General features: G+C 72.0%; 84 protein-coding genes and 4 pseudogenes. 41 read left to right on the top strand and 47 right to left on the bottom strand.

The features are described 5' to 3' along the window. Nucleotides 1-97: 97 nt before the first annotated feature. The 3 genes from ABT360_RS11345 to ABT360_RS11335 form a co-directional block, all read right to left on the bottom strand. Nucleotides 98-517, bottom strand: a complete 420-nt coding sequence (locus ABT360_RS11345; protein ID WP_351813823.1) for a HEAT repeat domain-containing protein — start codon at nucleotides 515-517, stop codon at nucleotides 98-100. Then, on the bottom strand, nucleotides 514-2,154 hold the full coding sequence (locus tag ABT360_RS11340) for an ABC-F family ATP-binding cassette domain-containing protein (protein ID WP_351813821.1): 1,641 nt from the start codon (nucleotides 2,152-2,154) through the stop codon (nucleotides 514-516). The genes ABT360_RS11345 and ABT360_RS11340 overlap by 4 nt, the downstream gene beginning before the upstream one ends. Before the next feature lie 137 nt (nucleotides 2,155-2,291). Beyond that, entirely contained in the window at nucleotides 2,292-3,395 is a 1,104-nt protein-coding gene (locus tag ABT360_RS11335; protein ID WP_351813819.1) for an oxidoreductase, read from the bottom strand. Between the two features lie 44 nt (nucleotides 3,396-3,439). Here ABT360_RS11335 and ABT360_RS11330 point away from each other — a divergent pair, with 44 nt between their 5' ends. Further along, nucleotides 3,440-4,378 (top strand): FAD-dependent oxidoreductase, encoded by a 939-nt coding sequence (locus tag ABT360_RS11330; protein WP_351813817.1) that lies wholly within the window; start codon nucleotides 3,440-3,442, stop codon nucleotides 4,376-4,378. Here ABT360_RS11330 and ABT360_RS11325 read toward each other — a convergent pair. The 4 genes from ABT360_RS11325 to ABT360_RS11310 form a co-directional block, all read right to left on the bottom strand. After that, nucleotides 4,359-4,892 (bottom strand): GNAT family N-acetyltransferase, encoded by a 534-nt coding sequence (locus ABT360_RS11325; protein ID WP_351813815.1) that lies wholly within the window; start codon nucleotides 4,890-4,892, stop codon nucleotides 4,359-4,361. The two genes, ABT360_RS11330 and ABT360_RS11325, sit on opposite strands and share 20 nt — an antisense overlap. 199 nt (nucleotides 4,893-5,091) lie before the next feature. Further along, on the bottom strand, nucleotides 5,092-6,822 hold the full coding sequence (locus ABT360_RS11320; protein ID WP_351813813.1) for a BCCT family transporter: 1,731 nt from the start codon (nucleotides 6,820-6,822) through the stop codon (nucleotides 5,092-5,094). Between the two features lie 109 nt (nucleotides 6,823-6,931). Continuing rightward, the gene (locus ABT360_RS11315) at nucleotides 6,932-8,227 is read right to left on the bottom strand and encodes a M14 family metallopeptidase (RefSeq protein WP_351813811.1); all 1,296 of its coding nucleotides are present in this window, start codon (nucleotides 8,225-8,227) and stop codon (nucleotides 6,932-6,934) included. Continuing rightward, nucleotides 8,224-10,209, bottom strand: a complete 1,986-nt coding sequence (locus ABT360_RS11310) for a Xaa-Pro dipeptidyl-peptidase (RefSeq protein ID WP_351813809.1) — start codon at nucleotides 10,207-10,209, stop codon at nucleotides 8,224-8,226. Before ABT360_RS11310 ends, ABT360_RS11315 begins: the two co-directional genes overlap by 4 nt. A gap of 203 nt (nucleotides 10,210-10,412) precedes the next feature. Between ABT360_RS11310 and ABT360_RS11305 the strand changes: the two genes are divergently transcribed. Further along, the gene (locus tag ABT360_RS11305) at nucleotides 10,413-11,948 is read left to right on the top strand and encodes a M1 family metallopeptidase (RefSeq protein ID WP_351813807.1); all 1,536 of its coding nucleotides are present in this window, start codon (nucleotides 10,413-10,415) and stop codon (nucleotides 11,946-11,948) included. A 148-nt stretch (nucleotides 11,949-12,096) separates the two neighbouring features. Continuing rightward, on the top strand, nucleotides 12,097-13,146 hold the full coding sequence (locus tag ABT360_RS11300; RefSeq protein ID WP_351813840.1) for a LacI family DNA-binding transcriptional regulator: 1,050 nt from the start codon (nucleotides 12,097-12,099) through the stop codon (nucleotides 13,144-13,146). Here the strand turns inward: ABT360_RS11300 and ABT360_RS11295 are convergent. Next, entirely contained in the window at nucleotides 13,143-16,007 is a 2,865-nt protein-coding gene (locus ABT360_RS11295; RefSeq protein WP_351813805.1) for a glycosyl hydrolase, read from the bottom strand. The genes ABT360_RS11300 and ABT360_RS11295 overlap by 4 nt on opposite strands. 255 nt (nucleotides 16,008-16,262) lie before the next feature. On the opposite strand from ABT360_RS11295, the gene ABT360_RS11290 reads away from it, so the two are divergent. The 4 genes from ABT360_RS11290 (at nucleotide 16,263) to ABT360_RS11275 (ending at nucleotide 20,894) form a co-directional block, all read left to right on the top strand. Further along, complete coding sequence (locus tag ABT360_RS11290) at nucleotides 16,263-17,564, top strand: ABC transporter substrate-binding protein (protein ID WP_351813803.1); 1,302 nt, start codon at nucleotides 16,263-16,265, stop codon at nucleotides 17,562-17,564. Between the two features lie 104 nt (nucleotides 17,565-17,668). Further along, entirely contained in the window at nucleotides 17,669-18,637 is a 969-nt protein-coding gene (locus tag ABT360_RS11285; protein WP_351813838.1) for a carbohydrate ABC transporter permease, read from the top strand. Beyond that, nucleotides 18,634-19,473, top strand: coding sequence for a carbohydrate ABC transporter permease (locus ABT360_RS11280; RefSeq protein WP_351813801.1), 840 nt, complete (start codon nucleotides 18,634-18,636; stop codon nucleotides 19,471-19,473). Before ABT360_RS11285 ends, ABT360_RS11280 begins: the two co-directional genes overlap by 4 nt. 41 nt (nucleotides 19,474-19,514) lie before the next feature. After that, a complete protein-coding gene (locus ABT360_RS11275) occupies nucleotides 19,515-20,894 on the top strand; it encodes a GH1 family beta-glucosidase (RefSeq protein ID WP_351813799.1) in 1,380 nt (459 codons plus the stop codon). Here the strand turns inward: ABT360_RS11275 and ABT360_RS11270 are convergent. Continuing rightward, entirely contained in the window at nucleotides 20,857-21,756 is a 900-nt protein-coding gene (locus ABT360_RS11270; RefSeq protein WP_351813797.1) for an oxygenase MpaB family protein, read from the bottom strand. The genes ABT360_RS11275 and ABT360_RS11270 overlap by 38 nt on opposite strands. A 110-nt stretch (nucleotides 21,757-21,866) precedes the next feature. Here ABT360_RS11270 and sph point away from each other — a divergent pair, with 110 nt between their 5' ends. Together sph and ABT360_RS11260 are read left to right on the top strand one after the other, a co-directional pair. Continuing rightward, nucleotides 21,867-22,892, top strand: coding sequence for a sphingomyelin phosphodiesterase (sph, locus tag ABT360_RS11265; RefSeq protein ID WP_351813795.1), 1,026 nt, complete (start codon nucleotides 21,867-21,869; stop codon nucleotides 22,890-22,892). Between the two features lie 78 nt (nucleotides 22,893-22,970). Next, the gene (locus tag ABT360_RS11260) at nucleotides 22,971-23,954 is read left to right on the top strand and encodes a cation diffusion facilitator family transporter (protein WP_351813793.1); all 984 of its coding nucleotides are present in this window, start codon (nucleotides 22,971-22,973) and stop codon (nucleotides 23,952-23,954) included. Here ABT360_RS11260 and ABT360_RS11255 read toward each other — a convergent pair. After that, a pseudogene (locus ABT360_RS11255) lies at nucleotides 23,942-24,307 on the bottom strand (GNAT family N-acetyltransferase); the annotation flags it as partial. The gene ABT360_RS11260 and the pseudogene ABT360_RS11255 sit on opposite strands and share 13 nt — an antisense overlap. Before the next feature lie 134 nt (nucleotides 24,308-24,441). On the opposite strand from ABT360_RS11255, the gene ABT360_RS11250 reads away from it, so the two are divergent. Both ABT360_RS11250 and ABT360_RS11245 read left to right on the top strand, forming a co-directional pair. Beyond that, nucleotides 24,442-25,185, top strand: a complete 744-nt coding sequence (locus ABT360_RS11250) for a MerR family transcriptional regulator (RefSeq protein WP_351813836.1) — start codon at nucleotides 24,442-24,444, stop codon at nucleotides 25,183-25,185. A 50-nt stretch (nucleotides 25,186-25,235) separates the two neighbouring features. Then, nucleotides 25,236-25,868 carry a gamma carbonic anhydrase family protein gene (locus tag ABT360_RS11245; RefSeq protein WP_351813791.1) on the top strand — a complete coding sequence of 211 codons (633 nt, stop codon included), beginning with the start codon at nucleotides 25,236-25,238 and terminating at the stop codon, nucleotides 25,866-25,868. Nucleotides 25,869-25,875: 7 nt separating this feature from the next. Here ABT360_RS11245 and ABT360_RS11240 read toward each other — a convergent pair whose 3' ends face one another. Genes ABT360_RS11240 through ABT360_RS11225 form a run of 4 tightly spaced genes read right to left on the bottom strand, consistent with a single transcriptional unit; the run spans nucleotide 25,876 to nucleotide 31,669 of the window. Continuing rightward, a complete protein-coding gene (locus ABT360_RS11240; protein ID WP_351813789.1) occupies nucleotides 25,876-28,047 on the bottom strand; it encodes a 3-hydroxyacyl-CoA dehydrogenase NAD-binding domain-containing protein in 2,172 nt (723 codons plus the stop codon). A 42-nt stretch (nucleotides 28,048-28,089) separates the two neighbouring features. Then, nucleotides 28,090-29,304 (bottom strand): acetyl-CoA C-acetyltransferase, encoded by a 1,215-nt coding sequence (locus tag ABT360_RS11235; protein WP_351813786.1) that lies wholly within the window; start codon nucleotides 29,302-29,304, stop codon nucleotides 28,090-28,092. 23 nt (nucleotides 29,305-29,327) lie between these two features. Further along, nucleotides 29,328-30,470: an acyl-CoA dehydrogenase family protein gene (locus tag ABT360_RS11230; protein WP_351813784.1), complete on the bottom strand. Its 1,143-nt coding sequence runs from the start codon at nucleotides 30,468-30,470 to the stop codon at nucleotides 29,328-29,330. Further along, the gene (locus tag ABT360_RS11225) at nucleotides 30,467-31,669 is read right to left on the bottom strand and encodes a CaiB/BaiF CoA transferase family protein (protein ID WP_351813782.1); all 1,203 of its coding nucleotides are present in this window, start codon (nucleotides 31,667-31,669) and stop codon (nucleotides 30,467-30,469) included. The genes ABT360_RS11230 and ABT360_RS11225 overlap by 4 nt, the downstream gene beginning before the upstream one ends. A gap of 170 nt (nucleotides 31,670-31,839) precedes the next feature. On the opposite strand from ABT360_RS11225, the gene ABT360_RS11220 reads away from it, so the two are divergent. Further along, nucleotides 31,840-33,030: a saccharopine dehydrogenase family protein gene (locus ABT360_RS11220; RefSeq protein WP_351813780.1), complete on the top strand. Its 1,191-nt coding sequence runs from the start codon at nucleotides 31,840-31,842 to the stop codon at nucleotides 33,028-33,030. Between the two features lie 10 nt (nucleotides 33,031-33,040). Here ABT360_RS11220 and ABT360_RS11215 read toward each other — a convergent pair whose 3' ends face one another. Both ABT360_RS11215 and ABT360_RS11210 read right to left on the bottom strand, forming a co-directional pair. Further along, nucleotides 33,041-33,418, bottom strand: coding sequence for a VOC family protein (locus tag ABT360_RS11215; RefSeq protein ID WP_351813778.1), 378 nt, complete (start codon nucleotides 33,416-33,418; stop codon nucleotides 33,041-33,043). Further along, nucleotides 33,415-34,104, bottom strand: a complete 690-nt coding sequence (locus tag ABT360_RS11210; RefSeq protein WP_351813776.1) for an endonuclease V — start codon at nucleotides 34,102-34,104, stop codon at nucleotides 33,415-33,417. Before ABT360_RS11210 ends, ABT360_RS11215 begins: the two co-directional genes overlap by 4 nt. Before the next feature lie 102 nt (nucleotides 34,105-34,206). Between ABT360_RS11210 and ABT360_RS11205 the strand changes: the two are divergent. Next, a pseudogene (locus ABT360_RS11205) lies at nucleotides 34,207-34,511 on the top strand (YciI family protein). A gap of 80 nt (nucleotides 34,512-34,591) precedes the next feature. Here ABT360_RS11205 and ABT360_RS11200 read toward each other — a convergent pair. Further along, complete coding sequence (locus tag ABT360_RS11200) at nucleotides 34,592-35,671, bottom strand: WD40/YVTN/BNR-like repeat-containing protein (RefSeq protein ID WP_351813774.1); 1,080 nt, start codon at nucleotides 35,669-35,671, stop codon at nucleotides 34,592-34,594. Between the two features lie 154 nt (nucleotides 35,672-35,825). Between ABT360_RS11200 and ABT360_RS11195 the strand changes: the two genes are divergently transcribed. From ABT360_RS11195 to ABT360_RS11170, 6 genes and pseudogenes are all read left to right on the top strand, one after another. Continuing rightward, entirely contained in the window at nucleotides 35,826-36,242 is a 417-nt protein-coding gene (locus ABT360_RS11195; protein ID WP_351813772.1) for an SsgA family sporulation/cell division regulator, read from the top strand. A 582-nt stretch (nucleotides 36,243-36,824) separates the two neighbouring features. Then, nucleotides 36,825-38,459, top strand: coding sequence for an ABC-F family ATP-binding cassette domain-containing protein (locus tag ABT360_RS11190; protein WP_351813770.1), 1,635 nt, complete (start codon nucleotides 36,825-36,827; stop codon nucleotides 38,457-38,459). 57 nt (nucleotides 38,460-38,516) lie between these two features. After that, nucleotides 38,517-40,790 (top strand): excinuclease ABC subunit UvrA, encoded by a 2,274-nt coding sequence (locus ABT360_RS11185; protein ID WP_351813768.1) that lies wholly within the window; start codon nucleotides 38,517-38,519, stop codon nucleotides 40,788-40,790. A gap of 55 nt (nucleotides 40,791-40,845) precedes the next feature. Continuing rightward, complete coding sequence (gene ddaH / locus ABT360_RS11180; protein WP_351813766.1) at nucleotides 40,846-41,622, top strand: dimethylargininase; 777 nt, start codon at nucleotides 40,846-40,848, stop codon at nucleotides 41,620-41,622. 117 nt (nucleotides 41,623-41,739) lie between these two features. Next, nucleotides 41,740-42,711, top strand: coding sequence for an acyl-ACP desaturase (locus ABT360_RS11175; RefSeq protein WP_351813764.1), 972 nt, complete (start codon nucleotides 41,740-41,742; stop codon nucleotides 42,709-42,711). Nucleotides 42,712-43,264: 553 nt separating this feature from the next. Beyond that, a pseudogene (locus ABT360_RS11170) lies at nucleotides 43,265-44,020 on the top strand (chitosanase); the annotation flags it as partial. Here the strand turns inward: ABT360_RS11170 and ABT360_RS11165 are convergent. The 3 genes from ABT360_RS11165 to ABT360_RS11155 all read right to left on the bottom strand — a co-directional run bounded on the left by ABT360_RS11165 (nucleotide 43,992) and on the right by ABT360_RS11155 (nucleotide 46,856). Beyond that, nucleotides 43,992-45,332: an SDR family oxidoreductase gene (locus tag ABT360_RS11165; protein WP_351813763.1), complete on the bottom strand. Its 1,341-nt coding sequence runs from the start codon at nucleotides 45,330-45,332 to the stop codon at nucleotides 43,992-43,994. The pseudogene ABT360_RS11170 and the gene ABT360_RS11165 sit on opposite strands and share 29 nt — an antisense overlap. Nucleotides 45,333-45,389: 57 nt before the next feature. Then, a complete protein-coding gene (locus tag ABT360_RS11160; protein ID WP_351813761.1) occupies nucleotides 45,390-45,641 on the bottom strand; it encodes a WhiB family transcriptional regulator in 252 nt (83 codons plus the stop codon). Between the two features lie 225 nt (nucleotides 45,642-45,866). Next, a complete protein-coding gene (locus ABT360_RS11155; protein ID WP_351813759.1) occupies nucleotides 45,867-46,856 on the bottom strand; it encodes a multicopper oxidase domain-containing protein in 990 nt (329 codons plus the stop codon). Nucleotides 46,857-47,052: 196 nt separating this feature from the next. On the opposite strand from ABT360_RS11155, the gene ABT360_RS11150 reads away from it, so the two are divergent. Then, nucleotides 47,053-49,545, top strand: a complete 2,493-nt coding sequence (locus ABT360_RS11150) for a ThuA domain-containing protein (protein WP_351813834.1) — start codon at nucleotides 47,053-47,055, stop codon at nucleotides 49,543-49,545. A gap of 44 nt (nucleotides 49,546-49,589) precedes the next feature. Next, nucleotides 49,590-51,752 carry an OmpL47-type beta-barrel domain-containing protein gene (locus tag ABT360_RS11145; protein WP_351813832.1) on the top strand — a complete coding sequence of 721 codons (2,163 nt, stop codon included), beginning with the start codon at nucleotides 49,590-49,592 and terminating at the stop codon, nucleotides 51,750-51,752. Between the two features lie 12 nt (nucleotides 51,753-51,764). Here ABT360_RS11145 and ligD read toward each other — a convergent pair whose 3' ends face one another. Further along, complete coding sequence (gene ligD, locus ABT360_RS11140) at nucleotides 51,765-52,775, bottom strand: non-homologous end-joining DNA ligase (RefSeq protein WP_351813757.1); 1,011 nt, start codon at nucleotides 52,773-52,775, stop codon at nucleotides 51,765-51,767. A 74-nt stretch (nucleotides 52,776-52,849) separates the two neighbouring features. On the opposite strand from ligD, the gene ABT360_RS11135 reads away from it, so the two are divergent. Next, nucleotides 52,850-53,932: an ATP-dependent DNA ligase gene (locus ABT360_RS11135; RefSeq protein WP_351813755.1), complete on the top strand. Its 1,083-nt coding sequence runs from the start codon at nucleotides 52,850-52,852 to the stop codon at nucleotides 53,930-53,932. Here the strand turns inward: ABT360_RS11135 and ABT360_RS11130 are convergent. The 16 genes from ABT360_RS11130 to ABT360_RS11055 form a co-directional block, all read right to left on the bottom strand. Continuing rightward, nucleotides 53,903-55,180 (bottom strand): lytic transglycosylase domain-containing protein, encoded by a 1,278-nt coding sequence (locus tag ABT360_RS11130; protein ID WP_444852219.1) that lies wholly within the window; start codon nucleotides 55,178-55,180, stop codon nucleotides 53,903-53,905. The two genes, ABT360_RS11135 and ABT360_RS11130, sit on opposite strands and share 30 nt — an antisense overlap. Nucleotides 55,181-55,218: 38 nt before the next feature. Further along, nucleotides 55,219-55,854, bottom strand: a complete 636-nt coding sequence (locus tag ABT360_RS11125; protein ID WP_351813751.1) for a hypothetical protein — start codon at nucleotides 55,852-55,854, stop codon at nucleotides 55,219-55,221. Between the two features lie 14 nt (nucleotides 55,855-55,868). Beyond that, entirely contained in the window at nucleotides 55,869-56,405 is a 537-nt protein-coding gene (locus ABT360_RS11120; RefSeq protein WP_444852215.1) for a hypothetical protein, read from the bottom strand. 15 nt (nucleotides 56,406-56,420) lie between these two features. After that, a complete protein-coding gene (locus ABT360_RS11115) occupies nucleotides 56,421-56,924 on the bottom strand; it encodes a hypothetical protein (RefSeq protein WP_351813747.1) in 504 nt (167 codons plus the stop codon). Next, nucleotides 56,921-57,412, bottom strand: coding sequence for a hypothetical protein (locus tag ABT360_RS11110; RefSeq protein ID WP_351813745.1), 492 nt, complete (start codon nucleotides 57,410-57,412; stop codon nucleotides 56,921-56,923). Before ABT360_RS11110 ends, ABT360_RS11115 begins: the two co-directional genes overlap by 4 nt. Then, a complete protein-coding gene (locus ABT360_RS11105; protein ID WP_351813743.1) occupies nucleotides 57,409-58,560 on the bottom strand; it encodes an MlaD family protein in 1,152 nt (383 codons plus the stop codon). Before ABT360_RS11105 ends, ABT360_RS11110 begins: the two co-directional genes overlap by 4 nt. Next, nucleotides 58,560-59,639 carry an MCE family protein gene (locus ABT360_RS11100; protein WP_444852218.1) on the bottom strand — a complete coding sequence of 360 codons (1,080 nt, stop codon included), beginning with the start codon at nucleotides 59,637-59,639 and terminating at the stop codon, nucleotides 58,560-58,562. Before ABT360_RS11100 ends, ABT360_RS11105 begins: the two co-directional genes overlap by 1 nt. Nucleotides 59,640-59,668: 29 nt before the next feature. Further along, entirely contained in the window at nucleotides 59,669-60,760 is a 1,092-nt protein-coding gene (locus tag ABT360_RS11095) for an MCE family protein (RefSeq protein ID WP_351813739.1), read from the bottom strand. Further along, on the bottom strand, nucleotides 60,757-61,911 hold the full coding sequence (locus ABT360_RS11090) for an MCE family protein (RefSeq protein ID WP_351813737.1): 1,155 nt from the start codon (nucleotides 61,909-61,911) through the stop codon (nucleotides 60,757-60,759). The genes ABT360_RS11095 and ABT360_RS11090 overlap by 4 nt, the downstream gene beginning before the upstream one ends. Then, nucleotides 61,908-62,939, bottom strand: coding sequence for an MCE family protein (locus tag ABT360_RS11085; RefSeq protein WP_351813735.1), 1,032 nt, complete (start codon nucleotides 62,937-62,939; stop codon nucleotides 61,908-61,910). Before ABT360_RS11085 ends, ABT360_RS11090 begins: the two co-directional genes overlap by 4 nt. Further along, nucleotides 62,936-64,168: an MCE family protein gene (locus ABT360_RS11080; RefSeq protein ID WP_351813733.1), complete on the bottom strand. Its 1,233-nt coding sequence runs from the start codon at nucleotides 64,166-64,168 to the stop codon at nucleotides 62,936-62,938. Before ABT360_RS11080 ends, ABT360_RS11085 begins: the two co-directional genes overlap by 4 nt. Further along, nucleotides 64,165-64,971: an MlaE family ABC transporter permease gene (locus ABT360_RS11075; protein WP_351813830.1), complete on the bottom strand. Its 807-nt coding sequence runs from the start codon at nucleotides 64,969-64,971 to the stop codon at nucleotides 64,165-64,167. The genes ABT360_RS11080 and ABT360_RS11075 overlap by 4 nt, the downstream gene beginning before the upstream one ends. A 2-nt stretch (nucleotides 64,972-64,973) precedes the next feature. After that, nucleotides 64,974-65,789, bottom strand: coding sequence for an MlaE family ABC transporter permease (locus ABT360_RS11070; RefSeq protein WP_351813731.1), 816 nt, complete (start codon nucleotides 65,787-65,789; stop codon nucleotides 64,974-64,976). Between the two features lie 197 nt (nucleotides 65,790-65,986). Then, entirely contained in the window at nucleotides 65,987-66,973 is a 987-nt protein-coding gene (locus ABT360_RS11065; protein WP_351813729.1) for an ABC transporter ATP-binding protein, read from the bottom strand. Nucleotides 66,974-67,161: 188 nt separating this feature from the next. Next, nucleotides 67,162-68,733, bottom strand: coding sequence for a DUF6801 domain-containing protein (locus tag ABT360_RS11060; RefSeq protein WP_351813727.1), 1,572 nt, complete (start codon nucleotides 68,731-68,733; stop codon nucleotides 67,162-67,164). Nucleotides 68,734-68,850: 117 nt separating this feature from the next. Then, entirely contained in the window at nucleotides 68,851-69,504 is a 654-nt protein-coding gene (locus tag ABT360_RS11055) for a hypothetical protein (RefSeq protein WP_351813725.1), read from the bottom strand. Between the two features lie 519 nt (nucleotides 69,505-70,023). Between ABT360_RS11055 and ABT360_RS11050 the strand changes: the two genes are divergently transcribed. From ABT360_RS11050 to ABT360_RS11040, 3 genes and pseudogenes are all read left to right on the top strand, one after another. Beyond that, complete coding sequence (locus ABT360_RS11050) at nucleotides 70,024-71,256, top strand: helix-turn-helix domain-containing protein (RefSeq protein ID WP_351813723.1); 1,233 nt, start codon at nucleotides 70,024-70,026, stop codon at nucleotides 71,254-71,256. A gap of 250 nt (nucleotides 71,257-71,506) precedes the next feature. Further along, a complete protein-coding gene (locus ABT360_RS11045; RefSeq protein ID WP_351813721.1) occupies nucleotides 71,507-71,767 on the top strand; it encodes a hypothetical protein in 261 nt (86 codons plus the stop codon). A 158-nt stretch (nucleotides 71,768-71,925) separates the two neighbouring features. Continuing rightward, nucleotides 71,926-72,707, top strand: a pseudogene (locus ABT360_RS11040) (MFS transporter); the annotation flags it as partial. A gap of 133 nt (nucleotides 72,708-72,840) precedes the next feature. Here ABT360_RS11040 and ABT360_RS11035 read toward each other — a convergent pair. After that, nucleotides 72,841-73,320 carry a YchJ family protein gene (locus tag ABT360_RS11035; protein ID WP_444852214.1) on the bottom strand — a complete coding sequence of 160 codons (480 nt, stop codon included), beginning with the start codon at nucleotides 73,318-73,320 and terminating at the stop codon, nucleotides 72,841-72,843. Nucleotides 73,321-73,449: 129 nt separating this feature from the next. Here ABT360_RS11035 and tgmA point away from each other — a divergent pair, with 129 nt between their 5' ends. The 5 genes from tgmA (at nucleotide 73,450) to ABT360_RS11010 (ending at nucleotide 79,814) form a co-directional block, all read left to right on the top strand. After that, on the top strand, nucleotides 73,450-73,644 hold the full coding sequence (gene tgmA / locus ABT360_RS11030) for a putative ATP-grasp-modified RiPP (protein WP_351813719.1): 195 nt from the start codon (nucleotides 73,450-73,452) through the stop codon (nucleotides 73,642-73,644). Nucleotides 73,645-73,667: 23 nt separating this feature from the next. Further along, nucleotides 73,668-74,603, top strand: a complete 936-nt coding sequence (tgmB, locus tag ABT360_RS11025) for an ATP-grasp ribosomal peptide maturase (RefSeq protein WP_351813718.1) — start codon at nucleotides 73,668-73,670, stop codon at nucleotides 74,601-74,603. Nucleotides 74,604-74,737: 134 nt separating this feature from the next. After that, complete coding sequence (locus ABT360_RS11020; protein ID WP_351813715.1) at nucleotides 74,738-76,522, top strand: hydroxysqualene dehydroxylase; 1,785 nt, start codon at nucleotides 74,738-74,740, stop codon at nucleotides 76,520-76,522. A 19-nt stretch (nucleotides 76,523-76,541) separates the two neighbouring features. After that, the gene (locus tag ABT360_RS11015; RefSeq protein ID WP_351813713.1) at nucleotides 76,542-77,864 is read left to right on the top strand and encodes a 6-phospho-beta-glucosidase; all 1,323 of its coding nucleotides are present in this window, start codon (nucleotides 76,542-76,544) and stop codon (nucleotides 77,862-77,864) included. A 57-nt stretch (nucleotides 77,865-77,921) separates the two neighbouring features. Continuing rightward, a complete protein-coding gene (locus tag ABT360_RS11010) occupies nucleotides 77,922-79,814 on the top strand; it encodes a M64 family metallopeptidase (RefSeq protein ID WP_351813711.1) in 1,893 nt (630 codons plus the stop codon). Between the two features lie 131 nt (nucleotides 79,815-79,945). On the opposite strand, the gene ABT360_RS11005 is transcribed toward ABT360_RS11010, so the two are convergent. Together ABT360_RS11005 and ABT360_RS11000 are read right to left on the bottom strand one after the other, a co-directional pair. Beyond that, nucleotides 79,946-80,191: a DUF397 domain-containing protein gene (locus ABT360_RS11005; protein WP_351813709.1), complete on the bottom strand. Its 246-nt coding sequence runs from the start codon at nucleotides 80,189-80,191 to the stop codon at nucleotides 79,946-79,948. Continuing rightward, nucleotides 80,192-81,055, bottom strand: coding sequence for a helix-turn-helix domain-containing protein (locus tag ABT360_RS11000; RefSeq protein WP_351813707.1), 864 nt, complete (start codon nucleotides 81,053-81,055; stop codon nucleotides 80,192-80,194). It abuts the gene before it with no gap. Between the two features lie 214 nt (nucleotides 81,056-81,269). On the opposite strand from ABT360_RS11000, the gene ABT360_RS10995 reads away from it, so the two are divergent. The 6 genes from ABT360_RS10995 (at nucleotide 81,270) to ABT360_RS10970 (ending at nucleotide 89,546) form a co-directional block, all read left to right on the top strand. Next, complete coding sequence (locus ABT360_RS10995) at nucleotides 81,270-81,716, top strand: ATP-binding protein (protein WP_351813705.1); 447 nt, start codon at nucleotides 81,270-81,272, stop codon at nucleotides 81,714-81,716. 5 nt (nucleotides 81,717-81,721) lie between these two features. Beyond that, the gene (locus tag ABT360_RS10990) at nucleotides 81,722-82,147 is read left to right on the top strand and encodes a hypothetical protein (RefSeq protein ID WP_444852217.1); all 426 of its coding nucleotides are present in this window, start codon (nucleotides 81,722-81,724) and stop codon (nucleotides 82,145-82,147) included. Nucleotides 82,148-83,175: 1,028 nt separating this feature from the next. Then, the gene (locus ABT360_RS10985) at nucleotides 83,176-84,987 is read left to right on the top strand and encodes a S8 family peptidase (RefSeq protein WP_351813826.1); all 1,812 of its coding nucleotides are present in this window, start codon (nucleotides 83,176-83,178) and stop codon (nucleotides 84,985-84,987) included. A gap of 324 nt (nucleotides 84,988-85,311) precedes the next feature. Continuing rightward, nucleotides 85,312-88,068 carry an AAA family ATPase gene (locus ABT360_RS10980; protein WP_444852216.1) on the top strand — a complete coding sequence of 919 codons (2,757 nt, stop codon included), beginning with the start codon at nucleotides 85,312-85,314 and terminating at the stop codon, nucleotides 88,066-88,068. Between the two features lie 82 nt (nucleotides 88,069-88,150). Further along, the gene (locus ABT360_RS10975; RefSeq protein WP_351813699.1) at nucleotides 88,151-88,849 is read left to right on the top strand and encodes an ester cyclase; all 699 of its coding nucleotides are present in this window, start codon (nucleotides 88,151-88,153) and stop codon (nucleotides 88,847-88,849) included. A gap of 121 nt (nucleotides 88,850-88,970) precedes the next feature. Continuing rightward, nucleotides 88,971-89,546: a hypothetical protein gene (locus ABT360_RS10970; RefSeq protein ID WP_351813697.1), complete on the top strand. Its 576-nt coding sequence runs from the start codon at nucleotides 88,971-88,973 to the stop codon at nucleotides 89,544-89,546. Nucleotides 89,547-89,648: 102 nt separating this feature from the next. On the opposite strand, the gene ABT360_RS10965 is transcribed toward ABT360_RS10970, so the two are convergent. From ABT360_RS10965 to ABT360_RS10950, 4 genes are all read right to left on the bottom strand, one after another. Then, nucleotides 89,649-90,713 carry a glycoside hydrolase family 43 protein gene (locus tag ABT360_RS10965; RefSeq protein ID WP_351813695.1) on the bottom strand — a complete coding sequence of 355 codons (1,065 nt, stop codon included), beginning with the start codon at nucleotides 90,711-90,713 and terminating at the stop codon, nucleotides 89,649-89,651. 515 nt (nucleotides 90,714-91,228) lie between these two features. Further along, complete coding sequence (locus ABT360_RS10960) at nucleotides 91,229-92,113, bottom strand: D-alanyl-D-alanine carboxypeptidase family protein (RefSeq protein ID WP_351813693.1); 885 nt, start codon at nucleotides 92,111-92,113, stop codon at nucleotides 91,229-91,231. A 221-nt stretch (nucleotides 92,114-92,334) separates the two neighbouring features. After that, nucleotides 92,335-92,712 (bottom strand): hypothetical protein, encoded by a 378-nt coding sequence (locus ABT360_RS10955; RefSeq protein ID WP_351813691.1) that lies wholly within the window; start codon nucleotides 92,710-92,712, stop codon nucleotides 92,335-92,337. Between the two features lie 85 nt (nucleotides 92,713-92,797). Next, on the bottom strand, nucleotides 92,798-93,049 hold the full coding sequence (locus ABT360_RS10950; RefSeq protein WP_351813689.1) for a DUF5133 domain-containing protein: 252 nt from the start codon (nucleotides 93,047-93,049) through the stop codon (nucleotides 92,798-92,800). 104 nt (nucleotides 93,050-93,153) lie between these two features. Between ABT360_RS10950 and mmuM the strand changes: the two genes are divergently transcribed. The 3 genes from mmuM to ABT360_RS10935 all read left to right on the top strand — a co-directional run bounded on the left by mmuM (nucleotide 93,154) and on the right by ABT360_RS10935 (nucleotide 97,100). Beyond that, on the top strand, nucleotides 93,154-94,080 hold the full coding sequence (mmuM, locus tag ABT360_RS10945; RefSeq protein ID WP_351813687.1) for a homocysteine S-methyltransferase: 927 nt from the start codon (nucleotides 93,154-93,156) through the stop codon (nucleotides 94,078-94,080). A 132-nt stretch (nucleotides 94,081-94,212) separates the two neighbouring features. Further along, entirely contained in the window at nucleotides 94,213-95,193 is a 981-nt protein-coding gene (locus ABT360_RS10940) for a hydroxyacid dehydrogenase (protein ID WP_351813685.1), read from the top strand. Continuing rightward, nucleotides 95,190-97,100: a DUF2264 domain-containing protein gene (locus tag ABT360_RS10935; RefSeq protein WP_351813683.1), complete on the top strand. Its 1,911-nt coding sequence runs from the start codon at nucleotides 95,190-95,192 to the stop codon at nucleotides 97,098-97,100. The genes ABT360_RS10940 and ABT360_RS10935 overlap by 4 nt, the downstream gene beginning before the upstream one ends. A gap of 32 nt (nucleotides 97,101-97,132) precedes the next feature. On the opposite strand, the gene ABT360_RS10930 is transcribed toward ABT360_RS10935, so the two are convergent. Both ABT360_RS10930 and ABT360_RS10925 read right to left on the bottom strand, forming a co-directional pair. Continuing rightward, nucleotides 97,133-97,825 (bottom strand): DUF5701 family protein, encoded by a 693-nt coding sequence (locus tag ABT360_RS10930; protein ID WP_351813681.1) that lies wholly within the window; start codon nucleotides 97,823-97,825, stop codon nucleotides 97,133-97,135. Between the two features lie 130 nt (nucleotides 97,826-97,955). Continuing rightward, nucleotides 97,956-98,906 (bottom strand): GlxA family transcriptional regulator, encoded by a 951-nt coding sequence (locus tag ABT360_RS10925; RefSeq protein ID WP_351813679.1) that lies wholly within the window; start codon nucleotides 98,904-98,906, stop codon nucleotides 97,956-97,958. 70 nt (nucleotides 98,907-98,976) lie between these two features. Between ABT360_RS10925 and ABT360_RS10920 the strand changes: the two genes are divergently transcribed. Both ABT360_RS10920 and ABT360_RS10915 read left to right on the top strand, forming a co-directional pair. Then, nucleotides 98,977-99,930 carry an NADP-dependent oxidoreductase gene (locus ABT360_RS10920; protein WP_351813677.1) on the top strand — a complete coding sequence of 318 codons (954 nt, stop codon included), beginning with the start codon at nucleotides 98,977-98,979 and terminating at the stop codon, nucleotides 99,928-99,930. Between the two features lie 79 nt (nucleotides 99,931-100,009). Continuing rightward, a complete protein-coding gene (locus ABT360_RS10915) occupies nucleotides 100,010-101,233 on the top strand; it encodes an ABC transporter substrate-binding protein (protein ID WP_351813675.1) in 1,224 nt (407 codons plus the stop codon). A gap of 183 nt (nucleotides 101,234-101,416) precedes the next feature. Here the strand turns inward: ABT360_RS10915 and ABT360_RS10910 are convergent, their stop codons facing one another. Further along, entirely contained in the window at nucleotides 101,417-102,346 is a 930-nt protein-coding gene (locus tag ABT360_RS10910; protein WP_351813825.1) for a pectate lyase family protein, read from the bottom strand. Between the last annotated feature and the right edge of the window lie 36 nt (nucleotides 102,347-102,382).

Genomic DNA, 102,382 nt, shown 5'->3' with positions numbered 1-102,382 from the left:
GGAGGAGCGAGCCACTGCGGAGCATTGGCGACCGACGACAACGCAGCAGATGCGCGTGCCAGGGCTCGCGAGCCCGGCAAGATCCGAAAGACACGCCCTAGGAGTCCGGCGCGGCGGGCAGGAAGCGCAGGGCCCATTCCGCACGGGCGGCCACGGCGGGGTCCGCGTCCTCCATGAGAGGGAGCAGCAGCGCACGGGCCTTCGGGGGATCCGTCAGCGCCGCGTCGACGATCTCCGTGGCCAGCCCGTCCTGGTCGTCCCCGAGGTCGTGGGCCGAGGCGCGCAGCAGCACGGGCAGCGCCTCGGCGCCACCGAGCCGCCCGATCACTCCGCCCAGCAGTTCGCGGGCGTAGGGGTTCCGCTCGCCGATGAAGCGGTCCAGCTCCGCCTCCAGCCGCGGCAGCGGTCCGCGGTCGCCGGAGGCGGCGATGCCGTCGGCGAGATCGATCGTCGCGTCGACGTCGGAGTCCGGATCGTCCAGCAGCTCGATCAGCCGGTCGACGGCGTGGCCGGTCACTGTTCGGTGACCTTGCCGTCGGCCACCTCGATGCGGCGGGTGGTGCGGACCGCGTCGAGCATGCGCCGGTCGTGGGTGACCAGGAGCAGGGTTCCCTGGTACGCGTCCAGGGCCGACTCCAGCTGTTCGATGGCCGGCAGGTCCAGGTGGTTGGTCGGCTCGTCCAGGACCAGCAGGTTCACCCCACGGCCCTGGAGCAGGGCGAGCGCGGCACGGGTGCGCTCCCCCGGTGAGAGGGACGTCGCCGCGCGCGTCACGTGGTGGGCCTTGAGGCCGAACTTGGCCAGCAGGGTGCGCACGTCCGCCGGCTCGGTGTCCGGTACCGCCGCACAGAACGCGTCCAGCAGGGACTCCTGCCCGTGGAACAGCTTGCGCGCCTGGTCGACCTCCCCCACGACGACGCCCGAGCCGAGGGCGGCGTGCCCCGCGTCCAGCGGGAGGCGGCCGAGGAGGGCGGCGAGCAGGGTCGACTTGCCCGCGCCGTTGGCACCGGTGATGGCGACCCGGTCGGCCCAGTCGATCTGGAGGGAGGCCGGGCCGAAGCGGAAGTCGCCGCGGACGGCCTCGGCGTCACGCAGGGTCGCCACGACCGCGCCGGAGCGCGGGGCTGCGGCGATCTCCATCCGCAGCTCCCACTCCTTGCGGGGCTCCTCCACCGCGTCGAGCCGCTCGATCATGCGCTGCGTCTGGCGGGCCTTGGCGGCCTGCTTCTCGCTCGCCTCGCTGCGGAACTTGCGGCCGATCTTGTCATTGTCGTTGCCCGCCTTGCGGCGGGCGTTCTTGACGCCTTTGTCCATCCACGAGCGCTGCATCTGGGCCCGGCCTTCGAGGGCGGCCTTCTTGTCGGCGTACTCCTCGAACTCCTCGCGGGCGTGCCGGCGGGCGGTCTCCCGCTCCTCCAGGTACGCCTCGTAGCCGCCGCCGTACAACCGGATCTCCTGCTGCGCCAGGTCGAGTTCGAGGACCTTGGTGACGGTACGCGCGAGGAACTCGCGGTCGTGGCTGATGACGACGGTTCCCGCGCGCAGCCCCTGGACGAAGCGCTCCAGCCGCTCGAGGCCGTCCAGGTCGAGGTCGTTGGTCGGCTCGTCGAGCAGGAAGACGTCGTAGCGGGAGAGGAGGAGTGAGGCGAGGCCCGCGCGGGCTGCCTGGCCGCCGGAGAGGGAGGTCATCGGCCGGTCGAGTCCGACGGTCAGGCCGAGGGAGTCGGCGACCTCCTCGGCACGCTCGTCGAGGTCGGCGCCGCCGAGGTTCAGCCAGCGTTCCAGGGCGGTGGCGTACGCGTCGTCGGCGCCGGGTGTGCCGTCGACGAGGCCCTGGGTGGCGTCGTCCATCGCGGCCTGGGCGGCGGCCACGCCGGTGCGGCGGGCGAGGAAGTCCCGTACGGTCTCCCCCTCGCGGCGCTCGGGCTCCTGCGGGAGGTGGCCGACGGTGGCGGCGGGGGGCGACAGGCGCAGCTCCCCCTGCTCGGGGCTGTCGAGCCCGGCGAGGAGCCGCAGCAGGGTCGACTTGCCGGCGCCGTTCACGCCGACGAGGCCGATCACGTCGCCGGGTGCGACGACGAGGTCGAGGCCGGAGAAGAGGGAACGTTCGCCGTGGCCGGCGGCGAGGTCCTTGGCGACGAGGGTTGCAGTCATCAGGGGGTCGATCCTATCGGGGGCCCGGCCGCCGGTCCTGCGGGTCCCGCTCCGGTCGAGGGCGTCGGGCTCCCACGGCGGGCGCCGCACGGTCAGGCGCGGTGCCGGCCGTGTCACAGTGGCCGGGTTCGTCGGCGTCATCGTGACGGCGGTTCGCGGCTCGCCGGGGCCGTCGCCGGTGCCACCAGCACGCCCCCCATGGTCCGTGCCACGAGGAAGGACTGCCCCCTGACCGCCCGCGCGTCCAGCGCAATCCGGTGGGTGCCCGGTTCCAGCAAGCCGTCGAACAGCTCCTGGGTACGAGTGCGGCAGAGGCGGTCCAGGCGGTGGGCGACGAGCTGGACGCGGCAGGTGGAGGTGACCTCGACGGTCGCTTCGCCGCCGGTCACGGCCAGGCGGGTCAGGCGTCTGCGCTCCGGCGGGCTGCGGTCGAGCGCCTGCTCGATCTGCGCGACGAGCACGGGGATGATCGGCGCGAACCCGTCGACGTACGCCACGTCCGCGCCCGCCCGGGCGAACGCCTCCCTCACCGCGGCGCGCCGCTCCCGGCCGACCGCGCGGCCGAAGGCCACCGCTCCGTACGCACGCAGTTCCTCGGGTGGTACGGCGACGGTGTCCTCCGCGATGTCGGCACCGACGCCGATGGTGCGCAGCGCTGCGGCGAGCTTGGCGAGGACGGCGACACGGGCACCGATCAGCAGGACGCGGCGGCGGGCGGGGGCGCTCGGGAGGAGGCGTTCCAGCTCGGTGCGGTACTGGGCGCCGTGGAAGCGGAACGGGCCTATCCCGCGGTAGCCGTTCAGGTCCAGGTCGGCGGTCTCGTCGGTCTGCCAGGCGAAGTCGCGCCAGACGACGTCGTCGCCGTCCCGCTCGATCACGGCCGTGACCGCGCCGCACGCGAGGCTCTCGCACTCGGGGCAGCCGTAGATGACGTACCGCCCCTCGGGCAGGGGAGCCTCGCCGTCGAGCAGCAGGCGGCGCACGTGGTCGGTGAAGACGGCGGGCGGTACGTCGGCGGCGAGCGGGGACACGGCGTCGAGGTCGGACAGCTGGTGGAGGAGCGGACGGCCGTCGACGACGAAGTCGAGGAAGTCCCGGTGCACTTGGTAGGCGCCGCCGGTGAGGACGCCCCCTGCCCGTATCGCGGGCGCGAGGGCGAAGGACGCGTAGGCGTGGTCGCGCTCTTCGATGGGCACTTCGTCGTGCTCGTGGTTGTGCTCGTGCTCGTGCTCGGCAGGCATGTGAGGTGTATGCCCGCCCCGGACGCCTCCGCTACCGTCCCGGCATGAGTGGTGACGTGATCGTGGTGGGTGGCGGGGTCATCGGGCTGACGACGGCCGTCGTACTGGCCGAGCGGGGCCTGCGGGTGCGCGTGTGGACGCGTGAAGCGCCGGGCGACACCACCTCCGCGGTGGCGGGCGCGCTGTGGTGGCCGTACCGCATCGAACCGGCGGAGCGGGTGGGCGCGTGGGCGCTGGCCTCACTGCGGGTGTACGAGCGGCTCGCCGCCGATCCGGAGGCCACGGGCGTACGGATGGTGGCGGGGGTCCAGGCGGAGACCGAGCCGACGTCGCTCGGTTCCTGGGCGGGCGAGGTGCCGGGGTTGCGGCAGCTTCCCTCCGGGGGCCTGGCGGCCCGGTTGCCGCTGGTCGACATGCCGGTCCACCTGGCGTGGCTGGTGGACCGGCTGGAGGCGGCGGGCGGGGTCGTCGAAACGCGGGCGGTGTCGTCCCTCACGGAGGCCCCGGCCCCGGTGGTGGTCAACTGCGCCGGGCTCGGGGCGCGGGATCTCGTACCGGACCCCGGTCTGCGGCCGGTGCGCGGCCAGCTGGTCCTGGTGGAGAACCCTGGTGTGGAGCAGTGGTTCGCCGCCGCGGACTCCTCGGCGAGCCGGGCGACGTACTTCTTCCCGCAGCCGGGGCGGCTGGTGCTGGGCGGTACGGCGGAGGAGGACGACTGGAGCACGCAGCCGGACGCGGGGACGGCCGCGGCGATCGTCGCCCGGTGCGCGCGGATCCGCCCCGAGATCGGCCGGGCCCGCGTGCTGGGGCACCGCGTGGGCCTGCGCCCGGTGCGCACGGGCGGGGTGCGTCTGGCGGTGGAGCCGTTGCCGGATGGCGGCGGGGTGCTGGTCCACAACTACGGCCACGGGGGCGCGGGCGTGACCGTCGCGTGGGGGTGCGCGGAGGAGGTGGCGGGCCTCGTCACCCCTGGTACTCGGTGAGGTCGATGGCGTGGACGTGCAGCGGGACGCCGTACACCGGGTGGGTCGTCTCCCGCTCCGGCGCCATGCCGAGCTTGCGCATGATGTTCTCGGCGCCTTCGTTCCCCAGCCGGGCGATGCTGACGACCCGGTCGAGACCGCGGTCCTGGAGCGCGAACTCCAGCACGGCGTGGGCGGCTTCGGAGGCGTACCCCTGGCCCCAGAAGGGCCGTCCGAGGCGCCAGACGATCTCGACGGCCGGGAGCACCTCGGGCAGGTACTCGGGGACGGACAGACCGGCGAAGCCGATCAGCTCCCCCGAGGCGAGAAGCTCCACGGCGAAGGGCCCGAAGCCCTCCTCGTCCCACTCCTCTTCCCACCGTTCGATGTCCTCGGCCGTCTCCTCCAGGTCGCGGACCGAGCCGTCGCCGATCCAGCGCATGACCTCGGGATCCGCGTTGATGTCGGCCATGGGGACGAGGTCGTCGTCGTGCCAGCGGCGCAGGAGGAGGCGGGGCGTGCGGATCTCGGTCATGACGCCATCCTCCCCGAGGGAGGCGCCGCGGCGTTAATCGGCCACGGGCCCGGACCCGGCGACCGCCGTGAGGCCCGTCCCGGGCGGGGGCGGACCGAGGCCGGTGGGACGGGTGTCCGTACGGGCCGGGCAGGCAGCCGAGCGGGCCGGGGCGGGCGGCCGGGGCGGGCGCCCCGGCGCCCCCCACCGGGCCGGTCGGTCAGCGGGAGGGTTCGTCCGGCCCCCGGCCCGTCTCCCGGTCCGTTCCCCGGTCCCGGCCGCCTTCCTCGTCCTGGGCCGGGCCGATGCGGATCTCGAACTCGCCCGCGTACTTCTCGTGACCCGCGATCACGGCCTCCTCCACGGCCTCCTCGGCGAGTTCGCCGCGGACGATGAGCGGGTCCTGGCGCAGGTCCCGCATCAGGGCCCAGCACATGCCGACCATCACCAGGACGAACGGGGCCGCGACGAGGATCGTCAGGTGCTGGAGGCCCGCGAGGGCGTCGCCCTTGCCCTCGCCGACGAGCAGCATCACGGCCGCCACGCCTCCGGTCACCACGCCCCAGAAGACGACGACGAACCGGGCCGGTTCGAAGGTGCCCTTCTGGGAGAGCGTGCCCATCACGATCGAGGCGGCGTCGGCGCCGGAGACGAAGAAGATGCCGACCAGGATCATCACGAGGAGGCTCATCACGCCGGCGATCGGGAACTCCTGGAGCACCCCGAAGAGCTGGCCCTCGGGCGTGGTCGCGGCTCCGAGGTCGCCGCGCTCCTTCAGGTGCATGGACGTACCGCCGAAGACGGCGAACCAGACCAGGCTCACGGTGCTGGGGACGAGGATGACGCCGCCGACGAACTGGCGGATCGTGCGCCCCCGGCTGATCCGGGCGATGAACATGCCGACGAACGGCGTCCAGGAGATCCACCAGGCCCAGTAGAAGACGGTCCAGCTGCTCAGCCAGTCGGCGACGTCACCGCCGCCGGTGGCGGCTTCGGTGCGGCCCGCCAGTTGCGGCAGTTCGTCGAAGTAGGAGGCGAGCGAGGTGGGGATCAGGTCGAGGACCAGGATCGTGGGGCCCGCGACGAAGACGAAGACGGCGAGCACGACGGCCAGCACCATGTTGGTGTTGGAGAGCCACTGGATGCCCTTCTCCACCCCGGAGACCGCGGAGAAGACGAAGCACACCGTCAGGACGCCGATGATGGCGACGAGCAGTCCGGTACCGGCCTTGTCCAGCCAGCCGACCTCGTGCATGCCGCTGCCGATCTGGAGCGCGCCGAGCCCCAGGGAGGTGGCGGAACCGAAGAGCGTGGCGAAGATCGCCAGGATGTCGATCACCCGCCCGGGTGTACCGTCGGCGCGCTTCTTTCCGATGAGCGGGACGAAGACGGCGCTGATCGTCTGCCGCCTGCGGCGCCGGAAGGTGCTGTAGGCGATGGCCAGGCCGACCACCGCGTAGATCGCCCACGGGTGCAGTGTCCAGTGGAAGAGCGTGGTGGCGAGCGCCGTCTGCATGGCGTCCGCCGAGTCGGCGGGATCGGTGCCGGGCGGCGGGGTGGTGTAGTGCGCGAGCGGTTCGCTGACGCCGTAGAACATCAGGCCGATGCCCATGCCGGCGCTGAACATCATGGCGACCCAGGAGACGGTGCTGAACTCGGGCTCCTCGTGCTCCTGGCCCAGCTCGATCCGTCCGTACCGGCTGACGGCGAGCCAGAGCGCGAAGACGACGAAGCCCGAGGCGGCCAGGACGAACGCCCAGCCGCCGTTGTGCATCAGGCCGTTCAGCAGGGTGTCGGAGACGCTCTCCAGGGCGCTGGTGGCCGTTGCGCCCCAGATCACGAAGGCCAGGGTGAGCACGGCCGTGACCCCGAAGACCACCCGGTCGGTGACGGGCGGTTTGTCCTCGTGGGGATGGCGGCCGGGGAGGGCCGCCTTCACCGGTAGCCGCATTCGTTGCCCCGGTTTGCGTTGCTCCTGAGACACAGGCGGCACCTTTCACGATCATGGCCTGACTTCGCTCGTACTACCCCCTACCACGTCAGGCACACCCGACCCGGGATCAACAGGCGTCGACTGGTTCCCCACCTGTGAGGTGGTAGGCCGCGCGGGTGTCGAGGAGCAGGGGTACGAGGGCACGCCGGGGCTGGCGCAGGGGTACGAAGGCGGCCCCGTCGCCCCCCACTCGAGCGGCCACCCCGTGCAGCGCCAGTTCGTCCTCGACGTCGGCGTACTGGGCCGGGCTCAGTCGGTAGCCGCAGGGCGGGTCCTGGAGGGTTTCGGCGGGCTCCGGCGGATCGTTGTCGGCGCCGCCCAGGTGGATCGGGCCCCGGTCGCGCAGACCGGCCAGCCGGGCCGTCGTGGTGGCCGCCTCGATGGTGCCGCGCCGGTCGTCCACGTACGCGAAGAGACCGTCGAGGGCGGCGAGCTGACTGTCGACCCGGCGCCGGTTGTTGAGGGCCGGGTCGTTCTTCTCCGCGTCGGTGAGGGGGTCGACGCGGGTTTCGACGAGCAGGCCGACGGAGTGCTTGATGCCCGCGGTGTTGCGCAGGATGCGCTCCTGGCCGTCGCCCGCGACCTGCTTGACGGGCTCCCCCGTGACGGGGTCGGTCCAGATGCCGTAGACGCCGCTGTCGAAACCGGCCCGCTCGGCGGTGGGGCGGACGTACGCCTCGGAGAGGGTGTGCGCCTCGTCGTGCACGTGCGCGTCGGTGTTGGGGTTGCGCGGCCAGAGGGAGAGGAGGTCCTTGTCGTAGTAGGGCGGGGTGGCGCCGTATTCGTGCAGGTCGTAGACGGCGTCGGGCCGGTGGTCGCGGAGCACGGCGGCGAGGGCGCGAGCCTCGGCGGTCTTGAGGGCGATGTGGTCGCGGTTGATGTCGACGCCGTCGGCATTGCCCCGGGTGTCGGCGGCGCGGCCGTCGGGGTTGGCGGTGGGGACGACGAGGACGGTCGTGCGGGAGAGGAAGCGGAGGGTTTCGCGGTCCTTGGCGTACGCGAGGTCGCGGACGGTGGTGAGGCAGGCCTCCCGGCCGGACGGCTCGTCACCGTGCTGGCTGCAGATGAGGAGCACGATGTTGGTGCTGGGGGCCGTGGATATCCGTACGAGCTGGAGGGGACGGCCCTGTCGGGTGGTGCCGATCCGGGTCGTCGACACGCGGTCGCTCGCCCGGTCGACGGTGGTGAGGAATCGTTGCTCCTCGCGCTGGCCCGTCCAGCGGGCGCCGTTGCTCGTCTCGAAGCCGGTGCGGGGCGGCGAGGCGGGTGAGGCCTGCGCGGGAGCGGTGATCAGCGGGAGGGCGAGGGCGGCTGCGGTGACGGTCACGGCGAAGGCTCGGACGCGTGCGGCACGTGGGGTCATCGGCTGCTGCCTCCGGGGATCGGCGGGACGGGACGCGGGGCGGTGACACCGGCGGGCGGGGTGGCGGCTCCGCTCGGCGGGGCGGTGCGCGGGGCGGCCGGGGGCACGGTGGGGAAGGTGGCCCGTACGAAGGCGGGGGCGCCGCCGACGAGGGGGAGCCTGGCGGAGCTCCGGGCCAGGTCGAGGGTGAGGGTGGGCTTCGTGGAAGGAGGGTCGATCAGGTACTGGTCGGTGCCGGCGATGATGAGGGCGAGACGGTGGCCGGCCGGGACGACGTGGTCCGCGGCGGCGAGGTCCAGGGTGATGGTGTGCGCCTTGCCGGGGGTGAGGGGGCGGCCCCTGTTCTCGTCGGCCCAGTTGCCGAGGTCGGCCCAGCCCCGGCTGAACACGGTGAAGCCGACGTCGGTGGTCTTCGCCTTCGTCTCCTTGAAGCAGGCGCTGTCGCCGGTGGTGCTCGCGCCCCAGCAGGTGCGTTCGGTGAGGGTGGTGATGCCTTCGCCGGCGGCCCCGTAGTCACGGATGGTGTCGGGCCCGAGGTCGACCAGCACGGCGGAGAGGTGGGCGCTGGTGGTGTTCGGGGTGGCGGTGACGGTGACGGTGGAGGAGCCGGAGAGCCGCAGGTCGCGCGTCAGGGGGCGGGAGACGAAGCCCGCCTTGGACGGCGTGGAGGCGTCGACGTGCGCCGCCCAGTCGAGTTCGTCCAGTTCGGGGTCGTCCGTGAACGTCTCCGTGGCGCCGGGCCGGGCCGGGGTGAGGCCGAGGGTGCCGACACCGGGCGCGGAGCCGGTGGCGGGGCGGAGCGTGGTGGTGGCGGTGGCGCGGGGCGGCCAGACGCGGTCGGTGGACCACTGGTCGGGGGCGCGCTCGATGTCGGCCATCGGCTCGCGGTCGATGCCGTTGTCGTAGCCGAGGAGGTGGTGGTCGAACCAGCGGTGCAGGGTTCGTACCCAGTCGGCGCGGCGGAAGTCGAACGGGTCGACGTGCCCGGTCTGCGAGAGCCAGATCTTGCGCTCCACGCCGTGCTGGGCGAGGGCGTCCCACCACTGGCCGAAGTGCTTGGCGCGGACGTTGAGGTCCTGCTGGCCGTGCACGACGAAGACGCTGGCCCTCACCTTGTGCGCGTCCTTGACGTAGTCGCGCTCCTCCCACAGCCGGGTCCGGTCGCCGGTGCGCGGCGCGCCGTCGACGAGGCGCTGCTGGACGTGGGCGCACCGGGTGCGGGCGTCGGGGCTGTTGACGTAGTTCGAGAGCCAGTCGGGGCCGGAGTCGTACAGCGGGGCGCCCTTGGCGAAGTAGTAGTCGTACCAGGAGGAGATGGCGCCGATCGGGACGATGGTCTTCAGGCCCTCGACGCCGGTCGCCGCGACACCGTTGGCGATGGTGCCGTCCCAGCTCTTGCCGATCATGCCCGTGTCGCCGGTGGACCAGCCGGTCGCACGGGCGCGGTCGGCGCCGGTACGGGTGGTGTAGCCGCGGCCGCGGCCGTTCAGCCAGTCGACGACGGCCTTGGCGGACTGGATGTCGGAGCGGCCGCCGACGTCGTCGCAGCCGTCCGACCGGCTGGTTCCGGCCAGGTCGACGGCGACGAAGGCGTAGCCGCGCGGCACGAAGTAGTTGTCGTAGTACAGCGGGAACTGGACGGGGTCGCCGTTCGCGTCGTACGTCTTCTTCTGGCTCTCGTTGCCGCGCCCGCAGCACGCGTAGTAGGGGCTGGCGTCCATGATCACGGGGACCTTGCGGCCCCGCTGGGCCGCCTCGCGCGGCCGGACGATGTCGACGGCGACCCGGTCGGTCCTGCCGTCGCGGTCTCCGTCGAGGCCGGTGTCGACCCAGACGGACTCGCGGACCGCGTTGTCGTACGAGTAGATCGGTCGGGACTCGCGGGCGGATGCGCTGTTCGCGCTCGCCTGCGGCACGAGTGTGGACATCAGGGCGGCTGTGGCCGCCACCACGAGGACTCTGCTCCGCGCACGTATCGGCATGGGAGCGGAAGGTACACGGGTCAACTGCCGTACGACAGAGGGCAGTACGGGGACGAAGGCGGCGCAGGGGACGGTGTGGACGACGGACGTTCATGTCGGCCGAATGGCAATCACGTGACAGGAGGGGCCATGGACATGACCGAGGCGCCAGAGGCTGAATAGCCTTCAGAGATCTTCCGTCCACACGACTTGGAGACCTTGACGTGCACCGCAGACTGATCGTCCCGAGCGCACTCGCGGCCTCGCTGATGCTGGCGATCCCGGCATCGGCGGCCGACTACGGTCCGGGCTCCCCCGGCATCGGCGACCCCTACTACCCGGCCAGCGGCAACGGCGGATACGACGTGTCGCACTACGACCTGCGCCTGAAGTACCAGCCGAGGACGGACCTGCTGGAGGGCACGGCGACGATCATCGCCACCACCACGCAGAACCTGTCCCGTTTCAACCTGGACCTCGGCCTCGAGGTCAGCGAGGTGCGGGTGAACGGCAGGAAGGCGGAGTTCACCGCCACCGGCGATCACGAGCTGGAGGTGACCCCGGCCTCGCCGCTGGCGAAGAACCGGGCCGTCTCGGTCGTCGTCCGGTACGCGGGCAAACCGTCCGAGCTGAAGATCGGCGGCTGGACCGCCTGGCACCGCACACCCGACGGCGGCGTCGCGGCGCAGGAGCCGGACTCGGCCGTGTGGTGGTTCCCGTCCAACGACCACCCGCTGGACAAGGCGACGTTCGACGTATCAGTCGCCGTGCCGGACGGGACGCAGGCCATCAGCAACGGCGTCCTGCAGTCGCAGTCGTCGCGACTGGGCTGGACGCGCTACAACTGGCGCTCCGACAAGCCGCAGGCGACGTACCTCGCCACGCTCGCCGTCGGCAAGTTCGACATCACGACGGACAAGACGGACAAGGGGCTGCCCGTCCTCAACGCGTACAGCAAGGACCTCGGCGGCAACGCGGGCGCGGCGCGGGCCAGCATCGAGCGAACGGCGGAGGTCGCGGAGTGGCTGGAGGAGGTCTTCGGACCGTATCCCTTCAACGCGCTCGGCGGTTACGTCCCCAATGTGACCAGCGGTTACGCCCTGGAGACGCAGACGCGGCCGTTCTACAGCCCGCGCCAGTTCGTGAACGGGGCCAATGTGTCGGTGGTCGTGCACGAGCTGGCGCACCAGTGGTACGGCGACAGTGTGTCGGTCGACAGGTGGAAGGACATCTGGATCAACGAGGGCTTCGCCCGCTACAGCCAGTGGCTGTGGTCGGAGAAGGAGGGCGAGGGCACGGCGCAGGAGCTGGCGGACTACGTGTACGCCACGCGGGGGGCCGACGACCCGTTCTGGACGGTCAAGCCGGGCGACCCGGGTCCGGACAAGCAGTTCGACATCGCCGTGTACGACCGGGGCGCGCTGGCCCTCCAGGCCCTGCGGAACGAGATAGGTGACGAGGACTTCTTCGCCGTCCTGAAGGGCTGGCCGGCCGAGCACGCGTACGGCAACGCCAAGGTGTCCGACTTCGTGACGTACGCCGAGCGCGTCTCGGGCAAGCCCCTTGCCGGGCTGTTCGACACCTGGCTGTACCAGCCGTCGAAGCCGGCTGCCCCCGCCGCCGGGGAGTCGCGGATAGCGCGATCGCAGGCCGCGGCGGAGCCGGACCAGCCCACGTCGTGGAAGAAGATCGCCGCGACGAACACGATCCACGACCACGGCGAGCACCACCACGAGCACGAGCACGGCCTCGGCCACTGATCGTCGGGTGCCACGGCCGCCGTCCCGGGGCGATGGGGGCGGCGGCTTGTCCGAAGGCGCAGAGAGCGCTCTCACGGACTCGGTCGACCGGCTACCCTGCTGGTGTACCCAGGTTTCACCGCGCCGCCGAGGAGCACCTTTGTCCACCATGCCCGATCCGGCCCCCGGCTCCCGCCCCACCCTGGAAGCCGTCGCGGCCCGCGCCGGGGTCTCGAGGGCGACGGTCTCGCGGGTCGTCAACGGCGGGGCCGGGGTCCGGCAGCCGCTCGTGGACAAGGTGCGCCGGGCGGTCGAGGAGCTGGGCTACATCCCGAACCACGCGGCTCGCACCCTGGTGACCCGGCGCAACGGCGCGGTGGCGGTGATCATCGCCGAGCCGGAGTTCCGGGTGTTCTCCGATCCCTTCTTCGAGCAGCAGGTGCGGGGCATCAGCCGCGAACTGACGGCGCACGACTCCCAGCTGGTGCTGTTGTGGGTGGAAGGTCCTGGCGACTACGACCGGATCGGCCGGTACCTGGGCGGCGGCCATGTCGACGGCGCGCTGGCCTTCTCGGTGCACAACGACGACGAACTGCCCTCCATCATCCGGCGGGCACAGGTGCCGGCGGTGTTCGGCGGGCGGCCCGGGTGGCCGGGCGCGGCCGGCGGCCTCGCCGTGCCGTACGTGGACGCGGACAACCGGGGCGGCGCCCGGGAAGCCGTACGGCACCTGCTGTCGCTGGGCCGTGAGCGCGTCGCGCACATCGCCGGCCCGTCCGACCAGACCTCCGCGATGGACCGGCTCGACGGATACCGGGACGTCCTGCTGGACGCCGGCTCCGGGCTGATCGCGCAGGGCGACTTCACCGAGGAGAGCGGGGCGCGGGCCATGGCGGAGCTGTTGGAGCGGCGTCCGGACCTGGACGCCGTGTTCGCCGCCAACGACCTGATGGCGTCCGGCGCGCTGCGGGTGCTGCGCGAGCGCGGGCTGCGGGTGCCGGGGGACGTGGCGCTGGTCGGCTTCGACGACATGACGTCCATCGCGGAGGCCACCGACCCGCCGCTGACGACGGTCCGCCAGGACATCGAGGGCATGGGCCGACTGATGGTCCGGCTGCTGATGCGTGTACTGAACGCGCAGGATGCCGAGTCCGGAGCGGGCAGCGCTCCGGACTCGGTGATCACTCCTACGGAACTGGTGCGACGGGCGTCGGCCTAGCCGTACGGGATGACCAGCACGGACCGGTCCGTGCCCGTCTGGAGCCGTGCCGTGCCGTTGCCGATGGCGTGCCAGACCTCCAGGCGTACGGTGCCGCCCCTCAGGTCGCCCAGCGTGCCCGTCGCCGACTTCAGCCCGCGTGCCTGGCTGTACTCCTCCCAACCGGTCACCGGGTCGGTCGCGAAGTAGTGGTACGTCTCCGTCCGCTCGAACGTCCCGTCGCCGGTCAGGTCGTAGGCGACCCGGGCCTGCTGGCCGAGGCCGACCGTGGTGCCCGCGTCGACCTGGAGCCGGAAGGCGGTGGCCGCGCCCGCCTTGAGCGTGCCGTTGACGCCCTTCGCCTCGTACACCAGCGGCTGGTGCGGGGTGCCGTCGTGGTTGGCGCCGCCCGCCGAGGCGATGGTGTCGCTGCCCGCCGCCGCGCCCGTGGCGGTGGTGAGGGCGCCTCCGGTGCGGAGCTGGAAGGTGTCGCCGGTCCCGGGGACGGGATCCGGATCCGTGCCGCCGCTGCCCGTCCCGGTGGCCGTCGACCGGGCCGGGACGGTGAGCTTCGCGCCGTCGGAGAAGGTCACCGTGCGGGCGGTGGAACCGTGGTTGTGGGCCGCGTACGTCCGTACCGTGCCCTTGCTGAAGACGGCCGACGTCGGGATGTCACCGGTCACGGTGGCGTCGGGCGCGCCGAGCGCGTCCATCGTGGTGATCCAATGATACGTGTGCGCCTTCGACTCCCCCGCTTCGGGCGTGTACGAGGCGTGGCCCGCGTTCCACTTGGACAGGGCGGCGGCGGGGTCGGCGAGCGACTGGAACTCCCAGAGGATGTCGCGCCATTCGACGGCCGGGCCGCCGTTCTCGCGCTCCATCTCGGCGATGTTGCGGCGGATGGCCGCCTTCTCACCGCCCAGGTGCAGCGAACCGCCGGTCACCGGCAGGACGTTGATGCCGTGGATCTCCTCCGGGTTGGCGGTCCACCAGGTGGCATAGGCGGCGCCGCTCCCCCACACCATGCCGGCGGTGTCGTGCCCGAAGGAGGACGGGAAGACCTGCTGGTCGGCGTCGAACCAGTACTGGGCGATCGCCTCGGACTCGGTGGTCAGCAGGTACACCCCGAGGTCCCGCAGTGCGGTGTCACCGGTGGCCGAGCCCCACAGGATCAGGCCCGCGCTCAGGTTGGTGGACTCGGACGACGACTCCTGGTTGTTGCCGGCGGCGAAGCCCTGGTGGCCTGAGGCCCAGCTGTGACCGGCGTAGACGTCGAAGCCCCGGAGGAACGGGAAGGCGGTGTCGGTGCGGCTGGGGTTGGCGGCGTCGCGAACGAGCGTCTTCACCATGCCGCCCCAGGCCGGGTCGGCGGCCCAGGCGGGGTCGTACTGGGCGACGACGGCGGCCGCGTAGACGTAGTACGAGTAGTGGAAGTGGTGGTCGTTGAGCTCGGTGTCGCTGCCGTAGGAGGCGGGGTACCCGGTGAGGGTCTTCCAGCTCCTGTCGTACGAGAACTCGTTGGCACCGCCCGCCGTGAACCAGTCCTGGAGACGGCCCTTGAGCAGGCCGATCAGCTTGTCGCGGGTGGCGGTCTCGCCGATCTGGTCGGCCAGGGGTACGAGCTGGGCGAGGCGGCCGAGGGCCTTGCCGGTCCAGTAGGTGTCGGTGGCACCGGAGAACGGGTCGGCGGCGTTCGCCGCCTCGTTCAGGTATCCGCGCAGCCGGGCCGTGTCGACGCCGGACGACTTCGGCAGCCCGGGCAGGACGGCGGCGGCCCGCTGACTCGTGGTGAAGGTGGTGGACGCCCGGACCTTCATGGTGCCGCGCGGTGAGACGTACGTGTACGGGGTCAGCGCGTCCGTGGTGTGGAGCCACTGGTGCCGGTAGAGGGCCTGGAGGGTGCCGGTCTCGGTGCCCTCCTGGGGCTGGGTGGTGAGGGTGTAGGTGGCCTTGACCGTGCCTCCGGTGTAGTTCCAGGCGACGCTGGAGCCGGTGACGAAGCTGTACGCGTACGTCCGGTAGGTGGCCAGCGCGTCCGGGGAGGGCAGGACGGCCACCGAGAAGTAGTCCCTGCCGCCGAGCCCGGCCGTCAGCGTGGAGCCGGAGACGGTCCAGTCGGCGCCGGTGGGGGCGAAGAGCGCGTAGTGGTGGCCGGCGACGGTGATCCCGAGGACGTTGCCCTGGTCGGCGAAGACGGTGGGCGCGGTGGCGGTGGTGATCCGCGCGTCGCCGCCGGTGCCCTTGGCGTACACGAACGGTGAGCCGTGGCCGATGGTCGTGCGGAGGGTCCGGGCGCCGTCGGACCAGTAGGGGGTGACGGTCCAGTCGGACCAGGCGTCGGCCTTGGTGTCCGGCGAGTTCAGGCCGGTGAGCCCGAGGGTGAGATCGCGCTTGTGGGCGTACTCGTACTGTCTGCCGTCGCCGACGATCGCCGGGGTGGTCGGGTAGCCGATGTCGAGGCCGGCGGCGGTGGCCTGGTAGGTGAGCGGGTGGCCGTACATGGGGGTGGACCAGGGGTTGTCGCCGTACCGCTGGAAGGCGAGGGAGGACCACCAGTCATTGGTGGGCACCGGCTTTCCCTGGGCCGCTGGGGTGAGCTTGGGGGTGACGGGGGTGCCGGTGTTGGTGGTGGGGCCGGAGGTTCCGGGGGGACGGGTGTCGGAGTAGCTGCCCGCTCCGACGGGGACGGTGGCCGCCGTGGCGGGGGTGGCGGTGGTCGCGGTGACACCGAGGGCGGCCAGGGCAGTGGCCAGGAGCAGCGCGGCGGGGCGGGCGGCTCGTGGGACTGCTCGGGTGCGGGCGGGCGGTCGGATGCGGGGGGATGGTCGGGTGCGGGCGAACGGTCGGATGCGGGGGAATGGTCGGGTGCGGGGGGATGACATGTCGGCACCTCGGGTGGATGGCGGGAGAGCGTTACGAGAGCGCTCTCAGGTGCCCTGGAACGTAAAACTCCTGAAACAGAGCTGTCAATACAGGGAACAGCTAGGGAAGTTGGCGTCGCGGGGAACCCGTTATGCGTTCGAGTCTTGACGGGGAGAGGGTGCCGGGGGCACGCTCCTGAGCATCTTCTTGAGAGCGCTCTCAACCCCTTGGGCCCGCTCCGAACCACCGCCCCGCCGAAGCCAAGGAGGCTTCCCATGCCCATCGCCCGAGCCGCCACCGCCAGGAGGGCCGCCGTCCGACTCGGTGCGCTCGCACTCACCGGGGTCCTGCTCGCCGCCTGCGGATCCGGCGCCTCGGGCGAGGCGTCCGACGGCACGGTCACGCTCACCGTGGACCTCTTCGGCTCCTTCGGCTACAAGGAAGCCGGGCTCTACGCCGAATACGAGAAGCTGCACCCCGGCATCAAGATCAAGCAGACGGACACGGAGGACGAGCAGGACTACTGGAAGTCCCTCCAGACCCGGCTCGCCGGCGGTGGCGGCCTCGCCGACGTCCAGGCGATCGAGGTGGGCCGCATCGCCTCGGTCACGCAGCAGCAGGCGGACAAGTTCGAAGACCTGACGAAGTACGGCGCGGACAAGCTCAAGGGCGAGTTCGCCGAGGCCAAGTGGTCGGCGGCGACGACCAAGGACGGCCGGGTACTGGGACTCGGCACCGACGTCGGGCCCGAGGCGATGTGCTACCGCACGGACCTCTTCAAGCAGGCCGGCCTGCCGACCGACCGCACCGAACTGGCGAAGAAGTGGGCCACCTGGGACGGCTACCTGGAGCTCGGCAAGCAGTACAAGGCCAAGGCCCCTGCCAAGAGCGCCTGGCTGGACAGCGTGGGCAGCCTGTTCACGATCATGATCGGCCAGGAGGAGGAGCGGTACTACGACGCCTCCGGAAAGCTGATCTACGAGTCGAACCCGGCCGTCAAGACCGCCTGGGACACCGCCACGCGGGCTGCGGAGGACGGCCTGAGCGCCAAGCTGGACCAGTGGTCCCCGCAGTGGAACCAGGCCTTCGCCGCGGGGTCGTTCGCCACGATCCCCTGCCCCGCATGGATGCTCGGGTACATCAAGGGCCAGGCCGGTGAGGCCGGCAAGGGCAAGTGGGACATCGCCAAGCTGCCCGGCGGCGCCGGGAACTGGGGCGGGTCATATCTGAGCGTCCCCCGGGCGGCCAAGCACAAGAAGGAGGCGTACGAGCTGATCCAGTGGCTCACGGCGCCCGAGCAGCAGGCCCGGCTCTTCGAGAAGCAGGGCAACTTCCCCTCCTCCACGGGCGCCATCGCCAAGGTCGCCGGCGCCAAGGACCCGTACTTCTCCGGCGCCCCGATCGGCAAGATCTTCGGCGACGCCGCCAAGGCGGCCCCCGTACAGGTGCTGGGCATCCACGACAAGAACGTCGCCGACCAGATCACGAACGCGCTGAGCGAGGTCGAGCGGAAGGGGACGTCACCGGACAAGGCGTGGTCGAACGCGAAGAAGGGCGTCGAGAACGTCACGGGATGACCTCGTCCCTCTCGTACGTCGCGGGACGAACCTGGTCGTCCCCCTCGTACGTCACGGATGACCACCTCGTCCCCCTCGTACCGTCCATGCCCGAACCGAACACCATGAAGGGCCGCACCGTGACCCTCACCGCTCCGGCAGGAACGGCACCCGCCCGGCGGCGGCGTGCGTCGGCCGCGCGCCGCGCATGGCGGACCGTCTCGCCGTACGCGTACCTCGCCCCGTTCTTCACGCTCTTCGCCGCCTTCGGCCTCTTCCCGCTGCTCTACACGGCGTTCGTGTCGCTCTACCGCGTCGAGCTGCAGACCCCCGGTGAGATGGAGTGGCGCGGGCTCGGCAACTACGCCGCCCTCTTCACCGACGAGTTCTTCTGGATCTCGCTGCGCAACACCTTCACCATCGGGGTCGTCTCCACGGTCCCGCAGCTGGTGATGGCCCTCGGCCTGGCCCATCTGCTCAACTACAAGCTGCGCGGGCGGACGTTCTTCCGCACGGCGATGCTGCTCCCCTACGCCACCTCCGTCGCGGCCGCGACGCTGGTCTTCGCGCAGCTCTTCGGCCGCGACTTCGGACTCGTCAACTACGCGCTGGGGCTGGTCGGCATCGACCCGGTCGACTGGCAGACGAACACGGTCGCTTCCCAGATCGCCGTGTCGACCATCGTCATCTGGCGCTGGACCGGCTACAACGCGCTGATCTACCTCGCGGGCATGCAGTCCATCCCGAGCGAGCTGTACGAGGCGGCGGAGATGGACGGGGCGTCGCGCTGGCGGCAGTTCTTCCACGTCACACTGCCGGGCCTGCGTCCGACGATCGTCTTCACGGCCGTCGTGTCGACGATCGGCGCCACCCAGCTCTTCGGTGAGCCGCTGCTGTTCGAGGGGTCGGTCTCGGGCGGCATCTCGCACCAGTACCAGACGCTCGGGCTCTACATGTACGAGCAGGGCTGGGGCTTCTTCCACCTGGGCCGGGCCGCCGCCATCGCCTGGGTGATGTTCCTGCTGATCCTGGTGCTGGTCGGGGTCAACGCCCTGATCGTGCGCCGCCGTTCCCTCAAGGAGGCCGGCCGATGACCGCGCGCCGCGCCGGACGCACCCTGCACGGCGGCCGGGTCGCGTACGTGATCCTCGGCGTCGCCGTCCTGGTGTCGGCCTTCCCGTTCTACTGGACGATCGTCGCCGCCAGCCGCTCCAACGCCGACCTGGCCAAGGTGCCCCCGTCCCTCCTCCCCGGCCCGAACCTGATGCGGAACTTCGAGGCGGTGATGGAGGAGGCGGACATCGGCAAGGCCCTCCTCAACTCCCTGATCGTCTCCGGCTCCATCACGGTCGGCACGGTGCTGTGCTGCACCCTCGCCGGGTTCGCCTTCGCCAAGCTGCGCTTCCGTGGCCGGGGCGCGCTGCTCGCGGTCACCGTGGGCACGATGATGATCCCGCCACAGCTGGGCGTGATCCCCCTGTTCATGCTGATTGCGGAGCTGGAGTGGGTGAACCAGCTCCAGTCGGTGATCCTGCCCGGTCTGGTGTCGGCCTTCGGGGTCTTCTTCATGCGGCAGTTCCTGGTGCAGGCGCTGCCGGACGAACTGATCGAGGCGGCGCGGGTGGACGGTGCCTCCTCCGCCCGGATCTTCTGGTCGATCGTGGTGCCGATCGCCCGGCCCGGTATGGCGGTGCTGGGTCTGCTGACCTTCATGGCGGCCTGGAACGACTTCTTCTGGCCGATCGTCGCCCTGTCCTCGCAGAACCCGACCGTGCAGGTCGCGCTGCGCCAGCTGGGCGGCGGCTACGTCCACGACCAGTCCGTGATCATGGCGGGCACGCTGCTGGGCACGCTCCCCGTCCTCCTGGTCTTCGGGCTGCTGGGCCGCCAGATCGTCGGCGGCATCATGCAGGGCGCCGTCAAGGGCTGACGCCCCGCCCCCCTTTTCCTCCATCCTTCGTTGGGAGTCTCATGACCGAGCTCACCTTCCCGGCCGGTTTCCGCTGGGGCACGGCCACGGCCGCGTACCAGATCGAGGGCGCCGCCGACGAGGACGGCCGGACGCCGTCCATCTGGGACACCTTCAGCCGTACGCCGGGCAAGGTCCGCAACGGCGACACCGGTGACATCGCGGCCGACCACTACCACCGGACGGCCGAGGACGTCGCCCTGATGAAGGACCTGGGCGTGACGGACTACCGGTTCTCCGTCGCGTGGCCGCGGGTGCAGCCGACCGGCCGGGGGCCGGCGGTGCAGAAGGGCCTGGACTTCTACCGGCGGCTCACGGACGAGCTGCTGAGCGCGGACATCCGGCCGGTCGTCACCCTGTACCACTGGGACCTGCCGCAGGAGCTGGAAGACGCGGGCGGCTGGCCGCACCGGGAGACGGCGGAACGGTTCGCCGAGTACGCCGGGCTCGTGGCCGGCGCCCTGGGCGACCGCGTCACGACGTGGACGACGCTGAACGAGCCGTGGTGCGCGGCGTTCCTGGGGTACGCCTCGGGGGTGCACGCCCCGGGCCGTACCGACGCTGCCGCGTCCCTGCGTGCCGCGCACCACCTGAACCTGGCGCACGGGCGGGCGGTCCAGGTTCTGCGCGCCGCCCTCCCGCCGTCGGCGGAGGTGTCGCTGACGCTGAACCTCCATGCGGTGCGCGCCCTTTCGGATGCCGGTGAGGACCGTGAGGCCGCTCGGCGGGTCGACGCGCTGGGCAACCGGATCTTCTTGGACCCGGTCTTCCACGGGCGCCTCCCGGCGGACCTGGTGGAGGACACGGCGGCGCTCACGGACTGGTCGTTCGTGCGGGACGGGGACCTGGAGGTGATCGCCACGCCGATCGACTCGCTGGGCATCAACTACTACTCCCCCACGGTCGTCGCGGCGGGTAGGTCCGAGGCGCCGTCCCCGTGGCCGGGCGCCGAGCCGCATGTCCGTTTCGTACCGGCGCCGGGTCCGCGTACCGCGATGGACTGGCCGGTGGACCCGGACGGGCTGTACGAGCTGCTGACCCGGCTGCGGGACGAGCTGCCCGAGGTACCGCTGATGGTCACGGAGAACGGCGCCGCCTACGACGACTACGCCGACCCGTCGGGCGAGGTCCACGACCCGGAGCGGGTCGCCTACCTGGACGGGCACCTGGCTGCGGTGCACCGGGCGCTCACGGACGGGGTGGACGTACGGGGCTACTTCCTGTGGTCGCTGCTGGACAACTTCGAGTGGGCGTACGGCTACGGCAAACGGTTCGGCATCGTGCACGTGGACTTCGCGTCGCAGCGCCGTACGCCGAAGGACAGCGCGCGCTGGTACGCGGACGTCATCGCGCGGGGCGGGGTGCGCGGGCCTCGCGGCTGAGCCGGTGCTTCCGGTGTTGCTTGCGCGCCTCCCTCGCGAGCGGGAGGTAGCGCAGCCGCTCGGGGAGCACGGGGACGACGGCCCGTACGACCCGGCCGAAGCGGCGCAGCCTCCGCTCCTGCTCGTCCGTCCATTCCAGGCCGATCGCCTCCCGCGCGTCCGGCGGCATCAGGCCGATGGTGAGGAAACGGCGGAAGCGGGTGAACGGCGGGAGGAGCAGCGGCCACAGGAACCGCAGGAGGAGCCGCAGCGACAGCGGCCCGTGGTCGGGCGGGGGTACCGGGCTGTCGGTGGCGACGAGTTCGCGTACGACGACGGTGGCCTCGATCTCGTCGGCGAGGATCTTGCGGTAGTAGGGCCAGAATTCCTCGATCGTCTGGGGCATGTCCCGGTCGTGCAGGCCGAGGATGCGGCCGACCTGCAGCCACTCCGCGTACAGCCGGCGTTCCTGTTCCTCGGTCATCGGCCGGACGAGGTAGCGATAGGCGTGGTGGAAGACGGGGAATCCGGTGGCGTGGACCCAGGCGTAGTTCGCGGGGGTGAGGGCGTGGTAGCGGCGGCCCCGGGTGTCGGTGCCCTGGATGGTCGCGTGCAGCTTGCGGAGCCGGCGCCCTTCCTCGGCGGCTTCCTCGCCTCCGTACACCCAGAGCTGTAGCGAGCGCAGGGAGCGCTCGCCGCGGCCCCAGGGGTCGGTACGGAAGACGGAGTGCTCGTCCACACCGGCGCCGACGGCGGGATGGGCGACCTGGAGGGTGAGAGCGGCGGGCAGCATCAGAAGGCCGCGGATGTCGCCCGCGAGGCTCCAGAGGACTCCGCCGGGCGGGGGCGGTGCGGGATCGTGCGTGGCGGAGGACGTGCTCATGGTCCCAGTATCCGCCGCGGACAAGTTGGTGTGGTGGACCGGGGCACGCAAGGTTCCCTGCACGCAATGGCTACCGGAAAGTAACCGGGGCTGATTTGATGTGCCGCGCGATGTCCAACCCCCCACCTCTTTCTGGAGTTTCCGTGCCGCGATCCCCGAAGCGCGCCGCGCTGTCCGCTGCCCTCTCCACCGTGCTGGCCGCCGCCGCGATGGCGGTGACCGCCCCGTCCGCCTCGGCCTCCTCCACCGAGGCCGGGACGCCCGCGCTCAAGGTGCTTTCGTACAACGCGTTCCTCTTCAGCAAGACGCTCTACCCGAACTGGGGGCAGGACCACCGGGCGAAGGAGATACCGGCAGCGCCGTTCTTCCGCGGCCAGGACGTGGTGGTGCTCCAGGAGGCGTTCGACAACTCCGCCTCCGACACGCTCATGCGCAACGCCGCCGCCCAGTACCCCTACCAGACGCCGGTGATGGGCCGGGGCACGACCGGGTGGGACGCCACGAGCGGCGCGTACTCGGCCACGACGCCGGAGGACGGTGGTGTCACGGTGCTCAGCAAGTGGCCGATCATCCGCAAGGAGCAGTACGTCTACAAGGACGCGTGCGGCGCCGACTGGTACTCCAACAAGGGCTTCGTCTACGCCGTGCTGAACGTCAACGGCACCCGCGTCCACGTGGTCGGCACACACGCCCAGTCGACCGACCCGGGCTGCGACAGCGGCGAGGCGGCTTTGATGCGCAGCCGGCAGTTCAAGGCGATGGACGCCTTCCTGGACGCCAAGAACATCCCGGCGTCCGAGCAGGTGCTGGTGGCGGGCGACTTCAACGTGGACTCGCACAGCGGCGAGTACGCAACGATGCTGGCCGACGCGGGGCTCGCGGGGCCGGACGCGCGCACCGGCCACCCGTACTCCTTCGACACCGAGGTGAACTCGATCGCCTCCGAACGCTACCCCGACGACCCGCGCGAGGACCTCGACCATGTCCTCCACCGCGCCGGTCACGCCAGGCCGGCCGGCTGGACCAACGAGGTGATCAGGGAGCAGAGCGCGCCCTGGACGGTTTCCAGCTGGGGCAAGCAGTACACGTACACCAATCTGTCGGACCACTACCCGGTCATCGCGTCCGCCAGGTAATCGCAAGGCTTTCGCAGCTGGTCAGGGGCCGCTTTTCGGCAGTGGCCGCAAGGCGGTCGGGCTGTCATGGTGGTGTCCATGACGGGTCGTGGACACCACCATCACCATCATCACGGTGAGCGGCTCGACGCCGCTCTGGAGGGCTCGGCGGCGGGGCTGCGGACGCTGTGGTTCTCGTTCGCGGTGCTCGCCGCGACGACCGTCGTGCAGGCGGTCATCGCCGCGTTGTCGGGCTCGGTCGCTCTGCTCGGCGACACGGTGCACAACGCCACGGACGCTCTGACGGCGCTGCCGCTGGCGCTCGCCTTCGTGCTGGGCCGACGGGCCGCCACGCGCCGCTACACCTACGGCTTCGGCCGGGCCGAGGACCTGGCGGGGGTGTTCGTGGTGCTGGTGATCGCCGCGTCGGCCGCCTTCGCCGGCTACGAGGCGGTGCGGCGGCTGCTGGACCCGCAGGAGGTGAGCCATCTGCCGGCCGTCGCGGCGGCGGGCCTGGTGGGCTTCGTCGGCAACGAGTGGGTGGCCAGGGCCCGTATCCGCACGGGCCGGGCGATCGGCTCCGCCGCGCTGGTCGCCGACGGACTGCACGCCCGCACGGACGGGTTCACCTCGCTGGCCGTGCTGCTGGGCGCGGGCGGCGCGGCTCTGGGGTGGTGGTGGGCGGACCCGCTGGTCGGCCTGGTCATCACGGGCGCGATCCTGCTGGTGCTGCGGGGCGCGGCGCGCGAGGTCTGGCACCGGCTGATGGACGCCGTCGACCCGGATCTGGTGGACCGGGCGGAGCATGTGCTGGCACATGTCGAGGGCGTCCGGGCGGTGGGCGCCGTGCGGATGCGGTGGCTGGGTCACACACTGCGGGCGGAGGCGTCCGTGGTGGTGGATCCGTCGCTGACGGTCGTGCAGGCGCACGCGGTGGCGGTCGCGGCGGAGCACGCCCTGCTGCACGCGGTGCCCCGGCTGGCGGGGGTCACCGTCCACGTCGATCACGCCCCCCAGCGGGGCACGGACCCGCACGGGGCGCTGGCGCACCACTTGCCGTCGCCGGCAGGTCAGGGCTCGTAGACGTACGGGGTGGTCGTGGACAGCCGGGTGAACCCGAGGCGCCGGAGGACGGGGCGGCTCCGGTCGGAGGCGTCGGCCTGGAGGTAGCGGTAGCCGCGCTCGGCCGCGAGGCGGGCGCGGTGCGCGACCAGCGCGCGGTAGACGCCCCGGCCGCGCCACTCCGGTACCGTGCCGCCGCCCCACAGTCCGGCGAACGCGGCGCCGGGCGGCAGTTCCAGGCGCGCGGAACTCACCGGCCGGTCGTCGGCCAGGGCGACGACGGCGGTCACGGTGTCCGGCTGGGCGGCCAGCTGGTCGAGCAGTCGGCGCCGCAGCTGCGTGCCGTCCGTGTCGAACGCCCGCTGGTGGACTTCCCCCCGTGCGTAAGCGATCCCGTCCATGCGAACCACCGTGCGGGCCACCGCTGACCATCACCCATGGCTTTCACAGCAATGGTGAGACAGCAATACTGTTGTACGGAACCCACCATCCGGAAGTGAGGACCCGCATGGCGACCGAGGCGACCGAGACCGAGGAGCAGCAGCCGACGCTGACCGTCGACGAGCTGGCCGCCCGGGCGGGCGTCACCGTGCGCACCGTCCGGTTCTACAGCACCCGGGGCCTGCTGCCCCCGCCGGTCATCGGCCCGCGCCGGGTGGGGCACTACGGTCCGGAGCACCTGTCCCGGCTCGCGCTCATCGAGGAGCTCCAGCACCAGGGCATGACGCTCGCCGCGATCGAACGGTACCTGGAGCAGCTCCCGCCCGATCTGAGCGCCCACGATCTGGCCATCCATCGCGCCCTGGTGGCGACCTGGGCACCGGACGCGCCGGAGGAGATGTCGCGGGCGGAGCTGGAGCGGCGCGCGGGCCGGACGCTCGGCGACGAGGACCTGGACCGGCTCGCCGCGATGGACGTGCTGGCCCGTACGGAGGCGGACGACACCTTCCGGGTGGACCCGGGCCTGCTGCGGCTGGGGGTGCGGCTGCTGGACGTACCCATCGCGCACGAGACGATCCTGGCGTCGCGCACGGTCCTGGTGGAACACACCCGGTCGGCCGCCCAGGAGCTGACGCGGCTGTTCCGGGACGAGGTGTGGGGTCCGTACCGGGAGCGCGAGTCGGACCCGGAGCACCTGGCGGCGATGAAGTCGCTGTCCGCCCATATGCAGCCGCTGGTGGTCCAGGCGCTGGTGACGGCGTTCCAGCGGTCGCTGAAGGAGGAGCTGCGCGCCGCGTTCCGCGCGGAGTGACGGCGCTTCCTTCCGGGCGCGGTGCGCCGGAGGGTGGCACGATGCGGACCATGGCCATGCTGTTCGAGCACCAGGGGCACACGCCCACCGTCGATCCCACCGCCTATGTGGCGCCCAACGCCACGCTCTGCGGTGACGTGCGGGTCGGGCCCGGCTGCCGGGTCCTCTTCGGGGCGGTCCTGACCGCCGAGGGCGGCCCGGTCGAGCTGGGTGAGGGCTGCATCGTGATGGAGAACGCGGTGCTGCGCGGTACGCGCCAGGACCCGCTGCGGCTGGGCCGGCACGTGCTCGTGGGCCCGGGCGCGTACCTCGTCGGCTGCGAGGCGGCCGACGACGTCTTCCTGGCCACCGGCACCCGGGTGTTCAACGGCGCGCGGGTCGGGGCCCGTTGTGAGGTCCGGATCAATGCCGTCGTCCATCTGCGCACTGTGCTGGCCGAGGACACGACCGTGCCGATCGGCTGGGTCGCCGTGGGTGATCCGGGGCAGCTGTTCCCGCCGGACGATCACGGGGAGATCTGGGCGGTGCAGCGGGAACTCGACTTCCCGGGGTACGTGTTCGGCCTCGCCCGCCCGGCGGAAGGCAGCTCACTGATGCCGGAGGTCTCACGCCGCTACGGGCGCGCGCTGGGCCGCCACGTGGACGACCGCCGCGTCGACGACGGCCGCCCCGGCGACGTATAGAGCGCGCTCAGTCGCTGAACGTCTCGTCCCGATCGGCCTTCTCCACCAGCAGCGCGGGCGGCTGGAACCGCTCCCCGTACCGCTCGGCGAGCTCACGCGCGCGTGCGACGAAGCCGGGCAGTCCGCCCTCGTAGCCGTTGATGTACTGGAGCACACCGCCCGTCCACGCCGGGAAGCCGATACCCATGATGGAACCGATGTTGGCGTCGGCGACCGACGTCAGGACGCCTTCCTCCAGGCAGCGGACGGTGTCCAGCGCCTCGGAGAAGAGCATCCGCTCCTGCATGTCCTCGAAGGGGACGGTCGCGTCCCCCTGGCCGAAGTGCTCGCGCAGGCCGGGCCACAACCCCTGCCGCCTGCCCTCCTCGTCGTAGTCGTAGAAGCCCGCCCCGCCGCTGCGGCCGGTACGGCCGAACTCGTCGACCATCCGGTCGATCACCGCGTCCGCCGGGTGCTCCGGCCAGGTGCCGCCCGCCTCCTCGATGGCGCGCCGCGTCTCGTTGCGGATCTTGCGCGGGAGGGTGAGGGTCAGCTCATCCATCAGGGACAGCACCTTCGCCGGGTACCCGGCCTGGGCCGCCGCCTGCTCGACGGACGCGGGCTCCACCCCCTCGCCGACCATCGCCACGCCCTCGTTGATGAACTGGCCGATGACGCGCGAGGTGAAGAAGCCGCGGGAGTCGTTGACGACGATCGGCGTCTTGTTGATCTGCCGTACGAGGTCGAAGGCGCGCGCGAGGGCTTCGTCCCCGGTCCGCTCGCCCTTGATGATCTCGACGAGCGGCATCTTGTCGACCGGCGAGAAGAAGTGCAGGCCGATGAAGTCGGCCGGGCGCTCCACGCCCTCAGCAAGGAGGGTGATCGGCAGGGTGGAGGTGTTGGAGCACAGCAGCGCGTCGGGCTCGACGATCTCCTGGATCTCCTGGAACACCTTGTGCTTGAGCGCCGTGTCCTCGAACACCGCCTCGATGACGGCGTCGCAGCCCGCCAGGTCGGCCGGGTCGGCGGTGGGTGTGATGCGGGCCAGCAGCTCGTCGCGCTTGGCCTCGGTCGTCCGGCCGCGTGACAGCGCCTTGTCGAGGAGCTTGACGGAGTACGCCTTGCCCTTCTGTGCCGCCTCGGCCGACACGTCCTTCAGGACGACGTCGATGCCCGCCTTCGCACAGGAGTAGGCGATGCCCGCGCCCATCATCCCGGCGCCGAGGACCGCGACCCTGCGCACCGTGCGCGGTTCGACGCCCTGGGGGCGGCTGGCGCCGGAGTTGACCGCCTGGAGGTCGAAGAAGAACGCCTGGATCATGTTCTTGGCGGTCTGCCCGGTGACCAGCTCGGTGAAGTACCGCGACTCGATGGTCAGCGCGGTCTCGAAGTCGACCTGGGAGCCCTCGACGGCGGCCGCGAGGATGTTGCGGGGCGCCGGGTAGGGCGCGCCATTGATCTGCTTCTTCAGATTGGCAGGGAAGGCGGGCAGGTTGGCGGCGAACTTGGGGTGCGCCGGGGTGCCTCCGGGGATCTTGTAACCGGGGGCGTCCCAGGGCTGCTGCGACTCGGGGTGGGCGTCGATGAACGCCCGTGCCTTGGCGATCATCTCCTCACGGGTGGCGGCCACTTCATGGATCAGGCCGTTCTCCAGGGCCCGCTGCGGCGCGTACTGGGTGCCCTGGAGGAGCACCTTGAGCAGGGCGTCGGCGATGCCCATGAGGCGTACGGTGCGGGCGACGCCACCGCCTCCGGGCAGGAGACCCAGGGTGACCTCGGGCAGCCCGATCTTGGAGCCGGGCGTGTCGAGGGCGATCCGGTGGTGGGAGGCGAGGGCGATCTCGTAACCGCCGCCCAGGGCCGCGCCGTTGATGGCGGCGACGACCGGCTTGCCGAGGGTCTCGATGCGGCGCAGGGCGCGCTTCATCTCCATGGCGGCGTCGAAGATCTGCCGGGCGTCGGCGGGCCCGGCCTTCATCATGTCCTTGAGGTCGCCGCCGGCGAAGAAGGTCTTCTTGGCGGAGGTGTAGATGATGCCCCGGATGGAGTCCTTCTCGGCCTCGGCGCGGTCGGCGACGGCCGCGATCGAGGTCCTGAACGCCTGGTTCATGGTGTTGGCGGACTGGTCGGGGTCGTCGAGCACAAGGGTGACGATCCCGGTCTCGTCCTGTTCCCAGCGGATGGTGGTGGACTGGCTCATGGTGGTGGCTGCTCCGTAAGGCCGTACGGGAAAGGACGGGGGTCAGACGCGCTCGACGACGGTGGCGATGCCCATGCCTCCGCCGACGCAGAGCGTGGCGAGGCCGTAGCGCTTGTCCTGGCGCTCCAGTTCGTCGACGAGGGTGCCCAGGATCATGGCACCGGTCGCCCCGAGCGGGTGACCCATGGCGATGGCGCCGCCGTTGACGTTGACCTTGTCCAGGGACAGGCCCATGTCCTTGACGAAGCGCAGCACGACCGCCGCGAACGCCTCGTTGATCTCGACCAGGTCGATGTCGTCGATGGTCAGTCCGGCCTTGGCAAGGGCCTTCTTGGAGGCCGGTGCCGGGCCGGTGAGCATGATGGTCGGCTCGGAGCCGGAGACGGCCACGGAGACGATCCTGGCGCGGGGGGTCAGCCCGTACCGTTCGCCGACCTCCTTGTTGCCGATGGCGACGAGCGCGGCGCCGTCGACGATGCCGGAGGAGTTCCCGGCGTGGTGGACGTGGTCGATCTTCTCCACCCAGTGGTACTTCTGCAGCGCCACGGCGTCAAAGCCTCCCATGTCGCCGATGGCCGCGAAGGAGGGCTTGAGGCCGGCGAGCGAGTCGGCCGTCGTGCCGGGCCGCATGTGCTCGTCGTGGTCGAGGACGACCAGGCCCGCGCGGTCCTTCACCGGGACGACGGACCGTTCGAAACGGCCGTCCTTCCAAGCGGTGGCGGCCCGCTCCTGGGAGAGCGCGGCGTACTCGTCGACGTCGCGCCGCGAGTAGCCCTCGATGGTGGCGATCAGGTCGGCGCCGATGCCCTGCGGGACGAAGTTGGTGTCCCAGTTGGTCATCGGGTCGGCGAACCAGGCGCCGCCGTCGGAGGCCATCGGCACGCGGGACATCGACTCGACGCCGCCCGCGAGGACCAGGTCCTCCCAGCCGGAGCGGACCTTCATCGCCGCCATGTTGACGGCTTCGAGGCCGGAGGCACAGAAGCGGTTCTCCTGTACGCCGGCGACGGTGTCGGGCAGCCCGGCGGCGATGGCGGCGATGCGCGCGATGTCGGAGCCCTGGTCCCCGACGGGGCCGACGACACCCAGGACGATGTCGTCGATGGCGGCGGGGTCGAGGCCGGGGAAGCGGCCGCGGAGTTCGTGGATGAGGCCGACCACCAGGTCGATCGGCTTGGTGCCGTGCAGGGCGCCATTGGCCTTTCCGCGCCCGCGCGGGGTGCGGATCGCGTCGTAGACGTACGCTTCGGTGCTCACTGGTCAAGCCTTTCAGGGAGGGGTCAGCCGAGCAGGGAACGGCCGATGATTTCCTTCATGATTTCGGTCGTACCGCCGTAAATGGTCTGGATCCGGCCATCGGTGAAGGCCCGGGCGACCGGATATTCGGCCATGTAGCCGTAGCCGCCGTGGAGCTGCAGGCAGCGGTCGGCGACGCGTTTCTGCAGTTCGGTGGCCCACCACTTGGCCATGGAGGCATGAACCGCGTCGAGGTCCCCGGTCGAGTGGTCGACGATGCAGCGGTCGACGAACTCGCGCGTGACGGCGCACTCGGTGGCCATCTCGGCGATCTCGAAGCGGATGTGCTGCAGCCTGGCGAGCGGCCGCCCGAACGCCTCGCGCTCCTTGACGTACGCCGTGGTGATCTCCAGCAGGTGCTCGGCGGCGGCGATGCCGGCGACCGCGATGTTCAGCCGCTCCTGCGCCAGGTTGGTCATCAGGTGGATGAACGCGCCGTTCAGCTCGCCGAGCAGGTTGTCCTTGGGGACGCGTACGTCGCGGAAGAAGAGCTCCGCGGTGTCCTGCGACTTCTGGCCGATCTTGTCGAGGTTGCGGCCCCGTTCGAAGCCGTCCATGCCGCGCTCGACGACCAGGAGGGACAGGCCGTGCGCGCCGCCCTCCGGGGTGGTCCTGGCGACCACGATCACCAGGTCGGCGAGGATGCCGTTGGAGATGAAGGTCTTGGAGCCGTTGAGGAGCCAGTGGTCGCCCTTGTCCTCCGCGGTGGTGCGGATGCCCTGGAGGTCGGAGCCGGCACCGGGCTCGGTCATGGCGATGGCGGTGATGATCTCGCCGGTGCAGAAGCCGGGCAGCCAGCGCCGCTTCTGCTCGTCGGTGGAGAGCGAGGTGAGGTAGGGGCCGATGATGTCGTTGTGGAGGCCGATCGCGAGCCCGGGGGCGCCGGCGCGGGTGAACTCCTCGGCGAGGACGGCGCTGTAGCGGAAGTCGGGGTTGCCGCCGCCTCCGTGCTCCTCGGGGACGGTGATGCCGAGCAGGCCCTGGCGGCCGGCCGCGAGCCAGGCGTCGCGCGAGACGATGCCGTCCTTCTCCCACTGCTCGTAGTGCGGGAGGACCTCCTTGGCGAGGAAGGTGCGGACGGTCTCACGGAAGGCGTCGTGCTCGGCCTCGAAGATCCGGCGCTTCACCTGGTCCCCCTGTCGTCGTCGGAGCGGTCGTCGCCGGTACGGACGTCCCCGGAGCGGTCGTCGCCGGAGCGGTCGTCGCCGGTACGGATGCTCGGTACGCCCCAGTCGTGGGCGACCTCGTCGGTGTCGGCACCCGGCTGGGCGGGCGGCCGGGTCACGGAGCCGGGCGTGGCGGAGAAACGGGGCGCGGGGGCCGGCTGGGTGATCCCGCCGTGGTCCGTGAAGGTGGAGCGGGCCGCGAGGTGCGGATGGGCGGGGGCTTCCCGCAGCGAGAGGACAGGGGCGACACAGGCGTCCGAGTCCTCGAAGACGGCCGTCCACTCGGCTCGGGTCTTCTCCTTGAACCGTGCGGCGACGGCGGCGCGCAGCTCGCCCCAGCGGTCGAAGTCCTTGCGGGCGGGCGCGGTGTCCTTGATGCCGAGCAGACGGACGAACTCGTCGTAGAACTGCTGCTCGAGCGCACCCACCGCCATGTACTGGCCGTCGGCCGTCTCATAGGTGCCGTAGAAGGGGCAGCCGCCGTCCAGGAGGTTCGCACCGCGCCGGTCCTGCCAGCCACCGGCGGCCATCATGCCGTGGATCATGGTCGCGAGGTGGGCGGCTCCGTCGGTGATGGCGGCGTCGACCACCTGGCCGCTGCCGCCCTCCACGCGCGCGTGGTGCAGCGCGGCGAGGACGCCGACGACGAGGTAGAGCGAACCGCCCGCGTAGTCGCCCACGAGGTTGGCGGGCACCGTCGGCGGTTCGCCGGCCTTGCCGATCATGGAGAGGGTGCCGGTGACGGCGATGTACGTGATGTCGTGTCCGGCGCGCTGGGCGAGCGGGCCGTCCTGTCCCCAGCCGGTCATCCGCCCGTAGACCAGCTTCGGATTACGGGCGAGGCAGGGCTCGGGGCCGACACCGAGCCGTTCGGCGACGCCCGGGCGGAACCCCTCGATGAGGATGTCGGCGCGCTCGACCAGGTCCAGGACGCGCTCCGGGCCGTCGTCCGCCTTGAGGTCGACGAGCACCGAGCGCTTGTTGCGGTTGGTGAGGTCGTACGCCGGATCGATCGCCAGGCCGCCGCCGCCCGGCCGGTCGACCCGCACCACGTCGGCGCCCAGATCGCCCAGGAGCATGGCGGCGAACGGGCCGGGCCCGATGCCCGCCAGCTCGACCACGCGCACCCCGGCGAGCGGGCCGTTGCCTGTCGCTGCCATATGACCCCCAGGACTGTGACACAACTGCTGTAACAGTGATGATGCTAAGAACGTGTTCCACTCCGCACAAGCCCTGTGGACAAGCGCTTGGAAGCACACCCGGGCAATCGCTCCTCACCCCGCACGCTAGCCTCTGCCTCCGACAACGGCGCGGACGGCGGAGGGGCTGGATGGAGACACGGGACGGCACGGAGCGGGCCCACGACGTGGTGCTCTTCGGGGCGACCGGATTCGTCGGGGAGCTGACCGCCCGGTATCTGGCCGCGCACGCGCCCGCGACCTGCCGGTGGGCGCTCGCCGGGCGCAGCCGGGACAAGCTGGAGGCGCTGCGCGACCGGCTGGCCGCCGAGCAGCCGCGGTGCGCGGACCTGCCGTTGCTGACGGCCGACGCGGGCGACCCGGACTCGATGCGCGAGCTCGCCGAGTCGGCCCGGGTCGTGGCGACCACCGTCGGGCCGTACGTCTGGTACGGCGAGCCACTGGTGGCCGCCTGCGCCGAGGCCGGAACGGACTACGTGGACCTGACCGGCGAGCCGGAGTTCGTGGACCTGATGTACGTACGCCATGACGCGCGGGCCCGCGAGACGGGGGCGCGGATCGTGCACGCCTGCGGTTTCGACTCGGTCCCGCACGACCTGGGTGTCTACTTCACGGTGTCGCAGCTGCCCGAGGGCGTGCCGTTGGCCGTGGACGGGTTCGTCCGCTCCAACGCCTTCTTCTCCGGCGGCACCTTCGCCTCCGCGTTGACCGCCATGGGACGCGGCCGGCACATGCTGCGGGCGGCCCGCGAGCGGCGGTTGCACGAGCCGCGGCTGGTGGGGCGGCGGGCACGGTCGCCGCTCGGGGCGCCGCGTTTCAGCCGGGAGACCGGAGCGTGGGCGCTTCCACTGCCGACCCTGGACGCGAACGTGGTGGCGCGTTCGGCAGCGGCCCTGCCCCGGTACGGTCCGGACTTCCGCTACCGCCACTACGCGGCGGTCAAGGCATTGCCCGTGGCCGTGGGCGGAACGGCGGCCATAGGGGCGCTGTTCGCGCTGGCGCAGGTGCCGCCCGCCCGGCGGTGGCTGATGGACCGTTACGAGGCGGGCCAGGGGCCGGACGCGGAGCGCCGCGCGCGCAGCTGGTTCACGGTGCGGTTCGTCGGCGAGGGCGGCGGGCGGCGAGTGTTCACCGAGGTGTCGGGCGGCGACCCGGGCTACGACGAGACGGCGAAGATGCTGGCCGAGTCGGCCCTCTCCCTGGCCTTCGACACGCTGCCCCCGACCTCCGGGCAGGTCACCACGGCGGCCGCGATGGGCGACGCCCTGCTGGAGCGGCTGAGCCGGGCCGGGATCCGCTTCCGGGTCGCCGACTCGCGCTGAACCGGCGCCCTCAGTCGCGGAGGAGGCAGAACGGGTGCCCCGCCGGGTCGGCGTAGACGTGCCAGCCGCGGGCGGGGTCGCCGTCGTCGAGCGGCGCGGCCCCGAGGGCGAGGACGGCCTTCCTCGCCGCTGCGAGGTCGGGCACGCCGATGTCCAGGTGGAACTGCTGGGGGCGGGACGGGGCGGGCCAGGCGGGCGGGAGGTAGAGCTCGGCCCGCTGGAAGGCCAGCACCTGCCCGCCGTCCAGGTGCAGGGTCGCCCAGTCCGCGTCGAGCGACCAGCGGGGGTCGGGACGGTTCACCTCGCCGCCGAGCAGCCCCTGGTAGAAGCGGGCCAGGGCCAGGACGTCGGGACAGTCCAGGACGGTGCACTGGAGCCGGCCGATCATGCCGTCACCTCCTTCAGGGCCCGCCGGCACTGGGCGTCCGCGTGCCGGGTGGTCTCCGGGATCCGGTAATGGGGCGTCAGGTGCAGGGTGTGGGCGCAGGCGTTGCCGAGGGCGACCCGGTGACCGGCCGAGACGAACACCGGCTTGACCTCCGCCCGGGTGCGCAGCGCCCGGCCGACCTCCTCACCGTCCGCGACCAGCGGAGTGGACGCCCCGCGCTCGGGACCGGGCTGTTCGTAGGAGAAGGTGAACGGGTTCTTGGCGACGCCGATCACCGGCAGGCCGGTGAGGACTCCGAGGTGGCTGGCGAGGCCGAACCGGCGCGGGTGGGCCTGGCCGTAGCCGTCGCACACCACCAGTCCGGGGCCTCCGCGGAGCGCGTCGAGCGCGGCCAGGACGGTCGGTATCTCGCGGAAGGCGAGCAGGCCGGGCACGTACGGGAAGGACACCCGGCCCACCGCGGTCGCCTCCTCCACGACGGTGAGGGTGCGGGCGTCGAGGACCACGGCTGCCGCGGCGACGAGATCGCGCTCGTCGTCGTAGGCCACGTCGACGCCGGTGACCCGTCCGGTGCCGGGCGGCGGGCCCGGCTCGTCCAGGACGACGCGGCTGCGGAGTTCGTCCTGGACGGCCAGTGCCTCCGCCTCGTCGGAGGGCCAGTCGGCGGGCTTTTCGATGATCGTCATAGTGACGGTCACCTTACGTCCGCCGGGACCGCGGGAGGGGTGACCGGACAGCCGGCGCCCTGGTCGACCCGGTTGTCAGTGGGGCCGGTTAGCCTCGCGGTCATGTTCGTACTGGAATTGACCTACACGGGCCCATCGAGCGGGTGGACGAGCTTCTCGCGGACCACGTCGCCTGGCTGGACTCCCACTACGAGTCGGGCGTGTTCATAGCGTCCGGCCGCAAGAAGCCGCGCGACGGGGGGATCATCCTGGCGGTCGGGGAGGACCGCGCGCGGATCGAGGCGCTCACGGCGACCGACCCGTTCGTCGTCGACGGCGTGTGCGCGTACCGCATCACGGAGTTCATGGCGACGAGGACCGCACCCGGGCTCGCCGCGTACCGTCAGCCGCTCCCGGCCCAGGCATAGCGGTCCCAGTCGCCGGATTGCTCGTTGCCCGGCGGTCCGGTCCACCGTGGGGCAGGGGGAGGCCGGTGCCGGTGGGGAACCTACCGCTCCAGGCGGGCCACCCGGCCCTTCTCACCCGAGGCCCAGCAGCCGAAGTCGGCGGCGCAGTCGACGGTGTCGTACGAGCCCGTGTCGACGGTCCGCCAGGTGCGGCCGCCGTCCGTCGTCAGGTCCGTTCCGGTGGGGCCGACGGCGAGGGCGGCCGACCGGCTGTGCGGCAGCCAGGTCACGCCCGAGCGGTAGGCGGGCGGCGGGGTGTGTGCCTGCCGCCACGTGCGCCCGCCGTCCCGGCTGACGGCTGCCGCCCGGGGCGACGGCTGCCCCGTCCGGTAGTCGCCGCCGACGGCGATGCCGTGCGTACGGTCGCGGAAGGCCAGGGCGAAGACCCCGCGCGCCGGGTCCCCGGCCGGGATCGTCGACTCGGCCACCGTCCAGTTGAGGCCGCGGTCGGAGGAGTGCAGCACGCGCGCGGTGGCGCCGCCTCCGGTGGCCAGCCACACGTCCTTGGGGCCGGAGCTGACGAGGCACTGGCCGCTCGCCGCGAACCCCGCCTCCCCCGGCAGGGCGGCGGGCATGCCGGTGTCCGGCAGCACCTTCCAGGTGCGGCCGCCGTCACCGGTGGACAGGATGCGGTATTTGCCGTCGACCGGGTCGCTCATGGCGAGGCCGTTCCGGCTGTCGAAGAAGGTGACGCAGTCGTAGAAGGCCCTGGGGTCGGTGTTGCGGAACGATTCGGTCCAGCTCGCGCCGCCGTCGTCGGTGCGGAAGATCCGGGAGGCCTCTCCCTCCCCGATCGCCAGCACGACCGCGCGTCGGCCGTCGAAAGCCTCGATGTCGCGGAACTCCAGGTCGCCCGCGCCCGTGGGCGAGACGTTCCGCCAGCTCCGGCCGCCGTCCGAGGTGCGCAGCACCGTGCCCTTGGACCCGGCCACCCAGGCGGTGGAACGGCTGACGGCCGCCAGGCCCCGGAAACGGACCTCTGTCCCGGTCTGCTTCAGCTGCCAGGAGGGCCCCGTCGTGGTGGGAGCGGCCTGGGCCGGGGCGGCGGTCAGCGCGGCCGCGAGCGCCGCCCCGCACAACCCCGCCGACACCGCTCGTCTCGTCTTCCCCATGGACGTCATGGCGCGGGAACGTAGCCCACCCCGACCGACGCGTCCAGGGCGCCTCCAGAGGTGACGCAGGTCACACCGTTCGCCAATGCACGCGTCGACGGAATTCGTCGTCCTCTTCGGTGTAAGAGTCGTACCGCCTCAGCCATGTGTGAGGGAGCAGGCCTTGTCCACCGTCATCGAGCAGGCCGTACAGGCCCGCCTGGTCGCGTCCGCGCCCCGCATGGAAACCGTTGCCGCGACCCTGCGCTACGACCGCCGGAACCCGTTCGCCGTCCAGATGGCCTTCCCGGCGCGGGCCACCCTCGAGGGGATCGAGGTGTCCTGGGAGTTCTCGCGGGAGCTGCTCGCGGCGGGCATCGACGAAGCGGCCGGGCTCGGGGACGTGCGCGTACGCCCCTTCGGCTACGACCGTACGGTCGTGGAGTTCCACGCTCCCGAGGGCGTCGCGATGGTACACGTCCGTACGTCCGAGGTGCGCCGGTTCCTCCGGCGAGCCCAGCACGTGGTGCCGACGGGCTGCGAGCACGAGTTCCTGGACCTCGACCAGGACCTCGCCGAGCTGCTGCGCGACGCCTGCTGATCCACGCCTCCCCCGAGCACGGGCCGTCAGACCGCGACGCGCGCCGGCCGCTCGTCGTGGGGACCGTACGCCAGGATCCGCGCGAGCACCTCGCGGAACCGGACAGAACCGGGCGAGACGGAGGACATCGCCGATCAGCTGCGCCGTCCGCACCACCCGTGGGGCTTTCCGGGCATGGAGGTCAGCACGCAGTGAGCCATGTCGGGGTGAAGCCGTGGTGCCGCCCTTCTGAGACCTCGGCCTGCGTCCAGTGGCCGCCGGATCCATCTCCGCGTCGACCGCACGAGCGACAAAGTGGGAGGTCATGACGGCGTTGTGGCAGCGGCGCCGATCCGGCGGTGGCACCGGGTCCCGCACGGCCGGTAATTCCGTTGCCGCCCCGGACGGACCGGGCGTACCTTCGTTCCCGGTTCTTGTCGTCGTCGAAACGGAGCAGGACGTTGCTCGTCTGAGGTCTTGAGACACCGTGTCGCACAGCCGCGTTCGGCGCTGTGCGCGCTGTGGTGTGCGACCTCGGCCCGTGAGCCGTCCCGGTGTCTCACCCGTTGCCATCGCTTTTCCTCACGCAACCGGGAGACCCGTATGTCTACCTACCCCACCTCCATCACCTGCACCGACCTGGCCTTCTCCTGGCCCGACGGCACCGGCGTCCTGGACGGCTTCCAGCTCGCGGTCGGGCCCGGCAGGACCGGCCTGATCGGCCTCAACGGCTCCGGCAAGTCGACCCTGTTGAAGCTGATCGCGGGCGAGCTCATCCCCACCGACGGCACGGTCCGCACGGTGGGCGAGATCGGGTACCTGCCGCAGAACGCCACTCTCGACACCGCCCTGCGCGTCGACGAGGCCCTCGGGATCGCCGCCGCGCGCGCCGCACTGCACGCCATCGAGGGCGGTGACCCGAGCGAGGAGCACTTCACGGCGATCGGCGACGACTGGGACGTCGAGGAGCGGGCGCGCGCCACGCTCGACCAGCTGGGTCTCGGCCACATCGGCCTGGACCGCACGATCGGCGAGGTGTCGGGCGGCGAGTGCGTGCTGCTGCGGCTGGCCGCCCTGCTGCTGGCCCGGCCCGACGTGCTGCTGCTCGACGAACCGACCAACAACCTCGACCTGCACGCCCGCCACCGGCTGTACGCGGCCGTCGAAGCCTGGTCGGGCGTCCTGGTCGTCGTCAGCCACGACCGCGAACTGCTGGAGCTGGTCGACCAGATCGCCGACCTCCGGGACGGCGAGGTGACCTGGTACGGCGGCGCCTACTCGGCGTACGAGGAGGCGCTCGCCGCCGAACAGGAGGCGGCCGAGCGCATGGTGCGGGTCGCCGAGGCCGACGTACAGCGGCAGAAGCGCGAACTGGCGGACGCGCATGTGAAGTTGTCACGGCGCAAGCGGTACGGGCAGAAGATGTACGACACCAAGCGCGAGCCGCGCGCGGTGATGAAGCTGCGCAAGCGGGCGGCGCAGGAGTCGGCCGGCAAGCACCGGATCATGCACACCCAGAAGCTCACCGAGGCCAAGGAGCGGCTCGACGAGGCCGTGGAGGCGGTGCGGGACGACGACGAGATCCGTATCGAGCTGCCGTACACCACGGTCCCGCCGGGCCGGGGCGTGCTGTCGCTCCGCGACCTGGAGCTGCGGTACGGGGCACGGGTCGGCGGCGAGTGGGAGCTGCGCGGCCCGGAGCGGATCGCGCTCGTCGGGCGCAACGGCGCGGGCAAGACGACGCTGCTGCGCACGATCGCCGGTGAGCTGGAGCCGGTGGCGGGCGAGGTGGTGGCGCACGTCCCGCTGCGCTTCCTGCCGCAGCGGCTCGACGTCCTCGACGACGATCTGAGCGTGGTCGAGAACGTCGCCCGGTTCGCCCCCGAGGCGACCAACAACCGGATCCGGGCACGGCTGGCCCGTTTCCTGTTCCGGGGTGCGCGGGCCGATCAGCCGGCCGGGACGCTGTCGGGCGGCGAGCGGTTCCGCGCGGCACTCGCCGCGCTGCTGCTGGCCGAGCCGGCGCCGCAGCTGCTGATGCTGGACGAGCCGACGAACAACCTCGACATGGCGAGCGTACGGAAGCTGACGGCGGCGCTGGACGCCTACGAGGGGGCATTGATCGTGGCCAGTCACGACGTGCCCTTCCTGAGGTCGATCGGCATCACGCGCTGGCTGCTGCTGGAGGACGGCGAGCTGCGGCCGACGACGGCGGAGGAGGTGCTGTCGAGCCCGTGACGTGACGTGGTGAATACCCGACAGAAGATGTCGGGTATTCACCATAGCGTCCACCTCATGGCATCGAGCATCGTCATCGAGGGCGCCCGTGAGAACAACCTCCGGGACGTCTCTCTCACCCTCCCCAAGAACAGCATCACCGTTTTCACCGGGGTGTCCGGCTCCGGCAAGTCGTCGGTGGTCTTCGACACGATCGCCGTCGAATCGCAGCGGCAGTTGAACGAGACTTTCACCTGGTTCATCAGGAACCGGCTGCCGAAGTACGAGCGGCCGCACGTCGACGTGATCGACGACCTCTCGGTGGCGATCGTCGTCGACCAGAAGCCCATCGGCGGCAACGTCCGCTCGACGGTCGGCACCATGACGGACATCTTCTCGGTGCTGCGGGTGCTGTTCTCCCGGTACGGCACTCCCAGCGCCGGGCCGGCGACCGCGTACTCGTTCAACGACCCGTCCGGGATGTGTCCCGTGTGCGACGGCGTGGGCCGCACGGTCCGGCTCGACCTCGACAAGGCGGTCGACTGGTCGAAGTCGCTCAACGGCGGCGCGCTGCGGCTGCCGGGCACGTCCGTCGGCAGCTGGCAGTGGAAGCTGTACGCCGACTCCGGCCTGTTCGACCCGGACAAACCGCTCGCCGACTACACGGAGGCGGAGCGCCGGGTGCTGCTGCACGGGACGGACCAGGGCTCGGAGGTGAAGGTACGCCTGACGATGAAGTCCGGTGCGGCGGACGTTCGGTTCGAGGGGCTGGTGGACCGGTTCGACCGGCTGTATCTGAAGCGCGACACGGCGGGGTTGTCCGACGCGTACAAGGAGACCGTGCAGAACGTCACCACCCAGGGGGTGTGCGAGACGTGCGGCGGCGCGCGGTTGAACGAGGCGGCGCTCGCGACGCGTATCGACGGGCTGAACATCGCCGACTACGCGCGGATGGAGGTCTCCGACCTGGTCGGCGTCCTGGCGGCGATCGACGACCCGGTCGCCTCGCCGATCGCGGCGGCCGCCCGGGAGCGCCTGGAGCGGCTGGTCGGGATCGGACTGGGGTATCTGAGCCTGGACCGGGAGACCACGACCCTGTCGGGCGGGGAAGGCCAGCGGCTGAAGATGGTGCGGCACCTGGGCAGTTCGCTGACCGGGCTCACCTTCGTCTTCGACGAGCCGAGCGTGGGGCTGCACCCGCGTGACGTGGGGCGGCTGAACGATCTGCTGGTACGGCTGCGGGACAAGGGCAACACCGTGCTTGTGGTGGAGCACGACCCGGATGTGATGGCGATCGCGGACCACATCGTGGACATGGGGCCGCGCGCCGGCACGGACGGTGGAGAGGTGGTGTACGCGGGGCCGTTCGCCGCGCTGCGGGACGCGGACACGCTCACCGGACGGTGTTTGCGGCGGCGTACGCCCCTGAAGGAGACGTTCCGCTCCCCCACCGGGTGGCTGCCGGTGACCGGGGCGGACCTGCACAACCTGAAGGGCATCGACGTCCGCTTCCCGACGGGGGTGCTGACGGCGGTGACGGGGGTGGCCGGATCGGGCAAGTCGACGCTCGTGTCGGAGGTGTTCACATCCGCGTATCCCGAGGCGGTCGTGATCGACCAGAGCGCGATCACGGCGTCCTCGCGGTCGACCCCGGCGTCGTACCTGGGGATCATGGACACGGTTCGGAAGGTGTTCGCGAAGGAGAACGGCGTTCCGGCCTCCCTCTTCAGCTTCAACTCGGCCGGCGCGTGCTCGGTGTGCGCGGGGCGGGGAGTCATCTACACCGACCTCGCCTTCATGGACCCGGTCACGACCACGTGCGAGGCGTGCGAGGGGCGGCGCTTCCACGACGACGTACTGGAGCACCGGGTGCGGGGCAGGTCGATCGTCGACGTACTGCAGATGACGGCGGCGGACGCGATCGCCTTCTTCGACGACCGGGCACTGCGGCGCAAGCTGCGCACGCTCAACGACGTCGGCCTGACCTACCTGACGCTCGGTCAGCTGCTCAGCTCGCTGTCGGGCGGTGAGCGGCAGCGGATCAAGCTGGCGACGCAGCTGCACCGCACGGGCAGCGTGTACGTGCTGGACGAGCCGACGACCGGTTTGCACATGGCCGACGTGGACACGCTCGTCGCTCTGCTCGACCGGCTGGTCGACGCGGGCAACACGGTGGTGTGCGTGGAACACAACATGGACGTGGTCAAGCGGGCGGACTGGGTGATCGACCTGGGACCCGACGGGGGCAAGCACGGCGGTGAGCTGGTTTTCGAGGGGACACCCGCGCGGCTGCTGGAGCACCGGAAGTCGTTCACGGCCGAGTACCTGCGGCGGGACCTGGGTGTCGACTAACCGGCGGCCGACGGGGTAGGCGTGAACGGGACCACCGAGTTTGGAGGCCCTGCCCGTGCCCAGTAAAAAAGCCCTGGTCCGCCGTCCGAGCCCGCGTCTCGCCGAGGGTCTGGTCACCCATGTCGAGCGCACCCCCGTCGACCCCGCCCTGGCCGTCGTCCAGTGGGAGCGGTACGTCGGCGCCCTGCGCGCGCACGGCTGGGAGACCGTGGAGGTGGAGCCGGCCGACGACTGCCCGGACGGGGTCTTCGTCGAGGACGCGGTGGTGATGTTCCGCAATGTGGCGCTGATCTGCCGGCCCGGTGCCCCCTCGCGCCGCCCGGAGACGGCCGCCGTCGAGGAGGCGGTGGCGGCTCTGGGCTGCTCGGTGAACCGGGTGCGGGAGCCGGGCACGCTCGACGGGGGCGATGTGCTGAAGGTCGGCGACACCGTGTACGTGGGGCGGGGCGGGAGGACGAACGCGGCGGGCGTGGCGCAGCTGCGGGCGGCGTTCGAGCCGCTGGGTGCGCGTGTCGTCGCCGTACCGATGAGCCGGGTGCTGCACCTGAAGTCGGCGGTCACGGCGCTGCCGGACGGTACGGTCGTCGGGCACGAGCCGTTGGTGGAGACGCCCTCGCTCTTCCCGCGCTTCCTGCCGGTGCCGGAGGAGGCGGGCGCGCACGTGGTGCTGCTGGGCGGCGGAAAGCTGCTGATGGCGGCGAGCGCCCCGAAGTCGGCGGAGCTCTTCGCGGACCTCGGCCACGAGCCGGTCGTCGTCGACATCGGCGAGTTCGAAAAGCTCGAAGGCTGCGTGACATGTCTCTCTGTACGCCTCCGTCACCTCCGCACATAACGGAACGTAAGCCTCCATCCGAGGACCCGGGCTTGGCTAAGGCTTACCGCCCCCTTAACCTACGGTCTCGTAACCTACGAAGCCGTAAGTAATTCTCCCGTCCCCAGGAGTACCCGTATGACCCTCACCTCTCCCCACCTCGGCAGTTCGGAAGCGTGGACCGACGCCCGGCTGCTGTACGCCTTGGAAGAGGTGGTCGAGAAGGAGCTCAACCGCCATCTGAAGGTCGTCAAGGACTGGATGCCGCACGAGTACGTCCCGTGGTCGGACGGCCGCAATTTCCCCGGTTTCTTCGAAGACGGCGAAGCCTGGGAGCCCGAGCAGTCCAAGGTCACCGACATCGGCAAGATCGCGCTCGTCGTCAACCTGCTGACCGAGGACAACCTCCCCAGCTACCACCACGAGATCGCCACGCTCTTCGGGCGGGACGGCGCGTGGGGTACCTGGGTCCACCGCTGGACCGCCGAGGAGGGCCGGCACGGCATCGTGATGCGCGACTACCTGCTCGCCTCGCGTGCCGTGGACCCGGACAAGCTGGAGCAGTTCCGGATGACCCACATGAGTGAGGGCTTCGAGTCGGACAACCGCCACTCGATGCTGCACTCGGTGGCGTACGTCGCCTTCCAGGAGCTCGCGACCCGCATCTCGCACCGCAACACCGGCCACCAGTCGGGCGACCCGGTCTGTGACCGGATGCTGGCGCGCATCGCGACCGACGAGAACCTCCACATGGTCTTCTACCGCAACCTGCTGGGCGCCGCCTTCGAGCTCGCCCCGGACCTCACCATGCAGGCGGTCCGCGACGTGGTCGTCAACTTCCGCATGCCCGGGCACGGCATGCCGGGCTTCGAGCGGGCGGCCGCGCAGATGGCGATCGGCGAGATCTACAACATGCGCATCCACCACGACGACGTCCTCCAGCCGGTGCTGCGCTTCCTGAAGGTCCTGGAGATCGACGGGCTGGGCCCGGAGGGCCTGAAGGCGCAGGAGGAACTGGGCCTGTACATGGACGGCCTCGACACGGAGGCGCGCAAGTTCGACGAGAAGCTCGCCGCCCGCAAGGCCCGCCTGGCGGCCCGCGGTCGCTGACGCCTCGGGCCGGTCGGCTGCGGCCGGCCCGGCGGGGAGATCGGTCCTGCCCGGGGTGCGGTTCAGCCCCGGGCCCGGAGTCCCGGCGGTACCGGCACGGGCCGGACCGCTGACGCCGGTGCGGCGCCACCGGTGCCGACGGACGCCCCCCCGGCCCCCGCAGGACCGTCGGGGGCCCGTGCCGCAGCGCCGTATGGACCGGTGGGCGCGGAAGCCCGGGCGGCCGCATCAGCCGCCCGCACGACCGGCGGCCCGCACCCCGGCCCTCAGGCCTCAGGCCTCAGGCTGACAGGGGCGTACCGGGCCGGTGCGCCGCGGGGGGACGGCACCCGGCACCCGGCACCCGGCACCCGGACCACGGTCGGCGCGGCGGCCCGCACGACGGACCGCCCGCCCAACGAGCGGCCCGGACAGCGGTCGGTGCACCCGCGGCCCCGGAGCCGGTGCGCCGCAGGGTCAGGCTCACGACAGCCCCGTCCCGCAGGCGCCCAGCACCACCGGGGCACCGAACCCGCTCAAGGCGGGCACCGCGGACGAGCAGACGGCCCTGCAGGCGCGCATCGCCAAGATGCCGCCCGGGCTGGCCGCGCCCGACAAGAAGGAGCTCGCCGCCCAGCTGGTGGCCAGCGCCGACGACTCGGCCCTCGACTGGCGCGGCGAGCACGACGACATCGAGGACATCGGCGACGGCAACGGCTACACCGCCGGTGTCGTCGGCTTCTGCTCCGGCACGAACGACATGCTCCAGCTCGTCGAGTACTACACCGAGGAGCACCCGGACAACCCGCTGGCCGAATACCTCCCGGCGCTGCGCGAGGTCGACGGCACCGACTCGCACGAGGGCCTCGACCCGGGCTTCCCCGCCGCCTGGAAGAAGGCGGCCGAGCACCCCGCCTTCCGCAAGGCACAGGACGTGGTCCGCGACCGCCTCTACTCCGACCCGGCCGTGCGGCCGGCGAAGATGGACGGGCTGTCCACGCTCGGCCAGTTCATCTACTACGACGCGATGGTGCTGCACGGCCCGGGCGTGGGTCCCCAGGAGTTCTACGGCATCCGCGCCGCGGCGATGAAGAAGGCCGAGACCGCGGCGGAGGGCGGCGACGAGAAGGCGTACCTCAACGCCTTCCTGGACGCCGGCCGCGCCGTGATGAAGGCCAGGCGGACCGAGCGGGAGCGGGACTCCTCCCGCATCGACACGGCCCAGCGGGTGTTCCTGCGGGACGGGAACATGGACCTGGAGGTTCCGCTGACGTGGCAGACGTACGGGGAGACGTTCCGGATCACCACGCGGCCGGCCGGTAGTCCTTGAGGAAGACCCCGGCGACCGGCGCGCCCGCCTCGCCCCGCACGATCGGGTCGTAGACGCGGGCGGCGCCGTCCACGACGTCCAGCGGGGTGCGGGTGCCGGCGGCGGCGATCCGGGCCTTGCGGGGCGCGGGGTTCTCGTCGGTGATCCAGCCGGTGTCGACGCTGCACATGTGGACGCCCTGTGCGGCGAGGTCCTCGGCGCTGGTGCGGGTGAGCATGTTCAGCGCGGCCTTGGCCATGTTGGTGTGGGGATGGCCGGCCGTCTTGTTGCGGACGGCGAACCTCCCCTCCACCGCGCTCACATTGACGATGTAGCGGCGGGGGTGCGGGGACGCCAGCAGCAGCGGCAGCAGGCGGTCGCACAGGAGCGCGGGCGCGAGGGCGTTGACGAGCTGGGTCTCCAGCAGCTCGGCGGGGTCCAGCTCGCCAAGGCGGGCGGACCAGGAGTTGCGCGGCGCGGGGTCGGGCAGGAGCCCTGCCTCGTCCGTTTCACCGTCGAGTACGAGGGCGAGGGCACCGTTACCGGTGGCCGGAAGGGCGGGCGCGTAGCCGGGGGCCGCGATGATCCCGCCCGGCAGCTCGCCCCGCTCCCCCGCGTGGAGCGCGGCGTACGACTCGGGTGGGCGGCGTATCGTCTGGGCGGCGTTGTTGACGAGTATGTCGAGGGGCCGGCCGTCGGCGAGGAGCCGCTCGCACAGGCCGAGGACCTGGCGCGGATCGCGCAGGTCGATCGCGACGACCGTGAGCCGCTCCAGCCACCGCTCGCTGCCCTCCGCTGTGCGGAAGCGGCGCAGGGTGTCCTGTGGGAAGCGGCTGGTGACGAGGAGCTCGGCGCCGTCGCGCAGCATCATCAGCGCGAGCTGGAACCCTATCTTCACGCGTCCGCCGGTGAGCAGCGCGCGGCGCCCCGTGAGGTCGGTGGACAGGGCGCGGCGCGTGGCGTTGTCCGCGGCGCAGTCAGGGCAGAGGCGGTGGTAGAACGCGTCGGCCTGTCGATAGAGCGCCTTGCAGACATAGCAGTGCCGGGGCTTGAGGAACTCTCCGACGGTGCCGCGCCGGGTCGGCAGGGGCGCGTCCTCACGCCGGTCGAGTGCACCGGTCGCGGTGGCGGCGCTGAGCACGGCATCGGCCTGGGAGCGAGCATGCTGCCGGGCCTTGCGGCGCTTGTTGCGGCTCTCGCGGGCGAAGGAGGCGGCGAGTTCCTCGGCCCGCATCCGCAGGGGGTGGTCCAGCGGCAGGGCCCGTAGCCGCCCCACCGTACGGCCGAACTCGGCCACTTCGTCGTCCGTCACTGCGTTGTGCTGCTGCTCCATGCGCATGTGATCTTAAGGGCGGGTCGGCCGGCCCGGCATGCGGTTATCCGGGCCGGCTCAGCGTCCCTGCTGCCTGAGCGCGTACCGTTCCTTCTCCGACAGGCCGCCCCAGACGCCGAAGCGTTCGTCGTGGGTGAGGGCGTACTCGAGGCAGGCCTCGCGGCCTTCGCAAGCGGCGCAGAGGCGCTTGGCCTCGCGGGTGGAGGAGCCGGGGTCCGGGAAGAAGAAGTCCGGGCCCGTCTGGGCGCACAGGGCGGTCTCCTGCCAGGAGAGTTCGGCGTCGTGGGGAGCAAGGCGGTTGATCGGCATGCCGAACACGCTGCCCCGCTCCGATAAACGGGACGTCAACGAACGATCAACGGTACCAAGGGCGATGGGGCGTCGGTTCGTTCCGTAATCATGGGCCTGCGTGACGTGATCGGGCAAGGAGTTCGTCCGGGGTGTCCCCCGGTGTCCCAAGGCGGCGGCCGTTGTGGGCGGACCGGGTCCCACCCCGGCTCCCCGGGGCGGGACTCGGCGAGCACGGCCGACCGTTCAGTGGGTGTGGGTGCCGTCGGCGGCCGCCGTGGGGTGGTGCGGCTCGTAGCCGGGAATGGTGCCGTCCGGCTTGGCCACCAGGAAGAGGCCCGCCATACCCATGTCCGAGTGGCTCTGCACATGACAGTGATACATCCAGGCGCCCGCGCCCACGCCTTCGCCCGCGATGATCTGGAAACCGAACGAGTCGGCGGGGCCGGTGATCTTGTTGTCGATGACGGGGCTGGGGTCGTCGGGGCCGGTGAGCAGGCCGGTGCGGTTGTCCGCCCAGCGGTGACCGTGGATGTGGAACGTGTGGTAGTACTCACCGTGGGTGATCATGATGATCTCGACCCGGTCACCCACCGTGGCCCGGAAGTCGGGGCTCTGGTGGCCGGGCTTGTTGTTGATCGTCATGTCGTTGAAGACGATCGTGAACTGCTTGTCGGGCAGGATGTCACCCTTGCGCCGCACGACGACCGGCCCGTACAGCCCCTTGCGGATGCCGCCGGTGCCGTGGTCGGTGCCCACGACGTGGTCGTGGTAGTGCCAGTAGCCGGCGCTGCCGGCGCGCCATGTGCCGTCCTTGCGGCGGCCCGGGGCGTGGGTGCGCCAGGTGTACGTACGGGTGCCGCCGGACTCCACGTGGCTGCGGTTCATCTTCGTGCCGTCGCTCGCGATGTCGTAGTCCACGCCGTGGACGTGCAGGCTGGCCGGGACGTCCATGGTGTTCTCGAACTCGATGTGGAGGGTGTCCCCTTCGTTCAGTTCGATCAGCGGCCCGGGGATGGTCGCCTTGCCCTTCTCCAGGCCGTAGCCCATCGATCCGTCCGCCAGTTTTTCGGCATACAGCTTGAGATGCCGCACCTGACCACCCGCCGGGGCCGTCGGCGGCGGCGTCTCGGCCGATACCGCGTCGGGCGCGGAGGCCAGGGACAACGATGTCACGCCGGTCGCGGCAACCGCTCCCCCGGCCAGCAGGCGCCGGTTGAAGCTCCGTCTGTCCATGCCGAACTCCCCAGTGCGGTGCGGAGGCTGACGGGGCGAAGGCGCCCCCGGGACGGCCACACCGTAACCGGGCCGGACGGGGTTTATCCACAGCCAGGACAAAGTTCGCGCAATTGGTGTCAAGCTATTGGCGTGTTGCGGAAAGAGGTCTAGCTTCATCGTCGTTTGCTGTGACCACAGAGGGGTGGGTGAACACATGCACCGTGCACCACATCACCGGTCAAGATCCCGCCGCGGAGCGGCGGCCGCGCTGGCCGCCGGCGCCCTGGCGGCCTCCCTGCTCAGCGGTACGGCGGCCACCGCCGGGCCCAATCCCGGTGAGCCCGGACCGAGTCGGACAACGTTGTCGCTCCCCTCGCCGCCCGGCGGGGCCAATGTGCGGGTGCTGGTCTTCCACGCCTCGGCGACGACCGAGTCCCCGACCGTCGACGCCGGTATCGCGGCGATCGAGTCGATCGGCCAATCAGGCCCGGCTGCCCAGCAGTTCCGCACCGAGGCCACGGACGACGCCTCGGTGTTCACCAATGCCCGCAAGCTCGGCCGGTACAACGCCATCGTGTTCCTGACCGGCGGCGGCGATGTGCTCGACCCCGAGCAGGAGGCCGGCCTGGAGTCGTACGTGGAGGCCGGCGGCGGCTTCCTCGGCATCCACGACGCGGCGCGCACCGAGCCGTATTCGGACTGGTTCACCGGTCTGGTCGGTGCCCGGCCCGCCGCGAACAGCCCCACCACCGTCGAGCGCGCGACCGTCGAGGTGGGCGACCGGCAGCATCCGGCCACCAAGCAGCTCCCGTTGAGCTGGAAGCGTCCGGACAAGTGGCTCAACTGGACGGTGAACCCTTCGGGCACCGTGCACACGGTCGCCCGTGTCAAGGAGAGCACCTACCAGCCGGGCCCGAGCGCCAACGGCTGGGACCACCCGATCTCCTGGTGCCGTGACTACGACGGCGGCCGCTCCTTCTACACGGGCATGGGCGGAACGGTCGACTCGTTCGCCGAGACCGACTTCCGCGACCACCTGCGTGGCGCCCTGTTGTGGACGACCCGGCTCTCCCGCGCCGACTGCAAGGCCACCATCGACGCCAACTACACCGCGGAGCGGGTCACCCAGCCCAACCAGCCGGGGCTGAACGACCAGATCGGCGAGCCGCACGGGCTGGTCGCCGCCCCGGACGGCCGCCTCCTCTACATCGGGCGCGGTGGCGCCGACTCCTCGAAGCCCGTGGTCACCGACTGGAACAACCCGGACATCGGCAAGGGCCGGGGTGAGATCCACGTCTACGACCCGAAGACGAAGAAGGTGCGGCTCGCGGGCGCGCTCACGGTCTTCGGCAACAAGGGCGGCGGTGACGAGCTGACGAAGAACGAGGAGGGTCTCCTCGGTATCGAGCTCGACCCGGACTTCATGACCAACGGCTGGGTCTACCTGCACTACACACCCCACTCACGGATCAACCGCGACACGCACATGGCGGAGCGGTACGTCTCCCGCTTCACCCTCGACCTCGCCACCGACCAACTGGACCTGGCGAGCGAGAAGGTGCTGCTGAAGTGGCCGGTGCAGATCCACAGTTGCTGCCACGCGGGCGGCGGCATGGCCTGGGACTCCAAGGAGAACCTGTACATCGCCACCGGCGACAACAACTCCAGCGGCTTCAGCTCGGGGTACTCCGGCAACAACCCGGAGCCGGACTTCAAGGGCGTCTCGTTCGCCGACGCCCGCCGCACCTCCGGCAACACCAACAACCTCAACGGCAAGATCCTCCGCATCCACCCGGAGGACGACGGGACGTACACGATCCCCGAGGGCAACCTCTTCACCGGCCGGGAGCCGGACGAGGGAGGCGGCAAGACCCGGGGGGAGATCTATGTGATGGGCGTGCGCAACCCGGCCCGGATCTTCGTCGACCAGCAGACCGACATCCTGTACGCGGGGTGGGTCGGTCCCGACGCCGGTGCCCCGTCGACCACATGGGGCCCGGCCAAGTACGACACGTTCGCCGCGATCACGAAGGCGGGCAACCACGGCTGGCCGTACTGCATGGGCAACAACCAGCCGTACCGGGACCGCAATCTTCCCGACCCGAGCAAGCCGCTCGGCTGGTACGACTGCGCCAAACCGAAGAACGAGTCCCCGAACAACGACGGTCTGGTGAACCTGCCGCCGGTCACACCCAACACCATCTGGTACTCGCCGCAGGGCGGTGGCGTGGACTATCCGCGCGACGCGAACGGCGTGCCCAGCTACAAGACGGAGGAGCAGAAGCTGTTGCTGCCATGGCTCAAGGGCGGCGGCCAGGCGACCATGAACGGGCCGGTGTACCGGTACGACGCGGCGTCGGACAGCACGGTGAAGTGGCCGGCGTACTGGGACGGCAAGTGGTTCGTCGGTGACTTCTACGACGGGGACCAGCCGCGGCACGCCGTGCTGACCGACCCGAAGACGGTCGGCAAGGGCGGCCTGCCGGTCCACGCCGAGTCCCTGAAGAAGATCATCCCGGTCGGGGCGAACGGCATCCGCAACCTGATGGACTGGAAGTTCGCGCCGGACGGCTCGCTGTACGTCCTGGACTACGGGCGCGGCTTCTTCACCTCCGACTCCAAGTCCGCGCTGTGGCGTGTGACGTACAAAGGTGGCGGGGCGACGCCCGCCGCCGACGGTCTCGCGAGGAAGGCGGCCGCGCGGTGAGACGATCTCCACGCATCTGGACAGCGCTGCTGGCAGCACTGCTGATGGTCCTGGGACTGACGTCGACCGCCGCGTACGGGCGGCCCGACAACGGGCCGACGGCCGCGGCGGAACAGGTGCTGACCTGGACCGCCGGTGACCCCATCGACCGTTATCTGACGTTCCCGACGACCGCGGTGGCGGGCCCGACGACGATCGTCTTCGAGAACAGCGCGGCCACCGGGAACACCACCGGGATGCCCCACACCCTGACGTTCGACGTCTCGGACCCGGAGTACAACAACGACGTCCAGCTGAACATCCTGGCCAATCCCAACGACGACCAGGGCGGCAAGCACACCGCCCAGGTCACCCTGACGCCCGGCCGGTACCGCTTCTACTGCACCATCCCCGGCCACGGTTCGATGCAGGGCATGCTCACCGTGACGGACGGAGGTGGCGGCGAGGACACCACGGCGCCCGAGACCTCCGCGAAGGTCGAGGGCGAGCGGAACGCGGACGGCGCTTACGTCGGCCACGCCAACGTCACGGTCTCGGCGACCGATACCGGCGGCTCGGGCGTGGACCGGATCGAGTACGCGGTCGGCACGGACGGCGCCTGGCAGGCCTACACCGCCCCGGTGATGGTCCACCAGGTGGGCACCCACAGGATCCGCTACCGGGCCACCGACAAGGCGGGCAACACCTCGGCAGAGAAGGCCGTGGACTTCCGCCTAGTGGCGCCGCCGACCGACGACAGGACCCCGCCGGAGACGTCGGCGACCGTCAGCGGCGAGAAGAACGAGCAGGGCCAGTACCGGGACATGGCGACGGTCACCGTCACCGCGTCCGACACCGGCTCCGGGGTGAACACCATCGAGTACGCGATCGGGGCCGACGGCGCCTGGCAGACCTACACCGCCCCGGTGATGGTCCACCAGGTGGGCATCCACACGGTCCGCTACCGGGCCACGGACCGGGCGGGGAACGCGGCGGCCGAGAAGTCGGTGCAGTTCACCGTCGTCGCCCCGCCCACGCAGGACACCACCCCGCCGGAGACGACGGCCGCGGTGACCGGGAGCAAGAACTCGGACGGCGCGTTCATCACCAGCGCCACGGTGACGGTCACCGCGACCGACACGGGCGGATCGGGCGTGGACCGGATCGAGTACTCCCTGGACGGCGGGCCGTACCTGGCGTACACGGCGCCGGTCGTGGTGGACCGGGTGGGCCACCACACGGTGCTGCACCGGGCCACCGACAAGGCCGGCAACACCTCGGGGGCGAAGCACGTCGCCTTCGACGTCGCGGCCGGCGGCGGTGTACCGGCGCCCGGCTGCCCCGAGTACGACGAACGGCTCACCGTCATCGTCGGCACGGTCGACAGCGGCGTACCGAACCGGATGACGCGCAGCCGGTGCACGATCAACGAGCTGATCGAGGACGAGAAGGACTGGTCGTCGCACGCGCTGTTCCTCAAGCACGTGGACGCGGTCCTCGACAAACTCCTCGCGGACGGGGTCGTCGACGCGCGCGAGCACCGGACGATCTACCGGGCCGCCAAGCAGTCCGGGATCGGCAAGCCCGGCCAGACCAGCGGCTACCGCACGCTGTTCGACGGTTCGGCGGAGACCTTCGCCACGTGGCAGCACGTGGGCGGCGGCGCGTTCGCCCTCAACGGCGACGGCTCGATGACCAGCAGCACCACGGTCCCGGGCATGGGCATGCTGTGGTTCCCGCAGCGGCAGTACGGGGACTTCTCGCTCAAACTCCAGTGGCGGGACGACGCCCCGGGCACGGGCAACGCCAACTCCGGTGTCTTCGTCCGCTTCCCGAACGTCCACGACCATCCGGAGGAGCCACGGCCGGAGTGGGTCGCCATCAAGTTCGGGCACGAGGTCCAGGTGCTGGACCGGCCGGACGGCGACATGTACAAGACCGGTTCCGTCTACGGGTTCGACCGGGTGGGTCTGGGCGGCGCGGGCGTCACTCCGAAGGGCACGTGGAACGACTACGAGATCCGGGTGGAGGGCCAGCACTACTCGGTCTTCCGCAACGGTGTCCTGATCAATGAGTTCGACAACAACGCCGGCCAGGAGTTCTCCCCGCCGCGCGCCGACGACCCGGGCACGGACGGCCGGCGGTACGCCACCGGCTACATAGGACTCCAGGTCCACGGCACGACGGATGTGATCTCCTACCGTGACATCCGGATCAAGGAGCTCTGAGGGACTCCGGGGTCACTCGGTCTTCTTGGCGCGGCTCGGCTGTACCCGCTTGGGCTCACCCGGCATCTTCGGGTAGTCCGGTGGGTACGGCAGGTCGGCCAGGCCGTGGTCGCGCTCGTCCTTGGCGGCCAGCTCCAGCAGACTGTCCAGCGTGAAGGCGTGGTCGTCCATGTCCGCGTGGATGTCGCCGTGGTCGGCGTACCGCACGGGCATGGTCGCCAGGTCGAAGTCACGGGGGTCGACGTCGTCCAGTTCCTCCCACCGCAAGGGGGCGGACACCGGGGCGTGCGGCTTGGGGCGGATCGAGTAGGCGGAGGCGATGGTCCGGTCCCGGGCCGTCTGGTTGTAGTCGACGAAGATCTTCTCGCCGCGCTCCTCCTTCCACCAGGCGGTGGTGACCCGGCCGGGCATACGCCGTTCGAGCTCACGGCCGACGGCGATGGCCGCGCGGCGCACGCGGGTGAAGTCCCAGCGCGGTTCGATCGGTACGTAGACGTGGATGCCGCGTCCGCCGGAGGTCTTCGGCCAGCCGCGCAGTCCGTGCTCGTCGAGCAGGGCGTGCAGCTCGTGCGCGGCGGCGACCGCCTCGGCGAACCCGGTGCCGGGCTGCGGGTCCAGGTCGATGCGCAGCTCGTCGGGGTGGTCGGTGCGGTCCCCTCGGACGGGCCACGGGTGGAAGGTGAGCGTGCCGAGGTTGGCCGCCCAGATGACGGCGGCGATCTCGGTGGGGCGGATCTCGTCGGCGAAGCGGCCGCTGGGAAAGGAGATGTGGGCGGTGGGGATCCAGTCGGGGAGGTTCTTGGGCGCGCGCTTCTGGAAGAAGGACTCGCCCTCGACGCCGTCGACGAAGCGTTCCAGAGTCGTCGGGCGGTCGCGCAGGGCGCGGGTGATGCCCTCGCGCACGGCGAGGAAGTAGCGCGCCACGTCCAGCTTCGTGAAGCCGCGCTCCGGGAAGTAGATCTTGTCCGGGTTGGACAGGCGTACGGTCCGCCCGCCGGCCTCCAGCTCCACCGCGTTTCCCATGGGCGTCACAGTAGAACGCCCGGATAGAGCTCGCATATCGGGCATATCCGGATACCGTCGGGCAGAATCGAGCCATGGACCTGCCGGTAATGCCACCCGTGAAGCCGATGCTGGCCAAGTCCGTGAAGAAGATCCCGCCCGGCATGCAGTACGAGGCCAAGTGGGACGGCTTCCGGGCCATCGTCCACCGGGACGGGCCCGAGCTGGTGATCGGCAGCCGCACCGGCAAGCCGCTGACCCGGTACTTCCCCGAACTGGTCACCGCTCTGCCGCCCCGGCTCCCGGAGCGCTGTGTCGTCGACGGCGAGATCGTGATCGCCCACGAGGGGCGGCTGGACTTCGACCGGCTCACCGAGCGCATCCACCCCGCCGCCTCGCGCGTCACGATGCTCTCCGAACGCACACCCGCCCGGTTCATCGCCTTCGACCTGCTCGCCCTCGGCGACGAGTCGCTGATGGACACTCCCCTCGTCGAGCGCAGGGCGGCGCTGGAGGAGGCCCTGCGCGGCGTCGACGCCCCCGTCCACCTGGCCCCGTCCACCACCGACATCGACGTGGCACGGGGCTGGTTCGAGCAGTACGAGGGCGCCGGGCTCGACGGTGTGATCGCCAAGCCCCTGGACCTGCCCTACCGTCCCGACGCCCGGCTCATGTACAAGATCAAGCACGAGCGGACGGCCGATGTGGTGGTGGCCGGCTACCGCTTCCACAAGAGCGGCCCGGTCGTCGGCTCCCTGCTCCTCGGCCTGTACGACGACCAGGGCGCGCTCCAGCATGTCGGCGTCTGCGCCGCGTTCACCGAGAAGCGCCGCGCCGAGTTGATCGACGAGCTGGAGCCGCTGCGCATGGACCCGCCCGACGGTCATCCGTGGGCCGCCTGGACGGACGTGACCGCGCACGAGACCGCCCGGCTGCCGGGGGCGCCGAGCCGCTGGTCCGGCAAGAAGGACCTGTCCTGGGTGGCGCTGCGGCCGGAGCGGGTGTGCGAGGTCGGGTACGACCACATGGAGAGCAACCGGTTCCGGCACACGGCCCAGTTCCGCCGGTGGCGGCCGGACCGTACGCCGGAGAGCTGCGGGTACGGGCAATTGGAGGAGCCCGTCTCGTACGACCTCGGCGAGGTGCTGTCAGGAGGCGGGGAGGGGGGCGGGGGTTGAGCAGGGCGCGCCGGTGGGCGTGACGGTGGGTCCCGGAGCCGGGGCCGGGGAGGGCGTGCCGGTCGGGGCGGGGGGCGGGGACGGGCAGGTGGGGTCCGGGGACGGTTGCGTCGGTGCCGGAGTGGGGGTGGGGGTGGTGGACGGCGAGGGCGACGGGGTGGGTGCCGGGGGCGTGGACGGGATCGGTTTCGTTGGTGTGGGCGTGGGTGGGGTGGGTGCCGGGGGCGGGGACGGCGAGGGCCGGGGAGGCAGGGTGACGGGTGGCCGGGTCGGGCGCGCGGGCGGGCCGGGAACGGCCGACGGCCGGGTCGAGGGCTGGGGGCCCACCACGATCCCCCCGCTCGGACTCGGGCTCGGCTTCGTACCCTTGCCGCTGCCGGTGTTGCCGCCGTGGCCCGCGCCGGGGCTCACCGGGAGCACGCCCGTGGTGTCCGGCACGGGATGCGCGCCTCGCTGGTAGAAGGCCAGCCAGGCGAGGACGGTCCGCAGGTAGGCGCCCGAGTGGTTGTAGCCGAGGACCGCCCGGTCCAGATCGGCCTTGACCGTGAGGGTCCGCTCCCCCGCGCACAGGTAGCGCCCGGCGGCCAGGGCGGCGTCGTGGACGTTGCCGGGGTCCTGGCGGCCGTCGCCGTTGCCGTCCGCGCGCCAGCGGGCCCAGGTCGAGGGGATGAACTGCATGGGGCCCACCGCCCGGTCGTACACCGTGTCACCGTCGTACGCCCCACCGTCGGTGTCCGTGATCCTGGCGAAACCCACACCGTTGAGCACCGGTCCCAGGATGGGCTCCAGCGTGGAGCCGTGGGCGTCGACGCGCCCGCCTCGCGCCTGGCCCGATTCCACCTTGCCGATCGCGGCGAGCAGCTGCCACGGCAGCCGGCAGCCCGGGTCGGTGCGGGCGACGGCGGCCTCGGCGCGCCGGTAGGCCGCAAGGACGGTGGCGGGTATCCCGGCGTGGACGGTGACCAGGCCGGACAGGGGGGTGCCGCCGGGTCGGGCCGCGGGCGCCATGGACGGCGCGGGCGAGGTGAGCGGGGGCAGCTCCGTGTGGTAGGCGCCGTCGTCGCGTGGCCCCGGTACGGCGGCCCAGGGAAGGCCACCCATCACCGGGTCGCCCGCCGCCGGTTCGCCCGCGACCGGCACCGCCGACCGGGTGAATCCCGGCGCCTGCGACGCGGTCAGCGCGGCCATCGCGGCGACGGCGGCCGCGGTCCCGGTGACTCCCCGGCGCGCCCTCGACCGGCTCCGCACCCTCATGACCCTCATGACCTTCGTGCACCGCGTGACCCTCATGAGCCCGCTCCCAGGGTGTCGATGGCGGCGATACGCCAGGTGGTGTCCTTCCGTACCGCCTCCACCGCGAACATGGCGGCGCCGTACGTCGTCTCGGCCTTCCTGGCCGCCGTACGCGTGTTGCTCTGGTCGGCGTAGATCAGCACCCGCGCCCGGTCGCCGTCGATCAGTTCGACTCCGCTGTGGGTGACGGTGGTGGTCAGGACGAGCTTCTGCTTCGCCGCCTGCGCCCGGACCGGGGCGAGCATCGCGCGGTGCTGTTCGACCGCCTTGCCCGTGAGGCGGGTACGGGCGGCCGTGTCGGCCGCGGCGCCGGCGGCGTAGTCGTACGAGAAGAGCTCGTTGACCGCCTTGGTGACCTGGCCCTTGACCTCACTGGTACGGGCGATGTCGGTGAGCGCGGCATTGCCGGCGGCGGGCGTGTCCCGCAGGGCGGCGGCCTCCCCGGTGGCCCAGGTGGCGAAACCGCCCAGGAGGACGGTGAGGACGCCCAGCGCGGCGGGGAGTCCGCGGCGCCGCACCCGTGGCGGTTCCGGCTCGGCCCGGGGCGCGGGTGCGGGCGCGGCCGTGCGGGGCGTGTTCACGGACGCCAGGCGCCGTCGCCGGTTGATGAGATGACGGGTCGTCGACATAGGGCTTGGTCCTCTCAGTCGGCGGGGGCCGCCGTGTTGCCGACCGGTGCCTGGCCGAGAGCGCTGAGCTTCCAGCCGTCGGGGGTGCGGGTGAGCTCGCCGAGCATCCGGCTCTCCTTGGCGGCGGGCCTGCCCTCGGGCGGGGTCACGGTGATCCGGAGGGCGACCATCACGCTCGCCCGCCCGGCCCGGGTGTCCAGCTCGGTCACCGCGCCGGACAGCACCTTCGCGCTGGTCACCGTCTTCGCCTGCTGGATCTGCCGCTCGAACTGCGGCCGCCCGTCGGTGAGCTGGGCCAGCAGGTCGCCGGTGGCGGACTTCTGCCAGGTGTCCAGTCCTCGCCGCAGGTCACGGTGGTCGAGCGTGTTCATGTTCTGCACGGCCTGCTCGCCGGCGGCGAGCACCTCGTCGCGGGTCGTGGCGTACGCGGTGGACTCGTCGTGCGCCGCCGCGTACCAGGACCAGCCGCTCCAGCCGGCGCCGCCGGCCGCGAGCAGGGCCAGCGCGGCCGCCACCGTCAGGAGCGGGTTCCCTCTCATTGTGCGGGCCATCGGTGCGGGTGCCCCCTATCGCGATCGGATGTCGACGATCCGCCAGCGGCCGTCGCGCTGTTCCGCGACGACCGAAAGCTGCGCGGCGACCGTGGTGGCGGGTTTGCCGGCGCGCTGTGCGACCTGGTCGAGGAAGACCAGGAGGTGTGCCTCGTGGTCGTCGAGCCGGGTCACCCCGGCGCGGACGACATGGGTGGTGAGCGTCAGCCTCTGCCGTGCGGCCCGTTGCTCGACCTGGCCGAACAGCGCCTGGTACTGGCGGGCCGCCTTTCCGTCGAGGAGGTGGTGCGCCGTCCGCCGGGTGGTGGCGGTGTCCCCGGGGCCGTACGAGAAGACCCGGGTGAGCGCCCCGCCGACCTCCGCCGCCACCCGGGAGGTCGCCTCGGCGTCGGCCAGCGCCCGGTTGCGCAGGGCGGGCGCGTCGGTCAACCACTGCGTACGGAGCAGGAGTCCGGCTCCGCCCGCGAGCAGCACGAGCACGAGGGCCATGGCCGTCCAGGGCCGGGAAGGCCGGCTCATGATCCGGCCACCGGTACGGCGGTGAGCGCGGTGACCTTCCAGCCCTCACCGGTGCGGGTGAGGGTGGCTTCCAGGCGCTTGCGGTCCGTGCCCGTGGGCCCGCCGTCGCCCGGCGTGGTCTCCACCCGTACCGTCGCGATGAGTTGAGCCGTACCCGCCCGGTCGTCGAGGGCGGTGAGGGCGGCGTCCGTGACGGTGGCCCGGGTGGACGCGGTCCCCGTGTCCTTCCGCGGGCCGGTCCGCTTCAGCTGCTCGTGGAGGTCTCCGGCCGTCGCGTCGAGCCATCGGGTCCGCGCCGCGTCGGGGTGCGAGGCGTCCACACTGCTGAGCCGGGCGATGTGCCCGCGCCCCGCGTCCAGCGCGTCGTCCCGCGCCTCGGCATACGCCCGGGTCGCGTCGCCCGCCGCCCGGGCGTACGACCAGGCGGCGACGCCGCACAGCAGCGCCGCCACGGCGACGGCCGCCCACCATCCGTACCGCCGCCTCATCGGCCGGCCCCCGGAGCCGTGGCCGGGGGCGGGAGCGGGCCGCCCCGGGGCGCGTTGGCGGAGCCGCGGACGTTGATGCCGCTCGACGGCGGGGAGGCGCAGCGGGCCTTGGTGTTGAGGGCGGGCGGGGTGGCGAGGTCGAGGCCGTTGCGGTACGGCGTACCTCCGTACCCCGCCGTGCAGGGCAGCGGCTGGAAGAAGGTGACCGACATGCCGAGGTTGACGCCCTGGGCGGTCACTGCGGTCGCCCCGGCGGCGACGAGCGCGGGCATCTTCACCAGGAACTCCTCCATGCCGCGCTGCCGGGTCACCGCGACCTCCGAGGTGGTGAGCAGGTTGGCCAGGACGACGCCGAGGGCCGGGTCGAGGTCCCGCAGCACTCCGCTGACCTGGCCTGCGGCGTCCGGAGCCGCGGCGATCAGGGCGCGCAGGTCGGTGTCGGAGCTCTTGAGGCGCGCGGCGAGCTCCTTGGCCCCGGTGGCGAAGGAGACGAGCGCCTCGCCCTCCTCCGCCTGGGTCCGCAGCACCGTCTCGCCGTCGGTGATCAGGCGGGTGGTGGCGGGCAGCGCCTTGTCGGCGGCCCGGACGAAGTCGTCGCCGCTGTCCATCAGGGCCTGGAGGTCGTCGCCGCGCCCGTTCAGCGCCGTACCGAACTCGTCGACGACCGTGCGCAGCGACTCCAGGTCTACGGAGGACGCCAGCGACGTCACCCCGCTCAGTACGGTGGTGACGGGTGCGGGAGTGCGGGTGTCGGAGCGGGCGATGACCGAGCCGTCGCGCAGGTACGGTCCGCTGTCGGTGACGGGGCGGAGGTCGATGTACTGCTCGCCGACGGCGGAGAGGTTGGCGACGACCGCTTCGAGGTCGGCGGGGATGCCGGGCGCCGACTTCTTGATGCGCAGTTCGGCCTCGACTCCGTTCTCGGTGAGCCGGATGGGTCCGACGCGGCCGACCGGGACACCGCGGTAGGTGACGTTGGAGTGGGTGAACAGTCCGCCGGTCGTCTCCAGCCGCACGCGAACGGTGTAGTGGTCGCGGAGGCCGACGAGGTGGCCGACGTCCGCGTACCGCACTCCCACGACACCGAGGACCAGGGCGCCGATGACGAGGAACGCGAGGTTCTTGAGCCGGGTGGCCACGGTCGGCATCAGTTCCTCCCGGCGGACGGCAGGGGAAGGGGCAGCCCGTGGGCCGGCTGTGCGGTGGCGTCGTCCGGTGGGGTGAGCGCGGGGATGATCTGCGTCCCGGGCGCGGCGGTGAGGTCCAGGTAGACGTTGAGGTAGTCGCCCTTGACGCCACGCAGCACCTCGTCCGTGAACGGGTAGGTGAGCAGCACCTCGAGTGAGTCGGGCAGGGCCTTGCCCGAGTCGGCGAGCGCCTTGAGGGTGGGGCCGAGGGCCTTGAGGTCGGCGATCAGGTCGGCCTTGCTCCTGTTGACGGTGTCGACGGCGACGCCTGAGAGGGTGTCGAGGGCGCGGAGCATGGTGAGGAGCGAAGCGCGTTGCTTCTCCAGGACCTTGAGGCCGGGGCTGAGACGGGTGAGGACCGTGGCCACGTCCTGTTCGCGGGTGGCGAGGGTGGCGGTGAGCCGGTTGACGCCGTCGAGAGCGGCGGTGATGTCGCTCTTGTTGGCGTCGAGGGTGCCGACGAGGGTGTTGAGGCGTTCGAGCAGGGAGCGGACCTCGGTCTCGTTGCCGCGCAGGGCGGTGCCCAGTTCGGTGGTGATGGTGCGGAGCTGCTGGATGCCGCCGCCGTTGAGGAGCATCGACAGGGCGCCGAAGACCTCTTCGACCTCGGGGTTGCGGTTGGTGCGGCTCATGGGGATGCGGGCGCCGTCGCCGAGGGTTCCGTGGCCCTTGGGGGGTGCGGTGAGCTGGATGTACTTCTCGCCGAGCAGGCTGGACTGTTCGAGGTGGGCGTAGGCGTTGGCGGGGAGCGTGACTCCGCCGTTGACCCGCATGGTGACGGTGGCGGACCAGTCGCTCCTGTCGAGGGCGATGCGGGTGACGCGCCCGACGGCGACGTCGTTGACCTTGACCGCGGACTGCGGAACGAGGCTGAGGACGTCGGCGAACTCGGCGGTGATCTCGTACGGGCGGTCGCCGAGGTCGGCGCCCCCGGGCAGCGGCAACTGCTCGATGCCGGACAGCTCCAGGCCTCCCGTCGGTACGTCGCAACTGGCGACGGTCGCGGAGAAGCCGACGACGAGAGCGAGGGCGGCGGCCATGGCGGTGGCGGTGGTACGCGATGGCCGGTTCACCGCGGGCCCCCCTTCCCGGGCGTCCCGTAGACGGTGCCGACGGCGGGCAGCGGGAGTGCGGGCAGGGCCTGGCGGCGGCCGGGGTCGACGGGGACGAGGCCGCCGGAAGCGCCCGTAGGGGCTCCCCGGCCGAAGCTGAGCTCGTTGATGTCGGCCCGCCCGTTGAGGGTGCGGTGGAGCGGGTCGTAGGCCTTCACGGCGTTGCCGACGGCGAGGGGCGCCGTGTCGAGCGCTTCGGCCAGTGAGGCGCGCTGGTCGACGAGCGTCCGGGTGAGGGGGACGAGCAGGTCGACGTTCTTCCTCAGGCTGTCGCGGTTGTCCTCGATGAAGGTCTTGACCTGGGCGAGGGCGGTGCCGAGTTCCCTGAGTGCGGCGCCCAGGTTCTCCTTGTCCTCGGCGAGGAAGCCGGTGACGGTCGCGAGCCGCTGTTCGGCCGTGCGGACGTCGCCGTCGTTGTTCTTCAGCATGGTGGTGAAGGACTGGAGGGAGGTGAGGGTGGCGAAGAGGTCGCGGCTGCCGCGGTCGAGGGTCTTGGCGGCCTTGCCGAACTGCTCGAGGGAGTCGCCGATGGCCTTGCCGTTGCCCCGGAGGTTGGCGGCGCCGGTGTCGAGGAGCCCGGCCAGGGCTCCGTCGGCGTTGGCGCCCTTCGGGCCGAGTGCCTCGCTGAGTTCGGTGATGGACGCGTAGAGCTGGTCGACCTCCAGGGGTGTGGCGTTGCGGGCGGCGGGCAGGACGGCGCCTTCCCGGATCTCCGGTCCTCCCGTGTAGGCGGGCGCGAGCTGGATGTAGCGGTCGGCGACGACGCTGGGCGCGACGATGACGGCGTGGGCACCGGCGGGGACGCGGACGCCCTCGTCGATCAGCAGGGTCACCTCGACCTCCTTGCCCTTGGGGCGTACGGGACCGACGGTGCCGACCCGCACCCCGAGGATCCGGAGGTCGGAGCCCTCGTACACGCCGGTGGCCCGGTCGAAGCGCGCGGTGATGCGGGTGGTCCCGGACTCGTCGAGGGCCATGACGCCGGAGGCGCCGGCGACGGCCACGAGGGCGAGCCCGGTGGTGATGCCGAGGGCGCGTCGGAGGTTCACCGGGCACCGCCTCCTGCCGGCTTGGGCGGCATGCAACCGGTGGCCGGGGGCGTGCCGGGGGCGAGGTAGTGCTTGGGGACGAGACCGCAGACGTAGGTGTCGAACCAGCGGCCGTTGCCGAGGGTGTTGCCGACGAGCCGGTAGTAGGGGCCTGCCAGGGCGAGGGTCCGGTCGAGACCCTCGCGGTTCTTCAGCAGGACGCCGGTGACCCGGCTGAGCGCGGCCAGGGTGGGCCCGAGCTGCCGGTTGTTGTCCTGGACGAGGCCGGTGAGCTGGGTGCCGAGGTTGGTGGCGCCGGTGAGCAGCAGGTGGATGGCGTCGCGGCGGGCCTGGAGTTCGCCGAGGAGCAGGCTGCCGTCCTCCAGGAGCGTCTCGAAGCTGCTCTTCTTCCCTTCCAGGGTCTTCGTGAGCTGCTTGCTGCCCTTGAGGAGTTCGGCGAGCTGGGCGTCGCGCGACGAGACCGAGCGGGAGAGGGCGGACAGCCCGGTGGCGGCGCTGCGCACGTCGGGCGGGGAGTTCGCGAACGTGGCGGAGATGGCCCGGAAGCTCTCGGCCAGCGCCCGGGTGTCGATGGCGTCGATGGTGTCGCCGAGGCCGGTGAGGGCCTGGGTGACGTCGTAGGGGGAGGTGGTGCGGGAGGCGGGGATGCGTTCGGCGGGGTTCTGGGCGCGGGTGCCGAGGGGGTCGACGGCCAGGTACTTCTCGCCGAGCAGGGTCTTGATGGCGATGGCGGCGGTGCTGGAGTTTCCGATCCAGGTGGTGTCGTCGACCTCGAAGTCGACCTTGACCTTGGCTCCGTCGAGTCCGATGCCGGTCACTTCACCGACCTTGACGCCGGCGATGCGCACCTCGTCGCCCTCGTCGAGTCCGGCGGCTTCGGTGAAGTCGGCGCTGTAGGCGGTGGTGCCGCCGGTCAGAGCACCGATCTTGTAGGCGCCGAGGGCGAGGAGCGCGAGGAGGAGCAGTCCGACGACGCCGACGGTGACGGGGTTGCGCTCCCGTACGGGTGTGAGGGTCGGGAGCTTCCTGCGCGGACGCCCCGGACGCCGGAGACTCGGGCGCGGGAGGCTCGGGCGCCGGAGACTCGGGCGCGAGAGTCGGGGCCGCGGCGGTCGGGGTCGCGGGAAGCCCGGGCGGCGGGGGAGGTTCATGCGCGGCACCTCGATTCGGTGATCGCGACGCCGGTGGGCGGCTTGGAGCCGTCGTCGGTGGTGACACCGGTCACCGTGGCCTCGCAGAGGTAGAGGTTGAGCCACGATCCGTACGAGGCGATGCGTCCGACGGCCTGCATCTTGGCGGGCGTGGTGCGCAGGAAGTTCTCGATCCGGTCGGTGCTCTGCGCCAACTGCCCAGAGAGCTGGCCGAGTTGGCGGATGTCCTCCTTGAGCGGGGCGCGTCCGTCCTGGAGGAGCCCGGCGGTGACGGTGGTGAGCGACCCCATGGCGGTGATGGCCTCGCCGAGCGGCCGGCGGTCACCCGTGAAGCCGCTGACGAGCTGCTGGAGGGTGACGACGAGGTCGTTGAAGCCCGCCTCGCGGTCGTTGACCGTCTTGAGCACCGTGTTCAGGTTCCTGATCACTTCCCCGATGACCTTGTCCTTGCCCGCGACGGTGGTGGTGAGCGACCCGACGTGTGCGAGGAGGGAGTCGACGGTGCCGCCCTCTCCCTGGAGGACCTGCACAATCGATCCGGCCAGGCTGTTGACCTCGTTCGGCGACAAACCCTGGAAGAGCGGCTGGAAGCCGTTGAAGAGCTGGGTGAGGTCGAGCGCGGGGGTGGTGCGTTCGAGCGGGATGACGGCACCGGCGGGCAGGGACCGCCCGACGGGGCCCGCGCCCTGGTCGAGGTCGATGTAGCGCTGGCCCACCATGTTGAGGTACTTGATCGACGCGGTCGCCGAGGCGGGCAGGGCGCGGCCCCTCCGGACCGCGAAGGCGACTTCGGCGACCCGGCGGTCGGCGATGCTGATCGATTCGACCTGCCCGACCTTCACTCCGGCGATCCGGACGCCGTCGCCCTCGACGAGCCCGGTGACGTCGGTGAAGCGGGCCTTGTACGTGACGGTGTCGCCGACGCCCTGGTTGGCGACGGAGAACGCGAGGACGGTGGTGGCGAGGACGGTCACCACGATGAAGGCGAGCGATTTGGTGAGCGGTCCGGCGAGGGAGCGGCGCTTCACTTCAGGGTCACCTCCGCTCCGCGGAAGACGGGGCCGGTCAGGACGGTGCTCCAGTCCGGCAGGGACTGGGGGGCGGCGTTGAGGCCGGGGGCGATCAGTTCGTTGACGAGCCGGTTCTCCTGAGGCGAGTTGGGCAGGCCGAGGCCGCCCTGGTCATGGCCGGTGGGGGCGGGTTTCCCGGTGTACGGGACGGCGTAGCAGTGGGGCCCGCCGGTCGCCTCGTACACGGGCCGGTCCTTGCCGGGGACGTACGCGCCGAGGGAGGGGACCGTTCGGACGTTCACATGGAGGCCCGGCTCGTCGGTGCCCTTGCCGAGCGCCTTGTCCATGGCGGGGACGAAGCCCGCGAGGGTGCGCAGGGTGCAGGGGAACGAGGAGGAGTGGCGGGCGAGGAGCTCCAGGGTGGGGCGGGAGGCGGCGGAGAGCCGGATGAGGTTGTGCCGGTTGTTCCGGAGGAACGCCGTCAGGTCCTGGGCGGAGGCGGTGGTGGCGCCGTACAGGCCGGCGAGCCGGGCCTGTTGGTCGGCGAGGGTGCCGCTGGTGGTGGTGAAGTCGGTGAGGGCGTCCAGTACGTCGGGGGCGGCGTCGCCGTACACCCGGCTGACCTCGACGAGGTGGGCGATGTCGCGGTTGAGTGCGGGCAGGTGGGGGTTGAGGCGCTTCAGGTGCGCTTCGAGGGTGACAAGGGTGCGGCCGAGCTGCTCCCCGCGCCCTTCGAGGGCCTGGGCGACGGCGGTGAGGGTGGCGGACAGCTTCTCGGGCTTGACGGCGGTGAGCAGCGGGAGCAGTTGGTCGAGGACCTGTTCCAGTTCGATGGCGTTGGCGGAGCGGTCCTGCGGGATCGTGGCACCGGCCGCGAGGGGGCGGGCGGACGGGTTGTCGCCGGGTGGTACGAGGGCGACGAACCGTTCGCCGAAGAGGGTGGTGGGCAGCATCTGGGCGGTGACGTCGGCCGGAACGCGCCCGAGGTGGCGGGGGTCGACGGCGAGGGTGAGGCGCGCGCCGGTGCCGGCGGCGCTGATGTCGCGCACCTCGCCGATGACGACGCCGCGCAGCTTGACCTCGGCGCCGCGGTGCATCTCGTTGCCGGCGCTGGTGGTGAGGACGGTGATCGTGGCGTCGCGGGTGAACTCCTTGTCGTACACGGCCAGCGACAGCCGTACGAGGAGGACGGGCACGAGCAGGAACACGACTCCGGCGAGGCGTCTGCGGAGTTTTTTCGCGGTCATCCGGCCACCTTCACGGTCGTCGTCGCGCCCCAGAGCGCGAGCGAGAGGAAGAAGTCGGTCACGCTGATCAGCACGATGGCGTTGCGTACGGAACGCCCGACGGCGACGCCGACGCCGGCCGGGCCGCCGGTGGCGCGGAAGCCGTAGTAGCAGTGGGCGAGGATCACCAGCACGCTGAAGATCAGGACCTTGAGGATGGACAGCAGGACGTCGTCCGGGGAGAGGAAGAGGGTGAAGTAGTGGTCGTACGTGCCCGCCGACTGGCCGTTGAACAGGACGGTGACCGCGCGGGACGCCACGTAGGAGGAGAGCAGCCCGATCGCGTAGAGCGGGATGATCGCGACGACACCCGCGATGATGCGGGTGGTGACGAGGTACGGCATGGAGCGCACGCCCATCGCTTCGAGGGCGTCGACCTCCTCGTTGATGCGCATGGCGCCGAGCTGGGCCGTGAAGCCGGCGCCGACGGTGGCGGAGAGGGCCAGCCCGGCGACGAGCGGGGCGATCTCGCGGGTGTTGAAGTAGGCGGAGATGAAGCCGGTGAAGGCCGATGTGCCGATCTGGTTGAGGGCGGCGTAGCCCTGGAGGCCGACGACGGTGCCGGTGAACAGGGTCATGGCGATCATCACGCCGATGGTGCCGCCGATGACGCCGAGACCGCCGCTGCCGAAGGCGACCTCGGCGAGCAGGCGTTGCACTTCCCGGGAGTAGCGGCGCAGGGTGCGGGGGATCCAGGCGAGTGCCTTGACGTAGAAGATGAGGTGGTCGCCGGAGCGGTCGAGCCAGGCGAGCGGGGATGCCATCGTCACGCCCCCTTCGCGGGGACGAGCTGGAGGTAGAGCGCGGTGAGGACCATGTTGACGAAGAAGAGGAGGAGGAAGGTGATGACGACGGACTGGTTGACCGCGTCGCCGACCCCCTTCGGTCCCCCGCGCGGGTTGAGGCCCCGGTGTGCGGCGACGATGCCGGCGAGGAAGCCGAAGATCAGCGCCTTGATCTCGCTGATCCAGAGGTCGGGGAGCTGGGCGAGGGCGGAGAAGCTGGCGAGGTAGGCGCCGGGGGTGCCGCTCTGCATGATCACGTTGAAGAAGTAGCCGCCGAGGGTTCCGACGACGGAGACCATGCCGTTGAGGAGGACGGCGACGAGCATGGTGGCGAGGACGCGTGGGACGACGAGGCGTTGGACGGGTGAGACGCCCATGACCTCCATGGCGTCCAGCTCCTCCCGGATCTTGCGCGACCCGAGGTCGGCGCAGATGGCGGAGCCGCCGGCGCCGGAGATCAGCAGGGCGACGATCAGCGGGCTGGCCTGCTGGATCACGGCCAGGACGCTGGCTCCGCCGGTGAACGACTGGGCGCCGAGCTGCTGGGTCAGCGAGCCGACCTGGAGGGCGATGACCGCGCCGAACGGGATGGAGACCAGGGCGGCGGGCAGGATCGTGACGCTCGCGACGAACCAGAACTGTTCGATGAACTCCCGGAGTGGGAAGGGCCGCCGGAAGGTGTCCCGTGCGACGGTGGCGGCGAGGGCGAACAGCCGCCCGGTCTCCCACAGCGGCGCGAGCACCCGCGCGGGCGTGGGCCGGTGCGTGACGGTTCCGGCACCGGCACGGTGGTCCACGGGGGTGTCTCGGCGGGCTTCTGGGTGAGCGTCTCGGCGGGCCTCCGGATGGGCTTCAGTGCGGGCTTCTGGAGGGGCATCTTCGTGGGTGCTCGCTTGCACGTCGGGGTACGGGGCGGGTGGGGTGGGCGGGATGGTGGCGTCCGAGCCGGGCGCGGAGGGTGCGACGAGACGGGGCGTCTTCGGGCGCTCCCGGGTCATGAGGCGGCACCGCCGACCGGGTCGGCGGCGGGGGCATAGCTGCGGAGGATCGCGGTTCTGGCGGCCTCCGGCAGGCGGGGCAGCATGGCGAGGACCCGTTCGCGGCGGCGGAGGACGGCGGCGCGGGGCGGCATGCCAGGTGAGGGCTCCAGCTGGGGGGCGAGCGCGCGGGGCGCGTACGCAGAGGGCGTGCGTTGCTCGCGCGCCAGCGTCGCGGCGTCCTTCTCCTCCGACATGCCGATGGGCCCTTCGCGCCGCCCGCTGAGAAATTGCGCCACGACCGGCTCGTCGCTGGTGAGCAGGACCTCGCGCGGTCCGAAGGTGACGAGATTGCGCCGGAACAGCATCCCCATGTTGTCCGGGACGGTGGCCGCGATGTCGAGATTGTGGGTGACGATCAGCATCGTGGCGTCGATCTGGGCGTTGAGGTCGATCAGCAACTGCGAAAGGTAGGCGGTGCGGACCGGGTCCAGGCCCGAATCGGGCTCGTCGCAGAGGATGATCTGGGGGTCGAGGACGAGGGCGCGTGCCAGTCCGGCACGTTTGCGCATTCCGCCGGATATCTCGCCGGGCAGTTTTCCTTCGGCGCCCACGAGTCCGACCATCTCCATCCGCTCCATCACGATGCGGCGGATCTCCGACTCCTTCTTGCGGGTGTGCTCGCGCAGCGGAAAGGCGATGTTGTCGAACAGCGACATGGACCCGAAGAGCGCCCCGTCCTGGAACATCAGCCCGAACAGCTTCCGCGTCTCGTAAATGTCGCGCTCGGGACTGTTCACCATGTCGACACCGTTGATGAGGACGCGTCCCTGTTCCGGTTTCAGCAGCCCGATGACGGATTTCAGGAATACGGTCTTCCCGGTACCCGAGGGGCCGAGCATCACACTGACCTCGCCTGCGGGCAGGGTGAGGGTGACGTCCTGCCAGATGTTCTGTGTGCCGAAGGATTTGGTGAGTCCTTCGACGACCACTTCTGTTCCCACCACAACTCCCAGGTCCCGCTCTTGCTGAGGAAGTGACAAAAGTGCGTCGGGGGGCGCACGTTACGGTCATTCACGGGCCTTCGACAAGCGCCGCGTAAGACGAATTCCCACCAACGGATCGGATTGTCACCGCGTGACAAACCGGCCCGGTCTCTTTGTCGCCCCGTGCGCAGTTGCGGCCGGTCGGTTCACCGTTCGGGCTTCGGCTTGGGCGGGTGGGGGCAGTGTTCCGGCTGGCCCGGGGAGCACAGCACGCCCTGGGTCATCCTGGTGTGGTTGCCGCCCCCGGACAGGGACGCCGTGAACAACGGGTCCAGGTCCTCCGTGACGCCGCAGCCGCTGAATTCGGGAATGGTCGCGGTGCCGGTCAGCGGGCCACCGGTGACCACCGTGTAGCCGTGCGGCCTGCCCTCGGCGTCGTACGAGCCGCGGCCCGTCAGGGCCAGTTCCATGGGCCGGGCGGTGCGGCACGCGGGGCCGACGTCGAGCGGGGTGCCGTTCACCTCGACGTCGTGGAGCCGCACCCACAGCTTCGCGGTCGCCTTCGTCACCTCGGAGAACCGCCCGTCGGGCGAGAAATAGCTTCCGGTGGCGATCTCCATCGGCGTGTCCAGGGTGAATTCCGCGGTTGCGGTCGTCGGCATGAACCCGAAGGTGAGGAACGTCGACCGGACGGGCGGCAATTGCGGCTTCCCCTTGTGGTCGAAGACGGCGTCGCTGTACATGGTGAAGACGAGCCCGTCGTCGCGGGGGCACTGATAGGTCTGGGTGGCCTTGGCCATGTTCACCTTCATCAGTCCGGGCTCCTTGATGAACATGGCCGAGCCCAGTTTCAGGACGTTGGCGTAGCCGGCGATATAACCGTGGCTCGGAACGGGGTCCTGCGTCACGGGCGGGGCCTCCACGCACTCGTCGGCCGGACCGGCTTGGTGGCCCTGGTGCTGGCCCGGATCCTCCCCCTGGCCCTGCCCCTGTTCCTGCTCGGTGGCCCTGTCCGGCGGTGTCCCCGCCTGCCCGTCGCCCTGCCCGCCGTCCTGCTCGTCGCCGTCCGCTTCATCCGCGTCGTCCGGGCCGGGCGAGGGCTCGTCCACGGACGGCGGCCCGCCACCGGCGCCGGGCACCGGGAGGACCGCTACCCGGCCGATGATCAGGTCCTGATCCGGTTCGGGCTCGCAGAGGACGGAGAGTCCGGGCGGAGTCGTCGGGGTGTTGTCGCCCTTGCGCAGGAGCAGGTCCAGGGTGACGGACCCCGTGGAGAAGGTGAGCTCACCTCCGGAAGGGGCGGTCACGGTGGGCACGGCGCCCGCGCCCTCGACCGTGTACGGCCCCGTGGCGGGAAGGGCGCTGTCCGGGGCGGCCAACTGCGTCCACGGCAGGTCGGCGGTGTCATCGCCCTGCGTCACCCGCCCGGCAAGGCGCACCGCTCCGCTCGCGGTCGCCGCGCCGCGTGCGGTGAGTTCGGCCACCGCCTCCGCCGGCAGGCGTACGGCGACCCGCACGTCCGAGGGCCGCACCGGCCGGCCGGCCGCGACCTGCCGCGGCAGCGTGGCCGAGACCCGCACCTCCGCCCGGTGTTGCCCACCCGGCAGGCCGCACCGGTAGCCGAAGTCCGCCCCGGCGGGCCGCACGCCCTCGTCCACGGCGACCCCGGTCCCGGTACCGGCCCCCGGCACGAGCCCCGCCACCAGGACCACGGCCCCCACCGACGCGGTGCGGGCCCAGGTCCGCCGCCCGCGCCGCCCGCTCAAGCTGCTGCCCATCGGTCAACCCCCAGATCGCCCGCTCCTGCCCGTCCCCATCGTGGGCACCCGCCGTCACGTGGCCGTGCGGCCGGTCCAGGCCGACCGCACGACTCGAACGCGGGCTCGCCCGCGGGCTTACGGGCTGGTGACCGTGATGACCGGTGAAACCTGGTACTTGGCACCGAACTTGGCCTTGTCACCGGTCTTGATCAGCCCGGCGCACGAGCCGGACGCGCTGGTGACGGTCAGCGCGGGCGTCGTGTCGGGCACGATCTCCAGGACACCGGTGGCGTTGGTGTAGCTGCCGGTGTTGGCGGACCCTTCGATCGTCGCGTTGCAGGTGCCCAGCACGCTGGTGCCGGTGAGGGTCACCTTGACGCCGCTCAGCGATCCCCTGGTGACGCCGGCGCCGTAGGTCGCCCCGTTGAGCTTCATGGGCTGGACGGACTGGGAGACCCACTTCGACCCCAGCGGACCGTTGCACTTGGTGGCGGACGTGCCGAAGGTGGCGCTGCCGATGGTGGCCAGTCCGGCGCCACTGGCGTACACGCCGTCCACGGCGGTCCCGCTCGCGCCGTAGACGGAACAGGTGATGGTGGCGCCGGTGGTCACATTGGTGAGGACGGCGTTGGCGGCCGCGACGTTCGTGGCGCTGAAGGCGTCGTTGGCGGCGGGGTTGGTGACGGTCCACTGGGCCTGGGGGGCGGCCGAGGCGGTCGTCGCGGACACTCCGGCGGCGGCCAGTAACGCGGCGGCGGAAAGGACGGAGATTCTGGTAATGCGTCGCACGGGCTTTTCCCTCCTGCGGGGATGGGGCGTACCTGATGACCGCTCTCCGCCGACGCGTACACGGCTCTTACGCCTCGGAGAAAAGCGGTAGCGGCTCAATTCACGGAACGCGGGGCCTGTTTCGGACGGCCACCAGGTCGAGCACCTTGCGCGATTGACGCTACGAGCGAGTAACCGGGCACGCAATACTCGACCGTAAGTTTTCCCCGACACTCTTACCGATGGGTATTTTCTTGTCGCCCGGGCAACAGATCACTGGGGCTTCTTATGCGGAAGTGAGCACTCCCGCCCCGTGGTCCCCGTACCAGCCGCCCTCCGGAGGCGGTGACGGTCGGGCTTCGGCCAGATCCGTGCGCCGTGCCCGCGCCCCAGGTCGGAACTGATGCGCCCTCGGCGGCACTTGGTCTATGTTCGGCTCCCCACGAAGTGTCACCTCCGTCCGCGTGGGAGCGCTTCCCCCACGCGCCCCGCACACCACCTCCCCCACCGGCACGCCCGGAGAAGGAGGGGCCACCCGCCATGCCCCGCATCACCACCCAGCCGTCGGACGCGGGCGAGCCACTGGGGCCGCTCCCCCAGGAGTTCGCCGCCATCATCCGGCCCGAACTGCCGAGCCTCATCAAGGAGATAGGCCTCGAGGTCACTCGCGCCTACCCCGAGTACGCCCGGCTCCTCAGCGGCCCGTACGCCCAGGCGATCCGCCTCGGCGTCGAGCAGAACATCTCCGTCTTCGTCGACCAGGTCGCCTCCCCCTCGGCTCCCACGACCCTGCGCGACGAGATGTGCCGCCGGTTCGGCCGTTTCGAGGCGTACGAGGGGCGCAGCCTGGAGACCCTGCAAGGGGCCTACCGCCTGGGCGCGCGGGTCGCGCTGCGGCGCGCCAAGAAGGTCGGCCGCCGCTACCACCTCTCCCCCACCCTGATGCTCAGCTTCGCCGACGCGCTGTTCGCCTACGTCGACGAGCTGGAGGCCCTGTCCCGCGAGGGCTATCTGCAAGTCCGGGCGGAGACCGTCGAACAGACCGAGGCGTTACGCAGGCGGCTCCTGCACCTCGTTCTCGCAGGGCCGCCCGTACCGCGCACCGCCGTCGCCGAGTTGGCCGAGCAGACCGGCTGGCCGTTGCCCGACCGGGTCACGCCGATCGCCCTGCGCTCCCCCGCACGGCTCTCCCCCTCCGGGAAACTCGACAACGATGTCCTGATCGACCTGAGCACCCCTCAGCCGCTTCTCCTCCTCCCCGGCGCGCCGGACGACGGGCGAAGACGCGCACTGGAGGCGGCGCTCCCCTCGACCCGGGCCGCCGTCGGCCTCACCGTCCCCACCTCTTCCGCCGCCGACTCGCTGCGCTGGGCCCGCCGCGTGCTGGAGTTGATCGACGCGGGCGTCATCGAGGACGCCCCGCTCACCTACTGCGCCGACCATCTGATCACCCTCTGGCTCATGGCCGACCCCGCCCTCGTGGACCAGCTCGCCGAGCGTGAACTCGCCCCGCTCGCCGGGCTCACCCCCACCCGCCGCGACCGGCTCGTCGAGACCTTGCGCATCTGGCTGGACACCCGCGGCACCGCCGCGCAGATGGGTGAACTGCTCGACGTCCACCCCCAGACCGTCCGCTACCGGATGCGCAACCTGGAAGCCCGCTTCGGCGGCCGGCTCGCCGACCCGCGGTCCAGGTTCGCGACCGAGGCGGTACTGCGGGCACTGCACCTGCGACGCGACACGGCAACCGGCGGACGGCACACCGGCGGCTGAACATCCTGCGACAGCGGGTCCGGCACGACGGCCAGGCCCGTACGACAGGGGGCCCGGTGGGACGCCGGTCCCGTACGGCCCCAGACCCGTACGACACCGCGTCCGCGACAAAAATCATGGCCTCCGGGGCAAACGGTTGCAGCACAGATACAAACCCTTGGGGAAAACGCGAACCTGATGCTGTACCCATGGAGGGAGCACAGCAAACAGACAGCTGCCACAAGCAGGCTCAAGCAGTGAAGGACTCCACGTGACCGCGTCGCCCCTCGTCCCCGTCCCGATCCCCGACCGGGTCGCCGCCCTCATCGGGTCGTGCATGCCGATCGGCATCCTGCAGGCGGAGATCGACGCCGAGTGCGCGGCGCGCGAGGTGTACCGGTTCCGCGCACCCCTGTGCACGGAGGACCAGGCGGACCGCGAGCACGCGCTGGCGGCGCTGGCCAGGGCGAACAAGGTGCTCGGCGCGTACAACCCGGGCCTCCTGCTGCGGCCGGGTGCGGCGTGGCACTGAGCGCGTCACCCCGGGGCGGCGCGGCCGGGCGCGGGGTCCCGGGGCGAACCGCGCGGGCCCCCGTGGCGGCCCTTCGGACGTCCGTGCGAGCGTAGCTCCGTGATCACTGTCGACAAGCCGACGCCGCCCGACCGGGACGCCTGGGAGGCGCTCTTCGGGTGTTCGGCACGATCTACGCGAACGCGCTGGCGCCCCATCTTCAGGAGGGCGTGGCAGGGCGGCGGCGGTCGCCGGGGCACCGGACGCCTCGGTGCTGGCGCGGGCGGCGCAGAGCCCGGCCGGGGTGCACGCGTTGCCGGCGGACCAGGCCGCGCCGGTCATCGAGGCTTACGCGGACACGCTGCACACCGTGTTCCTGTGGACGGTGCCGGTGGCGGCCGTCGGGTTCGTGGTGGCGCTGTTCCTGAAGCAGGTGAAGCTGCGCGACACGGCGAGGGCGACGGCGCCCGACATGGGCGAGGGTTTCTCCTCACCGGTGGCGACCGCGGACTCGGCGCAGCTCCTGGAGCTGTCGGTGGGCAGGCTGCTGCGCCGGACGGACCCGGACACGGTGCGGCAGGTGGTCGCCGCGTCCGACACGCGACTGGACCCGGCGGGCGCGTGGGCGGTGATGCAGGTGGAGCTGCTGACCCGGCTGGTCGGGCACGCGAGCCTCGGCCTGATCGCGGCACGCCGCCGACTGCCACCGGAGGTGCTGGTGCCGGTGTTCGACCGGATGGTCGAGGAGGGGTATCTGACCCGGGACGGTCACCTGTTCTCACACACCGGGGCGGGGGCGCGCGAGGCCCGGGTGATCAGCGAGGCGTGGGGGGAATGGCTGGCCGGGCAGGTCGAGCGGGAGTCCGGCCGCCCCAGCGGTCCGGAGCTGCGGGCGGCGGTGGACGCGATCGCGAAGCGGCTGCTGGCGGAGGACCTGGCGGCGGCGATGCCCGGTCGGTGAGGGCGACCAGCCGGTGAGGCGCCTGAACGGTGAGGGACCCAGCCGGTGAGGCGGCAGGCCGGTGAGGCGCCTGGACGGTGAGGCGGCAGGCCGGTGGGGCGACCAGCCGATGAGCCCACCAGCCCGTGATGGGCTAGTCGGCGAAGGTCCCGTCCACGTACACCCAGGCGCCGTCGGCCTTCTCGAAGCGGCTTCGCTCGCGCAGCGCGCCCTGCTCGCCCCGGTGGGTGTAGCGGGCGACGAAGGTGACCGTGCCGCTGGTGTGGAACAGGGTGCCGTCGGTGGTGTCGGCGATCTCCAGGCCGGTCCAGCGCATGGCCGGGTCGAAGTCGACGCTCCGGGGGCGGGTGGCCGGCGCCCAGGTGCGCAGCAGGTACGGCTCGTCGCGGACGACGAAGGCGCTGTAGCGGGAACGCATCAGGGCTTCGGCGGTCGGGGCGAGAGCCTCACCCGTGTGAAACCGGCCACAACAGGCTCCGTAGGCGGCGGGCAGCCCGCAGGGGCACGGGGCCTCGGCGGCGACCGCCGGCATGGGCTGCTCGGAGGCGGCGGACCGGGCGTTACGGGAGGTCGGACGGGTGGCGGGGCGGCGGGCGGCGGTGCGTCGGGGCATGGGTCCATTCTGCCGGTCGGTGGCGGGGGTGCGGCCGGGTGTCCGTATTGCAGCGGAGAGTAGTGAGATCCCTACACATTGGCCGCGTACCGTCACATGTACCGAAGTTGACGAGTGATGGAGGGGATCATGCAGCCGTTCGCGTGCAGCTACGCGCGTCCGCAGAAGGCTTCGGAGGACGTCACCGCTCTCTACACGTACGACCCGGCGCTCCAGCTGAACGTCCTGCCGGACGGGCGTCCGGCGATCAGCGATCGCGCGCTGGTCCTGGCCGCCGGTACGACCACGTCCACCGCCGGCTCCCAGACGCATTTCGACGACTGAGTGGCCCGGCCGGGCGAACGCTGATGACCGTACTGATCCTGACGAGCCCTCAGGACGTCACGGCCGACATGGTGGTGGCCGAGCTGCACGAGCGGGGTGTGCCGCTCGTGCGGCTGGATCCCGCCGATCTGCCCGGTGGGGCCGATCTGTCGGCCGAGTACGTCCACGGGGACTTCCACTGCTACCTCTCGGCGCAGGGGCGCATGGTCAGCTCCCGGGCCCTGCGCTCCATCTGGGTGCGCAGGCCGGGCGAGCCGGCGGCGCACGCGCCCGGGGCGTCGGCGTGGCTCGGTGCCGAGACCGGACAGGCGCTGTACGGGATGCTGTACTCGACCACGGCGCGCTGGATGAATCACCCTCGGCAGGCGGCGCAGGCCCGGTACAAGCCCTGGCAGTTGCGCCTCGCGCACCACAGCGGTTTCGCCGTGCCGCCCACCCTCATCACGACGTTCCCTCGGGTCGCCGAGGAGTTCGCCGCGCGGTACGAGCGGGTCGTGGTCAAGTCCCTGTCGGGGCCGCCGCGCACGGAGCCGCCGGTCGCGCTGCCCACCACGCTGGTGGAGCCGGGCGCCGACTTCGCGGGGGTCGCGGCCGGGCCGACGCTGTTCCAGGGGTACGTGCCCAAGCGGGCGGACGTCCGGCTGACGTGCGTCGGCCTGCGGTTGTTCGCCGCCCGCAAGGCCGCCGCCGAGGGGCAGGTCGACGGGCGCTTCGGTGACACCGGGCACTCCTGGGAGCCGGCGGAGGTGCCGGACCGGATCGTCCGGGCGGTCCGGGAGTACATGGACCTGGCGGGTCTGGCGTACGCCGCGTTCGACTTCGCCGAGGACGCCGAGGGGCTGTGGTGGTTCCTGGAGTGCAACCAGGGCGGGCAGTTCGGCTTCGTGGAGCTGGAGACCGGCCAGCCGATCGCCGGGGCGGTCGCCTCCTGGCTGGGAGCTCCGCCCGCACACCTCTGATCGCGGCCCGGTGGAAACCGGCCATTGTGGGGGCCGTCGCGCCAAGAGGGACGCGCGGTGGTTCCGGGTCGGGCGGGTCGGCCCTATGCTCCTGCGACCGACGAGACGTTACCGCGGGTAAAGGGTGGGTGGGCATGGACCGTACGGGTACGACGCGACGCACCTTCATGGCGGGCGCCACCGCCGTCACCGGGGCGGTCGGGGTGGGCGCCCTGCCTGCCCCTGCCGCCGCCGCGGCCCCTCCCGCCGCGGACACGGCCCCACCGCCCTCCGTGGCGGTGCTCGGCGGCGGGGTCGCCGGGCTCACCGCCGCGCACGAGCTCGCCGAGCGCGGTTTCCGCGTCACCGTCTACGAGCGCCGCGCGCTCGGCGGCAAGGCGCGCAGCATGGACGTGCCCGGCAGTGCCAGGGGCGGGCGCAGACCGCTGCCCGCCGAGCACGGCTTCCGTTTCATCCCGGGCATCTACCACAACCTCCCCGACACGATGCGGCGCATCCCCTTCCCCGGCAACCCGCGGGGCGTCTTCGACAACTTGATCGCGCCGCGCGAGATGATGTTCGCCCGCACGGGCCGCGAGGACCTGCGGATGCCCATCCCCTGGCCCGGCCACCAGCCGGAGCGGCTCACGCTCGACGAGATCCGCCGCGCCCTGACCGCGCTCGTCGAAACGGCCACCGGGCTGCCCCTCCACGAGGCCGCGTACTTCGTCAACCGGGTGCTCGTCTTCCTGACCAGCTGCGACGAGCGGCGCGACACGGTGTGGGAGCGCACGCCGTGGTGGGTCTTCACCCGCGCGGCGCGGATGTCGGAGACGTACCAGCGGATCCTCGCCATCGGCGTCACCCGCAACATCGTGGCCACCAAGGCGGAGGAGGCCAGTACCCGTACGGTCGGCACGCTCGGCGAGGCGTTCGTCTTCAACGCGCTCGGCCGCGGCGCGGACGGCCCGCCGGACCGGATCCTCGACGCGCCCACCAACGAGGCGTGGATCGACCCGTGGGAGGCCCACCTGCGGTCCCTGGGCGTCGAGTTCCGGATCGGCTGGACCCTGCGCGAGGTGCTGTACGGCGACGGTCACGTCACCGGCGCGCTGGTCGAGAACCCCGACGGCGTACGCACCACCGTCACCGCCGACCACTACGTCTGCGCGCTGCCGGTCGAGCACGCGCGGCGCACCTGGGGCGCGGCGCTGCGTGCGGCGGACCCGCAGCTGGCGCGGTGCGACAAGCTCCGGACGGACTGGATGACGGGCATCCAGTTCTATCTGACCGAGCGCCCGCCCATGGTGCACGGCCATGTCAACTGCATCGACTCGCCCTGGTCGTTGACGGCGATCGCCCAGGCCGAGCACTGGCGGGAGCGGGACTTTCCCGCCGACTACGGTGACGGGGTGGCCGTGGACTGCCTGTCCGTGGACATCTCGGAGTGGGACAAGCCGGGGATCCTGTACGGGAGGACCGCGAAGCAGTGCACGCGCGAGCAGGTGGCCCGCGAGGTGTGGGCGCAGCTCAAGGCGGCCCTCAATGACACCGGCCGTACGGTGCTCAAGGACGCCGCCCTGCACTCCTGGTTCCTGGACCCGGGGGTGGACGGCCTCGGCACGCCGAACCCCACCAACGAGGACGAGTTGCTGATCCATCCGGTCGGCACGTTCCACCACCGCCCCTCGGCGGCCACGGCGGTCCCCAACTTCTTCCTGGCGGGCGACTACGTGTCGGTCGACATCGACCTGGCGACGATGGAGGGCGCCAACGCCGCCGCCCGCCAGGCCGTCAACGCGCTGCTGGACCGGACCGGTTCGGACGCCGCTCGGTGCGCCGTGAAGCCGCTTTTCCGGGCCCCGGAGATCGAAGCGCTCAAGCGGCACGACCGCACCCGTTACCGGCTGGGGCTGCGCAACGCGCTCGACCTGGGGTGATCCGAGTAGCGTGACGGTCATGAAGCTGACGATTCTGGGTGGCGGCGGGTTCCGGGTGCCGCTGGTGTACCGGGCGCTGCTGGGTGACCGTGCGGAGGGCAGGGTCACCCGGGTGACGCTGCACGACGTGGACGCGGACCGGCTCCGGGCGATCGGCGGGGTGCTGGCCGAACAGGCCCGGGACGTGCCGGACGCGCCGGCGGTCACGACCACCACCGACCTCGGCGAGGCGCTGCGGGGCGCGGACTTCGTGTTCTCGGCGATCCGCGTCGGGGGCCTGGCCGGGCGGGCGGCCGACGAGAGGGTGGCGCTGGCCGAGGGGGTGCTCGGGCAGGAGACGGTGGGTGCGGGCGGTATCGCGTACGGGCTGCGTACGGTCCCGGTGGCGATGTCGATCGCCCGGCGGATCGCGGAGGTCGCCCCCGACGCCTGGGTCATCAACTTCACCAACCCGGCCGGGCTCGTGACGGAGGCGATGTCGCGGATCCTGGGCGACCGGGTGATCGGCATCTGCGACTCGCCCGTGGGCCTGGGGCGGCGGGTGGCACGGCTGCTGGGCGCGGATCCGGACGAGGCGTGGTTCGACTACGTGGGCCTGAACCATCTGGGCTGGCTGCGGGGCGTGCGGGTGGCGGGGCGGGACGAGCTGCCCCGGCTGCTGGCGGACGCGGAGGCGCTGGGCTCCTTCGAGGAGGGCAAGCTGTTCGGCGCGGAGTGGCTGCGCTCGCTGGGCGCCATCCCCAACGAGTACCTGCACTACTACTACTTCAACCGGGAGGCGGTACGGGCCTACCGGGAGGCCGGGCGGACCCGTGGCGCGTATCTGCGCGAGCAGCAGACCGCGTTCTACGGCTCGCCCTCCCTGGAGACCTGGCACGCCACGCTCGCCGAGCGGGAGGCCACCTACATGGCGGCCAACCGGGAGGCGGCCGGCGTCGGGGACCGGGCCGAGGAGGACCTGGAGTCGGGCGGCTACGAGAAGGTCGCCCTGGCGCTGATGCGGGCCATCGCCCGCGACGAGCGCACCACCCTCATCCTGAACGTCCGCAACCGCACCACCCTGTCGGTGCTGGACACGGACGCGGTCATCGAGGTGCCCTGCTTCGTCGACGCGAACGGCGCCCATCCGGTGTCGGTGTCGCCGCTCCCGTACCACGCGGTGGGACTGGTGACGGCGGTCAAGGCGGTCGAACGCGAGGTGCTGGCGGCGGCGGAGGGCGGGTCGCGGCAGGCGGCCGTGAAGGCCTTCGCCCTGCACCCGCTGGTCGACTCGGTGTCGGTGGCGCGACGGCTCCTGGACGCCTACGTGAACGAGCACCCGGGGCTGGCCTATCTGGTGTAACAGTGGCCAACAGCGGTGTCTTTACGGCACGTTGGCCGCACCGTACGCTCCGGCCCCATGGTTGCCCAACGCCTTGGACGAGCCGCCGCGCTGATCGGCGCGGCCTCCCTTCTCACCACCGCTCTGGTGGGCTCCGGACCGGCCACCGCCGGGGAGCGCCCGCCGGTCACCGAGTCCGCCACCGTCGTCCCCGTACAGACCACGGGCCCCGCCGACAAGCGGTTCAACCTGGTCCTGCTCGGGGACGGCTACACCGCCGAACAGCTCCCGGAGTTCCGGGCGGACGTCGACAAGCACCTCAACGTGCTGTGGAGCATCGAGCCGTTCGCCTCCTACCGCTCGTACATCAACGTGTGGGCCGTCGAGGTCCCCTCCCCCGAGTCGGGCGTCGACTGCGACCCCGGCCTGGACGCGCCGCGTCGCGACACACCGCTCGGGATGGGCTTCTGGAACGGCTGCGACGCGAACAGCGTGCAGCGGCTGCTGACCGTGGACAGCGGCGCGGCGAACGCGCTCGCCGACCTCGTCCCCGGCTCGACGGCCGCCAACCGCCAGATCGTCGCCCTCGCCAACAGCGACACCTACGGCGGCGCGGGCGGCACGTACGCCACCGCGTCCGGCGGCAACGCCCTGTCGTCCCTCATCACGCCGCACGAGATCGGCCACTCGCTGGGCAAGCTCCAGGACGAGTACGACTACTACGGGCGCGGCGTCCCCGGGGGTGCGTACGAGGGCGGTGAGCCCTCGTCCGCGCACCACACCGTGCTCACCGAGCGGCAGATGAAGGACCAGCGGGCCAAGTGGTGGCGCTGGCTGGGCGAGGAGAGCGAGTCCGGCGGTGTCATCGGGCGGTACGAGGGCGGGCTCTACAGCACCAAGGGGGTGTGGCGGCCCAGTCGGCATTCCCTCATGAAGACCCTCGGGTACGCCTTCGACCAGGTGGGGCGCGAGGCGATGGTCCAGGCGATCTCGTCGAAGGTGAACCTGGTGCAGGGCCACACGCCGAACGGCGCGCCGATCGGCGCCGACCGGACGGTGTGGGTGGACACTCTGCACCCCCTGGGCGGGGAGCTGGACGTGGTGTGGCGGCTGGACGGGCGCCCCGTGCGGTCGACGGGCGGTGCCCGCACGGTCGACCTGCGGCGGCTGGACGTGCCGCGCGGCAGGCACACGCTGACGGCGACGGTCACCGATCCGACGCCGTTCGTGCGGGACCCGGCGGTACGCGGATCGGCGGGGCTGACCCGTACGGTGACGTGGACGGTCGACACGTCGGTGGCGACGCGGCCGGTGTCCGTGGCGCCGGAGTTCACCGGCCACACGGCCACCGACGCGCCCGTCGGCGCCCGGTCGGTGGTGTACGCCGACACCACGCACCCGGTCGACCGGACGCTCGCCGTCCGGTGGCGCCTGGACGGGCGGCCGGTGGTGAACCCGGGCAATGACCGTGACCTGGACCTGTCGGCGCTGCGGCTGCGCCCCGGCACCACGCACACGCTGACCGCCCGGATCGCGGGCACCGACCGCGAGCTGCGCTGGACGGTCGACGCGACGGCCGCCACGGCCTCGTACGAGCTGTCGAAGCCGCTGCGCACGGTGCACCGCCCGGGGCGGCCGGTGGAGTACGTGTACGACGGCGCGTTCACGATGCGGCTGACCGCGCGGGACGACCAGGACGGGTACGTGGTCAGCCAGTTCCGGGTGAACGGCGACGGCTGGTACACCTACTACGGCTGGCCGACGGACGCCGACGCGCCGTTCCGGTTCACCCCGGGCGGCACGGAGATCGACGGTCTGGTGTACGGGAAGCTCGGCACCCCGCGCGTGGTGCCGTGGGACGACGCGACACCGGAGTACGGCACGCACACCGTGGAGTACCGGACGATCGACTCGGCCGGGAACACCGGCCCCGCGAAGAGGTTCCTCGTGACCCTGGTGCCCCAGCGGTAGGGGCGGCTGTTCGCCGGGCTCCGGACACCGGAGCCCGGCCGGTGGTCCCGGCCCGGCCGTCGGTCGTCCCCGGTGGTCGCCCCCGCCCCCGGGGGCCCGGTCGTCCGCACGGGCCGGACGGGGGCGGGGACTCAGGTGAGCAGGAAGTCGGCCTTGCCCGACTTGGCGCCCTGGATGAACGCGGCGATCTCCTTGTGGCTGTAGATGAGCGCGGGGCCGTCGGGGTCGGCCGACTGGCGGACCGCGACCCGGCCGTCGGACAGCTTCATCGCCTCGATGCAGTTGCCGCCGTTGCCACCGCTCCACGGCTTGTGCCAGCCGTCGGCCCCGAGCTCGGCGGCGGGCATGCCGTTGTATATGCGCTTCGCGCTATCCATTCACAGCTCCTTGCGGAAATCCTTGAGGATTTCCTTCGTACGTTGCGCGGTGGCGGCCTGGGCGGCCATGCGGTCCATGACCTCGAGGTGCGAGGCCACCTCGGGGCGCGCGTCGAGATAGACCGCACCGGTCAGGTATTCGCTGTAGACCATGTCCGGGAGTTCGGGCACGGCGAAGCGGAACAGGACGAACGGCCCGTAGGTGCCGGGATGGTGGCCGGTGGCGAACTCGGCGACCTGGAGGGTGATGTTCGGCAGCTCGGCGGCCTCCAGCAGCCGGTCGATCTGCGCCCGCATGACGGCGGGACCGCTGCCCACGGGGCGGCGCAGCACCGTCTCGTCCATGATCACCCAGAATTTCGGCGCGTCGGGGCGGGTGAGCAGGGACTGCCGTTCCATCCGGAGGGCGACGTGGCGTTCGATGTCGTCGTGCGCGACCTGGCCGACGGCGCCGCCGCGCAGGATCGCCCGGGCGTACTCCTCCGTCTGGAGGAGCCCGGGCACGAACTGCGGTTCGTAGGCCCGGATGATGCTCGCGGCGCCTTCCAGGCTGACGTACATGCTGAACCAGCCCGGCAGGACGTCGTGGAAACGCTGCCACCAGCCGGGCCTGTTGGCGTCCTCAGCCAGCCGGACGAAGCTGTCCGCCTCGTCGGCGGACACACCGTACGCCTGGAGCAGCAGCTGTACGTAGGGGATCTTCAGCGCGACTTCCGCGGTCTCCATCCTGCGGATCGTGGCCGGGGCCACACGGAGCACCTTGGCGGCCTCTTCCCGCTTCAGGCCCGCCCGTTCCCGCAGATCCTGCAGACGCTTGCCGAGTACGACCTGTCCCACGGTGGGGGCGGACCGCGGCTCGCTCACTTAAGACCTCCCCACGCGCTGTTTCGATGAGTGTGCCATGTGACGGCCAGAGAGAACACCGCACTCTGCAATTTTCAGAGTGCCACTTGCCAAGTGTCCGAGTCGGGAGGAAAGTATTCCGGTGAACCAGTTGGTGAACCAGTTCACGCGGCTGCCGCGCTCTGCCACGGGAGAGGCGACGTACGGCGCCGCTCCCCCATGTGAGGAATCGGTCGTGGCTCCTGGTAATGCGCTCACCCCCCGGCTCATGGCCCCACGACCCCCGATCTCCGCCGATGTCCGCCGCTTCTCGTTCGAACTTCCCGCGCGCGCGGAATCGGTCGCCAGAGCCAGACACCTCGTCGAGGAACGACTGGTGCTGTGGGAGGTGGACGGCACGGTGTGCGAGGCGGTGACGCTGGTGGTCTCCGAGCTCGTCACCAATGCCGTGGTGCACACGGCGAGCTGCCGCGTGGTCTGCGAACTGCGGGACTGCGGCGCGCAGTTGCGCGTCTCGGTCCAGGACGAGGGGTGCCCGGCGGCCGCGCCGCGGCTGCGGCGTGGCTCCCCTGAGGAGGGCGGCCGGGGACTGCTGCTCGTGGACGCCGTCAGCAGCGCGTGGGGCGCGCACGACGCGCGGCACGGGGCGGGGCGCGTTGTCTGGGCGGAGCTGGCGTGCTGAGGACGATGGCCACGCTGCTGTCGGCGCGTGGCCGGCGGGTGCCGGGGCCGGTCCGGCACAGCGACCCCGACGGGGAGGTGCGGCTGGCGCTTCCGCCGTCGCTCCCGGCGGCGCTGGGCTGCGACGCGGTGGGGGTGCCGGCGCGGTACGGCTTCCGGCTGCTGTCGCGGCTGCCCGGCAACGGGTGCGTGTTCGCCGACACGGACTGGTGGTGGTGGATCGTCCCGGCCGGCTCGGACGCCGATCTGCGCTGGCCGCTGCCCTCCTGCTACGCGGCGGACGCGTACGTCCCGGACCGGCGGCCCCGGCTGATCCACCAGCCGGACACGACGTCGCCGTACACCCCGCCCATCCCGCTGTACCTCATGATCTGCCAGCTCACCGGGGTCGCCCCCGCCTGGAGCGTCCCAGGCGTCGGCACCCCCCTCTGACCCACCTGACCGCTGTGGCCACTCGGCCACGGCGGCCGGCTCGCGCGGCCCCGGCTGGGGGGCGGGGTCGCGCGAGCCGCGGGTGCGGCCACCCCCTCCGGGGCGGTTCCGCCATGCGTCCGCCCCCGTTCCCGGGCAGCCCGTCGAGGAGGCGCCGCCTCCCACGTACCCGCCCGGCCCCGGGCGGCGCTGCGGGGGCGGAACCTCTGCACCTGAAGCCGTGACGCCCGGCGCGGCTCCCCCAGCCCACCGCGGCTCCCCGAGCCCGCCGCGCCCCGGCCACGTGTCCGGTCCGCCGGGCGGGGGCCATGAGGTGAGACGCTCGCCGCCCGGGCCCGCGGGCGCCGGGTGCCATGAGCGGACGTGCACCTGCGGGTGCCCCGCGCCGGGGGCGCTCCACCCGCGGGGGTGCGGCGCACCCGCCCGAGGCCGCCCGCACAGAGCCGGCGACCGAGCCGGTGCGGGGCGCGAGCACCTGAACCACGCCTCCGGCCCCGGTGCGCGAACCCGCCGGGAGCCGCCCGGCGCGGGGGCCACGGCCCGTACGCCCGGGTACACCCGGCTCCACCCTCCGTGGCGTCCGGGACCCGGCGAGGTGTGCCCGGGCGGGCGAACGAAGAACCGGGGTGTTTCGGTCAGCAGCGCTCCCGGCGGGTGGGGGGCGTCGGCGGCGGACCCCCGCACCGCCCTCACCCCTCGCGGGGGTGACAAGGGTTTTCCCCGTATCGGGTTCATCCCGGGTTTCCCTACTGTCTGCCGCACCGGAGGTTCTCAGCCACCTGGCTGTCAGGTGCATGTAATGCGCGAGTTCCGCCGGTGACGGCCCTTCCCCAGGGGTCGTCGCGTCGGCGGCGGCGCAAGGGGCATACCCGGCCCGGAGACCACGAGGTGCCACCCCCACGGCACGTCCGCGGTCCCCACGCGCCCGCCGCCCGTCGCGCCCTGCACCGTCAGCCGCTCCGGGAGTCGCCGGAGCTGCCCTGAAAGGGAACACCTTGAACGGTTCCAGGCGGAGACTCATATCCGTCGTGGCGGCGAGCGCCACGATCCTCGGCGTGACCGCCACCTCCGCGGTGGCCCTCGCCGCAGAGGCCACCCCCACCCCGAAGCCGGCTGCCCCGGCTTCGCAGGCCATGACCCCGGCCGCGCTGCCGAGCGCGCCCGTGGACAAGGTCATCGTCACCTACAAGTCCCGTACCGCCGAGGCCACGTCGAACAGCGCCGCCAAGAGCGACGCCGCGGCGAAGGCCACCGAGACGGGCGAGAAGCTCAGCTTCGAGCGCCGCCTGGCGAGCGGTGCCGCACTGGTCGACCTCGGCGCGGACGCCACCAAGCAGGACGTCACGGAGGTCATGGACGCCTTCCGCGCCGACCCGCAGGTCGCCTCCGTGGAGGCCGACATCCGCGCCTACGCGATGGCCGTCACGCCCGACGACACCGAGTACGCCAAGCAGTGGGACCTCTTCGAGGCCACCGGCGGCATGAACGTGCCCGGCGCCTGGGACAAGACCACCGGCAGCGGCGTCACCGTCGCCGTCATCGACACCGGTGCCGCAGCGCACAGCGACCTGAGCGGCAACACGGTCGCGGGCTACGACTTCATCTCCAGCTCCGCCGACGCCCGTGACGGCAACGGCCGTGACGCCGACCCCAAGGACGAGGGCGACTGGAACGCCACCGACGGCGAGTGCGGCGCCGGCTCCCGGGCGAGCAACTCGTCCTGGCACGGCACCCACGTCGCGGGCACCATCGCGGCGACCACCCACAACGCCAAGGGCGTCGCGGGCATCGCGTACGGGGCGAAGGTCCAGCACGTCCGCGTGCTCGGCAAGTGCGGCGGCTCGTCCTCGGACATCGCCGACGCGATCACCTGGGCCTCCGGCGGCTCCGTCCCGGGCATCCCGGCGAACCCGAACCCGGCCAAGGTCATCAACATGAGCCTCGGCGGCGCCAGCTCGACCTGCCCGACCGTCTACAAGAACGCCATCGACGGCGCGGTCGCACGGGGGGCGACCGTCGTCGTCGCGGCGGGCAACAGCAACGCCAACGCGTCCGGCTTCACGCCCGCCAACTGTGCGAACGTCATCAACGTGGCGTCCACCAGCCGTGAGGGCAACCGTTCGTACTACTCGAACTACGGCTCCATCATCGACGTCTCGGCCCCGGGCGGTGAGACCCGCCGCGCCACCGACACGCCCGGCACCGTCACCACCCCCGAGAACGGCATCCTCTCCACGCTGAACTCCGGCACCACCACCCAGTCGCTGGAGAACTACAAGCCCTACCAGGGCACTTCGATGGCCGCCCCGCACATCGCCGGGCTCGCCGCGCTGCTGAAGTCGGCCAAGTCGACCCTGACCCCGGCCGAGATCGAGGCCGCGATCAAGGCCAACGCCCGCCCGCTGCCCGGCACCTGCACCGGCGGCTGCGGCACCGGTATCGCGGACGCGACCAAGACCGTGAACGCCGTGACCGGTACTACCACCCCCGGTACCGGAACGGCGTTCACCAACGCCACGAACGTCACGATTTCGGACAACACCACCGTGACGTCCGCGATCGCCGTCACCGGCCGCACCGGCAACGCCCCCGCCGCCCTCAAGGTCGACGTGGACATCAAGCACACCTGGCGCGGTGACCTGGTCATCGACCTGGTCGCCCCGGACGGCACCGCGTACCGGCTGAAGAACTCCAGCAGCAACGACTCGGCCGACAACGTCCTCGCCACGTACACGGTCGACGCCTCCGCCGAGGCCGCGAACGGCACCTGGAAACTGCAGGTCCGGGACGTGGCGTCGGGTGACACCGGCTACATCGACTCGTGGGGCCTGACCTTCTGATCCACCGGTCGGACACACATCTTCACAGGTCAGGGGCGTGCTCGTGGCATCTCGCCGCGGGCACGCCCGCTTGTGTGTTCGTCCACATACCGGACAGGACACCTGGACTCCCGTGTCCGAGTTCGTATGCTGCGCTCGCGAGACAGATCGCGAGTCGGTTCGCGGACGAGGCGCGGGACAGGGCGCGGGGCAGGGGGCCCGCGCGCCGGAGGGTGGTGGGCGCAGGTGAGGTCGACGCCGTACCCCTCCGCGCCGTGCGCTCCCACGTCGTACGGCTCCACGCCATACGGCTCCGACCGGGCCGCGCCCGTCGGGCGGGCCGAACTGCTCGCCCGCCTGGAGCGCGTGCTTCTCACCCGTGGGCGTGCCCTGCTCACCGGGGCTCCCGGGGTCGGCAAGACGGAGGTCGCCCAGGCGGCCGCCGAGCAGGCCTCCGCGCGCGGTGAGACCGTCGTGTGGCTCGCCCCGCAGCCCGCGGACCAGGGCATGGCCGGGGCGGCCGCGGCCGCGCTCGTCGCCTCCGTCCCGCCCTTCGCGCTCGACGGCCTGCCGGGGCCGCAGCGGGATGCCGTCGCGGTGCTCTGCCGGGAGTCCGCCGCGCCCGCCGTCGGCCGGGACCCGATCGCCCTGCGGCTGGCCATCGCCGGCATCCTGCGGACCCTGACCGAGCGGTCCCCCGTCCTCCTGGTCGTCGACGACGCCCAGCGCATCGACGCCGACAGCGCCGACCTGCTCCGCTTCGCCCTGCACCTCGCGCCGCCCGCGCTGCGGGTCGTCGCCGTCGAGACGCCGGCGCCGTACGCCGGTGGCGGGGCCGACAGCGGAGGCGCGCCGATGCCCCTGTGGGTGGCCTCCGAGGCGGACGTGCTGCTGGTGCCGCCGCTCCAGGCCGACGAGATGGCCGAGCTGCTGGTCCACCACCGGCTGCCGTCCCGGCTCGCGGGGCGCATCCACCGCGCCAGCGGCGGCAACCCCCGCCTCGCGCTCGCCGTCGGCCGGTCCCTGGCGGACGCGCGCACCCCGGTGCACCACGCCGAGGCCCTGCCGCTCTCCGGGCGGGCCCGGGACGTGGCGCGCCGGATGCTCGCGCCCGCCTCCGCTCCTGTACGGGCCACGCTGCTGCTCGCCGCCCTGGCGCTGCGTCCGACCACCGCGCTGCTGCGCCGCGCCGGGCGCCCGACGGCGGAGGCGGAGCTGGCCGCCGCGGAGCGCGCGGGGCTGATCTCGCTGACCGAGGACGGGACGGTCGCGTTCACGGCCGGCCTGCTGCCCTCCACGCTCGTCCACGACACCTGCTGGACCGAGCGCAGCCGGGGGCACGCCGCGCTCGCCGAGGTGGCGGACGACCCGGTGGAATCGGTCCGGCACCGCGCCCTGGCCAACGATGTGCCGGACGAGGACCTGGCCGCCGAGGTGGCGGCGGCGGCCGACACGGCACGCCGGCGCGGCAACAGCGCGCTCGCCGCCGAACTGGCACTGCTCGCCGCCGAGACCACGCCCGCGGGCCTGGGCCGCCGCCGGCTGGAGCGGCTGGTGGACGCCGCGGAGGAGGCCGCTCGGGCCGCCCGCGCGGATCTCGCGATGCGCGCCGCGGCCGATCTGCTGGCCCGGGACGCGACGCCCGCGGACCGGGTCCGCGCGCGGCTGGCCGTGCTGGACACCGCGGGACAGGGCCTGACCGACCTGGACGAGATCTATGTGCACGCCATGGAGGACTCCGAGGGCGAACCGGCCCTGCGGGCGGCCGTGCAGCTGCGGCTGGCGGTGAAGTACGTCCTCGCGGACGGCGATCCGGTGCGGTCCCGGGCCGCGGCGGTCGAGTCGGCGGCCCTCGCCATGTCGGTGGGCGACCGGCACACCGCCGCGCAGGCGCTGACCCAGCAGGCCAGGATGGACCGGGTGCTCGGCTCGCCGGACGCCGAACGGACGCTGGCCGAGGCGCGTGCCCTGGAGATGACCGACCGGCCGCTCGGTGTCCGCAACGCCGCCCAGATCCTGACGATCCGTCATGCCCTGTTCGACGACCGGCTCGGTGAGGCCCGTGACCAGCTGTACGCGCTGCTGCCACTGGTCGAGCGGCGGGGACCGGTCGAGGACGCGATCGAGTTGTTCCGTACGCTCGCCGAGGTCGAGGCCCGGCGCGGCCAGTGCGCGGCGGCCCTCGGGCACGCCGAGCGGTCGCTGGCGCTGACGCTGGAGGCGGGTCTGTCGCCGGGGCCCGCCTGGTACGCGCTGGCGCTCGCCGAGACCGCGGGGGGCAGCTTCGCGCGGGCGGCCGGGTACGCGCGGCGCAGCGCCCGGGCGTCGGAGGAGGAGGGCGACCACGTCTTCCTCTCGCGCAGCCTCTACGCGCTCGGCCGGGTCCAGCTGGTCACCGGGGACGTGGCGGGCGCGCTGGAGACGCTGCGCCGGGTGCGCGACGGCGAGAGCGCCCAGTGCACGGTCGATCCCTCCATGCTGCGGTGGCACGAGGAGCTGGCCGAGGCGCTGCTGGCGGGGGACGCCCTGGCGGAGGCCCAGGCCCTGCTCGCGGACGTGGGCCCGGTCGCGGAACGGCTGGGCCGCGGTACGGTGCTGCTCGGTTACGACCGGGTGTACGCGCTGTGTCTGGCGGCGAGCGGCAAGACCGACGAGGCGGTCGACCTGCTGGTCGAGACGGCGGACCGGTTCGCCGGGCACGGGCTCGTCCTGGAGCAGGGGCGCTGCCTGATCGCCCTGGCGCGGGTGGAGCGGCGGCGGCGCAGACGGTCGGCCGCGCAGGCGGCGATGCAGGCGGCGGCCGCGGTCTTCGAGCGGGCGGGCGCCGTGCCGTGGCTCGGGCTGACAGCGGAGAGCCCCTCCCCCGCCGACTCCGCACCGGCGCCCGCCGCCGGAAGCGCCCTGTCCCGCCTGACGGAGGCCGAGCTGCGGCTCGCCCGGCTCGTCGGGGAGGGCGCGAGCAACCAGGAGGCCGCCGCCCGGCTGTACCTGAGCGTGAAGACCGTCGAGGCGCGGCTGACCCGCATCTACCAGAAGCTCGACGTCCGCTCCCGCGCCCAGCTGGCGACGGCCCTCAACGGACTCGCCACGCCGTCCCGGTGAAGGGGCACGCGCCCGCCTGCCGCGTCCCTCCGACCGGCCTACGCTGAAAGCAGCGCAGTCGTTCCCAATGACGGGAGGCGTCATGACATTCGTCCAGATCATCGACTGCAAGACCGCCAGGGTCGACGAGATGAACCGGTTGCTGGACAGCTGGGCCGAGGCGACCCAGGGCAAGCGGACGGCCACCCACGCGCTGATGGGCCGGGACCGTTCGGACTCCACGCATGTGCTGGAGATCGTGGAATTCCCCTCGTACGAGGAGGCGATGGAGAACTCGAAGCTCCCCGAGACCGACCGGATCTTCCGGGAGATGGTGGAGCTCTGTGACGGTGAACCCACCTTCACGGATTTGGACGTCGTCCGGGACGAACAGCTCAACAAGCTCATCGTCCAGAGGTTCGTGGACGAGGTGATCAACCAGGGGAACGTCGACGCGGCCGACGGTCTGTGCGCCAGCGACTACCGTGAGCACGACCCGTCCCTGTCGTCGTACGACGCCAACCTGGCGACCGCCAAGGCGGAGAACCGGGAGATCATGGAGGCGTTCCGGCCGGCGTGCACCATCGAGGGCCTCGTCGCCGAAGGCGATCTGGTGTGCCTGCGCATGTCGTACACGGGCCGCCACGTCGGCGCGTACAAGGGCATCGAAGCCACCGGCCGCGATGTTTCCGGCACGGGTCACGCGACTTTCCGCTGCAAGGGCGGCAAGATCGCGGAGAGTTGGTGGAACCTGGACGACCTGGGCCTCATGCGGCAGTTGGGTGTCGTTCCGGAGGAATGACGGAGCAGCCACGTCGCCCATGATTCCGCAGATCCCTCCGCCCCCTTCGGAGGGGCGGAGGGGCGGCCCGCCGGTCGGGACCGCCCGCCGCCGGACGAGGGCGTCCAGGTAGCCTCTGCGGGTGACCGATGAAGTTACCCGCTGGTACAGACTTTCCGCGCTGCTGCCCGAGCCGGAGGCCACTCGGGTCAGGGACTGCTGGGACACGGGAGAGCAGGAAGCCGGGCTCGACACGCTCGTGTCCGCTCTCCTGGCACACCGGGTGGTGATCAGCGAGAACAGGCTCGTCGAGATCGCGGTGCTGGCGCAGGAGTGGGGCATGGGCGGAGCGCTCACGGCCCGACTGCTGTACTGCGCGGCAGTCGGTTCCGACGAGGAGAACCCCCCGCTGCGGCTGATCGAGCATCCGGATGCCCGGCCGCTTCCCTCGCCGGGCTCCGACCACGTCCTGGTGCCGTGGATCGGGTGCGGCCGGTGCGGTGGGGTGCTGGCGCGGGCACACACGGTGGAGCCCTGGGGCGATCTGTCCTTCCTTCCGCTCCACTACACGCTCATGGGCCCGCGTCCCGCGCCGCCCCGCGTATTCGGCGCGCACAGCCCGTGGCCCGCCCTGGAAGCGCTGCGCACCGACTGCGCGCCCGCGCGTATGTGCACCCCGAGCCCCGCGCCGGCCGCTGAGCCCCGCGCCGGCCGGTGACGCGGCCCGGCCGGTGACGCGGTCCCGCAGCAGCCGGAGGGCCCGCTCCGGGGCGGCCGTGTTCGGGGCGGCGCGCCGTCCGGCCGGGCGCGGAGCGGCCGGTCAGCCCCTCGGACCGTCGGCGACCGGAATGCCGAAGTCCGGGGTGCCGTCGGGCTTCCAGCCGAGTCGCTGGATGCGGGTGTGGCGGTTGGGGTCGTGCAGGGGATCGCCGCTGATCTCCTTGTACTGGCGGGCGTGGTAGACGAGGACGTCGGTGCGGCCGTCCTCGGCGACGGTGAAGGAGTTGTGGCCGGGCCCGTACTGGCGGGTGGAGTCGTTGCTGGTGAACACCGGCCGGGATGACTTGGTCCAGTTGGCCGGGTCCATCAGGTCGCCGCGGTCGTCGGCGGTGAGGAGCCCCATGCAGTAGTTGCTGTCGGTGGCGCTGGCGGAGTACGTCATGAAGAGACGGCCGTTGCGCCGGATGACGGAGGGGCCCTCGTTCACCTTGAAGCCGACGCACTCCCAGTCGTACTCCGGTGTGGTGAGCCGGACTTGCGGGCCGGCGAGCGTCCAGGGGTTGGCCATCCGGGACAGGAAGACGGCGGTGTTGTTGTCCATGCCCGGCTCGTGCTGCGCCCAGGCGAGGTAGCGGGAGCCCCGGTGCGTGAAGGTGGTGGCGTCGAGGGAGAAGGTGTCCCAGGCGGTGGCGATCCGCCCCTTCTCGGTCCAGGTGCCCTTGAAGGGGTCGCGGCTGCGGTTCTCCAGCACCCACATACGGATCTTCCACACGTCGTCCGAGGGCGCGGCGGCGAAGTAGATGTACCACGTGCCGTCGATGTGGTGGATCTCCGGCGCCCAGATGTGCGCGCCCATGTCGCCGCTGCCGTGCTTCCTCCAGACCACCGCCTCCTCCGCGGTGGCCAGGCCGCGGAGGGTGCGCGAGCGGCGGAGGACGATCCGGTCGTACTCGGGGGCGGTGGCGGTGAAGTAGTAATGCCGGTCGGTGTGGCGGTGGATGTGCGGATCGGCGCGGTTGCGTACGAGGGGGTTGACGTACGGATGCCGCTCGGCGGCGCCGGGCGTGGCGGCGCTCGCAACTCCTGGCACGGCGCCGAGTGCGCCCACCGCGAGGGCGCCCTGGAGGAGCAGCCGGCGGGTGGGGGGTGTGGGGTGGTGACTCATACGGTGTGCCCTTCCGTCCCGGGACGCCGGGGCCCAACGGCCTTGCTGCGACCGCCTGTTCGGGATCCCGAACGTCATCTGCAATACCGAACGGCGAAACGGTAAGGGTGCGGTACGGGAAGGTCAACGGGTCGCGCGTGAATCACCCCGGCCGTTCACAGCCGCGCGTCGCGGTGGGCCGGTTCGCCGTCGAGAACGGTGAGCAGCACGGGGACGTCCGGCAGTTCGGTGGCCGGGGCGGTGAGCGGGCCGGTGGCGAGTGCGGTCAGGTGGGCGAGGCGGGTGCAGTCGTCGCGGTCCGGCCGGCGGGCGTTCGGGGATTCGCCGTGGCGGTCCGGGTTCTCCAGCCAGGTGGTGCCCTTCGATGGACCGTCCGTGCGGCGCCCGATCGTCCCGTACCCCGGCGAGGTCCGGGCATGGCCACGGGGCCGGCCGGGGGCCGCCGTCCCCGCACGCGCGGGAACGGCCTCCGGGCCCGAGGGACAGCCCTCGGGCGCGCGGCGGCTCCCCGGGCGCTACTTCCTGAATCCGTGATCCATGAGCTTGGTCGCGTCCGTGTTGCGGTTGACCTCCGAGGAGGAGGCCAGGACCGTGCCGACGACCGTCCTTCCGCCCCTGGTGGCGGCGAAGACCAGGCAGTACTTGGCCTCCGGGCCGGAGCCGGTCTTGACCCCGATGGCCCCCCGGTAGGTACCGAGGAGTTTGTTGGTGTTGGTCCACGACATGTCGCGGTAGCCGCCGCTCTTCGTCGTGACCCTCTGCTTGGTCGACTTCGTCTTCACGATGGCGCGGAACGTCGGGTTCTTCATCGCCTGCCCCGCGAGCTTGGTGAGGTCGCGCGGGGTCGAGTAGTTCTTGCCGTTGCCGATGCCGTCGAAGGAGTCGAAGTGGGTGTTCTTCAGGCCGAGCCCGGTGGCCGCCGCGTTCATCTTCCCGACGAACGACTTCACGCGGGCCTGCCGGGTGGAGCCGGTCCCGTAGGTGTCGGCCAGAGCGTATGCGGCGTCGCATCCGGAGGGGAGCAGCAGCCCGTACAGCAGTTGCCGGACGGTCACCTTGTCGCCCACGATGAGCCGTGCCGACGAGGCTGTCCTGGCCACGATGTAGTCGCTGTACGCCATCTGGACGGTGACCTTGCGGTCCAGGTCCAGGCCCCTCTGCGAGAGCACCACCTGAGCCGTCATGATCTTGGCCGTCGATCCGGTGGGAAGACGGCTGTCGGCGCCCTTCGCGTAAAGGGCCGCCCCCGAGCCGGTGTTCATCACGAAACCGCCCTTGGCGGTGATCGACGGTGGCCGCACCGGGGCCGCCTGGGCCGGGGCGACGGCCGCCCCGGTGGCCAGGACGGTCCAGACGGTGACGTGCACCGCCCCCAAGCGGCTGAAGGTCCTGCTGTTCAAAGTCCACACTCCCGTACACGCAGCCGCGGCGACGCTGCCCGGATTACACCGCTACCGGCAAGACACGCCAAGCGGCCCCGGGGATGCGCCTCGCCCGCCGGAAGCCACCTAAAGAGTGACGGGGACGGACGACGGTGCTGCTCGGTGAACTCGTCCGGCCGCCGTTGCCGCCGGCCGCCCACCACAAGTGGCGGGTTGCGGCCGCTCGCAGGTGACGTGTCTCAGCCCCGCAGTGAGGCGCGCAGGGACAGTCCGTGGTGGCGGGGCAGCCGGTACACCTCCCAGGCGGACAGGGCCGTCACGGTCACCGGCGCGCCCAGCATGAAGGCGATCCGGGCGAGCGGCGGGACGTTCGCGTAGGCGCCCGTGGCCACGTCGATGATCGCCATTTCCCACACCAGGAAGGTGGCGAGGACCGGCGGCACCATCTCGTGGATGTCGGCCGTGCGGAAGACATGCACGAGCGAAAGGCCGATGCCGTAGATCGCGAAGCCGACCGACCACAGGGCCGGCAGCGAGATGGCCGCCTTGCCGGGGATACCCACGGAGTCCCGGAAGCCCTCCAGCTCCGGAGCCATCGCCAGCGGGAAGGTGGACATGGAGACGACCAAGGCCGCCACCGCGCCGAGCGGTCTCAGGGCGCGGCGCAGATACCCGGGGCCCGGTCTGCCCCGGGTCGGGAGGTCAGGAAGTCAGAGCTTCAGCAGCTCCGGACGTCAGGAGGGAGTCGTCCTCCGGGCGGGCCCCGGGCAGTCGGTGGCGGGCGGCGACCAGAGCCGTGTCGACGTCCCCGGTGCCCGTGGCGACGCAGAGGGTACGGGCGAGTTCGTCCATGCGTTCCCGGACCTCCGGGGTGCCCGCCTCGGCGTGCAGGATCCTCAGGGTCTCGTACTGCTCGACCAGGTTGTTCAGGACGGCGGGGTGGGCCATCAGCACGGCTGGTCTCCTTCCTGACGACAAGCGCCGGTTGTCTCACGTGGGGCCCTGCTACCCGGTGATCCGTTCCGCATGCCCGGGTGTCCTGGGCTAGCTTCGCCCTCATGACCAGCGCCGCCGCACCCTCCTTCGCCGAAACGCTCGCCACGTCGCCCGTGCCCGTCATCCTCGACGGCGGGCTGTCCAACCAGCTGGAGGCAGCCGGCCACGACCTGAGCGACGACCTGTGGTCGGCGCGGCTCCTCGCCGACCGGCCGGAGGCGATCGTCGCGGCGCACGTCGCCTACTACGAGGCCGGTGCGAGCGTCGCGACGACCTCCAGTTACCAGGCCACCTTCGAGGGCTTCGCGCACCGCGGCATCGGCCACGACCGGGCGGCCGGACTCCTCGCGCTCAGCGTCGAACTGGGACGTGAGGCCGCCCGGCGCGCCGAGGCGAAGGTGCCCGGGCGGTCCCTGTGGGTGGCCGCCTCCGCCGGGCCGTACGGCGCGATGCTCGCCGACGGGTCGGAGTACCGGGGCCGGTACGGGCTCACCGTCGCCGAGCTGGAACGGTTCCACCGCCCTCGGCTGGAGGTGCTGGCCGCCGCCCGCCCGGACGCCCTCGCGCTGGAGACCGTGCCGGACGCGGACGAGGCACGGGCGCTGGTACGGGCGGTGCGCGGGCTCGGCGTACCGGCATGGCTGTCGTACAGCATCGCCGGGGAGCGGACGCGGGCGGGCCAGCCGCTGGAGGAGGCCTTCGCGGTCGCGGCGTCGTCGGAGGAGATCGTCGCCGTCGGGGTGAACTGCTGTGCGCCCGAGGACGCCGACCGCGCGGTCGCGATCGCGGCGCGCGTCACGGGCAAGCCGGTGGTGGTGTACCCGAACAGCGGTGAGCGGTGGGACGCCGCGGCCCGTGCCTGGCGCGGCCGTCCGACGTTCTCGGCCGAGCGGGTGGAGGGCTGGCGTCAGGCGGGCGCGCTGCTGATCGGCGGCTGCTGCCGCGTGGGTCCGGACGCGATCGCCGAGCTGGCGGCCGGCACCCGCTGATCGCTGACCGCTGATCGTTTGATCGTTTGACCGGATCAGCGGCGTCGACCACCATGCCGGTGTCGATGACGTGTCGACGACTTGGAGTGATGCGATGCCGACCGCACACGCCCACCGCCCGCCGCCCTCGCCATGAGCGAGGAGGCGGCAGCGGCCGTCTTCGGCCCCGGAGTACGCGAGGAACTGGCGGCCGTCTGCGACCTGGCTCCCCCGCCCGTGCTCGACGACCTGACCACCGACCGCGCCCGCGCCGTGCTCGCCGGGACCGAGCTGCTGGTCACCGGCTGGGGCTGCCCGCCCGTCGACGAGGCGGCGTTGGCCGCCGCGCCCCGGCTGCGCGCCATCGCCCACTCGGCCGGCAGCGTCCGCGGACACATCACCGAGGCGTGCTGGCGACGGGATATCGAGGTGTCGTCGGCGGCCGCCGCCAACGCCTTGCCGGTGGCGGAGTACACGGTCGCGATGATTCTGCTGTCCGGCAAGCGCGTCCTGGAGCGGGCCCGCGACTACCACGCCTCGCGCGAGCGCCGCGACCCGCTGCGGGCGGATCCCGGCATCGGCAACTACCGCCGTACGGTCGGCATCTGCTCCGCCTCGCTGATCGGGCGCCGGGTCATCGAACTGCTGCGCCCCCACGACCTCCGTGTCCTGCTCCACGACCCGTACGTCGCCGACGGCGAGGCGGCCAACCTCGGCGTACGGAAGGTGGGCCTCGGGGAGTTGTTCGCGGCGAGCGACGTGGTCAGCGTGCACACCCCGCTGCTGCCCGCCACGCGCGGCCTCGTCAGCCGTGAGCTGCTCGCGGCGCTTCGCCCGGTCGCGACGCTGATCAACACCGCGCGCGGTGCGGTGGTCGACCAGGAGGCGCTCACCGAGGCGGTGCTGGCGGGCCGGATCCACGCGGTGCTGGACGTCACCGATCCGGAGGTCCTGCCGCCGGACCACCCGCTGTGGGACTGCGAGAACGCGCTGCTGACCCCGCACCTGGCGGGGTCCCAGGGCAACGAGTGGCGGCGGCTCGCCGAACTGACCGTGAGCGAGGTGGCCCGCTGGGCCGCGGGCGACGGCTTCGCCCACCCCGTACGACGCGAGAGGCTGGCGTACCTGGCATGAGCGAGCATCTTCATCTGCCGCCCGACGACCGGGAGTCGAGCCCGTACACCGGTTTCACCCGCGTCCACTGGGAGGCGGCGGCCGACGGCCTGGTCCGGGCCGCCTGGCGCTGGGCGACGCCCGGCGGGGCGCTGCTGGACCTGCCGGGGCGGCCGTCGCACTCCGGCGTACGCTCCGACGGGCTGGAGGGGTACGCGCGGACGCTCCTGGCAGCCGCGTTCCGGGTCGCGGGCGCCGGCGGGGGCGACCCGTACGGCCTGCTCGGCCGGTACGCGGACGGGCTGGCCGCCGGGACGCGCACGCCCGGCCGCGAGGACGCCGAGTCGTGGCCGCTGATCCTCGACCACCATGTCCAGGGCCAGCCGATGGTCGAGTCGGCGTCGGTGGCGCTCGGACTGCGGTTGACCCGGCCCTGGCTGTGGGACCGCCTGGACAGCGGCGTACAGGAGCGGGCCGAACAGTGGCTGCGCGGCGCGCTGCGGCACACGCCCTCCCCCAACAACTGGTATCTCTTCCCGCTCACCGTCGCCGGGTTCCTCCAGTCCGTGGGGCGCGGCGACGCGGAGACGGCACGGGCGGTCGAACGGGGCCTGGAGCTGCTCGAGGGCTGGTACCGCGGCGACGGCTGGTACGCGGACGGCGACGGCCGCGCGTTCGACCACTACAACGGCTGGGCGCTGCACCTGTACCCGCTGCTGCACGCCCATCTGGCGGGCGACGGGGCCCTGTTGGACGTCTACGGACCACGGCTGCGCGAGCACCTGGAGGGGCTGTCGCTGCTGTTCGACGGTGACGGGGCACCGGTGCACTTCGGGCGGTCGCTGACGTACCGGTTCGCGGCGGGGACGGCGGTGGGGCTCGGCGCGCTGACCGGGCACACGCCGCTCGCGCCGGGCGTCTCGCGACGGCTCCTGAGCGGCTGCCTGCGCTACTTCCTGGACCGGGGCGCGGTGGACGGGCGGGACGGGCTGCTGACGCTCGGCTGGCACGGTCCGCACGAGGCGACGCTCCAGTCGTACTCGGGTCCCGCCTCGCCGTACTGGGCGTCCAAGGCCTTCGTGGCGCTGCTCGTCCCGGCGGACGACCCGCTGTGGACGGTACGGGAGGAGGCGGCACCCGCCGAGAACGGTGACCGGGTGCGGGCACTGCCCGCGCCGGGGCTGCTGGTCCAGACGACCGGTGCGGACGGCATCGCTCGCCTGCACAACCACGGCAGTGACGCCGTACCGCCGTTCGCGGGCGACACCGCCGACGCGCACGACGTGCTGTACGGGCGGCTCGCCTACTCCACCCGGACGGGGCCGACTTCCGCCGCCAACGCGGCCGACAACCACCTGGCCGTCGAGGTCGGCGGGGTGGCGTCGGTGCGCTGCCGGATCCGGCCGCTGGGCGCCGGGCACGGGGACGGCTGGGGGTGGGCCGCCTCCTGGCACCGGCCGGTGTTCCCGGCGGGGTCGCCGATGGTGCCGGGGCTGCGGGCCCAGAGCGTGACGGTGGCGCTCGGCCGGTACGAGCTGAGGGTGCACCGGCTGGTGGGCCTGCCCCGCGGGGCGCGGGTGCGCCTGTCGGGGTGGGCGACCGGGCCGGACGAGCCGCTCGTCTCGCAGTTGCTCGGCCTGCACGGGTGGGAGGAGCCGGACGCCGGGGAGCTGCGCGCCCCGCAGGGCACGGCGTTCACCCGCTGGGCGGTGCTCCCCCGGCTGAGCACCGCCCCGTCCGAGGAGTGCGGCACGCTGGTGCTGGTGGCGCTGGCGTCCCTCACCGCCGCCCCGGACGCGGGGCCGCTCGCGGGTGCGGCGAGCGTGGAGCGGGCGGACGGCGAGCTGGTCGAGGTGCGGTGGGCGGACGGCGGGGCGGTCACCCGGATCGCGTTCACCCCGGCGGTGACGGTCACGCACGCGCCGTGAGCGTGCCTGCCGCCTGCTCGGCCGCCCGGGCGTCAGGCGGGCGTGTCGTCCGTGCGGCGACCTCCGGCGGAGGCCATGCCGAGCCAGGTGTGCGGGTTGCCCTCCCAGCACCAGCCCAGTTTGGGTGCCTTCTGGCTGATCCAGATCGCCGGAACGCGGCGGTCGCCGCTGCGGGAGCCGCCGAGCGAGAAGCACTGGTTCTTCACCAGGACCTGGGGGAAGTGGGTGATCAGCGCGATGCCTTCCTCGATGGTGAGCAGGGTGCGGCCCCGCTCGGCGATGGTGGCCATGGCGTCGCGGGGGACGGCTCCGCAGAACTCCTCGCCGCGTTCGACGTCGAGCAGGAGATACGCGCGCCGGCCGGGAAGTTCCGCCTCCGGTGTGGCGACGAAGCGCTCCAGGGCGCCGGGCTCGAAGGACCGGTCGACGAACCCGGGAAGCTTCCCGCCGTGCAGGGTGGTGCGGGGCATCGTCTCCTCGATCGGCGCGAGTTCCCGGGTGACCACCAGCAGGAACGGCACGCGGCCGGATTCGCGGCCGGCCTCGGGTCCGGACTCGTCGTACTCCTGGTCCGCGGCGTTCGCGGCCGCCACGGCGACGGGGCGCAGCGGTGCGAGCAGGGCGGCGAAGCTCTCCGGCTCGAAGCCGGAGAGCTTCGGGTAGCCGCGCTCGGTCAGGGTGCGGACCTGCCGGTCGAACTCGGCGGCGGGGTCGAAGGGGGTCACGCGGGGTCCTCTCGTGCGGTGGGTGCGCGTCGGCACTGCTCGGTGACTGCTCGGTGGTACGCGGGCGGCGGAAGCCGAACTGTCCGCTGAAGTCGCCGCTCTCGATGCGCGGATCAGTGACCGGGGGCGGTCAGGCGGGGGCGCGGTCCGCGGCGCGGAAGGTGCGGCGGTAGGCCAGCGGGGAGACGCCGATCGCGGCGTGCAGGTGCTGCCGCAGGGAGGTGGCGGTCGCGAAGCCCACCTCGCCCGCGATGCGGTCCACCGGCAGGTCGGTGGCTTCCAGCAGGTGCCGGGCCCGGGCGACGCGCTGCTGGATGAGCCAGCGGCCGGGGCTCATGCCCACTTCCTCGCCGAACCGGCGGGCGAAGGTGCGCGCGCTCATCCGGGCGTGGTCCGCGAGGTCGGCGAGCGTCAGCGGCAGGTGCAGGTTCTCCAGGGCCCAGTGGCGGGTGGCGCCCGTCCCGTTCTCCGACCTCTCGGGCACCGGCTGTTCGATGTACTGGGCCTGGCCACCGTCCCTCCAGGGGGGCACCACACACTTCCTGGCCACCTGGTTGGCCACCTCGCTGCCGTGGTCCTCGCGCACGATGTGCAGGCAGACGTCCACGCCCGACCCGGCGCCCGCCGAGGTGAGGACGGAGCCGGTGTCGACGAAGAGGACGTCGGGGTCGAGCGCCACGTGGGGGAAGAGCCGGCGGAAGAGCGGGACCAGCGACCAGTGCGTGGTGGCGGTCCGGCCGTCGAGCAGCCCGGCGGCCGCCAGGAGGAAGGCGCCGGTGCAAATGGAAACGATCCGGGTCCCCGGGCGGATCAGGGCGAGCGCGTCGGCGGCCGGCCGGGGCAGGTCGGCGGCGGCGAGTTCCATGTCATAGGGCGGGACGACCACCGTGTCGGCGGTGGCCAGCGCCTCGGGGCCGTGATCGACGGTGATCGAGAAATCCGAGCCGGTGCGTACGGGCCGGCCGTCGAGGGAGCAGGTGATCACCTCGTAACGGCCGTCCGCCGAGCCGAAGACGCGGTGGGGGATGCCCAGTTCGAAGGGATACACGCCGTCGAGGGCGACGACCACGACACGATGCATGGCACGATCCTATCGGATATTGGCAATCTTGCCATTTTCCAAGCGTCCCGGCCCCGGCAGGGTGGAGCCCATGACAACGACGACAACCATGCGCGCGATCAGTCAGGACGTCCTCGGCGGACCCGAGGTGCTGAAGGAAGTGCAGACGCGGCGCCCGGAGCCGGGACCGAGCCAGGTGCTGGTGCGGGTACGCGCGGCGGGGGTCAACCCCACCGACTGGAAGCACCGCGGCGCCCGGCTGTTCCTGGGCGATCCGCCGTACGTCCTCGGCTGGGACGTCTCCGGAGTGGTGGAGGCGACCGGCATGGGCGTCACCCTGTTCAAGCCCGGCGACGAGGTGTTCGGGATGCTGCCCTACCCGTACGGCGTCGGCTCCCACGCCGAGTACGTCACCGGCCCCGCGCGCGCCTTCGCCCGCAAGCCGTCCGGCATCGACCACGTCCAGGCCGGCGCCCTGCCGCTGGCCGCGCTGACCGCCTGGCAGGCCCTGGTCGACACCGCCCGCGTGGAGGCCGGACAGCGCGTGCTGATCCACGCGGCGGCCGGCGGCGTAGGACACCTGGCCGTGCAGATCGCCAAGGCACGCGGAGCGTACGTGATCGGCACGGCCAGCGGGGGCAAGCACGCGTTCCTGCGTGAGCTGGGGGCCGACGAGGTGATCGACTACCGGGAGACGGACTTCTCCGAAGAGGTCGCCGACGTCGACGTCGTCCTGGACACCATCGGCGACGACGACTACCGCACGCGCTCGCTGCGCACGCTCCGCCGGGGCGGCCTGCTGGTGTCCATCCTCCCGATGGGCGGCGACGAACTGGCCGAGCGAGCGCGCGCGTTCGGCGTACGTACGGAGCTGCTGCTGGTCGAGGCCGACCACTCGGGCATGAACGCGATCGCCCGGCTCGTCGAGGAAGGCCGGCTCCGTGCGGCGATCGCGGGCACCTTCCCGCTCGCGGACGCCGCCAGGGCGCACGAACTGGGCGAGACGGGCCGGACGGCCGGCAAGCTGGTCCTCACCGTCGACTGACACGAGGCACCGCCGCGAAGGCCGCCGCTCCTGGTGAGTCCGTGCGTGACACCCGCCCCGCTGGGGCGTTGTGAGGGTCATGGATCAGACGAACGGTGAAGAGAAGCGAGTGCGGGCGGCGGCATCGCCGGCCGCGGGCGGGCGCACGGGTGTGCCGACCGTGGGCGTCGTCGTCGCCCGGACGGGCCGGCTGGCGCGGCTGGGGGATCCCCTGGCGTACGCCGTGGACCTGCTGGCGCCGAAGCTGCGCGGACGGCTGCGCCTGGTGGGCCGCGACAGCCGTTCCTGTGCCGAGGGCGCACGGCAGGCGGTGCGGGAGCTGGTGGAGGTGGAGCAGGCGCGGATCGTGCTCACGCTGGCGGGTACGGAGGTGCTGCCCGCGGTCGCCGACGCCTGCGAGGAGGCGAGTGTCCCGTGCCTGTCGAGCACCTTCCCGTGGCAGGTGTACCACTACGGCGGCAGGCGACGGCGCTGGACGTACCACTTCTGCTGGGGGCTCGACGACATCGCCGAGGTCTTCGCCGACCTGTGGGAAGCCGCCGGCGGGACGGAACGGAAGGTGGGGTGCCTGTGGAACGACGGCCCGCAGGGCACCTGGTCCCGGCATTCCACGCACGGCTTCCTGCCCGCCGCACGCGCGCGTGGGCACCGTCTCGTGGTCCCGGCCGGGTACCGGGAGCCGGCCGCCACCCTCGCCGGGCACGTGGCGGCGTTCCGCGACGAGGGCGTGGACATCGTCACGAGTGCGGCGACCGGGGCGGACCTGGGCGTGTTCCGCCGGGAGGCCGCCCGGCAGGGGCTGCGGCTCCGGCTGATCACCTGCTCCCGGTGGCTGGCCTACCCGCCCGCCTCCACCGCGGACCCGGCCGTGGAGGCTCCCCAGGCGAACGTGGCGACCCTCGTGTACTGGACCCCGGCCCACCCGTACCGCTCGTCCATCGACGGCATGAGCGCCGCCGAACTGGCCGAGGGATACGAGCGGGCCACGGGCAACCAGTGGCTCCAGCCGCTGGGACTGGCGTACGCCCTCGTCGAGGTGGCCGCGCACGCGCTCGCCACGGCCGACGACCCGGCCGCCCCCGCATCGGTCGCCGCCGCGCTCGGTGCGACGCGGCTGGAGACCGTCGCGGGTCCGCTCGACTGGACGTCCGGCCCCGTGCCCCGCATCGCCACCGTGCGGCTGTCGGGCGGGCAGTGGCAACGGGGCCGGAAGCACCCGTACGAACTGGTGGTCACCGACAACCGACAGGTGGAAGGGCTGCCGGTCGGCGGCGAATTGGTGCCCCTCGGGGCGGATCAGTAGGCGCTCCATGTGGGCGTACCGCCGTTGTTCAGCATGCCGTCGCACGATGGACGGCGCCTCGAGGGCTCTGCGGTGCGTTCGATGCCGGTACGCCAGGAGCGGGGGGGACGGCCACGATCGCCCCGCCGTCGCCGTCGCCATCGCCATCGCCATCGCCATCGGCGAGGAGTGGGCGGGTCGCGCTCATGGCTTGCCCGCGCCGGCTCCGGCGGTCACCGAGGCGGCGACGGACGAGGCGGGTTCGGCGGTGTAGCCGTAGGGCGGGGTGGTGAAGGTGCCGGTGCGGGAGATCTCGGTGGCGGCGCCGCCGAGGTCGTTGCCGCGCAGGACGGCGTATCCGTCGATGTCGCTGCTGCGACTGGTGGTCACGGCGATCTTGGTGGACCGGAAGACGTTGTTCTCGACGAGGACCTGGGCGCCCATGCGGGAGTGGACGGCGGTGTCGGCGGACTCCACGTAGTTGTTGTAGAAGTGGCCGGTGCCGAAGCGGAGGCTGGGGATGCGCGAGTAGACGTTGCTGAAGTGGTTGTGGTGGTACGTGACGCGCAGGTGCCCGGTGTCCTCGGCGGCGTTGTTGTCGCTGTGGCCGACCAGTGAGCCCTTGAAGTGGTTCTTGAAGGTGTTCCAGGAGACGGTGACGTGGTCGGCGGCGTGGGTGATGTCGAGCAGGCCGTCGTAGTAGTCCTTGCCGTGCTCGCGGTCGGCGGAGAAGGAGTTGTGGTCGATCCACACCTTGGTGGACTCCTGGACGGTGATGCCGTCGGCGGGCGCGACCGGCTTGCTGATGTGGAGGTTGCGGACGACGACGTTGGTCTCCTCCTTGATGCGCAGCCCGCCGCCGGTGAAACCGGACGAGGAACCGGCGCCCAGGACGGTGGTGTTGGAGCCGATGTCGACCTGGCCGGTCAGGGATATCTGCCCGTCGACCCGTACGACCTTGGCGTTGTCGCCGGCGACGGCGGCCTTGAAGGCGGCGAGCGTGGAGACGGTGACGGCGGGCGCGTTGCCGCCTCCGGTGGTTCCGGCGCCGAAACCGATGGGCGCGGTCCCGGCGGCGGGCGCGGTCCCGCCGGCGGGCGCGGCGCCGGCGGACTGCGGGACAGATGGGTGAATCGATGTCGGAGATGGACGAGAAGGTGTACACGCGGA

The organism is Streptomyces sp. NPDC000229 (genome assembly GCF_040300825.1).
Lineage (GTDB): Bacteria > Actinomycetota > Actinomycetes > Streptomycetales > Streptomycetaceae > Streptomyces.
Note: the sequence above shows the minus strand (reverse complement) of the source record. Positions and strands in the feature narration are given on the sequence as shown.

Coding starts and splice junctions, on each gene's coding strand:
- ABT360_RS11340 (WP_351813821.1), bottom strand. CDS start 2,154: ATGACTGCAACCCTCGTCGCCAAGGACCTCGCCGCCGGCCACGGCGAA.
- ABT360_RS11335 (WP_351813819.1), bottom strand. CDS start 3,395: ATGCCTGCCGAGCACGAGCACGAGCACAACCACGAGCACGACGAAGTG.
- ABT360_RS11330 (WP_351813817.1), top strand. CDS start 3,440: ATGAGTGGTGACGTGATCGTGGTGGGTGGCGGGGTCATCGGGCTGACG.
- ABT360_RS11325 (WP_351813815.1), bottom strand. CDS start 4,892: ATGACCGAGATCCGCACGCCCCGCCTCCTCCTGCGCCGCTGGCACGAC.
- ABT360_RS11320 (WP_351813813.1), bottom strand. CDS start 6,822: ATGCGGCTACCGGTGAAGGCGGCCCTCCCCGGCCGCCATCCCCACGAG.
- ABT360_RS11315 (WP_351813811.1), bottom strand. CDS start 8,227: ATGACCCCACGTGCCGCACGCGTCCGAGCCTTCGCCGTGACCGTCACC.
- ABT360_RS11310 (WP_351813809.1), bottom strand. CDS start 10,209: ATGCCGATACGTGCGCGGAGCAGAGTCCTCGTGGTGGCGGCCACAGCC.
- ABT360_RS11300 (WP_351813840.1), top strand. CDS start 12,097: ATGCCCGATCCGGCCCCCGGCTCCCGCCCCACCCTGGAAGCCGTCGCG.
- ABT360_RS11295 (WP_351813805.1), bottom strand. CDS start 16,007: ATGTCATCCCCCCGCACCCGACCATTCCCCCGCATCCGACCGTTCGCC.
- ABT360_RS11290 (WP_351813803.1), top strand. CDS start 16,263: ATGCCCATCGCCCGAGCCGCCACCGCCAGGAGGGCCGCCGTCCGACTC.
- ABT360_RS11285 (WP_351813838.1), top strand. CDS start 17,669: ATGAAGGGCCGCACCGTGACCCTCACCGCTCCGGCAGGAACGGCACCC.
- ABT360_RS11280 (WP_351813801.1), top strand. CDS start 18,634: ATGACCGCGCGCCGCGCCGGACGCACCCTGCACGGCGGCCGGGTCGCG.
- ABT360_RS11275 (WP_351813799.1), top strand. CDS start 19,515: ATGACCGAGCTCACCTTCCCGGCCGGTTTCCGCTGGGGCACGGCCACG.
- ABT360_RS11270 (WP_351813797.1), bottom strand. CDS start 21,756: ATGAGCACGTCCTCCGCCACGCACGATCCCGCACCGCCCCCGCCCGGC.
- sph (WP_351813795.1), top strand. CDS start 21,867: ATGTCCAACCCCCCACCTCTTTCTGGAGTTTCCGTGCCGCGATCCCCG.
- ABT360_RS11260 (WP_351813793.1), top strand. CDS start 22,971: ATGACGGGTCGTGGACACCACCATCACCATCATCACGGTGAGCGGCTC.
- ABT360_RS11250 (WP_351813836.1), top strand. CDS start 24,442: ATGGCGACCGAGGCGACCGAGACCGAGGAGCAGCAGCCGACGCTGACC.
- ABT360_RS11245 (WP_351813791.1), top strand. CDS start 25,236: ATGGCCATGCTGTTCGAGCACCAGGGGCACACGCCCACCGTCGATCCC.
- ABT360_RS11240 (WP_351813789.1), bottom strand. CDS start 28,047: ATGAGCCAGTCCACCACCATCCGCTGGGAACAGGACGAGACCGGGATC.
- ABT360_RS11225 (WP_351813782.1), bottom strand. CDS start 31,669: ATGGCAGCGACAGGCAACGGCCCGCTCGCCGGGGTGCGCGTGGTCGAG.
- ABT360_RS11220 (WP_351813780.1), top strand. CDS start 31,840: ATGGAGACACGGGACGGCACGGAGCGGGCCCACGACGTGGTGCTCTTC.
- ABT360_RS11215 (WP_351813778.1), bottom strand. CDS start 33,418: ATGATCGGCCGGCTCCAGTGCACCGTCCTGGACTGTCCCGACGTCCTG.
- ABT360_RS11210 (WP_351813776.1), bottom strand. CDS start 34,104: ATGACGATCATCGAAAAGCCCGCCGACTGGCCCTCCGACGAGGCGGAG.
- ABT360_RS11200 (WP_351813774.1), bottom strand. CDS start 35,671: ATGACGTCCATGGGGAAGACGAGACGAGCGGTGTCGGCGGGGTTGTGC.
- ABT360_RS11190 (WP_351813770.1), top strand. CDS start 36,825: ATGTCTACCTACCCCACCTCCATCACCTGCACCGACCTGGCCTTCTCC.
- ABT360_RS11185 (WP_351813768.1), top strand. CDS start 38,517: ATGGCATCGAGCATCGTCATCGAGGGCGCCCGTGAGAACAACCTCCGG.
- ABT360_RS11175 (WP_351813764.1), top strand. CDS start 41,740: ATGACCCTCACCTCTCCCCACCTCGGCAGTTCGGAAGCGTGGACCGAC.
- ABT360_RS11165 (WP_351813763.1), bottom strand. CDS start 45,332: ATGGAGCAGCAGCACAACGCAGTGACGGACGACGAAGTGGCCGAGTTC.
- ABT360_RS11160 (WP_351813761.1), bottom strand. CDS start 45,641: ATGCCGATCAACCGCCTTGCTCCCCACGACGCCGAACTCTCCTGGCAG.
- ABT360_RS11155 (WP_351813759.1), bottom strand. CDS start 46,856: ATGGACAGACGGAGCTTCAACCGGCGCCTGCTGGCCGGGGGAGCGGTT.
- ABT360_RS11150 (WP_351813834.1), top strand. CDS start 47,053: ATGCACCGTGCACCACATCACCGGTCAAGATCCCGCCGCGGAGCGGCG.
- ABT360_RS11145 (WP_351813832.1), top strand. CDS start 49,590: ATGGTCCTGGGACTGACGTCGACCGCCGCGTACGGGCGGCCCGACAAC.
- ligD (WP_351813757.1), bottom strand. CDS start 52,775: ATGGGAAACGCGGTGGAGCTGGAGGCCGGCGGGCGGACCGTACGCCTG.
- ABT360_RS11135 (WP_351813755.1), top strand. CDS start 52,850: ATGGACCTGCCGGTAATGCCACCCGTGAAGCCGATGCTGGCCAAGTCC.
- ABT360_RS11125 (WP_351813751.1), bottom strand. CDS start 55,854: ATGTCGACGACCCGTCATCTCATCAACCGGCGACGGCGCCTGGCGTCC.
- ABT360_RS11120 (WP_444852215.1), bottom strand. CDS start 56,405: ATGGCCCGCACAATGAGAGGGAACCCGCTCCTGACGGTGGCGGCCGCG.
- ABT360_RS11115 (WP_351813747.1), bottom strand. CDS start 56,924: ATGAGCCGGCCTTCCCGGCCCTGGACGGCCATGGCCCTCGTGCTCGTG.
- ABT360_RS11110 (WP_351813745.1), bottom strand. CDS start 57,412: ATGAGGCGGCGGTACGGATGGTGGGCGGCCGTCGCCGTGGCGGCGCTG.
- ABT360_RS11105 (WP_351813743.1), bottom strand. CDS start 58,560: ATGCCGACCGTGGCCACCCGGCTCAAGAACCTCGCGTTCCTCGTCATC.
- ABT360_RS11100 (WP_444852218.1), bottom strand. CDS start 59,639: ATGGCCGCCGCCCTCGCTCTCGTCGTCGGCTTCTCCGCGACCGTCGCC.
- ABT360_RS11090 (WP_351813737.1), bottom strand. CDS start 61,911: ATGAACCTCCCCCGCCGCCCGGGCTTCCCGCGACCCCGACCGCCGCGG.
- ABT360_RS11080 (WP_351813733.1), bottom strand. CDS start 64,168: ATGACCGCGAAAAAACTCCGCAGACGCCTCGCCGGAGTCGTGTTCCTG.
- ABT360_RS11075 (WP_351813830.1), bottom strand. CDS start 64,971: ATGGCATCCCCGCTCGCCTGGCTCGACCGCTCCGGCGACCACCTCATC.
- ABT360_RS11060 (WP_351813727.1), bottom strand. CDS start 68,733: ATGGGCAGCAGCTTGAGCGGGCGGCGCGGGCGGCGGACCTGGGCCCGC.
- ABT360_RS11050 (WP_351813723.1), top strand. CDS start 70,024: ATGCCCCGCATCACCACCCAGCCGTCGGACGCGGGCGAGCCACTGGGG.
- ABT360_RS11035 (WP_444852214.1), bottom strand. CDS start 73,320: ATGCCCCGACGCACCGCCGCCCGCCGCCCCGCCACCCGTCCGACCTCC.
- tgmA (WP_351813719.1), top strand. CDS start 73,450: ATGCAGCCGTTCGCGTGCAGCTACGCGCGTCCGCAGAAGGCTTCGGAG.
- tgmB (WP_351813718.1), top strand. CDS start 73,668: ATGACCGTACTGATCCTGACGAGCCCTCAGGACGTCACGGCCGACATG.
- ABT360_RS11020 (WP_351813715.1), top strand. CDS start 74,738: ATGGACCGTACGGGTACGACGCGACGCACCTTCATGGCGGGCGCCACC.
- ABT360_RS11015 (WP_351813713.1), top strand. CDS start 76,542: ATGAAGCTGACGATTCTGGGTGGCGGCGGGTTCCGGGTGCCGCTGGTG.
- ABT360_RS11010 (WP_351813711.1), top strand. CDS start 77,922: ATGGTTGCCCAACGCCTTGGACGAGCCGCCGCGCTGATCGGCGCGGCC.
- ABT360_RS11005 (WP_351813709.1), bottom strand. CDS start 80,191: ATGGATAGCGCGAAGCGCATATACAACGGCATGCCCGCCGCCGAGCTC.
- ABT360_RS10990 (WP_444852217.1), top strand. CDS start 81,722: ATGGCCACGCTGCTGTCGGCGCGTGGCCGGCGGGTGCCGGGGCCGGTC.
- ABT360_RS10975 (WP_351813699.1), top strand. CDS start 88,151: ATGACATTCGTCCAGATCATCGACTGCAAGACCGCCAGGGTCGACGAG.
- ABT360_RS10965 (WP_351813695.1), bottom strand. CDS start 90,713: ATGAGTCACCACCCCACACCCCCCACCCGCCGGCTGCTCCTCCAGGGC.
- ABT360_RS10955 (WP_351813691.1), bottom strand. CDS start 92,712: ATGTCCACCTTCCCGCTGGCGATGGCTCCGGAGCTGGAGGGCTTCCGG.
- mmuM (WP_351813687.1), top strand. CDS start 93,154: ATGACCAGCGCCGCCGCACCCTCCTTCGCCGAAACGCTCGCCACGTCG.
- ABT360_RS10940 (WP_351813685.1), top strand. CDS start 94,213: ATGAGCGAGGAGGCGGCAGCGGCCGTCTTCGGCCCCGGAGTACGCGAG.
- ABT360_RS10935 (WP_351813683.1), top strand. CDS start 95,190: ATGAGCGAGCATCTTCATCTGCCGCCCGACGACCGGGAGTCGAGCCCG.
- ABT360_RS10925 (WP_351813679.1), bottom strand. CDS start 98,906: ATGCATCGTGTCGTGGTCGTCGCCCTCGACGGCGTGTATCCCTTCGAA.
- ABT360_RS10920 (WP_351813677.1), top strand. CDS start 98,977: ATGACAACGACGACAACCATGCGCGCGATCAGTCAGGACGTCCTCGGC.
- ABT360_RS10915 (WP_351813675.1), top strand. CDS start 100,010: ATGGATCAGACGAACGGTGAAGAGAAGCGAGTGCGGGCGGCGGCATCG.